Below are 112,510 nucleotides of genomic sequence, written 5' to 3' on the forward strand. Positions count from 1 at the left end.
TGGAGACGAGCGTGTCGTGCTTGCTCAGGGGGTAGTCGGGTCTCACGTGGTCAGTTCCCTTCGGATGGGTGCGCCTCGTCGACGAGGCGCTTCAACGACGGCAGGTGGTAGCCGTCGGCGTACTCGCCACCTGCCTGGTGGATCGCCGACGCTGGCGCTCTCGCGTAGAGGCGACGTCGGCTGACGAACGAGCCCGACTGGCGACGGATGCGGATCGCGGCCTCGGTGGCTGCGACGAGCGAGACCGTTCCGTCGAGCAACGGCGCTCCGTCGACCTCTCGCAGGCCTACCGCGTTGAGGAACGCCGTCAGCCGTCCCCCCGCGGGGACGACGACCTCCGCCCCCTTGTCGAGCGACGCACGCGCGGCGGCGACGAACGAGTCGATGGCGCGGGCGCGACCGGACTCGTCGGAGAAGCAGGCGTCAAGCTCGTGGGGCGTGAGCCCCATGCACTCGATGCTCGCAAGACGGTCGCGCAGCCCGTACTTGGCGACGTTCTCCTCGAAGCGACCTCCGAAGTAGGGGTTGACACCTACCAGCGAGAACGTGCTGCCCATCATGCAGGAGGTGAGCATCGAGGTCTCCCCCAGCCCCAGCACCGGGATGTCGACCATCGACCGCGCCTCCCGGAGTGCGGGATCGAGGATGTTGCCGATCGCCACCGCGTCGTACCCGTCCTGCTCGGCGCCGATCACGGAGTCGAGGATCGAGATCCAGTCCAGGGTCTCGAAGAAGCGGAAGCTGTCGATGCGACCGACCCTGGTGCCCACCAGATCGACCTCGGTGCCAGGCGACTTCACCTGGTCGATGTAGGAACGCAGGAACGGGAAGTAGTTCGGCGAGTACTGCTCACGCGACATGCTCAGGTAGAGGATCCGAGGCACTCAGACCACCCGCTCGAAGATCGCGGCGAGGCCCTGCCCGCCCCCGATGCACATGGTCTCCATGCCGTACCGCACCTCGCGTCGGTCCATCTCACGCAGGAGGTTCGCCAGGATGCGCCCGCCGGTGGCGCCGATGGGGTGCCCCAGCGAGATCCCCGAGCCGTTGACGTTGACCCGCTCGAGGTCGGTCGACGACAGCCCCCACCCTCGGAAGCAGCCCAGCACCTGGGCGGCGAAGGCCTCGTTGAGCTCGATGAGGTCCATGTCGGACCAGGTGAGCCCTGCGCGCTCCAGGGCGCGGTGGGCAGCCGGGACCGGGCCCAGCCCCATGCGGTCCGGCTCGACGCCCGCGAGGGACCAGCTGACGAGGCGGGCGAGGGGGCGCAGCCCCAGAGCCGCCGCCTTGGCGGGAGTGGTCACGACGGCGACCGCGGCGGCGTCGTTCTGCCCGCTCGAGTTCCCGGCGGTGACCGTGGCGCCGGTGAGCGTGTCCCCCAGGATCGGCCTGAGGCGGGCCAGGCTCTCGACGGTGGTGCCAGGGCGGGGGTGCTCGTCACGCGTGACGACCACCGGGTCGCCCTTGCGCCGGGGGACCGACACGGGGATGGTCTCGTCGTCGAAGCGTCCGGCTTCCATCGCTGCGACTGCTCGAGCGTGGGAGCGCACGGCCCACTCGTCCTGCTCCTCGCGGGTGATGCCGTGATCCCGCCCGACGTTCTCCGCCGTCTCGATCATCCCTCCCGGGACGGGGTAGCGCCAGCCACCGGAGTTCGTCCGGGGCTGCGCGAGGCGGTCCCGCAGGAAGGGGACACCCCCGGAGTTCCACCGCATGTCCGGCACGTAGTACTCGGCCTGGCTCATGCTCTCGGCACCTCCTGCCAGGACGAGGTCGGACCCACCTGTCGCGACCTGCATGCAGGCGTAGAGGACGGCCTGCAGGCCCGAGCCGCAGCGGCGGTCGATCTGCAGACCCGGCACCGTGACGTCGAGCCCGGCGTCCAGCGCGGCGATGCGCCCGAGAGCGGCGGCCTCCCCGTTGGCGTAGCCCTGGCCGAAGATGACGTCGTCGACGTCGTCGGCGGCGAGGCCCGTGCGGTCGACGAGCCCCTTCACGACGGTCGCCGCCAACGTGGTCACGGCGACGTCCTTGAAGATGCCCCCGTAACGCCCCACCGGCGTGCGCACCGGCTCGCAGATCACTGCTTGTGTCATGCCGTTCACTCCCATTCTCAGACGCTCGACTCTCCGCCGTCGACGGCGATCGTTTGACCTGTCAGGAAGTCGGGCGCATCGAGCGCCAGGTAGCCCACGATGTTGGCCAGCTCCTGGGGGGTCCCCATCCGGTGCGCGGGGATGCGCCGCAGGACCTTCGCCATCGCGACCCCGTTCTCCCGCAGTTCGGCGTTGATGTCGGTCGCGAAGTAGCCCGGGGCCACGGCGTTCATCTGGGCGCCGAAGCGAGCCCATTCGGAGGCGACGGAGCGGGTGAAGTTGACGACCGCGCCCTTCGAGGCGCAGTAGGCCGAGAAACCCGGGCGGCCCAGCAGGCCGAACACCGATGCCACGTTGACCGCCCGCCCTGAGCCCTGCTGCTCGAAGTGGCGGCCGGCTTCACGGCTGCACAGGAACGTGCCCCGCACGTTGGTGTCGAAGATCCGGTCCCACTCGACCTCGTCGAGATCGGTCAGGTTCTCCTGGGTCGCAATGCCCGCGTTGTTCACGAGCACGTCGACGCGCCCGAACGTGCTCAGTGTGGTGGCGAACAGCTCGCCGACCGCTCCGGCGTCGGTGACGTCTGTGGCGTGGACCAGAACGGTCCCCCCGCCGGCCTCGATGAGGCCGCGCACCTGGTGGAGCGGCTCCACCGAGCGTCCGGCCAGCACGACCCGAGCACCCCTCGCCGCGAGGTCCAGGGCCATGGCCTCGCCGAGCCCACGACCGCCGCCGGTCACTACTGCCACCTGATCAGACATGGTCTGTAATATGTCTGACATCTTGCACCGTAGTCAAGAGTTGATCGTCAGTGGCACTCGACCGGTGACGGCAGGTCGCGAGGAGCAGCGTCGGGGCGACCACGACCCGCGATCACGACCGACGGCCATGGCCGTACGTACGCCCGTCGTCCTGGCGCTCCGCGTCAGGCAGGAGCCGGTGGTGACAGGTCAGACCGAGCACCGCCGGCCCGCACGCTCTTGCGGACACGTGCGGACGACTCGACGGGCGTTGACGGCTGTCGCCGACGCCGTGACGCGCACCGGCCCAGCGCCGGTCAGACCGTCTTGACGATGTGGACGTCGCAGGGCGCATGGGCCGCGACCCCGCTCGCGACGCTGCCGAGGATGCGACCGAACCCCTGCGTGCGCCGGTTGCCGACGACGATCAACCGCGCTTCGAGCCGCTCGGCCTCCTCCACCAGCGCCACGGCGGGCTTTCCCTGAAGGGGGCTGCTGGTGATGTCAGCCACCACGGCGCTCAGCTCGCGGGCCACCTCGGCAGCGATGGACTCGGCCACCTCGCCTGAGGTCACCTGGGTTGATCCCGGGCGGTTGGGGAACTCCTCGACGGTCACCTTGTCAGCAGCCGTCAACACGTGGAGGGAGGCCCCCATCATCGCGGCCAACTCGGCCGCCCGGCGGGCCGCCTTGAGCGAGGAAGCACTGCCGTCGACGCCGACAACGACGATGTTGGCCATGGGTGTGCCTCCTGGGTCTGCTGCGTCTGGGTCTTCCGGCTCATGACAACACATTGCTCCAGGCGTGACAAGTGTTTGATGTTTTGCCGGTTGTCAGTCGACCTACCGCCGATGCAGCAGTTGCGCCCCGTGGGTGCCCGCGTGCGCCTCTGACCTCCTGGGGCGTGACGCCCGGCGGAGGCGGCGGCGGTCAGCCGGCGCGGAAAGCGGGTCCAGGCCCGGTGGCCCGGAGCCGGATGCTCTCGGCACACACCGGGCAGGATCCCGCTGCTCCACCCACGAAAGGACGATCCCAGAACTTCGGCCACCCGGTGGCCTGCACACCGCAGATGGTCACGTCGGTACCGAAGGTCTTCGCGTGCATGAGGCTCCCCGGCACGCGGACCGTCTGCCAACCGTCGAGCTCCTGCGAGAAACCCAGCGACGTCACGAACCACTGGTGGACGTGAACGCCGCCGTCGCTCGGCACCGGCTGCGACCCTGCGCGGGATGACGCGCGGTCCGGTGCCGGCCGCTCACCTTCCGACCCCGGGGCACGGCGCGACCCGGCCGCGGGACCGAGCGCCGGCGCCGCTGCGTCACGCGGCTTCAGCATCGCGAGCACGAACTCTTCATTCACCATTCAGCAGACCGCCTTCGTCGCCACCTCGAGCACACCACGACCACCCGTCCCGGTGCCGCGCATCAGGCCCTGAGCCGGTAGTCCTTCAGCAGGGAGCGGCCGATGATCATCTTCTGGATGTCGGCGGTGCCCTCCCCGATCAGCAGGAACGCCGCCTCGCGGTAGAGCCGCTCGATCTCGTACTCCTTGGAGTACCCGTACCCGCCGTGGATGCGGAACGAGGCCTCCACGACCTCGTTGCAGTACTCCGCGGCCAGGTACTTCGCCATCCCGGCCTCGACGTCGTTGCGCTGGCCCTTGTCCTTCAGGCGCGCCGACTTCACCATCATCGCGTGGGCGGTCTCCACCTTGGTGGCCATCTCGGCGAGGCGGAACAGGATGGCCTGGTGCTGGGCGATCGGCTTGCCGAAGGTCTCGCGCTGCTGGGCGTAGGCGATGCCGAGCTCGAAGGCGCGGTTGGCGACGCCGGTGGCGCGGGCCGCGACGTTGACCCGGCCCACCTCGACGCCGTCCATCATCTGGTAGAAGCCCTTGCCGGGCTCCCCGCCCAGCACCTGGTCGGCCGAGATGCGGTGGCCCTCGAGCACCATCTCGGTGGTGTCGACGCCCTTGTAGCCCATCTTGTCGATCTTGCCGGGGATGGTGACGCCCTGGGCGGTCTCCCCGAAGCCCGCCTCCTTCTCGATCAGGAACGTCGACATGTTCTTGTAGACCGACTCCGCGCCCTCGTCGGTGCGCACCAGCACCGCCACGAGGTTGGACGACCCGCCGTTGGTCAGCCACATCTTCTGGCCGGTGATCTCGTAGCCGTCGTCGGTGCGCACGGCCTTGGTCTTGATCGCCGCGACGTCGGAGCCGAGCCCGGGCTCGGACATCGAGAACGACCCGCGGACCTCGCCGGTGGCCATCCGCGGCAGGTACTTCTGCTTCTGCGCCTCCGTGCCGTGGTGCATCAGCATGTAGGCCACGATGAAGTGGGTGTTGATGACGCCGGAGACGCTCATCCAGCCGCGCGCGATCTCCTCGACCACCAACGCGTAGGTCAGCAGCGACTCCCCCAGCCCGCCGTACTCCTCGGGGATCATCAGCCCGAAGACGCCGAGCTCCTTGAGACCCTCGACGATCTCGGTGGGGTACTCGTCGGCGTGCTCGAGCTCGGTGGCGACCGGGAGGATCTCCGACTCGACGAACGCGCGGACCGCCTTCAAGATCTCGGACTGGTCCTCGGTGAGTCCCTCGGTCTCGCACAGGCGGGCCATGCCGCTCCTCTCGTTTCGCGGCGCCGTGGTGTCACGATCTCGGAAGAGACGCTGGACCACACACCGGTGCTGGTAAACGTCGGACAGTTTAGATCAATTGTCGCAAATGTACATAGCGGCCGCAGGGCAGCGCAGTCTCGGGACGAGGCCGGCGCCTGCCCGCCGGGGCGGTTCGGAACGCCGGCCTACCGCCGCATTGACAGTACCTGCGACTGTTTATAGTCTGACATTTGCACTCCGGCACCACACCGCTCATACCGCTCAATGGAGGCAGACCGTGGAGCAGTTCGGACAGCTCTATATCGACGGCCGATGGGTCGCACCCGACCACAGCGACGGGATGCGCGTCCTCGTCGATCCCACCTCGGAGGAGCCGTGGGCGGAGGTCGTCACCGGAGGCGGGGTGGACGACGTGGACCGTGCGGTCGCCGCCGCCAGACGGGCCTTCCCTGCCTTCTCCCGGACCTCGGTCGAGGAGCGCATGCAGCTGATCGACGCCATCATCGCCGCTTACGAGCGCCGCGAGCCGGACTTGGCCCAGCTGATCGCGCGCGAGGTGGGCGTACCCGTGTCGTTCAAGGCGCAGGTCACGGGTCCTGCCGGCCACATGAGGGTCGCGCGCGACCTGATCCGCACCTACGCCTTCGAGCGCCGGATGGGTGACACCGTGGTCCGGCGCGAGCCGATCGGCGTCTGCGCCCTGATCTCCCCGTGGAACTGGCCGATCCAGACGTCGGTCATCAAGGCGATCTACGCGATCGCCGCTGGCTGCACGATGGTGTTGAAGCCCTCCGATGCGTCGCCGGCCTCAGGTGTCGCCCTCGCGGAGGTGATGCACGAGGCGGGCACCCCACCGGGCGTCTTCAACCTGGTCATCGGCCGTGGCAGCGTCGTCGGCGACGCCCTGTCCCGTCATTCTGACGTGGACCTGGTCTCGTTCACCGGCTCGACGACGGCGGGCGTCACAGTAGGCCGATCGGCCGCGCAGACGGTCAAACGCGTCTGCCTCGAGCTGGGTGGCAAGTCGGCCAACATCGTGCTGGCCGACGCAGACCTCGAGAAGGCGGCGCGCTGGAACATCCAGCGCGGCTTCTCCAACACCGGCCAGTCCTGCCACGCCCCCAGTCGACTCCTGGTCCACGAGAGCCAGGTCGAGACCCTCCTCCCCTTCCTCGTGGACGAGATCGACAAGATGCGAGTAGGCGACCCGCGCGACCCGGCCACGACCCACGGCCCGCTGATCCACGCGCAGCAGTACGACAGCGTCCAGGCGCACATCGCCACTGGCATCAGCGAAGGTGCCCGACTCGTCACGGGGGGAACGGGCCGCATCGACGGCTTCGAACGCGGCTTCTTCTGCAAGCCGACCGTGCTGGCGGACGTGACACGTGACATGACCCTGGCCAAGGAGGAGATCTTCGGCCCTGTCCTGGTGGTCATGCCCTACCGGTCCGGGGACGAGGCGCTGGACATCGCCAACGACTCCATCTTCGGCTTGGGCGGCTACGTCTTCGGCGAGGACCGCAAGCGCGCCTACGAGTTCTCGTGCGGGTTGAAGGCCGGCAGAGTCTCCTACAACGGCGCCAACACCAACTCCGTCGCTCCGATGGGCGGGTACAAGCAATCGGGGGTCGGGCGGTCGATGGGCGTGTTCGGTCTCGAGGAGTACCTCGAGGTCAAGTCGGTGTTCGGCTTCGAGGACGAGGCGCAGGCGCTTCCTGCCTTCGTCGACGGGGCCCCCTGATCCACTGGTGCCCAGGCGTCGCCGCGCAGGTCGCGCCGCGTGCACCCGAGTAGGGGGCACTGTCAGTACACCTCTCGGCAGGGACTCCCCGGCGGGATCGACGTGGCGTGTCATTGCAGGAGCCACCCCGTTCCCGAAAGGACCGACGTCCCTTGCACCTCGTCTCCGTCGCCGCCCGCTCCTCCCGGACCCGCCGAGTGGGGCCGGCCGCTGCAACCGCTGGCCTGCTGAGCGCGCTGGCCGTGTTCTGGCCCGGTGTCGCACGGGCCCATCACGGGTTCGACGACTTCGACACCACTCGCCTCCAGTACATCGCGGGAACCGTCTCGCAGGTGCGTTGGGGCGAGCCGCACTCCTACTTCACCGTGACGATCGACAGAGACCTCCCCGCTGACAGCCCTGAGCGGGAGCTGCCTGACGGGTTGCAGGATCCCGTCGACAGCGACCCGATCAACGCCGCGGCGTCCTACGACGGCTCGCACGACGACCTGGAGGTCACCATCGCGCCGCCGACCTTCACGTCGATGTGGGGCCTCGACCGGGAGCTGGACGAGGGGGAGCGCGTCGAGGCGGTCGGCTACGTCGGCGCGAGCCACGACGACGAGTTCCGTCCCGTCGTGTTCTGGGTGGAGGACGGTCGACCCGTCAACCAGGTGCTCAACGAGGAGCTGCCAGTCACCCCGGCCCTGCCCGCCTTTCCCGGCGAGAGCGTGGACGGTCAGGCGGCCGCGACGAGCTCCGGCGGAACCTCGTCTGCTGCGGTATGGGTCGGTCTCGGGGCAGCGCTGGTGGCCGTCGTCGGGGGCGGCGCCGCATACCTGCGCGCCAGCTCGCGACGAACGTGAGGACCTTCGTCCTGGACGCCGTCCTCTCCTGGCTCGAGGAGAGTGGGTTCGCCGAGGCCGTCCGTGGCACGGCCTACCTGTACCCGGTCCTCGAGAGCGTCCACATCGTCGGCATCGCGCTGCTGGTCGGTGCAGCCGCGGCGTTCGACCTGCGACTGCTGGGTCTGGGCCGGCGGACGCTCCGGGTGACGACGGCAGCCGACTACCTGCTCCCACTGTCCCGCGTCGGCTTCGTGGTCGTGGCGATCAGCGGCGCGGCGATGTTTGTTCCTGGGGCGACACTCATCGCGGATCGCGGCAGTGCGCCGTGGAAGCTCGGCCTGATCTTGGTGGCAGGTCTGAACATCCTGGTGTTCCACCGGTACACCTACCGCGGCGTGGCCGGTTGGGACATCAGCCGGCCGACGCCTGTCCCGGCCCGGCTCGCCGCAGTCCTGTCCCTGGTCTCGTGGTCGGCTGTCACGCTGACAGGGAGGCTGCTGGCCTACACCTGACCGACCTCGTCGCTGGTGCGGCCGACGTGTCCGGTGCGGCGATCGGGTCGCGGCGGCTGCGTCCTGCTCGACCGGCCCAGGTGCTCAGCCGAGAGCACCACATCGTGAGGTCGCGTCCTGGGGTGGTCCGCCGGACCACGGTCCAGCTCGCCCTTCCCGGAGGACCCCGCACCGCCTTCACTGGCAGGGAACCCGATAGTTGAGAGGAACCGACATGACTGACCACACCATCGTCCTGAACAACGGGGTGAAGATCCCGGCTCTGGGTCTCGGAGTGCTCCAGAGCGAGGGCGCTGAGGCGACGGAGGCGGTGTCGACGGCGTTGCGCACCGGCTACCGCCTCATTGACACCGAGGACGCTGACGGCCTGACTCAGCAACCCGCGCGCTGGTGACGGCGGGACCGCTACCACCTGATACCGGGCAGGACGACTCCCCTGCTAGGCCCTGGCAGTCGCGCGCGACGCGGCAGCGCCGAGCACCGTTGGCGCGGAGGTTCCTACTCTGGGCACAGGGTGGCCGGATCCGTCATCGGTGACGCCGGTGCCGTTGTGCCCCACGAGCTCACCGCGGTCCACCACATCGAGCTACGCACGTCACGCCGTGGCTACCGCACCCCGGTCCGCCATTGTGCGGCGGTCAGGTCAACGCGACTGCTCTACTCCCGGCGACGCTCCGTGCCACCGGGAACAGGACGCGGAGCGACCCCGCGCGCGTGAGCGTGGACGGGCTCTCGGTGATGGACCACTTCGGGCTCGAGGACGCCCTGGAGCGCGGTGATCTCGATGGCGGTCGCCTCCTACTTCTCGGCGCACACGTCGGGCACCGATACCGGGCGTCCGCCCTGCCCGCCGAGGGCGGTACGGACGTGGCGACGGCGCAGCGCATAGTACCGCGCTTTGGGGGTCCTGCTTGGCTCGGCTGACCACGACAACCGGACGTGCAGGTCGGGGCGCCCCGACCTGCACGGACCCGCATCGCCGTCGTGACCACCCCCGCTTGCCGACATGCAGCCGGCCCCTACGAACGTTCCGAACACGCCGACGCCTAGCCTGGTACGGCTCTTATCGTCCTGGTGGACCCAACTAGCCCCCCTTGTCGTCCTCCCCGGCGGGGTCGTTGTCGTAGTGCAGGTCGTGGGCACAGGTGCTGCGGTCGTCAGGGTGCACGATGCTTCCGTGGCGAGCTCGACCTGCTGAGCACCGACGGGTCTCCTGCACCGCCCTGGTCCTTCGCGCGCCGGGGTGTTACCTGAGTGTCAAACAGCTGCGCGATGCCGTCGCCACCAGCGCCGAGCTCCGATGCCTGGTGATGCGAGCCGTTCTCGTGCGCCGCGCGACCTGGTTCGAGCTCAGCGCGGACCTGCGGATTCCCGGGTGGTGTGACTCCCCTGATCCCCGTCGCTGCAGGACTGGGCGGCGGCGCACCGGCTCGGCAAGTTGATGACGGTAGGGGTTGTGCTTCTCGACCCGTCGGCCTCATCGGCTTCGGCAGCAAGCACAGGAAGATCACGCCCAGTCCGCCTAGGCTCCGGACAGCGCACCCGCCGGCACGTGGCCACTCGCGACCCATCTCAGTTGGTGCCCGGATGGCGACGGGTGGCCGGCCCTCACGACCCGCAGGTTGCCAGCCGACGCATCGACGTGACTTGGCGTTGTGAGCAGCTTGCGGCTCGATGTCATACATCGGCGTCGTCGATCATCGATGCCGCGGCCAACAGCTGGCCGGCGTTCACGCCAAGTTCGCCGCACAGCGCAAGCACGACCCTAACTGTTGGGTTCGTAGCTCTCCCGCCGTTGCCGCGACCCCGCTCCAGCTGCTGCATGTATGTGCGGGTCACGCCCACTTGGTGGGCTAGCTGTTCTTGGCTCAAGCCCTGAATCAGCCGCAGCCGCTGAATCTCGATACCAAGATTGCGTGTCCGGGTCGCCCACGCATCATCGTCTGATCTCGGCACAGCCAAGACCATCGAGCTGGGACCGTCTCGAGTCAGCACACAATAGTTGGCATACTTTAGTTGTGAGCCACTCTCAGACCCCCTACACCGTGAACGTCGCCTTGGCAGCGCGGCGCTGGCGCATCGCCGTCACCGACGCCGACGCCGAGGAGGCGACTGCCGAAGGGATAGTGGACCGGCTCGACCAGATTCGCGACGCAGCCCGCGACCTGCTCGGCCTCCCGCCGGCACCGCCCGTCGAACTTGATCTCTGGTTCACCCGAGATCGAAGCCCACTATCGATGGGTGGTGAAACACAGCTGCTGCGTCAGCGGACCTCTGACGACGGCGCCACCACCCTGCTGATCACCAAGGACCACGACGATCCCCGGAACACGATCGCGGTTCACGTCGTGACCGAAGTCCCCCACAAGGAGCCAGTGGTTTCCACCGTGACCATGACACGAGGAACGACTCGATGGCTCGCCGACGGCCTTCAAGACGCTGAGCAGACCCAAGCGATGATCGAGGCGCTGGGGGCGGCATCTCATTCCCAGGTTCAGCTTGGCGGCCGGCCGTGGCTCGTGTCTGTACCCGGTGGATCAGGGCAGGTCTAGGGCCATAGCGATGTCGCGGAACAGCAGCTGGGTCAGCTACTCCGACCCCAACAAGTGGACGCTGCATCGCCCAAACGATCCAGACAAGACCTACGACAGCCTCACCGCGCTCGCAGCGGTTGTCGCCCACCCGGTAGCAGAACTGACCCCGTTCGGAGAGATCGTGGCTCAGTGCCCAGGGGTGCTGCTGCCCGGCGGCGGAAGCACACCCATCTCACCCGATGGGGACGCCTGGTTCATCACTGCATCGTCGTTCATCGACGGAAGAGAGGAGATCGCACTCACTCGCGAGATCGAAGACGAGTACAACTCGGTGGACCTCCACTATCTGGCGCCTCGCCCCGACGCTGTACCCGACGTAACCTCTGTGCGCTTGCACCCAGATCAGGTCCGGTTCTTGAGGCGACTGACCCTTGTCGCGCAGCTGGTCCAGCGCTCCCCAGACACACCCTGAGTCGCCCCGGCAGCATGATGCACGCAAGCTGTGCCACCGTGGTGCCACTGCCTTCTTATAGAGCCGATCTGACCACTTGCCTCGTGAGGCATGCGGGTCCGTTTTGATCAATCCACCTTCAGCCCGCGCGGAGACTGCTCTAACAGCCCTGGCCCAGCATCGGCGCCGCAGTTCCTGAGCAGGTCCTCGATGTCAGCGATCAGCACAACTGTGGCCCCTGCACTGATTTTGCTGGTACGGAGCCGGCCTTCACGCACCAACTTGTAGGTTGTGGACCGGCCCCACGGGGCAAACTCATGCACCCTGTTCACCCTGACGGCAATGGGTCGGTACTCCTGAACAACGCTTCCGGGCATGGCGTGGCCTCCTAGTCGAGTTTGGGGCGAAGCAGGCACCCGCGCGCTTCGGAAGCGTTGCCCGCACCTGAGGTCCCGGGCCCGCTTCTACTCCTCTAAGGCCCCGCGCAGCCCAAAAGTTACGGTCGAAGGCCGGACGGGATTATGTGCCCGGTGAACGTTTCTGCAACGGCGCTGGAGCGCGGTTGGCGGGTGCCGCGCGGTTGCGCCCACTGCCAGACTCACACGTCGCCGCGGACAGCCGCGACCTAGGTCGTCCTCGGGAGCTCAGAAGGTCTGAACGGTTTCCCCTTCGTCGTCATCCAAGAGTGCGTAGCGGGCCGCTGCGTTACGAACTCCGACAGCAGCACCCTGGGCAAGGTCAACTAGCCGTTCACACCACCGGGTTGAGGTGCATCGTGCGTCGGGTCTGAGGAGTGGGCCGTGTCAACCAGAGACTCTGGTGCGGGCTTCGGCGAACGAGTACCGGGGCATGTCCCCGGCGCGCCGTGCCGGATCGAACTCCTGGACGACCTTGTGCGACGGATGCCCGCGGCCGGACTGACGTAGACCGACCCATGCGCGCAACTACCGCAACGCGATGCCGGTGTCGTCGAGTAGGTGTCTCATCAGCCGGCGTTCGGCTGCCAGCACGTACGGCACCAGCCCCGTGACGCCTGGTGGAGAGCCGCGCAGACTTAGGGCGACAACGTCGGCTCTAGCGTCGATCAGCGGCGCCAGCCGTTTCGCGTTCAGCTTGTTGACATACCCGACGGGGGCGCGGCCGCCCCAGGCGTAGACGGCCAGAGCGTTGGGATCGAACTCGTTCGTTGGCTCGCGCACCAAGCGTAGTTGCCGACCTGGCGACAGGTCACCCTGGCGCTCCGCGGCCTCGTAGTGGCTGGTTCCTCTAACCGAGAATGAGTAAATCCCCACCTTGTACGCGAAGGGGCTCTTCGGGTTGATCAGTCCCGCGGTTGACGCCAGGACCAGTTGGTCGTGGACCCTCACGAGTTTGCATGTGGGCAGTCCGTCGTTGCCAGGTGTGAGCGCGGCGCGTTCCTGCTCTCGTGGGAGGTATTCGCTTCTTCGAAGGGTGTCCGCACAGAAGTGCGAGTCGATCTCCTCACCGTCTGCTTCGTCCGCGACGACGGCTTTGGCGGACAGGTGCGCTTCAGTCTCAGCGGCTGCTGCCACCCGGTCGATCTCCAGTGCCGTGTCCGCGGCGAGACGTTGCATTTCTACGGCTAGTTCGGCGGCCAGATGATGGCCAACCTGCACACCTCCGGCCGCCGGTTGGTGGGCTGAAGGCGGATCCTCTCGAAAGGAATCTACGCTTGCCAGCTCAAGGTTTGGGTCCGCGTTGACCGCCAGTTCCCCCGGCGTCACCTTCGAGCCGGCGCTGCGTCTAAAACGGCCGAAGACTATCGGCCGCACACGTAGTCCGGCGTTGGTACAAACGTGACGACGGGAGCCATCCCGAGAGAATACGCGCGATGAGGCGCCACTTTACCCGACCGACGAGCGACCCCTGGCCAGAGCTCCTACCCGCGGCCCGCCCGCCGACGGCGCCGCGGACAGCCGCACTCGGACTGCGCTCCTTGGATACCAGCAGTGACCGTAGCGACCAACGACCTCTCGCCCCACATCACACGGCCGGGCAACGCTTCCCATGCGTCGGCCGCGCGGCGCGATGCGCTCATGTAACACAGGCAACGCGTGCGTGCACGCACGCGCGTAACAACCCCCAACAACCACAACAACTGCCGAAGGTTCGTGCATGACGGGCATGAGTCGGCGACCGCTCTGACCTTGCGGGCGCCAGTCGGTGGCCGGCCGCCGGGTGAGTCTCCGACCTTCCTCCACCCCGCGTCCTCGTTCGAGACTGCTCTGCCTCGTTGCGGTGGTGAATGCGGCTGGAGTCAGAGGCGTCATGCCTATACCTGCTCTTCTATCTGTCCGACGCGGCGCGGCACGGCGCGCCGGTAGTAGGTCGAGGCCAGTTCATCCCGGGTGTTCTCCCGGCTGGCAGCCGCTCGAGGCCGGCGGGCCGCCTGGCAACATGCCCCGACTGCGACCAGTTGATGCGGACGGCCTGACAGTCCAGGTACGGCGGGTGAGGCCGCGGAACGGGCATCGGCATCCTGTCCTGCCCTTCAGCGCGCGCGTGCCCGGGACAGTCAGCCGCACCTCTAAGGGGGCGTGTGTTGGCTGACTGTCCCAGCGATGCGCGGTCCGCATCAGCGGCGCACCTCGCCACTGCCTGACGCCAACCATTGTTAGCACGAGACGCTAGATGGCTCCGCGTCATGGGATGCGCGCCATGCACACCACCCCGACCCACACAGCCGACAACTACGACCTCCAGGTCTCGATCATCGAGGCACTGAACGACTCCGATGGACGAATGCTGGTCCGCCCCGTTCTGCCCGGCAACGACGCCGGCGATCTCGCATACTTCGATGCAACGGTGGCGCGGGCCGCCTACGCCGTGCCCCTGGCGTTCCATGGACGCTTCCAATGCGTCGCTCTCGACTTCGATGTCAAGAAGGGAGGCACCGCCGCGGTGTGGCGTGACGCCACGGCCGCCGCCAAGATGCTGAATGAAGCTGGCCTCCACTGCCTCATGACCCGGAGCGGACCCGAGGGCGGGGTGCACGTGTGGCTCAAGGTCAGTACACCCGGAGCTCAAGCGCGGGTAGTCCATGACCTGGCAATGGGCCTCGCGGGGCTGTTGCCCACCCTCGACACCTCGCCCGTCCTTAACCCCAAGCAAGGCGCAGTCAGGCCGCCGCTCGCTCCGCATCGTTCTGGCAGTGGCGCATCTACTGTGCTAGGGGATGTCACGTCGGCCGGGGCGCTGTTCGCACTTGGCAACGATCCAGACCACCTGATCGCCTTGGCTAACGCTCTCCGCACGAAGTCTTCCAAGCCCCAGCCGCTGATCACGGGCTCCGAGTCGCAATCGACCCGTACCCCGGCGGGCCCGGCTATGCGCACGTACCCCTCCGGATCGGAGGAGATCCGAGCGCTGGCTGTCACGGCGGTGAACCGGGGCGATGACTTTGCCGGGTTCCGGTCAGCGGTTGTCTCGAGCGAGTCCGAGCTAGTACGGGCCGCAATGGTCAAGCGACGGGCGCGGGCGCAACAGTTCCTGCAGCGAGAATGGCGAAGCGCCAGAGTATTCGTCGCCGCTAACCCACTGGCGGTGACGACGTCTTCGAGCGGGTACGAGGACGCTGCGATCCTGGATCGGGCCCGCACCGCCCTCAACGCTGTTCGATCGGAGCTGTCACCCTCGGCGTACCGGGTCATGACGGTCCTCATCAGCACTGGGCAGCACCTCGACTCGCCGCGCCGCCTGGTGGGGATGTCCGTCCGGCAGGCGGCAAAGGATGCTGGCTTGTCGAAGAGTGAGGCGAGTCGCGCGCTCGACCACCTACTGGCTGACAATTTGTTGAGTGTTGCGGGCGACGCTGCAGGCGCTTCGAGCAGGCGGTTTCGTGTCGAGGACCCGACCGAGTGGGCTCGCGAGGTTCCCGGCACCGTCACGAGCGTGTGTGCATTGGGCTCGAGGTCACCGGCCCTCGAACTTGCGCGAGATATGTCCGCCGGCAGTTGGACCCATCGCGCCCTTGGAGAGGCGACGCGACGCGTCTACGAGACCCTCGCTCTCTGTCCTGAGGGGTCGACTACAACACAACTGGCAGACAGCCTGCGTCTCACCCCGTCCACCATCCGACGCCACCTCGCGAAACTTCAGGACGTCGCACTAGCGACAACGGAGGGAGGAAAGTGGAAGGCCGAGCAACGGGCCGATCAGGACGTCCTGTGGGACCTAGGGATGGCGACCTTGCTGGCGGACCAGGAGGCCCGACTGGAATGTGAGCGGCGCGAGTATCGATGCCGGCTCGTCCGTGATCGGCTGAGGCGAGCGGGCCTAGAACCCGTACCCGCCTTCGTGTCCTACGAGCACGCGCACGAGTTCTACCAGGCCGCTGCGGCACCGATTCATAGACAGGCCGAGGCTTCGGCGCTTGGAATGTCGCCTGTGAGAACCACGACGTCGACCGTGACACCCGTTGCCGGTGTCGAGATCACCTCGGTAGCGGCATGACCACGCAAAAGCTGAAAGACGGCATCATCAAGCGCGGCAATACCTACTCGTACGTCATTCGGGTGCGCAACCCGGCCACCGGCGAGTCCAAGCCCGTGTGGAAGGGCGGCTTCGCTACGCGGGCCGCTGCTGTCGCTGAGCGCGACCGACAGCGCGTCGCCGTGAGAAATGGGGGGCACATCGAACGGAGCAATCTGACCCTGAGCGAGTTTCTGCGCGGCTGGGTCGACACTATCGACGTTAAGCCCAAGACTCGGGAGGGTTACCGCTACCACGTTGAGCACTACGTCCTCCCGCGTATGGGCGGCACCTTGCTGCAGGACGTGCGACCGGCCACGCTAACCGGCCTGTACGCCAGTCTTCGCGAGTCCGGCGGTCGTAACGACGGTGCTCTTGGGTGGCGATCGGTGCAGGCGGTTCACCGCACGCTGAGCAGCGCTCTCCGCTCGGCATTTATGGCGCAGGTCATCGGGAGCAACCCGGCCGAGCGGGCCGTGCTTCCTCCAAGGCCTCGGGCGACGACGCGCGACGAGCAGCAGTCCGAGGCGCACCGCGTCTTCACCCCGACCCAGGTCAGAACATTCCTCGCGAGCGCGAACACGCACCGGCTCGGCGCCCTGTTCCACCTCGCCCTGTACACCGGTGCCCGCCGCGGCGAACTGCTGTACCTGCGTTGGGAAGACATCGACATCGAGGCGCACCGGATTCACATCCGCGGCACGAGGTCCTTCGCTGGCGGCTCTGTAGTAGAAGGCACCCCGAAGGGCGGCCGCGGCAGGGTCGTGAGCATCGACGCCGCAACCGTGCTCCGCCTCAGAGCACACAAGGCGGAGCAGGCCGCCGAGCGACTTGCGGCCGGTGAGCTATGGAGCGGCAACGGGGCATACCTCTTCACCACCCGAGCCGGGCAACCTATCCACCTCGATACGCCCTCGAAGCTGATGCCGACCCTTTGTCGCAACGCCGGGCTCCCACGGCTCCGCTTCCACGACCTCCGGCACACGCACGCGACAATCCTCCTCAGCGCGAACCGCCCGCCTCACGAGGTGGCCGACCGCCTCGGTCACGGCGATGCGACCGTGACGATGAAGGTCTACGCCAAGGTTCTGCAGGAACGCGCGCAAGGACTGGGGGACGTCTTCGCTGCGGCAATGGGTGACTAGGGTCGCTGCGGACGTTCGGTGGAGAACGAGCGGAGGTGGACCACATTCGATCCGGCCCGAAGACGCCCGCGGCGCGCCCGGTAGCTCGATGGCGAGCCGTCCCCCGCCGTTGGTCAACCCCACTGGACGCTCCCGCCCTCGGACTCATCACTATTCAGAATCAGGCAGCTCTCAAGCAGCTGATTGAGACCGGAACCCTTCGTACCCCGCCATCGTGCCGCGAGGAAGCCTTCGCCGACGCCTACCGGTGGATGGACGATGCGATGCGACGGCGCCTGCCGACGAGTGGCGAGACGGCTGTATGGCTGTGGGCGAGGACGTCCCGCTCGTCCATCAGGGCGAATCTGCGCCATGCGAGCGGGGACGACGTCGTCATCACCGCAGTCGTCCCGCGACACCACGTCCTGCTCTCGCACTTCGGCGACTGGCACCAGGTATTGAACCGTCAGTACAACACCCCACCACACCCCGGCGAGGGCATCGAGGAATGGTGGGCTCGCGCCGAGCCAGCGCTCGACAGATTCAACGCCCGTGTGGACGCAGCCGGTCTGGGCTGCGTCGCGTTGCACGAGTGGCCCGACGACATGCGCACGGAGATCGAGCGGAGCTGGGAAAGCATCTTCGACCCCCGCACGTGGTCGCTTGGGGAGGACATACAGGCGACGGTTCACGAACTGCTGTTAGAGCACGTCACTCGAGTTCGACGCCTCCGCTGATGCATGAGCGCCCCGGGTGCCGGTGATTGCTGCCGGACGGCGAAGTGGCCGCTTGTGCGAGAGATGCCACTCACTAGAAGAGGCCTACGATCGCAACTAGAAGCGCGAGCACACCGAGCGCCAGGCTTACGGCGGACACGAACTCAACGATCCAGCGCGTTCGCCCCACCGAGGCTCCGGTCAGATCGCCGCCGGCGGGGCGGTCGACCTGGGCCCGCTCACCGGAGGCGTTGAAATAGGCAGAACGTCGTTGCCCTGCGCAGTGTTGTTGGTGACACCGCAGCGGGTGCTGCCGTCATCGGCGGGGTCCCTCTTGGGGTCGGCGTCGTGGCTGACGGTGCCGTCGGCGGTGACGGGGTCGAGTTCGGCGGGTTCCCCGCTAGACCACCGATTGCCCTGGACCGCGTCGCCGTCGATGTCGGACTCAAGGCGCCTCGTGAGCGCCTCCCTAGCGCTCGCGCGATGAGAAGTAGAAGCGGTAGGGGCGGCTGCGCCTCTACGTTCCTAGCGCTCGCGCGATGAGAAGTAGAAGCGGTAGGGGCGGCTGCGCCTCTACGTTACGCGGCCAAGCGGCCCGCATAAGACGCCCGGATACGACTTTGCGGCGCGGAGTCATGCTGGCCCGCGCGCTAACTGCCTAGGGACAGCCGCGGCTTCTCCTCGGCGCTCGCCCGCAACACCAGCTCTGCAGGCTCCCCGACCAGACCACCGGCACCCATGACTGCGTCCACGTCGATACCTGCGTCGAGCATGACTTTCCGCGCGAGCCCCATCAGCTGCGGTGCTTCAGCGGCACCTAGGTCGCCTGGTTCGGGGCGCCCCCATAGTGAGAGTTGCTGGTTCGCCCGGCGATATGATGCCTCTGACAAGACGCCGAGGTAGTGAGCGCGGTACACGAGCGCTCGCAGGCTGACCCCCCATTCGCGCTTCAGGTCCTGGAACCTTGCCCAGTCGATGCGGCGCGGTAGCCGGTCAATGATCTGTTTGCGGGGCATCAGCAGTTCGGCCGCGTAGCGGTTGGCCTGTTCTTCAACCAACTTCGACCCTGGCTCGACATCTGGATGCAGTAGCAGATGGCCGAACTCATGGGCCGCGTCGAACCGTCCGCGCGCCCTGTCGGCCTTGTCAGAGGCCAGCAAGACGATCGGCTGACTCCCGGCGTCCGAGGAGAAAGCGCTGACTCTGCGGTCGGTCTCTGGGGGCAAACGAACGACCAGCACGCCATTGGTCTCGAGCAGACGCACAACGGACGGCAGCGGCCCCTCCGCGATACCCCAATGCTCCCGCGTGTGCTTCGCGGCGTCCTCAATACAGGACTCGGTGAGATGCGCGGGAAGCGTGACCACTGGGAGGTTCCGGCGCGGAAACTCGACGTAGCCCGCCATCAGGTCGGCCGTCGCCAAACACAGCTCGCCAAAGGCGAGAGCTTGCTCCCTGCTTGAGGCTGGCGTGGAACGTAGCGAGCGAAAGTGGGCGCTGCTTGCCGGGAGCGGCTCGACGGCACGGCCAGCCCCTAGGAACTCCTTAGGAACGCCGAGCCGAAGCGCGAGCTCGGCGACTAGAGCAGCACTGGGTCGAACACTTTTCTCGTACTGGCCGATCGCTGTTGGACTCACTCCGACCGAACGTGCCAACTCGGCCTTCGTCATGCGCCGGAGGCGACGAGCCACCTGCAGACGGTTGCCATCGAAGTTCGGAACGCCGGCAGTTCCGCGCGGGTTCAACGTCATTGCAGATTCTCCCACGCTTCACGCGGCTTGAGAGTGACTGTCAGGGGCGGCACCGCACGGGCCTCAGGGCTGGTCCCGTCCGCGGCCGGGACCTTTGCCTCGGCGAGCGGGGCCGCACTGAACTCGTCGAACCACAACTGCTGCGCCGCGATCACCGGGACTTCGCCCCACACTGGAACACCCAACCACGCCGCAGTCAGTGCCTCAGTCGCCTCACCGGCGAAGATGAGAAGGAAGTCGCGTACAGCCCCGCACCTTGCTGCAGGGTCCTCGAAGAGCGGAACATCCCCCAGGTGGCCGCTGCGGTAGTCACCGAGGGCGGCCGAGTTCCGGTCAGCCATCTCCGCCCTGAGGCGACTGCGCCCGTCCCACCTCCCTAGCTCGTATAGGCGCAGATCGCGCCCGTGCTCATAGGGAGTCTTCATCACCGAGACATGAGCACCGTTGAAGTTCAAGGCGAACGCGTTGCCCGACAGCGCCACCGTCAGTCCGTCAATGTGCCAGTGAGACTCCTGAGGTTCGCGCTCGTCGTGCAAGAAACGACGTTCGGCGCGCGTGATGAAGTTCTGATGTGTTTGCAGCCCCAGCGACATCGCGGTGTCACCGAGCTCGTCAGGCTCGTGTCGAGCGATGTTGGCAGACCACACCGTTGCGAACAGGTCATGGCAGGCAGCCAATACGCCAGCGCGTCTGAGCTCGCCCGACATCGTAGTGACGTCCTCGTACGCGCGTGACTCAGCAAGATCCATGCCCCCAGTGAAGCACAACCGCCTAATGCGAAGTGGCCACTCCGACCTCATTGCGCACTTTGGGACTGAAAGTGAAGAACGGGCCTTGTGGGCGTCAGCACAGCGTGAGACCGTGGCAGGAAGCGCAAGAGGCCCAGCCTGGGTCTCCAGGCCGAGCCTCCTGCATCCGTTGCTACCGGAATGCCTGAGGTTAGTTGGTTCACAGCGTCCTGAACAGGTCAGGTGCGGCCAGCGACACGGCTCTGGACAGAACCTTGTGCCCAGAAATGGAGGTAGGCGTCATGCCTACTGAGATCACCACTGACCTCCAGGTCAGCTGGCAGTCCGTCAACGTCGACGTCGAATCGGTTGCCCCGGTGCGGCAGTTCGGGGCGGAGTCCTACGACGTCGCGAACAGCACCATCACGGCAAAGGTCGATGTGCCCGAGGACGGAACCTACGGCCTGGTCCTCGCCATGCAGACCGAGGAGGACACGTCCGCCTTCGTCCGTTGCGTGTCGGCGAGTGACGAGGACTTCGACACGACCGCGACGTTCAGTCGCGTGCCCAAGGGGCGGGCCAGCATCCTCCAGCCGGTGCTCGTGAAGGCGGGGATCCCGCTCGAGGACGACCTCAAGGCGCAGCTTGAGCGCGAGGCCGGCAGGTACAAAGTGGCCGACATCAAGTTGCCGGCTGGCCCTCAGGTCCTGCGCATCCACGCCAGCCAGAAGTTGGTGCCGATCGACGAGACCAACAAGCGCTACCAGTTCACGGTCTACGCCCCGCAGCTCAGCCTGGCGCCGACGAGCAACGTTCGACTCGGCGTCACGGTGGTGTTCCCGATGGACTTCAACGCCACTGTGGACGCTCCCGTCGTTGAGGCGCTGCCTGGTCAGCCGGCGGTCACCACCGACGCGCAGACCGACAACACCGCCGGTGTGCAGCGGGTTCTGGGGTGGGCGTTCCACGCCGACCCGAAGATCACCATCACCTACACCTACGCCTGATCTGGCTGCAGCCGCGTGAACGGTGGCCCCGGACCCCCCTAGGCCCGGGGCCACCTGCATTCGCCGAACAAGTCCGCGGCGCCGCCGCGCAGATCCCCCGCCGGGGGTCGTAGATGGTCTCCAACCGTTTGAACCGACCCAATGGTCAGACGGTCGGTTCTGGCTGCTCGGCCTGCGTGACTTCGGATGTAGGTCGCTCGCAGGTCATGGTCACCTTGGTCCGATCCTTCAGCGGGTCGTCGTAAGCCGTGTGCATCGCAGGCCGCGCGAAGGCCGGTTAGCCGGGGGGCCGGCGCCACCGCTCGACGCCGAGGTGGTCGTAACGGTCGAGGAGACCGGCCGCCGCGAGCGCGTCAACGATCCGTGGGCTGGCCGGTGCGTCCGCAGGGCGCAGCATGGTCACGGGTCCGCTGGCGTAGAGCACCTTCACGACATATGCCAGCAGTTTGGCGGCGCACTGGTCGGATGCGTCGAGGTGGTCGGCCCATCCCCAACCCTCGACCGGTTCCCAGCTCGCGTGTTCTGGGAAGACGCTACGAAACCAGCTCAGTGTGCCGTATCTACCTCCCCACGCGCTCTGGGTGGCTGCCGCTGGAGGGAGGGCTGGCTGAGGCGGCGGCGCGGATACGGCTGCAGCACGCCGGTCAGCGTCACGACGCGCCGCCGCGGCCCGGGCTGCAGCTTCTCCTCGTGCCGCGGCAACGTCATCGAGCGCCGCATCGAGGGTTGGTGTCCAGAAGCCGGTCGAGTGCAACTGACATTCCCCTAGGGCAGACCAGGCCTCACCCAGTTCGGTGGCCACACCGATTTCCAACTCGGCAACGTCGTGGGGCCCGCGTAGTCCCGCACCGGCGGTCTCCGGTGAGCGCAGCAAGAGGGCGTGATGCCGGTGTGCGCGTTCGGTCGCCGCGGCGCTCTCGGCCAGGGGGCCGTAGAGCCAGGTGACATGGTCAACCTGGTTGCGGTAGCGCTGGTCGCGCTCAAGCCAGGACTCATCGCTGATCGGTGACAGCTGGACCTCGATGGTCTGCGGGCGACCGTCCACGACGACGTGGAGGTCCGCTCGACCGTCGGGCCCAAAATCGTGCTCGATAGTGGCACTGAGGTGCTGATCGGCCAGCCACGCCACGAGAGCCAGTTGAATGTTCAGGTGAGCGTACGAGCGGCTGGCGCGGGCACTATCGGTTGCGAGAGAGCAATCGCCCGCGCCGTTACGGTGGCGGAAGTGGGCCACGTTGATGGGCCCAGCCGCAACCAGGAGTTCGCCGCCGCACCCCTGGGCCTGCGTGCTGCACCAGAAGCGGCCGTCGTGGCGCACCTTGACCCTTCGCGCCTCGTCCCGGCTGTCGGGTAGTTCGACGCTTTGCGAGCCGTTAGGGCCGTCGACAACGGCATTGGCGAGGTCACGGCGCGACCGCGTCCGTTGGAGTACAGCCGTCTGCTGCTGGGTCATACCTGGGCAGTATGACCGGGCCCACCGACAGTGGTGGGGCGCCCGAATGCGTCACTTGTTCGGTTCGTAGGGGCCCCAAAGGGGCGGAGCGAGATGAGCGAACATGCGGGCAAACCTCAAACCCGGCTCTGCGACGTAGAGTCTGTTTGCCGACCCGACCCACATATCTGGACAGACGGCTGACTGTTTCTACAACCGGGTACAGGGTCTGGCCCGGATTCACGAGTACGTCTCCGAGGGAGCACGCCGCGATCCTCGCCGACGCCGTCTCCAGCTCTACACCGCGGTCGTCCACACCGCCCAGCTCCGCGCCTATAAGTCCACCGGCGGTTGGGATCGGCAGGGTTGGCACGCCGCGGTGCAGGTCGCGCAGCTGGTCGGCGCCGCCCCCATCGTCTCCCTCGACCCCGACCCGCCCGCCCACCCGCTCGCAGCGTGCTCTCAACCTCTGCGCCGACTTCGCTCACGATGCGCAAAGGTGTCGAGCTGGCCGCGAAGACCGCCCAGATCACCGGTGGCAAGGGTCGTGACGCCGCCCTCTACGCGGTCGGCCGCCAAGTCACCTTTCAGCGAGCCACTCGACGGCCACCCGTGCGCCGACGGGGCAGTGTCTGAAGAGGACTTGACGAATCTCCTGTCCCCTGGGAGTACGGCCCGCCGCAGGTGACCACCGCCGCTCAGCGCAGCTGCACCGCACCTGCGCCACCGGTGGCGTCTCATCCGGACCTGGCCGTGCCGGTGGCCGCGCGGGACGACTGGGCCAGCACAATGTCGTAGCAGCCAGCCGCGATCCGCCAGCGGTCAGCGGTCACCGACGGTGCCCCATTGAGGAGGCGCGGCCGACGAGCCGATACGTGATCGTTCGAATCACGCGCTGATCATTGAGTCCCGGTAGAAGGGCCTCGAGACCGGTTCATGGCGGCTCTGGCTCAGCCCGGTTAGCAAACCGTTAGCATCAGCGCCCCGCCGCCGGAACCGAAACGGCCCCCGACCCAGTGGAACACCAGGTCAGGGGCCTTTACGGCTTGTGCGCCTGTAGGGATTCGAACCCCAAACCTTCTGATCCGTAGTCAGATGCTCTATCCGTTGAGCTACAGGCGCGGGTCGTGCGGTCCGGCGGGCCGGTGCGACGACTGGTCGAGGATAGCCGACCGGGCTCCGAGGTCGAAATCGGGCCCGGTCGGCTGCGGCGTCAGGCGCCGGCGGCGTCCTCGAGGTCCTGGGCGACCCGGCGGTGGGCCTCCCAGATGGCCTCGGGCAGGCCCTCGAACTGCTGGAGGTGCTCCTCGCGGAAGCCCATCTCCTGGCGCCAGCGGTCGACGTCGATGTCGAGGATGCGGGCCAGCTCGTCGGCGGGCAGGTCGAGGCCGGTGAGGTCGAGCTCCTCGGCGGTGGGCAGCACGCCGACCGGCGTACGGCGCCCGGTCACCTCGCCGGCGGCGTAGCGCACCAGCCACAGCAGCGGGCGGAGGTTCTCGCGGTAGCCGGGCCAAAGGAAGTGGCCGTCCTCGGCGCGCTGGAACCAGTTGACGTGCGCGAAGACCGGCTGGTGCTTCGCCGCCCCGATGATCTTCAGCCAGTGCGCGGCGTAGTCGGCCTCGGCGTAGGCCATGAACGGCCGCATCGACATCGGGTCGTAGCGCAGCTGGCCGTCGAGGCCGTCGGCGGCGAAGGTCGCCTCGGCGCCCAGCGTCAGGCCGTCGTACACGCCCTCGGCGAGGTCGTCGATCGCGCGCACCAGCGGTTCGCGGTCACGGGTGCGTCCGCCGAAGATGATCGCGTCCACCGGCACGCCGGCGGGGTCCTCGAAGTCGGAGGCGACGTTCGGCACGTTGGCCAGCGTCGTGGTGAACCGGCTGTTGGGGTGGGCCCACGGGGAGTCGTCGCCGGCCTCGCGGTCGGAGATCTTCTCGCCCTTCCAGTCCTCCCACCCGGCGAGGTCGGTCGGGGGCTGCTTGGTCTTGCCCTCCCACCACACCTCCTCGGTGTCGCGGTTGTAGGCGACGTTGGTGAAGATCGCGCCGCTGCCGGGCTTGATGGAGTCCAGCGCGGTGGGGTTGGTGAGCTCGTTGGTGTCCTTGGCGACGCCGAACACGCCGTTCTCGGGGTTCATCGCGTAGACCCGGCCGTCGTCGCCGACCCACAGCCACGCGATGTCGTCGCCGTAGAAGTCGACGTGGTAGCGGTCGCCCATGGCGTCAGGGGCCAGCGTCATCGCCAGGTTGGTCTTGCCCGAGGCCGACGGGAAGCCGCCGCACACGTGGTACTTCTTGCCGGTCTCCTTGTCGGTGATGCCCAGGAGCATGAACTGCTCGGCCAGGAACTTCCCCGACGCGCGGCCGTCGTAGCAGGCCTGGCGCAGACCGTGGGCGATCTTGCCGAGCAGCGCGTTGCCGCCGTACGACGAGCCGAAGTGCAGGATCGTGCGCTGGTCGGCGACCGTGACGAAGTAGCGCTGGTCCTCCGGGGTGCCCTGGCCGAGGTTCTCCAGGTCACCGGTGACGTGCACGGCGCGCACGAACGTGTCGGGGTCGGCGAGGTTGTCGAGGTGGGCGGTGCCGACGCGGGCCATCCGGATCATCTGCAGCACGACCGGGCGGTTGTCGGTCAGCTCCACGCCGGCGGCGTACGCCTCGAGCGGCGAGCCGGGGGGTGCCATCAGGTAGGGGATGACGTACATCGTCTTGCCGCGCGACTGCCCGCGCATGCGCTCGAGCTGGCTGGAGGTCATCTCCTCGGCGTCGCGCCAGTTGTTGTAGACGCCCTTGTCCTCGGGCTTGCTGGTCGCCACGATCGTGCGCTCCTCGGAGCGCGCAGTGTCCTTGAAGTAGCTGCGCGAGTAGTACAGCCCCTCACCGGCGGGCATCAGCTCGCTGGCCTCGAGCGCCTCGGCCACCAGCCGTGCGTCGTCGCCGGCCTCCACCACCTCGATGTGGTCGGGCTCGGTCACCCCCGCCCAGTACGCGACGTACTCGCGGACGCGCGGGTTCTTCAGACCCGCTTCGTCGAGAACCTTTTCCACATCGACCATGTCAGTATTCGCCTTTCGAGGATCTGCTTGGCGGGCACGCTATCCACCGTTCGTGCTGGTCACGAAGCCAGGGCCGTTGGATCGATCCACAACGAAACCGGCACGTCCGGCCCCCGTTCTCGGCTGGATCGATCCAATTCCCGCCGGGCAAAACCTCGGCCATCATCGCGCCCCCACGGGGCGCACGGGGCCTCCGCGACGTCGCCTGTGTCATCATCCGAGCACTCGGGACCCGCGCCCGGCGACGCCCGCCGGACCGCGGGGGCAGACCACCCCAGGCACACCCCGCACCCCAGGCAGGAGGCCCTCGTGGCGGCGTTCGGACCCGAGCAGCGGGCGCTCTTCGAGCAGGAGTGCCTCGCGCTGTACGACGTCGTCGTGGCCGCCGCCGGCCTCCCCGACGACGACCCCCGCCTGGCCGCCGATGCGCCGACCCGGCCGGCCTTCGACCTGCTCGTCGAGCTCGGCCTGGTCGGCCGCGACCACGAGAGCGGCGCGTGGCTGGCCGAGGACCCCGCCGCGGTGCAGTCGCGCGTCGTCGGCCCGCTCAGCACCGAGGGCAGCCGGCTGCTGGAGGAGTCGTCGCAGTGGGCCACCGCCTTCGGCTCGGCGCGCCAGTCGTGGCGCCGGGCGCCCGCCGATGCCGGGCGCGGCCCGTTCACCTACCTGCGCGGCAGTGCGATCGGGCCCTACATCGCCGCGCTGACCGCCGAGACCGAGGAGGAGCTGCTCACCGCGCAGCCGCAGACCGGCCGCGACCCGCAGACCCTCGCCGAGGCCGCCCTGCGCGACACCGCGGCGCTGGCGCGCGGGGTGAAGATGCGCACGCTCTACCAGCACAGCGCGCGGCGCAGCGCCGTCACCCACACCTACGTCGCCGCCGTCGGCGCGCTCGGGGCGCAGGTGCGGACCCTGGACGAGTTCTTCAACCGGATGATCGTCATCGACCGCCGGGTGGTCGTCATCCCCGCCACCGACGACCACACCCTGGCCATCGCGGTGCGCGAGCCGTCGGTGGTCGCCTACCTCGTCGACGTCTTCGAGCGGGCCTGGGAGCGGGCCCGGCCGTTCACCAACCGCGAGACCTCGATGATGAAGGACATCGCCGCCGAGCAGCGGGCGATGACCATCCGCATGCTGATCGAGGGTCATGCCGACCCCGTCTCCGCCAAGCGCCTCGGGGTCAGCCCCCGCACGTACGCCGGCTACGTCGCCGACCTCAAGGAGGAGTACGGCGCCGCCACCCGCTTCCAGCTCGGCCACACGATGGGCAGCCGGGGCGTGGCCGGGTCGCGGGCCGACGACTCCCCCGCCGACTCGCCCGACGACGACGGCGCTGCTGCCGAGGACTGACCCGGCTCGGCCCAGAACCCGTCGAGGACAGCGACCCGGGGGAATCGCTGTCCTCGAGGGAGAGACGGGCCGTGGGCCGGCACTGGGACCGGACAAGTCGGCGTCCGTCGGGTCCCCGTCTCACAAGGGGGTCGCGGCGACCTGCGCCGCGAGGGGTGCGCCTCAGCGCGGGGCGGAGCAGCCGCCGCAGCCCCAGCTGGTGTCGGCCTGGGCCGGGGCGGAGGTGAGGCCGACGAGACCGACGCTCAGGGCGGTGGCGGCGAGGGTGACGGCGAGCTTGCGGGCGAGCTTCATGGCGGAGTCCTTGTCCTCAGGGGCCCACGGTTCGGATCGGCCCGTGGTCCCATCCTCGCCCCGGCCGAGCCTCGCGCACGCGCTCGAGCTGGCTCAGAAACTCGCATTGCACAGACACGCAGTCGGCCCGGCCTGGACAGCGGGGCCACGAGCCGCACGACCCCCGGGCGAGGACTCGCGCGGGGGTCGTGGCTGGCGGAGGCGGCGGGATTTGAACCCGCGAGAGGGTTCAACCCTCAACCCGCTTAGCAGGCGGGCGCACTAGGCCACTATGCGACGCCTCCCCGTGCAGCGAGCACAGGCTACAAGCAGGCGCGCTCGGGGGACCAATCAGGTCGAGACCGGGCGACGCACGCCGGTCGGCGCGGGAGTCAGTGCGGGGGTCAGCGGGCGGGGTCAGCCCGCGGGGCGGTCGCGCTCGTCGAGACGGCGCAGGCCCCGGCCGCGGTCGAGGCGCTGCTGCATCTCCCGCACGAACTGCTCGCGGTCGACGGCGAGCGCCTGCACCGGGATCGTGGTGGTGCCGCCGCCCCGCAGGTGCAGCACCAGGCACGGGATGCCGCGCGGCGACGACGTCGCGGCGCTCTCCACGTCGCGCCAGGCCGCGGCCGTGACACCGGCTCCGCGCACGAGCCGCACGCGGTAGCCGTCGTCCTCGGCGCGCAGGACGTAGGCGCGCGAGCGCAGCCACCAGCCCAGCGCCAGCACCCCGACGACGCCGAGCACCAGCGGCACGAACAGCAGGTCGCCCGACAGCCCGGCCAGCGCGACCAGCGCGGTGGCCGCGAACATCACCACCGCCAGCACCACCAGCGCCGCGCCCACGAAGCGCGCGGACATCGCCGGGTCCATCCGGTAGTCGTGCGGGGTGGGCAGGGGCGGGGCCATGCCTCGATCGTCCCACGCGCCCGGTGCTCGTAGACTGCGCGGGTCGCACCCCCCGGGCCTGCCGGCCGGGGCCGGGCGCGGCACGGAGGGGTGCCGGAGCGGCCGATCGGAACCGCCTTGAAAGCGGTCGTAGGGAGACCTACCGCGGGTTCGAATCCCGCCCCCTCTGCCAGCAGCACCCCGTCAGGGCGCAGACGGGGTCAGCCGAGGCGCAGCGCGACGAGCAGGTCGCCCTCCTGGACGACGTCGCCCGGGCTCACCGCCACCTTGGTGACCTCGCCGGCGCGCTCGGCGATCACCGGGATCTCCATCTTCATCGACTCCAGCAGCACCACGGTGTCGCCGGTCTCCACCCGCTCGCCGGGCGCCACGGCGATGGACAGCACGTTGGCCACCATCTCGGCGAGGATCTCCGTCACCTGTTCACGAGCCACACCGCGAACCTAGCCGTTACCGACGCGTACGCCGGCACGCGGGACGCCACGCGGCCTCCACCCGCGGTGCGCAGCCGCCGGCCTCAGAGGAGCGGGCGGGTGCGCGACGGCTCCGGGCGCACCGCCGCGAGCTCCTCGGCGCGACGGGCGCGCGAGCCGCGGGGGCCGGTGAGCGCGAGGTCGACCCGGATCACGACCACGCCGATGACCAGCCCGACGAGCGCGCCGTACCCGACCGACAGCCCGGCCTCCACCAGCGAGGTCGTCGGGTTCATCAGCGCGGTGGTCACCGGGGCCGTCGCGGCCACGCCGAAGGCGCAGATCCACCAGCCCTGACGGCGCCGGGCGCGCATGTGGCAGCCCCACGCCAGGGCCGGCACGCCGAGCAGGGCCTCGATCGGGCGCGGGAAGGCGCCCAGGTTCTCGCGGGTCCAGCGCACGCCGTCCAGCGAGCCGTCGACCACCCCGCCGGGGCCGTAGCGGCGCAGCAGCTCGGCGTAGGCCAGCGTCACCGCCAGCAGCAGGCCGCCGACCACCACGCCGACCAGACCGCGCCGGCCGAGCCCGTGGAGCCCGGCGCCGAGGCGGTGCACCAGCACGAATGCGCCGACCACCGACAGCGCGAGCACCGTGTACTCGAAGCGCACCTGCGTGATCGCGGGCTCGAAGCCGAGCATGGCCAGGGCGCCACCGACGGCGACCAGCAGCGCCACCACCACCTCGCGGGCGGCGTGCGCGATGCGGCGCGCCGGGACGGTGACCATCACCCCCAGCACCGACGCCACCGCGCAGGTCAGCACGGCCGCGCCCGTGCGCAGCCAGTCCTCGTCGACCACCAGCACGGTCACGCCCAGCGCGAGCGCGAGCCCCCCGAACACCACGGGCCGCCCGCCGGTGCGCACCGACAGGGCCCACGCGTAGGCGCTGACCACCGCGACCGAGCCGATGCCCGACTGCAGCCGTGCGCCGAGCGGGCCGACCGGCACCGTCGCGGCCACGAGCGCGGCGAGCCCGACCACCACCACGAGCCACCACAGCGCCAGCGGCAGCGCGGCGAGCGCGCGCGAGCGGGGGCGGGGGCGGTCGGTGGGCACGACCGGAGAGGTTACAGACGACGGTTGGCCAGCGACGGGTTGGTACGACGGGCCCCGGCCACCACGTCGCCGCGCAGCTCGGCGGTGACCAGCTCGGCGCCGTCGCCGGCCTCGGCCACCACGTCGCCCATCGGGTCGACCACCAGGGAGTGGCCGGTGTAGCGGGGCGCGGGCTGGCCCGCGGCGACGACGTACACGGTGTTCTCGATCGCGCGGGCGCGCAGCAGGGTGCGCCAGTGGTCGACCTTGCGGGGCCCGGCGACCCACGCCGCCGGCACCACCAGCACCTGCGCCCCGGCGTCGACGAGCGCGCGGGCGAGCTCGGGGAAGCGCAGGTCGTAGCAGGTCAGCAGACCCACCGGCACGCCGCCGAGGTCGACCACCACCGGGGTGGTGGCGCCGGGGCTGAGGCGGTCGGACTCGCGGTGGCCGAAGGAGTCGTAGAGGTGGATCTTGCGGTAGTCGGCCTGCGCTGCCCCGCGGACCACCAGCGTGTTCCAGGGCCGGACGGGGTCGGGGCCGGTCTCGAACATTCCCGCCACCACCGTGGTGCCCGCCGACGTCGCCACCCGCGCCACCTCGGTGGCGAACGGCCCGTCGGCGGCCTCGGCGTAGGCGCTGACGTCGGAGCCGGCCTCGCCGAAGTCGCGGGCGAACGCCTCCGGCAGCACGACCAGGTCGTGCCCGCCCGGCACCAGCCCCGCCAGCCGGGCGCGGTTGGCGGCGGGCTCCAGCGCCGCGGCCTCCTGCACCAGCGCGACCCGCAGGGTGGTCCAGGTCGGGTCGCCGGTGCTCGTCATGGCCCTGATCATGGCCCTGAGCCTGCCAGCCCGCGCGCCGCGGTGGGAGACTGCGGGCGTGAGCGACCCGCGGCGCGACCCCGACCCGGCCGCCTTCTGCGCCGTCGTGCTGGCCGGTGGCGCGGCCGTCCGGCTCGGCGGGGTCGACAAGGCCGGCGTCGAGCACGACGGGCGCACCCTGCTCGACCACGCCCTCGACGCGCTCGTCGACGCCGACGAGGTGGTCGTGGCGGGAGACCCGGTGCCGACCGAGCGGCCGGTCACGTTCTGCCGGGAGTCGCCGCGCCTCGGCGGGCCGGTGGCGGCGCTGCTCACCGGCCGCGACGCGCTGCTGCGTCGTCCGCGCCTGCTCGGCGTGCTCGCCGTCGACATGCCGCTGGTCGACGCCGGCACCTTCCGGCGGCTGCGCGACGCCCTCGGCCCCGACGGCCATGGCGGCCATGGCGGCCCCGACGGCGCCCGGCTGGTCGGTCCCGACGGGCGCCACCAGCTCGCGCTGGTGCTGCGCACCGACCGGCTCGACGCCGTGCGCCCCGACCACGAGGCGCAGCACGGCATGGCGATGAAGCACCTCCTCGGCCGGCTCGACCTCGCCGCGGTGGCGGCCCGCGGTCGCGAGCACCGCGACGTCGACACCTGGGCCGACCTGCGCGACCTCGCCGAGCCGCAGCAGCCCTGACCGGCGTACGCCGGGCGCTGGACGGGCGGCCTAGGGTCGGGACCATGCGTGCCGTCGTCGCCCAGGGGACCGGTGGTCCCGAGGTCCTGTCCGTCACCGAGCTGCCCGACCCGGAGCCCGGCCCCGGGGAGGTGGTGCTCGAGGTCGTCGCCGCCGGGCTCAACCGGGCCGACCTGCTGCAGCGCCAGGGCTTCTACCCGCCGCCGCCGGGCGCCTCCGACGTCATCGGCATGGAGTGCTCCGGTGTCGTGGCGGCCCTCGGCGAGGGGGTCGAGGGCTGGGCCGTCGGCGACGAGGTGTGCGCCCTGCTGGCCGGCGGCGGCTACGCCACCCGGGTCGCGGTGCCCGCGGGACAGCTGCTGCCGGTGCCGGCGGGCGTCGACCTGGTCACCGCGGCCGCCCTTCCCGAGGTGGCGGCCACCGTGTGGTCCAACGTCTTCCAGGTCGCGGGGCTCGAGGCCGGGCAGGCCTTCCTCGTGCACGGCGGGGCCGGCGGCATCGGCTCGTTCGCCATCCAGCTGGCCCACGCCCGCGGCGCGCGGGTCTTCACCACCGCGGGCACGTCGGAGAAGCTCGACTTCTGCCGCTCCCTGGGCGCCGACGTCGCCGTCGACTACCACGACGACGACTTCGTCGCGGTCGTGCGCGAGGCCACCGGCGGCGCTGGCGTCGACGTCTTGCTCGACAACATGGGCGCGAAGTACCTCGGGCGCAACGTCGACGCCCTCGCGCTCGAGGGCACGCTGGTGGTGATCGGCATGCAGGGCGGCAGCAAGGGCGAGCTCGACCTCGGCCGGCTGCTCGCCAAGCGCGGCACCGTCGCCGCCACGTCGCTGCGCTCGCGGTCGGTGGCCGCCAAGACCGCGATCTGCGCCGAGGTCGTCGAGCACGTGTGGCCGCTGGTGGCCGACGGGTCGGTGCGCCCGGTCGTGCACGGCACGATGCCGCTCGACGACGTCGTGGCCGCCCACGAGCTGATGACCTCCGGCGCCCACACCGGCAAGATCCTGCTCACGACCTGAGGTCCACGGCGGGTGGGGCCGGTCACCTCGGCGTGTGCCGCAGCCCCCGGGTGCCTAGGGTGGGAGGCATGAGCGAGCACCAGGACGGCGCGTCCGAGCAGGAGCAGCAGGTCGTGGTCGTCGGGCCCGACGGCCAGCCGATGGGCACCGTCCCGGTCTCCGCGCTGGGCGGGGACAGCGACGGCAGCGACGGCGACGGGGACGGCGAGCGCAACGTCACCGACCTCGTCGAGCAGCCGGCGAAAGTCATGCGGATCGGCAGCATGATCCGCCAGCTGCTCGAGGAGGTGAAGGCCGCGCCGCTCGACGAGGCCAGCCGCAACCGCCTCAAGGACATCCACCGCGCCTCGATCGCCGAGCTCGAGCAGGGCCTCGCCCCCGAGCTCGTCGAGGAGCTCGACCGTCTCGCGCTCCCCTTCACCGAGGAGGGCACGCCCTCGGAGGGCGAGCTGCGCATCGCCCAGGCCCAGCTCGTCGGCTGGCTGGAGGGCCTCTTCCACGGCATCCAGACCGCGATCTACGCCCAGCAGATGCAGGCGCGCGCCCAGTTCGAGCAGATGCGACGCGGGCTGCCTGCCGGCCCCGGCGCCCAGGGTGCCCCCGGCCAGGGCGGCCTGCCCGGCCAGCCCGGACCCGTGCCCGGCGCCGCTCCCACCGACCCGTCGTCCGGCGGGTCGGGGGGCATGTACCTCTAGCCCCTTCCGCCACCACGTCGCTGCTGTAACGCGGGGTTACCTCCTCTGCTGCCCCGTCGTGACGGGGCAGCAGAGGAGGTAAGTGCGCGTTACAGCCGGCCGCCGGCGACGCGCGCCGGGAGCGGCTCGGAGGCCCCGGTGGCGCCGCCGGGAGTGGTCCAGGTGGCGACGAGGCGGGCGCGGCCCGGGCCGACGTCGGGCGGCAGGTCGACGTCCCAGCGCACCTGTCCCTGCCCGTCGTCCCCGGCGAGGCCGGCGTCGGCGGTGCCGAGCTGCCACGACCTGGAGCCGCGACGCAGCTCCAGCACGACGTCGGTGAGCGGGGTCTCCACCTCGCCGACCTCCTCGCCGCCCTCCTCGACGTCGCCGTCGCAACCCAGGCCGGGGCCGACCGTCCCTCCCCCGGTGTCGTCACACCCGTCGACGAACGCCGTGCCGGTCACCGTGACCCCACGTCCCCGCTCGATCACCGGCATCGTGGGCGCCGCCCCGCCCACCTGCAGCGACGGCGCCGCGCACGACGCGTGGGCGGGGCCGGCCGGCAGCGGGACGGCGATCGCCGTGGCGGCCAGCACGCCCAGCGCGGCGAGGGTGGTGCGCGACATCGGGTCCTCCTGCGGACGGCGGCGGCCGGCGGGTGCCCGGCGTACCCGCTCCGACGGGGTGGGCGCCCGGCCGGTTCCCTCGACTGGTGCGGTGGCGCCGATCCGCTGCGGTGCTGCGACGCCGCACCAGCGCGGTGGACACCGCGTTACAGCGGTGGGATGGGCGCGGGGAGGCCGGCGAGGCGACGGACGACGCGGAGGCCGTCGGGGGTGCCGGACCAGTGCCGGTCGAGGGCGTCGGGCCCGGCGCGGCGTACGACGGAGCGCAGCACCAGGGCGACCACGACCACGTCGTCGGCCCAGCCGACCACCGGCACCACGTCGGGCACCAGGTCGAGCGGCATCGCCAGGTAGGCCAGCAGCAGCACCAGCCGCACCCGCACCCCGCGGGGCAGCGCGGGGTCGGCGGCCAGCGCCCGCAGCAGGCGCAGGACGTCGGGCAGCAGCCGCAGCGCGGCCCGCAGGTCGAGGCGGCGGGCGTCACGACGTCCGAGCACCAGCAGCCCCACGACCAGCACCACCCACACCGCGAGCAGGCCGAGCCCGGCGCCCAGCAGCGCCCCCCACCAGCCCCCGGGCCAGCCGGGCCAGCCGGGCGCGTCGGTCAGCGGTGCTCCAGGCGACGCACGGCGACCAGGCCGAGCAGCCCCACGATCACCAGCGCGGCGCCCGGCGCGGCGGCGCGGGCGAGGGTGGCCGGCTCGTCGAGGCCGAGGGGCTCGAAGGCGGCCTCCTCGGGCTCGGGGTCCACCGGCGGGCTGGGCGAGGCGATGACGAGACGGTCGAGGCGCTCGACCAGGGAGGTGCTGGCCGTGGCGGTGCCGCCGGTGCCGCTGGCGAACCACGAGCCGCCGTCGGCGGCGACCAGGAAGACGTACTCCTCGTCGACGTCGAGCGCGCCCAGGTCGCAGCCCTGGCCGGAGCCGCGCTGGCTGCGGACCTGCACGGTGGCGGTGGTCACCCGGTCCTTGCCCTTGTAGACCAGCTCGACCTCCACGGCGTGCAGGATCTCGGTGCCGTTGCCGCCCTCGAGCTGCGAGCTGGTGGTGTCGGTGACGACGCCGGTGAACACGGCGTCGGCCTGGCGCACCTGCGCGGCGAGGTCGGCGTCCGGGCACACCGGCGCGACCGTGCGGGCACCGGCCGTGGCCGGGCCCAGCAGCGCGCCGAGGCCCACCGTCACCAGCGCCGCCACCAGGGCCAGCAGGGCCGCCAGGGCGACTGCGCCGGGGCGGACCGGCAGTCGTCGGGGGGCGAGCACGCGCCCATGAGACCAGATCACAGCCCGAAGACACCAGCCAGCACCCGGGCGACGCCGTCGTCGTCGTGGCCCGGCGCGACGTGGTCGGCGACCTCGGTGACGGTGGGGTGGGCGTCCGCCATGGCGTACGACGTGCCGGCCCAGGTGAGCATCGGCAGGTCGTTGGGCATGTCGCCGAAGGCGATCACGTCGGCGGCGTCGATCCCGAGGTCGGCGCACAGCAGCGCCAGGGTCGAGGCCTTGGTCACCCGCGGGCCGCTGATCTCCAGCAGCGCGCTGCTCGACGACCAGGTGATGGTGAGCCGACCCCCGCTGGCGACCTCCGCGCGGTCCCAGAACTCCTGGGCGTCGAGCTCCTCGTGGCGCGCCAGCAGCTTGAGGGCGGGGCGGTCGAACAGCTCCTCCACCGACCCGCGGCGGCTCGCCTCCGGCACCGGGAAGCGCTCGGTGAACTCCGGCTCGAGGGAGATGCCGTCGAGGTCCTCGACGGCGAAGGCGGTGCCGGGCAGGGCCGCGCGCAGGTCGCGGCACACCTCGAGGCCCAGCGCCGGCGCGATCGGGCGCTCCAGGCGGGGCTCGCCGGCGGCGACGTCCCAGATCAGCGCGCCGTTGGAGACGATGGCCAGCCCGTGGTCGCCGACGTGGTCGAAGACCTCCGCGGCCCAGCGCAGCGGGCGCCCGGTCACGAACACCACCGGCACCCCGCGCTCCTCGACCGCGGCCAGCACCTCCACGGTGCGCGGCGACACCGTGCCGTCGGTGCCGACGAGGGTGCCGTCGAGGTCGGTCGCGACCAGTCGCGGCAGCCGGGGCGCGCCGCCGCTCACGGGCGCACCGGCAGCGGCCGGGCCATCACGAGCTGGCCCTCCTCGTCCGACCCGCGCAGCGAGGTGAACCCCGACTTCGCCAGCACCCGCACGCTGGCGCGGTTGTCGGGGCGCACGGCGGCGCGCACCCGCACGCCGGCGGCGTCGGTGTGGGTGAGCAGCCCCTGCAGCGCCTCGGTGGCGAACCCCCAGCCGCGCGCCTGCTCGACCAGGCCGTAGCCCACCTCGGCCTCGGGGGTGTCGTCGGCCGGCGCCGGGGCCGGGGCGGGCGGGCCGAAGAATCCGATCGAGCCGAGCACGGTGTGCCCGCGCACGATGCTGCGCGGGCCCCAGGGGTCGCCCTCGGTCCACAGCGTCGCGGCGTCGGCGTCGTCGCGGCGGGGGAAGTCGGCGTGCCACTCGGGACGCCGGCGCCCGGCCCGGACGTCGGCGACCACGTCGGCCGACCACAGCGGCAGCGCCAGGCGCTCGGTGGTGACCACCGCGGGCAGCGGCGCTCCGCTCACGCGGGCGGCTCGGGGAACCAGCGGCGCAGCTCGGTGGCCGCGCCGTCCTCGTCGACGGTGCCGGTGACGTGGTCGGCGGCGTCGAGCACGACCTGCACGGCCTGGCCCATCGCGACGCCGCGGCGCGCCCAGGCGAGCATCTCGAGGTCGTTGCGCCCGTCGCCGATGGCCAGCGCGTCGGCGGCGGTGACCCCGAGCTCAGCGGCCACGTGGTCGAGCCCGGAGGCCTTGGACACCCCGGCGGCGGCGAGGTCGAGCCAGGCGGTCCAGCCGACGACGTAGTCGGTGCCGTGCAGGCCCAGCCGCGCGGCGAGCGCCACGAAGTCGTCGGCGGTGGCCGAGGGGTCGCGGATGATCACGCGGCTCACGGGCTCGGCGACGATGTCGTCGACCTCGGTGAGGATCATCTCGCCGGTGAGCTCACCGTCGGGGAACGGCTTGTTGAGCCGGTAGCCGATGCCGCGCTCCTCCACCGCCACCAGCGCGTCGGGATGCTCGGCGAGCACAGCGGCCACCGCCTCGCGTGCGTCGAAGGTCTCCTCGCGCACCACCTGCAGCGGCGGGTAGCGGAAGACCACCGCACCGTTGGAGGCCACGACCCACACCGGCTCGTCCTCGGTGCCGAGCCCGAGCTGGTCGGCCACCGGCGTCATGCTGTGCGGGCTGCGCCCGCTGGCCAGGACGACGTGGGCGCCGCCCGCGCGGGCCGCGCGCACGGCGTCGGCCACCGCCGGCTCCAGCACCTCGTGGGCCGCGCCGCCGCCCTCCACCCAGCGCAGCAGCGTGCCGTCGATGTCGAGCGCCACCAGCCGCGGGCGCCAGTCAGCGCCGGGCGCGCCGGGCGTCTCCGGCGCCGTGGGCGCCTCGGGCGCCTCAGCTGCGCCCTCGGTCGGCTCGACCACCCGCTCAGCCACGCGCCGACCCCGCCGTCGCGGGCTGCAGGGGCTCGATGACCTCGCGGCCCAGCCACGGCTGCAGCGCCGCCGGCACCCGCACGGAGCCGTCGGCCTGCTGGTGGGTCTCCAGCACCGCCACGATCGCGCGCGGGATCGCGCAGAGCGTGCCGTTGAGCGTGGCGACCGGGCCGACCTCGCTGCCGCTGCCGCCGCTGCCGGCGTCCGCGGCGTAGCGCGCGCGGGTGTCGAGGCGACGGGTCTGGAAGTCGGTGCAGTTCGAGGTGGAGGTGAGCTCGCGGTACTTGCCCTGGGTGGGGATCCACGCCTCGCAGTCGAACTTGCGCTGCGCCGAGAGCCCGAGGTCGCCGGCCGCGGTGTCGATCACCTGGTAGGCCAGCTCGAGCTTGTCGAGGAACGCCTTCTCGATGGCCAGCAGCCGCTGGTGCTCGGCCTCGGCGTCCTCGAGCGTGGTGTAGACGAACATCTCGACCTTGTCGAACCAGTGCACCCGGATGATGCCCTTGGTGTCCTTGCCGTGGGAGCCGGCCTCCTTGCGGAAGCACGGGCTGAACGCCGCGTAGCGCAGCGGCAGCGCGTCGCCGTCGAGGATCTCGTCGGAGTGGTACGCCGCCATCGGCACCTCGGAGGTGCCGACGAGGTACATGTCCTGGCCCTCGATGCGGTAGACGTCGTCGGCGGCCTGGCCGAGGAAGCCGGTGCCCTCCATGGCGCGCGGCTTGACCATCGACGGGGCGATCACCTGGGTGAAGCCGTGCTCGCGCGCGGTGGCGTTGGCCAGGTTGACCAGGGCGAACTCGAGCTCGGCGCCGACGCCGGTGAGGAAGTAGAAGCGCGAGCCCGACACCTTGGCGCCGCGGTCGAGGTCGATGGCCCCGAGCATCCGGCCGAGCTCGACGTGGTCGCGCGGGGCGAAGCCCTCGGCGGCGAAGTCGCGGGGGGTGCCGACGGTCTCGAGCACGACGAAGTCGTCCTCGCCGCCGGCCGGCACCTGCTCGTGGGCGAGGTTGGGGATGGCCAGCACGGCCTCCTGCCACGCCGCCTCGGCCGTGGCCTGGGCCGCCTCGGCGGCCTTCACCTCGGCGGCCAGGGCCTTGGTCTGCGTGAGCAGGGCCTGCTTCTCCTCGCCCTGGGCACGCGGGATCAGCTTGCCCAGCTGCTTCTGCTCGGCGCGCTTGGCCTCGAAGTCGGCGATGGCCGCCCGCCGGGCGCCGTCGGCCGCCAGGGCGGTGTCGACCACGTCGGCCGACAGGCCGCGCTTGGCCTGGGCGGCCCGCACACGGTCGGGGTCGTCACGCAGGACGCGGGGGTCGATCACCGGGCGACCCCGTGGTCGGGGCGGGTCAGGTGGGTCATGGCCCCAGGCTATCGGCCGTGCCGGCGCCCGCTCACCCGAGTTCCGGGCGGGCGTCGTCATACTGAGCGGGTGCTCGACCGCCCCCGCCTCGTCCTCCTCGGCTGGGCGGGCGCGTGCTTCGCCCTCTTCGCGCTCCTCGCCGTCGCCGTCACGCAGGCCTGGGGCCCGCTCGACGGCCTCGACGACCGCGGCGAGCCGCTCGGCAGCTGGGCCGACGACCTGTCCTGGCTGCGCGGCGTGCTCCGGCTCGTCGAGGCGGTCTTCGGCACCGTCGGCATGACCGTGCTGACCGTCGCGCTGGCGGCCCTGGTGCTCTCCCGGGGCCACCGCCGCGCCGCGGTCTACACCGTCGTGGTGATGGCGCTGACCGCCGTGGCCACGACCGTCCTCAAGATCACCGTCGGGCGCTCCCGGCCGCCGTGGCAGAACCCCGAGGACCTCCTCGACAGCAACGCCTTCCCCTCGGGGCACGCCTCGTCCGGCACGGCGCTCGGCGCCGTCGTCGTGGTCCTGGTGGTGATGCTGGTGCGCCGCGCCGGTGTGCGCCGTCTCGTCCACGTCGTCACCGCCGTGCTGGTGCTGCTGGTCTGCGCCGACCGGGTGCTGCTGGGTCGCCACTACACCAGCGACGTCGTCGCGGGCGTGCTGCTCGGGCTGGGCGTCGCGCTGCTGGTGCTCGGCCTCTACAGCCCGCTGCCGCGCACCCACGCGATCGGCGCGGAGCCGCTGCCGGAGGTCTACCAGTCGAGGAAGCGCCTGCACGTCGTGCTCAACCCCATCAAGGTGGAGAGCGTGGAGGCGTTCCAGGCCACGGTGACCGCGATGGCCCGCGAGGCCGGCTGGTCAGACCCACGGTGGCACCTGACCACCGTCGAGGACCCCGGCACCGGGATGGCCGAGGCCGCCGCGGTGGCCGGCGCCGACCTCGTCGTGGTCTGCGGCGGCGACGGCACCGTGCGGGAGGTGTGCGCCGAGCTCGCCGGCACCGGCGTCCCGATCGGCATCATCCCCGCCGGCACCGGCAACCTGCTGGCCCGCAACCTGGCCATCCCGCTCTACCTCCGCGCCGCCATCGACGTCGCCCTCACCGGCCAGGACCGCGCCATCGACATGGTGGCGGTCAGCGGCGACGGCATCGACGACACCCACTTCATGGTGATGGCCGGCATGGGCTTCGACGCCGCGATCATGGAGGGCGTCAACGAGGACATCAAGAAGCGCGTCGGCTGGTTGGCCTACGTGCTGTCGGGGCTGAAGTCGCTGATGTTCCCCGCGGTGAAGGTGGAGATCTCCGTCGACGGCGGCGAGCCCACCACCCACCGCGCCCGCACCGTGGTCGTCGGCAACGTCGGCTTCCTGCAGGCCGGCATGCCGCTGCTGCCCGACGCCTCCATCGACGACGGCTCCCTCGACGTGGTCATCCTCCACCCGCGCAACGTCGTCTCCTGGTTCCCGCTGGCCTGGCGGGTGCTGCTCAAGCGCAAGCACACCGACGAGCTGGTCAACCGGATGACCGGTCGCAGCGTCGTCGTCCGCGCCGCCACCGAGACCCCCCGCCAGCTCGACGGCGACTCCATCGGGTCGGGCTGCGAGCTGCGCATGGAGTGCATCCACGGCCGCCTGCTCGTCCGCGTCCCCCGCTGACGCCCGCGCCCGACCCGGGCGCGCACGAGCGGCGTCAAGAACGGCCGGGGCGCTGTCAAGGAAGCGTCAAGGAGCGTCGTACGCCGCTCCGCGCGGGTCTGTGATGGGGCGGTGCCCGATGTCCTGTACCTGCTGACGACCCTGGCGTTCTTCGCCGCCTGCGCCCTCCTGGTGGGCCTCCTCGACCGGCGGCTCGACCGGTGAGCGAGGTCCTGCCCGCCCTCGGCCAGGTCGCCCTGCTGGTGGTGGCCCTCGTGGTCGCCGTGCCGCTGCTGGGGCGCCACCTCGCCCACCTCTACACCTCCCCGCGCCACCTGCGCGTCGAGCGCGCGACGTACCGCCTGCTGCGCGTCGACCCCGACGCCGACCAGCACTGGCGCACCTACGCCCTCTCGGTGCTCGGCTTCTCGCTGGTCGGGGTGCTGGCCCTGTTCGCCCTCGGCCGCCTCCAGCAGCACCTGCCGCTGGCCGGCGGGACGGCACCCCTGCCCAGCGACGGTGCCTGGAACACCGCGGTGTCGTTCGTGACCAACACCAACTGGCAGTGGTACTCCGGCGAGGTCGCCGTCGGCCACCTCGTGCAGATGTCGGGGCTCACGGTGCAGAACTTCGTCTCCGCCGGGGTCGGCATGTCGGTGGCCGCCGCCCTCGCCCGCTCGCTGGCCCGCTCGCAGGGCGCCGGCCGGGTCGGCAGCTTCTGGGCCGACCTCGTGCGCACCGTCGTGCGGGTGCTGCTTCCGATCGCGCTGGTCGCGGCCCTGCTGCTGGTCGCCACCGGCGTCGTGCAGAACCTCACCGGCACGTCGCCGGTCGAGACGCTCACCGGCGGCACCCAGCAGCTGACCGGCGGGCCGGTGGCCAGCCAGGAGGCGATCAAGGAGCTCGGCACCAACGGCGGCGGGTTCTACAACGTCAACTCCGCCCACCCGTTCGAGAACCCCACGCCGTTGAGCAACCTGCTCGAGGTCTTCCTGATGCTGCTGGTGCCGTTCGCGATGGCGTGGGCCTTCGGGTCGATCGTGCGCGATCGCCGCCAGGGCGCCGCCGTGCTCGCCGTGATGGCGCTGCTGCTCGGGGTGTCGGTGGCGCTGCTCACCTGGGCCGAGATGGCGGGCCCGGGCCTGGCCCCGGCCGCCGCGGGCGGGGCGCTGGAGGGCAAGGAGGTGCGCTTCGGCACCGCCGGCTCCGCGCTCTTCGGGGCCGTCACCACCGGCACGTCGACCGGCGCGGTCAACGCGATGCACGACTCCTTCACCGCCCCGGGCGGTGGCATCGCGATGTTCAACATGATGCTCGGCGAGGTCGCCCCCGGCGGCGTCGGCTCCGGCCTGTACGGCATGTTGGTGCTGGCCGTGGTGACGGTGTTCCTGTGCGGGCTGATGGTCGGGCGCACCCCGGAGTACCTCGGCAAGAAGATCGGCCAGCGCGAGATCGTGCTGGTGGCGCTCTACGTGCTGACCACCCCGGTGCTGGTGCTCCTCGGTGCCACCGCGGCGCTGACCTCGTCGGCCGGGCTCGCCGGCCTGCAGGAGAGCGGGCCGCACGGCCTGAGCGAGGTCCTGTACGCCGTCACCTCGGCGGCCAACAACAACGGCAGCGCGTTCGCCGGGCTCACCACCGGCACGCCGTTCTGGAACACCCTGCTCGGCCTGCTGATGCTGGCCGGCCGCTTCCTGCCGATGCTCCTGGTGCTCGCGCTCGCCGGGCTGTTCTCCGCCCAGCGGCAGTCGCCGCCGAGCGCCGGCACGCTGCCCACCCACCGACCGCTCTTCGTGGTCCTCCTCTCCGGCGTCGCGCTGGTGCTCGTGGGCCTGACCTACGTGCCCGTGCTCGCCCTCGGCCCGATCGTGGAGTCCCTGTCGTGAACACCCAGCAGATCCTGGAGGCCCTGCCCGGGGCCCTCGCCAAGCTCGACCCCCGCGCCCTGCTGCGCACCCCCGTGCTGCTGGTCGTGGAGGTCGGCGCGGCGGCCACCACCGTGATGGCCGTGCTCGACCCCACCACCCTCGCGGTGATGGTCACCGTGTGGCTGTGGCTCACCGTGCTGTTCGGCACCCTGGCGGAGTCGGTGGCCGAGGGCCGCGGCAAGGCGCAGGCCGCCAGCCTGCGAGCCCTGCAGACCGAGACCACCGCCCGGCGGTGCACCCCCGCCGGCGGCGAGGAGGAGGTCCTCAGCACCGACCTGCGCGCCGGCGACCTCGTGGTGGTGGAGGCCGGCCAGCGGATCCCCGGCGACGGCGACGTCGTGGAGGGCGTGGCCTCGGTCGACGAGTCGGCGGTGACCGGCGAGTCGGCCCCGGTCATCCGCGAGTCGGGTGGCGACCGGTGCGCGGTCACCGGCGGCACCGTGGTGCTCTCCGACCGCGTGGTCGTCCGCATCACCTCCGACCCCGGGCAGTCGTTCGTCGACCGGATGATCGCGCTGGTCGAGGGCTCGGAGCGTCAGCGCACCCCCAACGAGCGGGCGCTCAACGTCCTGCTCACCTCGCTGACGGCGGTGTTCCTGGTCGTCTGCGCCACGCTCTACCCGATCGCCGACCACAGCGGCGCCCACCAGTCGGCGATCGTGCTGACGGCGCTGCTGGTCTGCCTGATCCCCACCACGATCGGCGCGCTGCTCTCGGCCATCGGCATCGCCGGGATGGACCGGCTCGTGCGGCGCAACGTGCTGGCGATGTCGGGCCGTGCGGTCGAGGCCGCCGGCGACGTCGACGTCCTGCTGCTCGACAAGACCGGCACGATCACCTACGGCAACCGCCGGGCCGTCGAGCTGCTCGCCCTGCCCGGTGTCGACGCCGACGAGCTGGCCCGCGCCGCGCTGCTGTCGTCGCTGGCCGACGAGACGCCCGAGGGCCGCAGCATCGTCGCGCTGGTCGGCGGCGCCGAGCCGGTGCCGGCGGGGGCACGGTTCGTGGAGTTCTCCGCCACGACCCGGATGAGCGGCCTCGACGTCGACGACCTCGAGGTGCGCAAGGGCGCCGCGGCGTCGGTGGCGGCGTGGGCCGGCGGCTCCGACCCGCGCCTCGACGCGCTGGTGCACGACGTGGCGGCCGGCGGCGGCACGCCGCTGGTGGTGGCCGAGCGCCGCGGCGGCGGGCCGGCCCGCCTGCTCGGCGTCGTCCACCTCAAGGACGTGGTGAAGGAGGGCATGCGCGAGCGCTTCGACCAGCTGCGCGCGATGGGCATCCGCACCGTCATGGTCACCGGCGACAACCGGCTCACCGCGCAGGCCATCGCCGCCGAGGCCGGCGTCGACGACTTCCTGGCCGAGGCCACCCCCGAGGACAAGCTCGCGCTCATCCGCTCCGAGCAGGAGGGCGGGCGGATGGTCGCGATGTGCGGCGACGGCACCAACGACGCCCCGGCGCTGGCCCAGGCCGACGTCGGCGTGGCGATGAACACCGGCACGACCGCGGCCAAGGAGGCCGGCAACATGGTCGACCTCGACTCCGACCCCACCAAGCTCATCGACGTCGTGGAGATCGGCAAGCAGCTGCTGATCACCCGCGGGGCGCTCACGACGTTCTCGGTGGCCAACGACGTCGCCAAGTACTTCGCCATCCTGCCGGCCATGTTCGTGGTGGCCTTCCCGCAGCTCGACGTGCTCAACGTGATGCGGCTCAGCAGCCCCGAGTCGGCGATCGTCTCGGCGGTCGTGTTCAACGCGCTGGTCATCGTCGCGCTGATCCCGCTGGCGCTGCGCGGCGTCGGCTACCGGCCGTCGTCGGCCACCGACCTGCTGCGGCGCAACCTGCTGCTCTACGGCGTCGGCGGCCTGGTCGCGCCGTTCGTCGGCATCAAGCTGCTCGACCTCGTCGTCTCGCTCGTCCCCGGTCTCTGAGGAAGAAGGACCCGTGAAAGACCTCTACGCCCTCGCCCGCTTCTCGTTCGCCGGGCTGCGCGTGCTGCTGCTGCTGACCGTGGTCACCGGCCTGCTCTACCCCCTGCTGGTCACCGGCGTCGCGGCCCTCGCCCTGCCCTGGCAGGCCTCCGGCTCGCTCGTCGACGCCGAGGGCGGGCGCACCACCGACCGCGACGACGCCGTCGGGTCGGCGCTGGTCGGACAGGTGGTCGACTCCGACGACCTGTTCCTGCCGCGTCCCTCGGCGGCCGGTGACGGCTACGACCTGCTCGCCACCTCCGGCTCCAACCTCGGTCCGGGCAACCCCGACCTGGTCGACGCGATCGAGGAGCGCCGGGCGGAGGTCGCCGAGCGGGAGGGCGTGCCGCCCGCGCAGGTGCCGCCCGACGCGGTCACCGCCTCGGCCTCCGGGCTCGACCCGCACATCTCGCCCGAGTACGCCGCCCTGCAGGTGCCGCGGGTGGCCGCGGCCACGGGCCTGGGCGAGGACGTCGTGCGGGCGCTGGTCGCGGAGCACACCTCGGGACGCGTGCTCGGCACGCTCGGCGAGCCGCGCGTCGACGTGCTGCTGCTCGACCTCGACGTGCTGCGCGCCGCGGGCCGCGCCGCCCGCTGAGAGCGGTGGGATCATCGGGACCATGGACGCACCACGGCGGGGCCGGCTGACGGTGTACCTGGGCGCCGCGCCCGGCGTCGGCAAGACCTACGCCATGCTCGGCGAGGCCCGCCGGCGCTGCGAGCGCGGCACCGACGTAGTCGTGGGGTACGTCGAGACCCACGGGCGCCAGCACACCGTCACCCAGCTCGCCGGGCTCGAGGTGGTGCCGCGCCGCGAGCTGGAGCACCGCGGCGCGGTGTTCACCGAGATGGACACCGACGCGGTGATCGCCCGCGCCCCCGACGTGGTGTGCGTTGACGAGCTCGCCCACACCAACGTGCCGGGCAGCCGCCACGAGAAGCGCGCCCACGACGTCGACCGCATCCGCGACGCCGGCATCGACGTGGTCACCACCGTCAACATCCAGCACCTCGAGTCGCTCAACGACGAGGTCGAGCGGATCACCGGGGTGCGCCAGCGCGAGACCGTGCCCGACGACGTGGTCCGCACCGCCGACCAGATCCAGCTCGTCGACATGGCCCCCGACGCGCTGCGGCGCCGGATGGCCCACGGCAACATCTACCGCCCCGAGAACATCGACGCCTCGCTCACCTCCTACTTCCGCGTCGGCAACCTCACCGCGCTGCGCGAGCTGGCGCTGCTGTGGCTGGCCGACCGGGTGGACGACGCGCTGGGCGACTACCGCCGCGCCCACGACATCGCCCACCCGTGGCCGACCAAGGAGCGCATCGTCGTGGCGGTGACCGGCGGCGCCGAGAGCGAGACGCTGCTGCGCCGGGGCGCCCGCCTGGCGCAGCGCGCGGCCGGCTCCGAGCTGCTCGCGGTGCACGTCATCGCCTCCGACGGCCTGGGCGGCACCGACGAGCGCCGGATCTCCCGGGCCCAGCAGCTCGTCGCCTCCCTCGGCGGCACGTTCCACTCCGTGGTGGGCGAGGACGTCGCCGCCGCCGTCGTCGACTTCGCCACCGCCGCCAACGCCACGATGGTGGTGGTCGGCGTCTCGCGGCACGGCCGGTTCCGCCAGCTCCTGGCCGGGACGACCGGCGACCGGATCGCCTCGCTGGCCGGGTCGGTCGACGTGCACCTGGTCACCCACGACCAGGTCGCCCGCGGCACCCGCCGCCGCTCGGTGCTCTCCCCCCTCAGCAGCCGGCGCCAGGTCGCCGGCTGGGTGGCGGCGGTGGTGATGCCGGTGCTGCTGACGTCGGCGCTGCAGGCCTTCGAGGAGACCGACCAGCTGCCGCTGGCGGAGATGCTGCTGCTGGCCGGCACCGTCGTCGTGGCGCTGGTCGGCGGCCTGCTGCCGGCGCTGGCCGCCGCGGTGGTCAGCTTCTTCACCCTCAACTACTTCTTCACCCCGCCGCGGGGGAACCTCACGGTCGCCGAGCCCGCCAACCTGCTGGCGCTGCTCGTCTACGTCGCCGTCGCGGCCGGGGTCGCCACGGTCGTCGACCGCGCCTCCCGGCGCGCCGGCGACGCCGTGCGCGCCCGCACGGAGGCGGCGACGATGAGCTCGCTGTCCCGCTCGGTGCTGACCGGGCAGGACACCGCCGAGGCCATCGTCGAGCGGGTGCGCGAGGTCTTCGCGCAGACGTCGGTGGCCCTGCTGGCCCAGGGGCCGCGCGGGTGGGAGGTCGTCGCGCACGCCGGCCCGGAGCACGCCTGCGCCCCCGACCAGGGCGACACCCGCGTCAGGATCGACGACGACCGCGTGATGTGCCTGCGAGGCGAGCCGCTGCGCGCCACCGACCAGAAGGTGCTGGAGGCGTTCGCGGTGCAGACCAGCCTGGTGCTGGAGTACCGCCGGCTGCGCGAGCGCGAGGACCGCGCCGCCACGCTGGAGCGCGCCGAGGCCACCAGCACGGCCCTGCTGCGCGCGGTGTCGCACGACCTGCGCACCCCGCTGGCCACGATGCGCGCCGCCGTCGACGGCCTGCGCGCGGGCGGCACCGCCGCCGCCGACCGGCAGTCGCTGGTGGAGGCCGTCGGCACCTCCACCGACCAGCTCGAGCGGCTCATCGACAACCTGCTCGACCTGTCGCGGGCGCAGACCGGCCTGCTCCACCCGGTGCTGCGTGCGCGCAGCCTCGAGGAGGTGCTGCCCCCCGCCGTGGCCGGCGCGGCCGGGCCCGGCGCCGCGGTGTCCCTCGAGGTCGACGAGACCGTGCCGATGGTGCTCACCGACGCGGGCCTGCTCGAGCGGGTGGTGGCCAACCTGGTGGCCAACGCCGTGCGGGCCGCGCGCGGCGGCACGGTGCGGGTGATGGCGCACGTGCTGCCCGCGAGCATCGACGTCCTCGTGGTCGACCGCGGCCCCGGCGTACCGGCGGCGCTGCGCGAGCGGATGTTCGAGCCGTTCCAGCGCCTCGACGACGGGCCCGGCGGTCTCGGGCTCGGCCTCGCGGTGGCCCGCGGGCTGGCCGAGGCGGTGGGCGCCACGCTCACCGCGGAGGTCACCCCCGGCGGGGGGCTCACCATGGTGCTCTCGGTGCCGCGCGCGCTCGACGACGCGGCTCCGGCCCCGGCCCCGCCCGCCGACGACCCGGCGACCGAGGACCCGGCGACCGAGGACCTGGCCACCGAGGCGGGCGCCCGGTGAGCCGCTGCACCGTGCTGGTCGTCGACGACGAGCCCGCGCTGGCCCGCGCGCTGGCGATCAACCTGCGCACCCACGGCTGGGACGTGGTCAGCGCCGCCGACGGCCGCAGCGCCCTCGACGCCGCCGCGACCACCCACCCCGACGTCGTCCTGCTCGACCTCGGCCTGCCCGACATGGACGGCACCGAGGTCATCGCCGGCCTGCGCGGCTGGACCAGCGTGCCGATCGTCGTGCTCTCGGCGCGCCAGCACGGCGAGGACAAGATCGAGGCGCTCGACCTCGGCGCCGACGACTACGTGACCAAGCCGTTCGCGATGAACGAGCTGATGGCGCGGCTGCGCGCCGCCGTGCGCCGCAGCGCCGAGCCGGCGCCCACCGAGCCGGTGGTGCAGGTCGGCGACCTGCGCATCGACCTGGCGCGCAAGAAGGTCGCCCGCGACGGTGCCGACGTGCGGCTCACGCCCACCGAGTGGGCCTTCCTCGAGCTGCTCACCCGCAACCTGGGCCGGCTCGTGACGCGCGAGCAGGTGCTGCGCGAGGTGTGGGGCCCGACGTACCTCACCGAGACCCACTACCTGCGCGTGTACGCCGCCCAGCTGCGCCGCAAGCTCGAGGCCGACCCCGCCCGGCCCCGCCACCTCGTCACCAGCGCCGGCCTCGGCTACACCCTGGAGCCCTGACCCGGCTCGTCCTGCTCGACCGACGCGGGGCCCGCGCTACCGGTCCCCGGCGTCCGGGGACCCGGTGCGGTGGGCCGGGGCGCCCGGCGTGCCGCCGTGGTCGTCGACCTCCGCCGAGGGGGCGGGGGCGGACGGCGGGGCGCCGTGGGCGACGAAGTCGCGCTGGCGGATGAGCAGCAGGCACAGCACGCCGGAGACCAGGGCGATGCCGGCGCCGATGGCGGTGATGTGGTTGAGGGCGTCGACGACCGCGGAGGTGCCGGCGCCGCTGACCAGGTCGAAGGCGCGCTGGCCGGCGGCCGCGCCGCCGTCCTGCGCGGCGGCGGCCCGGGCGCTCTCGGCGGCGGCGCTCACCTGCCCGCCGGACAGCGCGGCGGTCAGGCCGGGCAGGGCCTGGTCGGGCACCTCGCCGGTGAGGTCGCCGGTGACGGCGTCGGCGATCTCGTTGCTGAAGATCGAGCCGAGGGCGGCGATGCCGGTGGCGATGCCGACCTGGCGGAAGGTCGAGTTGACGCCCGAGGCCATGCCCGAGCGCTCGGGGGTGACCACGCCGACGGCGGTGGAGGCCAGCGGCGGGTTGATCAGGCCGATGCCGAGGCCCGAGACGAGCAGGCCCGGGATGAGGTGGGTCCACGACGAGTCGTCCTCGATGCCGCCCACGAGCAGCAGCCCCACGCCCAGCACCAGGAACCCGGGCCCGATCAGCCACTTCGTCGGCACCTTCTCGGTGAGCCGGCCGGCCACCGCGGCGGCCACGAAGGAGGCGCCGGAGAGGAACAGGAACCGCACGCCGGTCTCGACGGCGGAGTAGCCCAGCACGTTCTGCACGTAGATGACGAGGTAGGCCAGCAGCGAGAAGATCGACGCCGAGACGCCGAACGCCGCGACCAGCCCGCCCACGAACGTGGGCTTGCGCAGCAGCCCGAGGTCGAGCATCGGGGCGCGCTGCACGACCTGGCTCACCAGGAAGACGGCGAGCAGCACCGCCGCGGCCACCAGGAAGCCGATGATGCGGGCGTCGCCCCAGCCGTCCTGGCCGGCCTCGATGAGGCCGTAGACCAGCGCGGCCAGCGCCAGGCTGAACGTGACGAACCCGAACCAGTCGGGCCGCCCGGCCGCGGGGTTGCGCGACTCCTCCACCCGCAGCAGCGTCACCGCCAGGGCCACCAGGCAGATCGGGATGTTGACGAAGAAGATCCAGCGCCACGACAGGCCGCTGGTGAGCACCCCGCCCAGCACCGGGCCGATGGCCACGGCCACACCGGTGGTGGCGCCGAACGCGCCGAACGCGACGCCCCGGTCACGACCGGTGTACGCCGTGGCGAGCAGCGCCAGCGCGGTGGCGAACATCGCGGCGCCGCCGATGCCCTGGAAGGCGCGGGCCAGCGTGAGCAGGAAGACGTCCTGGGCGGCGCCGCAGGCCACCGACCCGACGGTGAACAGCACCGTGCCGACGACGAACACCAGCCGCCGGCCGAACAGGTCGGCCAGCGACCCGGCGGTGAGCAGCAGCGCGGCCAGGCTCAGGGCGTAGGCGTCGATCACCCACTGCAGGTCGGAGAGCGAGGCGTCGAGCTCGCGCTGGATGTCGGGCAGCGCGACGTTCACGATCGTGATGTCGAGCAGCAGCATGAAGACGCCGGTGCAGACCGCGACGAGGGTCCACCACCGCGAGGTGGTGGTGGAGGCGGGGGCGGTCGCCGCCGACGAGTGGCTCATGGGTGCTCCTGGTCCGGTCCGGAGGTGGTTGCGACGAACAATCAACTACTTAATGATTACCCGGTGTACGGTACTCCCCGGAGCCCGGTGGTCAAGCGGGCCGAGTGGAGGAGGTGGCGGTGGTGGGCCTGGTCGACGACCCCACCGGCCTCGAGGCCAGCCGCACGCTGCTCCCCGCGCTCGCCGGGCTGCCCGGTCACCTGCTGTGGCGCGCCGCCGCCCGGGTCACCCTCACCGTGGCCGAGACGCTGCCACCCGGCGTCGACCTGCACACCTGGGCCGCGCTGCTGGCCCTCGACGGCGGCGTGGCCCGCTCGCAGCAGGACCTCGCCCGGGCCGTGGCGGTCAGCCGCACCACCATGGTCAAGGTGGGCGCCGCGCTGGCGGCCCAGGGCCTGGCCGAGCGGGTGCGCAACCCCGCCGACCGCCGTTCCTACGCCCTGACCCGCACCCCCGCCGGCGCGGTGGCCGTCGTCGCGTGGCAGGACCACGTGCAGGCCGTCGAGGACGCCGTGACCGCCGGTCTCGACGCCGACGGGCGCGCCGAGCTGCGTGCGCTGCTGCGCCGCACCGCCGGCCCCGACCTCGCCGAGGAGACCCCGGCGCCCCTGCTCGGCAGCGTCTGCTTCCTCCTCGTGCGCACCCACCACCGCATGCACGCCGCCTTCGCCTCGGCGCTGGGTCCGCTCGGGGTGGAGCCGCGCCACCTCGGGGCGCTGCTGGCCCTGCGCGCGCTCGGCCCGGTGCCGCAGGCCGAGCTGGCGCGCAGCCTCGGCGTCAGCGCGGCCACGACGGTGCAGCTGGCCGACGACCTGGAGGCCCGCGGCCTGCTGGAGCGCCGCCGGGACGCCGGCGACCGGCGTACGCAGCTGCTGCACCTGCTGCCGGGAGCCGCCGACGTGACGACGTCCGCGGGCCGCACGGTCGCTGCCGTGGCGGCCGAGCACCTCGGGCTCGACGCCGACGGCACGACGCGCCTGGTGGCGCTGCTGGGCGTGGTGGTCACCGCCCCCTGAGGGCCGCCTGTCGGTCTGTCTGCCGGTCGGCCTGCCGGACCGCTCAGCGGCGCGCGGGACGGGCGGAGGAGACGGCCTCGTCCTCCTCGGGCGACAGCTGCTGCTCGCAGCGCCACGCCGTGACGGTCTTGGCGTAGGTGCGGGCCTCGCTGCGTCCGTGGATCGAGGTGAGCACGACGCCGTCGCCGCCGTCGTCGAGCAGCGCCAGCGACCACGACAGGTGCCCGCCCATGTCACCGAAGGCGTCGTAGCGCACCACCGAGAGGTGGCGCAGGGCGTCGGCGGCCTCGGTGCGCAGCGCGGCGACCTCCCGGCGCAGTCCCTCGACGTCGGCGGGCAGGGCCTCGCCGTCACCCGCCGGGGCCGACGTCGTGCGGCGCAGGGCCACCACGGCCACGGCCACCGCCGCGAGGGCGACCACCAGGGAGAGCACGACGACGACGTTCACGTCGCTCAACCTAAACTGCGCGGGTGCCGAACCAGCGACGCATCGCCTACCAGGGCGAGCCGGGAGCCAACTCCCACATCGTGTGCCAGGAGCAGTACCCCGGGTGGGAGGCGCTGGCCTGCGCGTCGTTCGAGGACGTCTTCGCCGCCGTCGAGCAGGGCGAGGCCGACCTGGCGATGATCCCGATCGACAACTCGCTGGCCGGGCGGGTCGCCGACATCCACCACTTCCTGCCCGACTCGGGGCTGCACATCGTCGGCGAGCACTTCCTGCGCATCCGCTTCCACCTGATGGCGGCGCCCGGCGCGACGCTGGCCTCGATCCGCACGGTGCACAGCCACGTGCACGCGCTGGGCCAGTGCCGCCGGGTCATCCGCGAGCACGGGCTGACGCCGGTGATCTCCGGCGACACCGCCGGCGCGGCCCGGGAGGTCGCCGAGGCCGCCGACCCCACGCAGGCCGCGATCTCCCCGCCGCTGGCCGCCACGATCTACGGCCTCGAGGTGCTCGCCGAGGACGTGGAGGACGAGGACCACAACACGACCCGCTTCGTGGTGCTCTCGCGCGACCTGGTGGAGCCCTCCCCCGGCTCCGGGCGCATCGTGACCAGCTTCGTCTTCAACGTGCGCAACCTGCCCTCGGCGCTCTACAAGGCGCTGGGCGGCTTCGCCACGAACGGCGTCAACATGACCAAGCTGGAGAGCTACATGGTGGGCGGGCAGTTCACCGCCACCCAGTTCCTCGCCGAGGTCGACGGCCACCCCGACGACCCCGGCCTGGCCCGCGCGCTCGAGGAGCTGGCGTTCTTCACCACCGACGTGAAGGTGCTCGGCGTCTACCCCGCCGACGCGTTCCGCTCATGACCACGCCCGGGGGCGCCGACGACGCCCGCACCGCCGACCTGGGCTTCGCCCGCCTCGACCTCGACCGCGCCGCACGCACCGGCGACCCCGAGGTCGTCTTCGGCCAGGGCAAGACCCCCGAGCAGGTCGTGGCCATCCTGGCCGCCCTGCACGCCCAGCACCCCGACCGCGCCGTGCTCGCCACCCGGCTGGCGCCCGAGGCCCTCGCCGCGGTGGCCGCCGACCTGCCCGAGGCCACCGTGCACGCCGTGGCGCGCGCGGCCACGCTGGGGCCGCTGCCCACACCGTCCGGCACCGTCGCGATCGTCAGCGCCGGCACCTCCGACGCACCCGTCGCCGCCGAGGCCGAGCTCACCGTGCGGGTGCACGGCGGCGGCGTCGACCGCATCGACGACGTGGGCGTGGCCGGGCTCCACCGGCTGCTCGCCGTGCGCGACCGCCTCGACGCCGCCGACTGCCTCGTGGTCGTCGCCGGCATGGAGGGCGCGCTGCCGTCGGTGGTGGGCGGGCTCGTGGGCGTGCCGCTGGTGGCCTGCCCCACCTCGGTCGGGTACGGCGCCTCGCTGGGCGGGGTCACCCCCCTGCTGGCCATGCTGAGCTCCTGCGCGCCCGGGGTGAGCGTGGTCAACATCGACAACGGGTACGGCGCCGGCGTGTTCGCGGCCCGGGTCGCCCGTCGCGCGGCGCCCCGCCCGTGACCTCCGCCTCCGTGTCCGACTCCGGGTCCGCTGCCGGGTCCGCTGCGGCTGCCACCACGGTCTGGGTCGACGCGTCGTCCGGCGCCTCGGGCGACATGCTGCTCGGGGCGCTGCTCGACTCCGGGGTGCCGCTGGCCGTGCTGCAGCAGGCCGTCGACGTGGTGGCGCCCGAGCCGGTGGCGCTGCGGGTCGAGCGGGTGCACCGTGCCGGGCTGATCGCGACGCGCTGCCACGTGGAGGTGGGCGACAGCGCCACCCACCGCACCTGGACCGACGTACGCGCGCTGCTGGGGGCCGCCCCGCTGGCGCCGGCCGTGCGCGGCCGGGCGCTGGCGGTCTTCGCGCGGCTGGCCGAGGCGGAGGGCGCCGTGCACGGCCGTCCTGCCGACGAGGTGCACTTCCACGAGGTCGGCGCGCTCGACGCGATCGCCGACGTGGTGGGGGTGTGCGCGGGCTTCGCCCACCTCGGCGCGCCGGAGGTGGTGGTCAGCCCGGTCGCTGTCGGCTCCGGCACGGTTCGCGCCGCCCACGGCGCGCTGCCGGTGCCGCCGCCCGCGGTCGCCCGGCTGCTGCTCGGCGTGCCGTCGTGGGCCGGCCCGCCCGGCGCTCCCGCCGCCGAGCTGTGCACCCCCACCGGCGCCGCGCTGCTCACCGCGCTCGCCACCGGCTGGGGCCCGCAGCCGGCGATGACCACCTCCGCGATCGGCGTCGGCGCGGGCGGGCGCGACCCCGCGGGCCACGCCAACGTGCTGCGCCTGCTCGTCGGCGCGGCGCCCTCCGCGTCGCCGGCAGCTCCCGCGACGACCACCGAGGTGGTGCTGGAGACCAACGTCGACGACCTCGACCCGCGGGTGTGGCCGGGGGTGCTCGACGCGCTGCTGGCCGCCGGCGCGGCCGACGCGTGGCTCGCGCCGGTGCTGATGAAGAAGGGGCGCCCGGCCCACACGCTGTCGGTGCTGGCGCGGCCCGAGCGCGTCGACGCCGTGCGGGCGGTGCTGGTGCGTGAGACCTCCGCCATCGGCCTGCGCGAGCACGCCGTCACCAAGCACGCCCTCCCGCGCGCCACCACGACCGTCGAGGTCGGCGGGCAGACGGTGTCGGTGAAGCTGTCCTCGCTCGACGGCCGGGTCGTCACCGCGCAGCCCGAGTGGGACGACGTCGAGCGGGCCGCCCGCGCGCTGGGCCGCCCCGCCCGCGACGTGCTCGCCGAGGCCGCCGCGCTGGCCCGCGGCCTGCTCGGCTGACCCCGCGTCGCCGTCCCGACGCGCTGGGAGCCGGAGTCGGACGGGCAGTGCCCGCGCGCCGTGGGCCGCTGCGACGCAGCCACGGGGCCCGCGCACCGGCGTCCGGGCCCGGCGTGCGGCACTGCCCGTCCGGCTCCGCGCGGTGGCGCCCGCCGCACCGCCCGACGCACCTCTCTAGGGTGAGGCCATGACCTCGAGCGCCACGGAGAACCCCACGCACTACGCCGACAGCGAGGTCGGTCGGCTGCGCACGGTGATGCTGCACCGCCCCGGCGACGAGCTGAAGCGCCTCACCCCGCGCAACAACGACCGGCTGCTCTTCGACGGGCTGCCGTGGGTGTCCCGCGCCCAGGAGGAGCACGACGCGTTCGCCGAGGCGCTGCGCGCGCGCGACGTGGAGGTGCTCTACCTCACCGAGCTGCTCGCCGAGACCCTCGCCAGCGAGTCGGCGCGCGACCACGCCATCTCCACCGGCCTGTCCGGGCTCCACCTCGGCGACACCCTGCGCACCTACCTGGCCCACGCCCTGCGCGACGCGTCGCCGACGGAGCTGGCCGGCCACCTCACCGCCGGCATCCGCAACGACGAGGTGCGCGGCGGCCACGGCCTGGTCACCTCGCTGCTGGCCAGCGACGACTTCCTGGTCGACCCGCTGCCCAACCTGCTGTTCACCCGCGACTCCAGCGTCTGGATCCGCGACCGGGTGGCGATCACGTCGCTGGCGATGCCGGCGCGACGCCGCGAGACCCAGCTCACCGAGCTGATCTACGCCGAGCACCCGCGCTTCGCCGGCTCGCCGCGCATCCACGGCTGGCACGCCGAGCACGTCGAGGGCGGCGACGTGCTGCTGCTGGCCCCCGGCGTCATCGCCATCGGGGTCGGCGAGCGCACCACCGCGGCCGGCGCCGAGTCGCTGGCGCGCCAGGCCCTGCACGCGGGGCTGGCCCACACCGTGCTGGCGGTGCCGATCGCCCAGGAGCGGGCCACCATGCACCTCGACACGATCTGCACGCTCGTCGACGTCGACAAGATCGTGATGTACCCCAACGTCGCCCACGACCTGCAGGCCTACACCGTCACGCTGGCCTCCGAGGCCGGTGCGGACGCCGACGACGCCGACCTCGAGCTGCGCGTCTCAGCGCCGCGCCCGTTCCTGGAGGCCGCCGCCACCGCGATGGGCATCGACCAGCTCCACCAGATCGACACCGGGCTCGACCCCGTCACCGCCGAGCGCGAGCAGTGGGACGACGGCAACAACACCCTCGCCCTCGCCCCCCGGGTCGCCGTGGCCTACGAGCGCAACGACGAGACCAACGCCCGCCTCGAGGACGCCGGCATCGAGGTCGTCCGCATCGCCGGCTCCGAGCTCGGCTCCGGTCGCGGCGGTCCGCGCTGCATGAGCTGTCCCGTCACCCGCGACCCGCTGCCCGCCGGCTGAGGCACCGCCGACCCGCTGTAACGCGCAGTCAGGAGCTCTGCTGCCCCGTCGTGACGGGGCAGCAGAACGGACAACTGCGCGTTACAACGGTCGAACCGGTCCGGCCCGTGGGCACGCGGCGACGGTCCTTGCCTGCGCCCCGACACTCGGGGAGGATCCGCGCGGGAGCACCACGCGACACGTACGCATCAGGAAGGCACCTCATGGCCGACTCGTTCTTCAGCGCCTTCACTCCGGCGCAGATCGCCAAGATCAGCGCCCACGGCACCCGGGTCAACCTGCCGGAGGGGTGGTCGCCGATCTGGGAGCGCACCCCGGCCGACAAGGCGTACGTCATCCTCAGCGGCACCGTCTCGGTGCGGCACAAGGGCGAGGAGATCGCCCAGCTCGGCGAGGGCGACATCATGGGCGAGGCGGCGCTGGTCAACCACTCGCTGCGCACCGCCAGCATCGTGGCGCTGACCCCGCTCGAGCTCATCCACTTCACCGACGAGGCCATCGGCCGCCTGCGCGTGGAGATGCCGAAGTTCCAGGACGCGCTCGAGGCCGTGGCCCGCGAGCGGTTCGGCGACAAGTCCTGACCCGGCGCGCGGCCGCGTGAGCGACGACGGGCCCGGCGAGCTGCCGGCACCGGTGGCCGCGGCCCTGGAGCCGCTGGAGGAGTACCTGCTCGGCGAGCGCCCCAGCCTGACCCGCCGCGAGGTGGCCGAGCAGGCGCAGGTGCCCCTCGAGCTGGCCGAGGAGCTGTGGCGGCTGCTCGGCTTCCCCACCACCGCCGACGACGACGTGGCGTTCACGCCCGCCGACGTGCAGGCGCTGCGCTGGAGCACCGACCTGGTGCGCCTTGGCGTCCTCAGCCCGGAGCGGCAGTCGGCGCTGGTACGCACCTGGGGCCGGTCCTACGCCCGGCTCGCGGAGTGGCAGGCGGCGCTGCTGGCCGACGTGGCCCTCGGGGTCGGCGACGGGGCCGGCGACGGGGCGGGCGACGGGGCGGGCGACGGGGCGGGCACGGCTCCCGGCCGCGACCCCGCCGAGACGCTGGCGGTGCTGGCCACCGAGGCGCTGGAGCGGGTGGAGCACCTGCAGTCCTACGTGTGGCGCCGCCACCTCGCCTCGGCCACCGGCCGGCTGCTCGCCGTCGCCTCGCCCGGCAGCCCCGCGACGTCGCTGGCGGTGTGCTTCGTCGACATCGTCGGCTACACGTCCCGGTCGAAGGCGCTGGACGACGCCGCCCTGGTCGCCTGGCTGGAGGGCTTCGAGGCGGCGTGCAGCGATCTGGTGGTGCAGGCCGGCGGCCGCGTCATCAAGAACATCGGCGACGAGGTGCTGTTCGTGGCCGACGACGTCCGCGCCGCGGTCGACGTGGCGCTGGCGATGGCCGCCCGCGGTGACGACCCCGACGACGACTTCCCCGCCGTGCGCGCCGGCGTCGCCGCCGGCGACGTGGTGAGCCGCCTCGGCGACGTCTTCGGCCCCACCGTCAACATCGCCTCCCGGCTGACGTCGGTGGCCCGCCCCGGCGCCGTGCTGCTCGACCAGGGCGCCCACGACGCGCTCACCGGCCGGGTCACCGACGCGGCGCTCGACGACCACGCCCACGAGGACCACGACGACGGCGGCGCGTCGCCGTACCGGCTGCGGCGGCTGCGGCGGATCTCGGTCAAGGGCTACAGCCGGCTCACGGCGTACGTCGTGCGCCGGCGGTGAGCCCGCCCGGTCGCCGCTGCGGCGGCGTACCCGGCGTACCCGGCTCACCTGTCGGCCCGGAGCCGCACCTGTCGGCCGGTGCGACGGCCGACAGGTGCGGGTTTCACCAGCCGGCTGGTGAAACCCGCGGCCCCGCCCCTAGCGCAGGGTCACCTGGCGGTTGGCGAGGCCGTTGCGCGCGGAGCGCTCGTCGGGGGTGAGCGGGGAGTCGTCGGCCAGGGCGGTGGCGAGGTCGGCGGCGAACCGGGCCGCGGGGTCCTCGAGGGCCTCGGGGCCGGTGCCGAGCGGCAGGTCCCAGACCGGGGCGAGCAGGCCGTGGGCGCGGAACATGCCGACCAGCCGGGCGTCGGGGGCGATCACGTCCTTGCCGGCGGCGTGCAGGCGGGCCAGGGCGTCGAGCAGCTGGTCCTCGGGCTCGGGCATCACCCAGCGCAGGTGCTCCTTGGTGCCGACGTCGGTCCAGTAGGCGCCCTCGACCTGGGTGAGCCGCGCGGTCGGGCTGGCGGCGGCGTTGGCCTGCTCGAGGGCGGCACCCATGCCCTCGGTGTCCTCGACGTCGGCGATCCAGTAGTCGAAGCCGTCGTGCACGGTGACGTCGAGGGTGTCGCCGGTGACCAGGTCCTGCAGGCGGGGTCCGGGACCGGGGTCGCCGGTGATGCCGACCAGGCCGGCCTCGCCGCGATCGGCCTGCTCCAGCGCGGCCGTCAGCACGGCGCCGAGGTCGCGGGCGGGGTCGCCGAAGCCGTGCTGCACCTGCAGGCCCAGCCACACCGCACCCGAGTCGCGCACCATCGCCGGCGCCGCCATCGGCAGCAGCGAGCACAGCGTGACCTCGCGCCCGGCGCCGACCTCGAGGTCGTCGCGCAGGGTGAGCGGCGCCGTACCGGCCGGCACCAGCTCGCGCAGCGCGATCACGTCGCACTCCGACGGCAGGCCCTCGAAGGGCCGGTTGACGAACGCCGGCGCCGGGCCGCCGGGGGCTCCGTGGCACGCCTTGTAGCGCTTGCCGGAGCCGCAGGGGCAGGGCTGGCGCGGGCCGACCTCGCCCGCCGTGGCCGAGGGGGTGGTGTCGCGGGCCTTCGTGCGGGACTTCTTCGCCATGGCGGCAACCTACAAGGCCCGGCCCGGTGACCGTCGGTCGCGGGTGGGCCGGCGGGGGCCGGGCGGTGGGGCGCTCAGGCCGGTACGGCGGCGTCGCGGCGACGCACGGCCACGGTGTAGGCGCGGTCGAGGCCGGCGCGCAGCGTCTCGATCATGTCGGGCACGTCGTCGACGGGCAGCCGGAACGACCCGGCGCACACGTCGTCGCGCCACAACGACAGGACCACCACGTCGACCTCGGGGTGCCAGGTGACGCGCAGGGCGCGGTCGCCGCCGCGGGCGTCGAGGAAGATCGACCCCGTCTGTGGCAGCGGCCGGGTGCGGGTCATCGCTCCATCATGGGCGCCGACGCGGCGTCTGTCACGGGGTCAGCCACGGGGTCTGCCACGGGCCCTACCCGGGCGCAGGCGCCCCGGGGACGCCGTACCGGCCCCTAGACTGGCGCCGTGCCCGAGCTGCCCGAGGTCGAGGCGCTGGCCCTGGACCTCCGGGGTCGGCTCGACGGCCGTGCCATCGTCACCGTCCACGTCGCGGCGTTCAGCGCCCTGAAGACCTTCGACCCGCCGCTGTCGGCGCTGGAGGGCACGCTGGTCGACGACGTCACCCGGCACGGCAAGTACCTCGACATCGACGCCTCCGGCCTCCACCTCGTGCTCCACCTCGCCCGCGCCGGGTGGGTGCGCTGGCGCGACGAGGTGCCGACGATCCCGCCGAAGCCGAGCACGAAGTCGACGCTGGCGGTGCGGATCGTGCTCGACGACGGCTCCGGGCTGGACGTCACCGAGGCCGGCACCCGCAAGAGCCTGGCGATGTACGTCGTCCGCGACCCCCTCGACGTGCCCGGCCTGGCGACCCTCGGGCCCGACCCGCTCGAGGACGGCTTCACCGTCGAGGTGCTCGACGCGATCCTGCAGCGCGAGGGCCGCAAGCAGGTCAAGGGCGTGCTGCGCCACCAGGGCACGATCGCCGGCATCGGCAACGCCTACTCCGACGAGATCCTGCACGCCGCGCGGATGTCGCCGTACAAGCCGGCCAACAGCCTCACCGAGGACGAGCTCACCACGCTCTACACCGCGCTGCGCACCACCATCGGCGACGCCGTGGCGCGCTCGCGCGGGCTGGCGGCCAGCGAGCTGAAGGGCGAGAAGAAGTCGCACCTCGCCGTGCACGGCCGCGCCGGCCAGCCCTGCCCGGTCTGCGGCGACACGGTGCGGGAGGTGTCGTTCGCCGACTCCAGCCTGCAGTACTGCGCCACCTGCCAGACCGGCGGCAAGCCGCTGGCCGACCGGCGGCTGAGCAAGCTGCTGAAGTAGTCCGCCGCCGGGGCCGTGCCCTACGCGAGGCGCGACGCGACGCGACGCGGCGCGGCGCGGCGCGGCGCGGCGCGGCGCGTGCACCCTGCACCGGGGTCGTGTGCCCCATGACGCGGCCTAGCGCGTTCCCAGGCACACGACCCTCCCCCCTCGGGCGGTCACCCTCAGCGGTCTCGACCCGCCTCGTCCAGCGGGCCTCCGTGCTGCTCACCACCGGGGTCGTGTGCCCCACGACGCGGCCCAGCGCGCCCTCAGGCACACGACCCTGCCCGCACCCCAGCGAAACCCCGCGGGGTCTCCATACGCCACGTCGCCGGCGCTCCACGGCACTCGACCGGCGAGGCTCCGCGCCCCACCACCGGCGTCAGGGGGCGGTGCCGACGCCGAGGACGGCGCGGGTGTCGAGCCGCAGCCGACCGTCGACCACCAGCTCGGCCGCGCGGCGGTCGTGCTCGGCGCGGAGCCGGGCCAGGGTGGTGGCGTCCTGCGCGACGACGGTGCGCCCGATGCCGCCGATGCCGGCGGCGGCGCCGCGCCACAGGGCGTCGGGCTCGGCGTCGTGGGTCCAGGCCAGGGTCTCGGTGCGCACGTCGACCAGCCCGGCGCCGCGCAGCAGTGCCGCGAGGCCGTCGGGGGTGCGGGCGAAGTCGCGCTCGGGGGGCAGGCCCACCGACGCGGGCACCACCGCCCCGGCCGCCGCGAGCGCCCCGGCCCACAGCCGCGACTGCACGTTCTGCCCCGACGGCCAGATCGTCACCACCACGGGTGCCCCCGGCGCGGCCACCCGGGCGAGCTCGGCGACGGCCGCGCGCGGGTCGTCGACGTGGTTGACCACGAAGCAGGCGACCACGGCGTCGTACGCCGCCGCCGGCAGCGGCAGCGCGGGCAGTGCCGCGGCGACGTGCTCGGCCTGCGGGGCCGCTTGCGCAGCGAGGCGGCGCATGTCGGGCTCGGGCTCCACCGCGGTCACCCGGGCGCCGGCGGCGACCAGTCGCGCCGCGAGCACGCCGGTGCCGGCGCCCACGTCGAGCACCCGGGGAGCAGCGACCCGTCCGAGCGCGGCGGCCTCGACCACGGCGTCGTGCACGCCCGCGCACAGCGGGGCGAAGGTGTCGGCGTACGCCTCGGCGACCTCGGACCAGCCGGTGCCCTCGCTCATCGCGGCACCGTAGCGCGCGTCTAGGCTGGCGCCTGTGCAGGCACTCCCCCACGACAGGCACGAGGTGGCTCGATGAACGGCATCCCGACGGTGGGCGTCGACGGCGTCCCCGACCCGCTCCCGGCGGGTCTGCACGTGCTCGACGTTCGCGAGCCCGAGGAGTGGCTGCGCGGCCACATCGAGGGCGCGGCGCACATCCCGCTGATGGACCTGCCGCAGCGTCTCGCCGAGGTGCCCGACGGCCAGACGCTGGTGGTGTGCAAGGTCGGCGGGCGCTCGGCGCAGGCCGTCGGCTACCTCGCCCAGCAGGGTCACGACGTCGTCAACCTCGACGGCGGCATGCTCGACTGGCAGGCCGCCGGACGGCCGATGGTCAGCGAGGACGGTCAGCCGCCGCAGGTCCTCTGACCCGCTCGGCTCACTCCGCGGGCGCGGACGACGCCGTGCCGGCGCAGGCCGTGCTGACGTAGGACACGAAGGCCGTGACCTGCGACTTCTCGGCCTTGTCGAGGTCGAAGTCCTCCACCTCGGCGAGCTCGTCGGCGGTGAGGTCGGGGTCGACGGCCTGCAGCTCGGCGAGGTAGACGTCGTAGCCCTTCGCGGCGGCGGCGGGCGCGTCGTCGGGCACCTCGGCCTCAGCGAGCGCCTCGGCGAACGTCGCCACGTCGGCGCCGTCCTCGAGCGCCTCCACGCTGCCGAGCGCGACGCACAGCCCCTCCGCCCCGCCAGCGCCAGCCGACGGGTCCGCCGACGGGTCCGCCGACGCCGAGCCCGACTCCGACCCCGCCTCGGGCGTCGCCGACGACGACGTCGACGACGACGTCGACTCCGACGGCTCGGACCCCGCGGAGTCGGCGTCGTCGGAGCCGCACGCCGTCAGCAGGGTGGCGCTCAGTGCCAGACCGGCCAGGGCCAGCGGGGCGCGAACGGTGCGGCGAGGGGACGACGAGGTGGGGAAGCGCATGGGTTCGAGCCTGCCACGCGCGCCTGAGAGCAGCCTGGGCGGGCGCTGTGGTCCCCGCCCAGGGCTCGAACCGCTACCGCTCGGGCGGCTCGACGATGTCGATGCTCGGCACGTCCAGGCTGGGGAGGTCGATGCTGGGCACGTCGCTCGGCGGCGCGATGCTGACGTCGACGCTGGGCAGGTCGCTCGGCACCTCCACGCTGGGCAGGTCGCTGGGCACGCCCAGCTCGTCGCTGCACTCGCTGCCGGCCCACGTGAACAGGTCGCCGACCCGCTCCTCCTCCTCCGCCGTGGTCTCGGGGTCGGCCTGCGCCAGGTCCTCGGCCGAGGCGTCCTCCGGCAGGGACTCGACGACCCTGGTCATCACCTCGAGGCCCGACCGGGCGTCGTCGGGCATCTCCGCGGGGGCACCCGCCTCCACGAGCTCGGCCAGGGAGTCCCGCGCCGCTGCGACGTCGTCCTCGTCGCCGCTGGCGGCGTCGCTGAGCGAGGCGAACCGGTCGCAGAACTCCGCGACCGACGGCGGGTCGGCCGCGTCGCCGGAGTCACCGGAGTCACCGGAGCCGCCCGAGCCGCCGCTGCAGCCGGTGACCAGCACCGTCAGGACGGCGGCAGCGGCGTACGACGCGCCACGGCGCGGGCGAGCAGTCACTCGCAGGTCTCGGACTGGTAGTCGCCGAACGCGTCGACCTTCTCCTGGTCGGCGTCGCTGACGTCCTCACCGAAGGTCTGCAGGTCCTCGGCGGTGGCGTCGTCGTCGATGTCGGAGATCGTGGAGAGCGCGATCTCGTAGCCCTCGCGCGCGTCCTCGGGCATGTCCTCGGGGGTGCCGGTCTCCTCGAACTTCTCGGCGGCGTCCTTCACCGCGGAGATCTGCTCGGAGGTCTCGGCCTCGGGGTCGACCTCGGTGAAGGACTGCTCGAAGTCCTCGACCGCGCTGCAGAACTCCTCCTCCGTGGCGGCGGGCGGCGCGGACTCTCCGCCGTCACCACCGCAGCCGCTGGCGAGGCCGGCGACGAGGGCGAGGCTCGCGACGAGAAGGGAAGGCTTCATGAGGTGGGGCTCCTGACGGTGCGGACGACGGTGGGGCTGGAACGTGTGCTGCCACCCTGCCCCACCGGCCACCGGATCATGCGCGCCGCCCCCCGGAAGTGCCGGTTTCACCCCTGCGGGTCGTCGAACGCCGCCGGCAGCGGACAGGCGGCCGCCCGGGCCAGCCGCTCCAGGTACGTCGCCCGGTCGACGGTCACCACCCCGAGGCTGGCGAGGTGCTCGGTGCGCCACTGCACGTCGAGCAGGCGACCGGGGCAGTCGTCGCGCAGCAGGTCGACCAGGCCCACCAGCGCCACCTTCGAGGCGTCGCGCACGTGGTGGAACATCGACTCACCGGCGAACAGCCCCCCGGTCGCCACGCCGTACAGCCCGCCCACCAGGCGGTCGTCCTGCCACGCCTCCACCGAGTGGGCCCAGCCCAGCTCGTGCAGCCGCAGGTACGCCGCGCGCACCCGCGCGTCGATCCAGCCCTGCGGACGGCGGGGGTCGGCGCAGGCGGCGACGACCTCGGCGAAGGCGGAGTCGACGCGGATCTCGAAGTCGCGGCACGCACGCCGCAGCGAGCGCGACACGCGCAGCCCGTCGAGCGGGAGCACCCCGCGCTCCACCGGGCAGAACCAGTACATCGGGTCGCGGCGCCGCCCCGACGGCATCGGGAACAGGCCCTGGCGGTAGGCGGCGAGCAGCGTGCCGGGCTCGAGGTCGGCACCCACCCCGACCAGGTCGTCGTCGTCCGGGAAGCGCCCGGGGTCGCCGAAGGACCAGGACGTGGGTGGGGGCTCGACGGGCACGCGCCGACGGTAGCCTCCGTACGATGTAAGGCATGAGCGCTCGCAGAGGACTGACCGGACACCTGACCCGCACCATCGCGCCGAAGGTCACCGGCATGGCGCCGGGGCTGACGACGTCGTTCGTGCGGGAGGCGCTGAACCGCGCGATCCGCGGGGTCGGTCCGCTGCCCGGCGCCGCCGCGGCGGCCGACAAGCAGCTGGCCGAGCAGGGCGGTGACGTCGACAAGGCCGTGCACGAGGTCATCGAGAACCACGTGCGCCTGGCCGGCGCGCAGGGCCTGGTCACCAACATCGGCGGCGTGGTGACCGCGGCCGTGTCGATGCCGGCCAACATCACCGGGCTGGCGCTGGTGCAGTGCCGGATGATCGCCTGCATCGCCCACCTGCGCGGCCACGACCTCGACGACTCGCGCGTGCGCAACGCCATCCTGGCCTGCCTGATGGGCGAGGACACCGTGGCCTCGCTGATCAAGTCGGGCAAGCTCCCCGGTCCGCCCAGCGCCCTGCTCACCGCGCCGGCGGGCTCCCCCGACACCGACCGCGCCGTGTCCACCGAGGTGGCCAGCGACCTGGTGACCCGGGTGATGGGCAAGCGCCTCGCGGTCACCGTGGGCCGCCGGGTGCCGGTGGTGGGCGGCGTCGTCGGCATGGGCGCCGACGGCTACTCCACCTGGAAGATCGGGCGCTACGCCGAGCGCGAGCTCCTGCCGCGCACCAGCCGGTAGACCGCCAGCGCCCGACGTCCGGCGCCCCCGGCCTGCAGGCGGCGCACCACCTTCTCCCGCACCCGGTACGACGGGCGCAGGTAGGAGCGCCGCAGCGCCTCGTGGGCGTCGTGCAGCTCGTGGTGCAGCCGCTCCTCGGTGTGGCGCAGCCGTGCGTTCTCCAGCAGCAGCGCGCTGATGGCGTCGACCGCGGCGCCGGCCACCTGGGTCTCCGACGGTGCGTCGGGGTCGGCCCAGGCCGGGTCGACGGGGGCGCCGGTGAGGTCGTCGAGGTCGCCCATGACGTCGTAGCCGCGGGTGCGCACCTCCGCGACCCACCGCGCCCCGAGGTCGCTCACCCACGGGTGCACCTCGGGCGGCAGCGCCAGGCGCGGGGTGCGGGTGCGCTGCGACAGCGTGCGGTGGGCCAGCAGCTCGCGCACCAGCGGGCGGTAGTCGGCCGGCTCCAGCCGGGCGTTGACCGCCTTGTTGACCCGCCGCACCAGCGCGGTCTCCGCGGCGCCCAACGACGGGTTGGCCCGCTCCGCCTCGAGGTCGAGCTCGATGCCGTCGAGGCCGAGCGCCCGGCTGAAGCGCTGCCACAGCAGGTCGGGCGGCCCGCCCGGGGGCGGCACGGTGACCAGGTGCACCCGCTCGGGAGGCAGGTCGTGGCCCCACCGGTCGAGGATGTCGGGGATCTCCTGCACGCCCCAGAACCAGGTGGCGATGCGCCCCTCGCGGGCGGGGTCGCGCAGCTGGGCCAGGAACCGCTCGTAGGTGATCGTGCTGCGGTGCTTGACGTTCTCCTGCCACTCCGCCGGCACCTGGCGCACCAGGTCGCGCACCGACAGCACCAGGTGCACCTCCGTGCCGCTGCCGTCGGCGCGGTGGCCCAGCGACTCCAGCGCCCGCCCGACCTGTGCGCGCGACGCGGTCGCCAGGATCTCGTGGCTGATGATCGCGGTGCCGCGGTGGGAGCGCACGCGAGCGGCGAGGTCGTCCCAGGCGCCGATGGCGTCGGCCTCGAGGCCGCCCCAGGGCAGCCGCATCAGGTCGAGCGCGGCCAGGAACTGGGCGTCGAAGCGCTCGGCGGGGTAGAGGATGTCGTGCTGCAGCAGGCGGTCGCGGTTGCGGTGCAGCACGTCCTGCACGTACGACGTACCGGTCTTCGGGGTGCCGACGTGGAGGAGGACGCGCTGGCTCATCGGTCGTCCTCTCGGGTCGGGGTGGGGTGGTCGTGCTCCCGCAGCAGTCGCACGGCGAGGTCGAGCACCCGCGCGTCGTCGGGGTCGGCGCCCTCGGCCGCGGCCAGCGCGTCGGGGGCGTCGAGCAGGGAGCCCGGGTCGCCGACGACAGGGTAGCCAGCCGCGAGCAGCGCGTCGCGGACGCGCCGCGAGCGACGCACGACCCACCGCTGGTGCTCCGGCGGCACCACCAGCGCGGGGCCGGGCAGGCCCTCGAGGCGGGGCAGCAGCACCTCGCGCAGCAGCAGCCGACGTCGCGGCGGCAGCACCAGCAGCCCGAGGCCCTGCCCCACGCGGCGGGTGAGCTCGGCGGCGTCGGCCGACGGGCGGTGGGCGTCGAGCACGGTGCGGGCCGGAGCGCCGACCAGCGCGGGCAGTGCGGCGTGGTCGAGCACCACCCGCACCCGCGCCCGGCCGACCCGGGCGGCCCAGCGCTCGGCCACGGCGGCGACGTCGAGCGCCGGCGCCGGCTGGCCCCGGGCGACCGCGGTGTCGAGCCACGTGCGCCACGGCACGGCGCCGCCACCGACCGCACGAGCGGTCCAGGTGTCGGCGAGCACCTCCGACAGGCTGCGGCCCACCACCAGCACCACGGGGGGCGGTCCGCCGGCCCGGCGTCCGGGGGGACGGCCGGCCTGCGCGAGCCGGCGCCGGTAGGCCGGCGCGCACCACGGGTCGCCCACCAGCCGGTACGTCGCCCGCCGCCGCGACCGGCCCGGCAGGGAGCGGCGACGGGTGCTCCCGGGGGGCGTCGGCCGGGTCGCGTCGAGCTCGGCCCCGGCGGCGAGGACGTCCTCGGCGAGCAGGCCCCCGGCCACCCGCACCAGCTCGTCGTCGGGCAGGTCGGCGGGGTCGACGGGCGCCGGGCCGAAGCCGACCCCTGAGCCGCCCACCCCGACGAGCTCGAGGTCGGGGCGGCCGCGACCGGGGGCGCTGGCGCCGAGCACCCGCGCTGCCAGCGCCGGCGACGCACCGCCGGCGAGGTTCAGGCGGCGCAGCAGCTCGAGCTGCTGGGCCCCGGGCAGCACCCGCCCGCGGCCCGGCACCTGCGCGGTCCACTGCGACCACGGGGTGGTCCCGCCCGCGCCGAGGTGGTCGCGCCACGCCCAGGCGCGTTCCTCGCCGCTCACGTGTCGAGCAGCCGCTTGGCCTGCTCGCGCACCCGGGTGCCGAGCTGGCGGTCGGGGTCGTCGCGGCGGGCGGCCTCGCGGGTCATCGCGGCGAGCGCGTCGAGGGCGGCCGAGAGCTGCTGACGCGGCGGCACCCGGTCGGGGTCGACCCACCCGGCGCCCTTCTCGGGGGCCACCGGACGCAGGTCGGCGACGTCGCCGACGACGTGCACGCCGCTGGCCTCCACCCACTCGATCCAGCGCTCCGCCTCCTCCGAGGCCCAGCCGTGCAGGCGCGGCGGCAGCACGAGCCGGCTCGTCGAGCGACCGACGAGCTCGCGCTCGGCCAGCAGCTCGCGCACCAGCACGTCGAAGTCGGGGGCGCCCCGGGCGCGGCGGCCCAGGCGCTCGTTGAGCCGGCGCAGCAGCGCGCTCTCGGCGGGGCCGAGGGAGGGGTTGGTGCGCTCGCTCTCCTCCGGCGCCCACGCGGGGTCGATGGAGAAGGCGCGGCAGAAGCGCAGCCACAGCTCGTCGCGCGACGCCGGCGGGGCGCCGGGACCCGGGCGCTGCGGCACCGTGACGACGTGCACCTGCTCGGGCGGCAGGCCGGCCGACCAGGTGCCGAGCACGGCGGGCAGGTCGAAGGAGCGCCGGAACCAGGTCTGGCCGCGGCGGGCGCGCTTGAGGAAGCGGCGGTAGGTCCAGGTGCGGCCCTGCTTGATGCTCTCCTGCCAGGCCGCCGGCAGCTGGCGCGCGAGGTCACGGGCGCTGTAGACGACGTGCACCTCGGTGTCGTCGCTGCCGCCACCGGTGAGGTCGTGCTTGGCCTTCGCGACGTGCTCGGCCGAGGCCGGTGCCAGGATCTCGTGGCTCACCACGAACGTGCCGGTCCGCCGGCGCACCCGGCGTACCAGCGCGTCCCAGCTGCCGTCGGCGTGCCCGGGCTCGCCGCCCCAGTCCTGGCCGAGCAGGTCGAGCGCCGCGCGGAAGTGGAAGAGGCCGGGGCTGACCAGCGCCGAGCGGGTCGGCACGTGCACGTCGTGGGCCGCCAGCGCGCGCGCGTTGAGGCTCAGCCGGTCCTGCAGGTAGGTGGTGCCGGTCTTCGGGGCACCGATGTGCAGGTAGACCCGGCGGCGGGCTGCGGGACTCACCCGGGTGATTGTGCCAGCGCCCTCACCACCGCCGACGGGCTGGGGCGTCCCAGGTGCTGCGCCATCCAAGCGCTGGTGGCGACGAGCGCGGGCAGGTCGACGCCGTGCTCGACGCCGAGACCGGTGAGCAGCCACACCAGGTCCTCGGTGGCGAGGTTGCCGGTGGCGCTGGCGGCGTAGGGGCAGCCGCCGAGCCCGCCGGCCGAGGCGTCGTACGTCGTGACGCCGGCGCGCAGCCCGGCGGCGGCGTTGGCCAGGGCCTGGCCGTAGGTGTCGTGGAAGTGCAGCGCGAGCCGGTCGGGGCCGACGCCGGCCTCCCCGAAGGCCGCCACCAGCGCGGTGACGTGGGCGGCGGTGCCGACGCCGATGGTGTCGCCGAGGCTGAGCTGGGTGGCGCCGAGGTCGAGGAGCCGGCGTCCGGTGGCGACGACCTGCGCGAGCGGCACCGGCCCCTCCCAGGGGTCGCCGAAGCACATGCTGAGGTAGGCGCGCACGTCGAGGCCGGCGGCGCGGGCCCGCTCGACGGTGGGGGCGAACATGTCGAGCTGGCTCTCCAGGCCGCGGTTGAGGTTGCGCCGGGCGAAGGTCTCGGTGGCCGAGCCGAACACCGCGACGTGGCGCAGCCCCAGCGCGAGCGCCCGGTCGAGGCCGCGCTCGTTCGGCACCAGCACCGGCAGGGCGCGGGCGGTGTCGCCGAGCTCGTCGACCAGGCGGGTCATCAGCTCCTCGGCGTCGGCCAGCTGCGGCACCCAGCGCGGGTGCACGAAGCTGGTGGCCTCCACGACCGGCAGCCCCGCCGCCAGCAGGCGCCGGACGAACTGCGCCTTCACCTCCACCGGCACCGTGGTCGACTCGTTCTGCAGGCCGTCGCGCGGGCCGACCTCGTGGATCGTCACCCGCCGCGGCAGCGCCTCGTCGCGCACCACCATCGGCAGGGTGCTGCCCACCGGCCGGGGCGGCCGGTCGCCAGTCGGGTCGCCGGTGGGGTCGCCGGTGGGGTCGGCCGTGGGGTCGAGGGCGGGCTGCTGGCTCACGCGCCCTCCCCCGTGCCGGGCTCGCCGGTCTCGACGTCGGGCCGGACGACGAACAGCGGCGCGCCGAGCGCCACCTGGCGCCCGACGACCGCGGCGACCTCGGTGACGGTGCCGGCGAACGGCGCGCGCAGGGCGAGCTCCATCTTCATCGCCTCCACCACGCCGAGCACGTCGCCCTCCGCGACGCCCTGGCCCTCGACGACCCGCACGTCGAGCACCGTGCCGGGCATCGGCGAGACCAGGGTGCCGTCGCCGGCGGCGACGGCCTGGTCGAGGGCGGGGTCGGGGCGGCGGAAGACGTGGCGCTGCCCGTGCAGCACCACCTCGACCTGGTGGGCGGTCGCGTCCACCACGGCACGGGTGCGCCGGCCGTCGACGTCGAGGACGACGGTGTGGTGCTCGGCGCTGTGCTGGGTGACCGGCACGCCGTCCACGGTGCCGCGCGTCGACGTCGTGCGCTCCACCACCACCGCCACGTCGAGCCCCACCCGCTGCGGGGCCGCGGGGCCGCCGAGGCGGAACCCGTCGGCGGCGAAGGGGCCCATGGCGGTGCCGGGGGCCGGCCCGGTGACCGCGGTGAGCATCGCCTGGGTCCACGCGGCGACGAGCCGGGCGGGCGCGGGGTCGGGCGGCGCCACCTCGTGGTGGTCGAGCCAGGCGGTGTCGATCGTGGCGTCGCGGAACTGCTCGGAGGCCACCAGCGCGCGCAGGAAGCCGGTGTTGGTGGTCAGGCCCAGGATCGCGGTGTCGTCGAGCGCGGCGACCAGCGCCAGCCGGGCCGCCTCGCGGTCGGGGCCGTGCGCCACGACCTTGCCGAGCATCGGGTCGAACGACGTGGTGACCACCTGGCCGCCCTCCAGCGCGTGGTCGACGCGCACGCCCGGGCCGGTGGGCCAGCGCACGATCGAGGTCGCCCCGGCCTGCGGCAGGAACCCGCCGAACGCGTCCTCGGCGTACACCCGGGCCTCGACGGCGTGACCGGTGAGGCGGACGTCGTCCTGGGTGAGCGGCAGCGGCTCGCCGGCCGCGACCTGCAGCTGCAGCTCCACCAGGTCGAGGCCGGTGACGGCCTCGGTGACGGGGTGCTCGACCTGCAGGCGGGTGTTCATCTCGAGGAAGAAGAACTCGTCGGTGTCGGTGTCGAGGAGGAACTCGACGGTGCCGGCGCCGACGTACCCGACGTGGGCGGCGAGGTCGACGCCCGCCTGGCGCAGCCGGGCGCGGGTCGCGTCGTCGAGGGTCGGCGCGGGGGCCTCCTCGAGCACCTTCTGGTGGCGGCGCTGGGCGGAGCAGTCGCGCTCGCCGAGGTGGAGCACGGTGCCGTGGGCGTCTCCGACGACCTGCACCTCGACGTGGCGGCCGTGCTCGACGTACTTCTCGATCAGCACCGTGTCGTCGCCGAACGACGCCAGGGCCTCACGGCGGGCGGCCGCGGTGGCCTCGGCCAGGTCGGCCTGGTCGCGCACGATCCGCATGCCCTTGCCGCCGCCGCCCGCTGCGGCCTTGACGAGCACGGGGCCGGTCCAGCGCTCGACGGCGTCCGCCCCGGTCGGCACCACGGGCACACCGGCCGCCACCGCGATCTCGCGGGCGGCGTCCTTGCGGCCCATCTGGTCCATCACCGCGGCGCTCGGGCCGACCAGGACCACCCCGGCCTCGGCGAGGGCGGCGGCGAACACGGCGCGCTCCGACAGGAAGCCGTAGCCGGGGTGCACGGCGTCGGCGCCGCTGGCGACGGCCGCCGCGACCACCGCGTCGACGTCGAGGTAGCTCGGCACACGCACCGCGGCGTCGGCCGCGCGCACGTGGGGCGCGGTGGCGTCGAGGTCGGTGTGCACGGCGATCGTGCGCAGGCCGAGGCGGGCCGCCGTCCGCATGACGCGGAGCGCGATCTCGCCTCGGTTGGCGATCAGGAGGGTCTCGATGGGCATGCTGCCGCCTCTCGCGCACTGAGATTTCGACGCGACCGTCGCGCCCTCGTTCCTCGGTCGCGGGTCTTGCTCAATCTGAGCGCGCCCACGCGCCGAGCTCGTTCCTCGCTCGTCACTGCGCGCTCACATCCGGAAGATGCCGTAGGAGGGGGGCGGGACCGGCGCGTGCGCCGCGGCCGCCAGGCCCATGCCGAGCACGCGGCGGGTGTCGACGGGGTCGATGACGCCGTCGTCCCACAGCCTCGCGGTGGAGTAGTACGGCGAGCCCTGCGTGTCGTACTGCGCGCGGATCGGGGCCTTCAGCTCCTCGTCGTCGGGCCGGCCCGCGACCGTGGCCAGCACCGACGCGGCCTGCTCGCCGCCCATCACCGAGATGCGGGCGTTGGGCCACATCCACAGGAACCGCGGGTCGTAGGCCCTCCCGCACATGCCGTAGTTGCCGGCGCCGAAGGAGCCTCCGATGACGACGGTGAGCTTCGGGACCACGCTGCAGGCCACCGCGGTGACCAGCTTGGCGCCGTCGCGGGCGATGCCGGCGTTCTCGTACTCGCGACCGACCATGAAGCCCGAGATGTTCTGCAGGAACACCAGCGGGATCCCGCGCTGGTTGCACAGCTCGATGAAGTGCGCGCCCTTCAGCGCCGACTCCCCGAACAGGATGCCGTTGTTGGCCACGATGCCGACCGGGTGGCCCCACACGTGGGCGAAGCCGGTCACCAGCGTCTCGCCGTAGAGCCGCTTGAACTCCTGGAAGCGGCTGCCGTCGACGACGCGGCGGATCACCTCGCGCACGTCGTACGGCGTGCGGACCTCGGCCGGCACGACGTAGTAGAGGCCGTCGGGGTCCTCGAGCGGCTCGTCGACCTCGCGCACCTCCCACGGCGCCGGCGGGGCCGGCCGCACGGTGTCGAGGATGCCGCGCACGATGGCCAGCGCGTGGTCGTCGTCGTCGGCGAGGTGGTCGACCACCCCGCTGCGGCGGGCGTGCACGTCTCCACCGCCGAGCTCCTCGGCGGTGACGACCTCGCCGGTCGCGGCCTTCACCAGGGGCGGGCCGCCCAGGAAGATCGTGCCCTGCTCCTTGACGATCACCGTCTCGTCGCTCATCGCCGGGACGTAGGCTCCGCCCGCGGTGCACGAGCCCATGACCGCGGCGACCTGCGGGATGCCCCGCGACGAGAGCTGCGCCTGGTTGAAGAAGATCCGCCCGAAGTGCTCGCGGTCGGGGAACACCTCGTCCTGCATCGGCAGGAACGCACCCCCCGAGTCGACGAGGTAGACGCACGGCAGGTGGTTCTCCGCCGCGACGGCCTGGGCGCGCAGGTGCTTCTTGACCGTCAGCGGGTAGTAGGTGCCGCCCTTGACGGTGGCGTCGTTGGCGACCACCACGGTGAGCCGGCCGCTGACGGTGCCGAGGCCGGTGACCACGCCGGCGCTGGGCACGGTGTCGGGACCGTCCGTGCCGGCCCTGTCGGTGCCGGCCCCGTCGCGGGCGGGGCCGTACATGCCGGTGGCGGCGAGCGGGCTGAGCTCGAGGAAGGGGCTGCCGGGGTCGAGCAGGCGGTCGACGCGGTCGCGCACGAGCAGCTTGCCGCGGTCGGTGTGCTTGCGGCGCGCGGCCTCCCCGCCGCCAAGGCGGGCCGCGGCCAGCCGCCGGTGCAGGTCGGCGGAGAGCTCCCTGAGGTCGGTCACCCGCCCAGGTTAGCGATCGTTAACCGTGGCGTCCACGACCGGTCCGCTCCCGGCCCCGCCAGGTGAACGACCGCTAACCTGGGTGGGTGACGACCGAGCAGGCGGCGCCGTCGAGCCGCCGGCAGCAGATCCTCGACACCGCCGCCGAGCTCTTCGCCCAGCGCGGCTTCCACGGCGTCTCGGTCGCCGACCTCGGCGCGGCCTGCGGCATCTCCGGGCCCGCGCTCTACAAGCACTTCGCCTCCAAGGACGCCGTGCTCGCCGAGATGCTGGTCTCCATCTCCCAGGAGCTGCTCGCCGTGGGCGCGGCGCGCGCCGAGACCACCTCCTCCCCCGCCGCCGCACTGGCTGCGCTCGTCGACCACCACGTCGACTTCGCGCTGCGCCACCGCGCGCTGATCGTCGTCCAGGACCGCGACTGGGAGTCGCTGCCCCCCGCCGCGCGCGAGCAGGTGCGGACCCTGCAGCGCGAGTACGTCGACGTCTGGGCCGAGCAGCTGCGCCGCCACCACTCCCGCCTCGGCCTCGACGAGGCCCGCGCCACCGCCCACGCCGCCTTCGGCCTGATCAACTCCACGCCCCACAGCAGCCTGCTCGACGACGCCGCCATGCGCCGGCTGCTGCCCGCCATGGCCCTCCGCGCGCTCGGCGTCCCCGCCTCCTGACTTCGTCGCCGCTGCTCGTGCGGTGGTGCGTGGGTCGTGTGCGTGGGTCGTGTGCGTGGGTCGTGTGCCTGGGTCGTGTGCCTGAGGACGCGGTGCAGCGCGCCGCCAGGCACACGAGCCCCTGCCCCTAGCCGGACCCGACCCCGACCGCGGGCGTTCGAGCCTGGTCGTGTGCCCCACGACGCGGCCCAGCGCGCCAGGAGGCACACGACCCGCGCACCCACCCCGCGGCACCGGCCCAGCCGCCACAGCACCCGGGTCGTGTGCCCCACGACGCGGCCCAGCGCGCGGTCAGGCACACGACCCACAAACCGAACCCGCGGCACCGGCCGAGCCGGCACAGCACCCGGGTCGTGTGCCCCACGACGCGGTCGGGCGCGTCCTCAGGCACACGACCCCCCGGCGACCGGACCGACGCAAGCGCCGGAGGAGCGGGGGTCAGGCGCCGACGGGCTGCGCGGCGGGGTCGGCGCCGGTCTCGGCCCGCCGCTCGATGCGGCGCAGCAGCGGCTGGGCGAGTCCGGTGAGCACCACGGCGACGCCCGCGCCGACCACCGCGACGGCGAAGGCCGCGGTGTGGCCCGAGGCGTCGGCCAGGCGGCCGGCGGTGCTGGAGCCGATGGCGTACCCGACGCCGGTCGCGCCGGCCATCAGGGTCATCGCCGCGCCGACCCGCGCGGGCGGGGAGACCCGCTCGGCGAGGGTGAAGGTGGTGATCATGTAGGGCGCGATCACGGTGCCGAGCACCAGCACGGCCAGCGACAGCGCCGCCAGCGAGTCGACCAGCAGCAGCGGCGACGACAGCACCAGCATGCCGACCGCGAAGCACACGAGGCGCCGCGACAGGTGGAAGCGCTCGGGCAGCGCGACGACGAGCAGTCCCGCGGCCACCGAGCCGATGCCGAGCACCGCGTGCACCAGTCCGGCGAGGCCGAGCTGGCCCTGCGCCTCGGCCAGCACCGACGTCCCGGTCTGCACCGAGCCGAACAGCACCCCCACCAGCAGCTGGGCCACCAGCAGCACCGCGAAGGTGGTGGTGACCAGGCGCCCGCGCGCCGCACCGTGGTGGGCGTCGTCGACGAGGCGGGCCGTGGGGTGCAGGCCGAACCAGGTGCCGAACGCGAGCAGCAGCAGGGCCGCCACCACGACCGCCGTACCGGGGCTGGCGATCGCCACCACGACGCCGAGCAGTGCGGGCCCGAGCACGTACGACGCCTCGTCGGCCGCGCCCTCGTAGGAGAACGCCGCGTCGACGAGCCGGGCGCGGCCCGGCCCGGCGTGCCGGGTGATCGGGCGCCAGCGCACCCGCGCCAGCGGGCCGACCTGCGGGATGAGCACCCCGGCCAGGCCGGCGGCCGCGACCAGCACCGGTACGTCGGCGCCGCGGTGGGCCAGCAGCACCAGCAGCAGCAGGCCGCAACCGCCGGCCAGCGACTGCGCCACGACCACGACCCGCTGGCCGTGGCGGTCGGCGAGCGCACCGGCCACCGGGGAGCCCACGGCGTTGGCGACGGCGAGGGTGCCGGCGGCGAGCCCGCCGGCGGCGTAGGAGCCGGTGACCGACGAGACCAGGAGCAGGGCGCCCATCTGGCTCATCGCGGCGGGCAGGCGACCGACGAAGGCGACGGCGACGTAGAGCGGGCCGGCGAGTCCGAGGAGTCGACGGTAGGAGACGAGCGGTGACACGGAGGTTCTCGAATCTGGCTGTGTCGGGGTACGACAGGACGGGCGCACGTCGAACCCGCCTCCGAGACGCGCAGAAACCCTCAGCACCCCCATCGTAGCGAGCGCTACGCGCACCGACCAGTCGTCGGCACCGGCTCAGAACAGGTGGTCGAGGTCGTCGTCGCCGCGCGCGATCAGCTGGAGCAGCCGCGCGGCGCGCACGGTGGCGTCGAGGGCGAGCCCGACGTCGTCGAGACCACCGCCCGCCGAGCCCGCGTCGTCGGCGTCGTCGGCGTCGTCCCCGCCGGCGACCGGGTCGGGCGCGGCGCGGGCGTGCAGCCGGGCCAGCAGCTCCTCGCGGCCCAGGCCGCGCAGGTGCAGCAGGACGAACGGGTCGGCCTCGATCAGCCAGGCCAGCTGGTAGAGCACGGCGAGGGCGTGCGGGCACGGGTCGGTCCAGTGCTGGCAGGAGCAGGTGGAGGTGAGCTCACCGCCGTACGGCAGCAGCTCGACGCCGGCCTCCTCGGCGTGCTCGACGAGGTCGTGGGGCAGGTCGCCGGCCAGCAGGGCCGCCACCCGCCCGGCCTGGGCGGCCACCGCCTCCACCAGCGCCTCCGCGGCCGTGACGTCGAGCACCGACACCCCGCCGGAGGTGGCCCACAGGCCGTGCTCGTCCTCCACCGCGGCCACGAAGGTGCCGTCGCCCACGGCGATCTGTCCGACGTGGCCCCCCCGGGCCAGGGAGCGGGCGCGGGCCAGGTCGCCCTCGGCGTACGCCGACTCCTCCACCGCCCGCACCCAGGCCTTGCCCCACCAGGTGACCGCGCGGGTGCGGGAGCGCCGCGGCGCGACCCGGGTGTGCAGCAGCGTGGTCACCGCGGGTCCGGCTCGTCGGGCGTGCGCCGCAGGGTCACCAGGTCGCGCAGGTCGGCGTCGCTCAGCTCGGTGAGCGCGGCCTCGCTGCCGCCGAGCACGGCGTCGGCCAGCGCCCGCTTGCGCGCCAGCAGCTCGGCGACCTTCTCCTCGATGGTGCCGCGGGTGAGCATGCGGTGCACCTGCACGGGCCTGACCTGGCCGATGCGGTGGGCGCGGTCGGTGGCCTGCTCCTCCACCGCGGGGTTCCACCAGCGGTCGACGTGGATGACGTGGTCGGCGCGGGTGAGGTTGAGACCGGTGCCGCCGGCCTTCAGCGACAGCAGGAACACCGGTGCGGGCTCGCCCGGTGTGACCTGCTGGAAGCGGCGCACCATCGCCTCGCGCTCGCGCACCGGGGTGCCGCCGTGGAGCAGCTGGTGGGGCACGCCCTGCGCGGCGAGGTGGGTCGCGACCAGCCGCGCCATCGCGACGTACTGGGTGAAGACCAGCGCCGCGCCGTCCTCCGCGATGACGGTGGCGAGCAGCTCGTCGAGCAGGTCGATCTTCTGCGAGCGCCCGGCGATGCGTCCGCCGTCCTGCTTGAGGAAGTGCGCCGGGTGGTTGCAGATCTGCTTCAGGCCGGTGAGCAGCGCCAGCACCAACCCACGACGGGTGTCCTCGTCGGCGCGCTCGATGCGGGCCATCGTGTCGCGCACGAACGCCTCGTAGAGCACCGTCTGCTCGCGGGTGAGCTGGAGCGGGTGGTCGGTCTCGGTCTTGGCCGGCAGCTCGGGGGCGATGCCGGGGTCGGACTTGCGCCGGCGCAGCAGGAACGGCCCGATCAGGTCGGCGAACTGGCGCGCCTTGGTCGGCTCCAGGCCCGACTCGATGGGGGCCGCCCACACCTTGCGGAAGGCGTTGCGGCTGCCCAGCAGGCCCGGGGTGGCCCAGTCGAGGATGGCCCACAGCTCCGACAGGTCGTTCTCCACCGGCGTGCCGGTGAGCGCCACCCGGGCCGCGCTGGGGATGCGGCGCAGGTGGCGGGCGGTGGTGGAGCGGGCGTTCTTCACGTGCTGCGCCTCGTCTGCCACCACCAGGTCCCACGGCACGGTGGCGAGCAGCTCGTGGGAGACCCGCATCGTGCCGTACGTCGTGAGCACGAAGCCGCCCTCGAGGCCGTCGAGCCCCTCGAGCGAGCGCTGACCGCCGTGGAACCGGCGTACCGGCGTGCCGGGGGCGAACCGCTGGACCTCGGCCTCCCAGTTGCCGAGCAGGCTGGTGGGGCACACGACGAGGGTCGGCCCGGTGGCGCCCTCGGCGCGGCGGTGCAGGTGGAGCGCGATCAGGGTGACGGTCTTGCCCAGGCCCATGTCGTCGGCCAAGCAGGCCCCGAGGCCCAGCGAGGTGAGCTCGGCCAGCCAGGTCAGGCCCTGCAGCTGGTAGTCGCGCAGGGTGGCGGCCAGCCCCGGCGGCGGGGCCAGCGGGGGGCGGGTGGCGGCGTCGGTGATGCGGTCGCGGACCTTCAGCAGGCTGGCGCCGACGATCACCTGCTCGCCGTCGGCCCCCGCGCCGTCGGTCGTCGCGCCCGGGCGGGAAACGGTGCCGACGCCGGTCAGCGCGGTGGCCAGCGCCTCCACGGCGCCGACGCTGCGCACCACCCGCCGGCGGGCCTTGCGGGCCACCGCGGGGTCGACGACGGTCCACCCGCCGCGCAGCCGCAGCACCGGCGCGGCGGCGCCGGCCAGCTGCTCCATCTCCTCCTCGGTCAGCGGGTCGCCGTGCAGCGCCACCTGCCAGGAGAAGGCGAACATCGCCTCGGGGCCGAACAGGCCGTCGTGCAGCGCGTCCTCCCGCGTGGCGGCCGAGCCCGGGCGGGGCGCCCGGTCGAGCACGGCGGTGGCGGTGAGGTCGCGCCCGAGGCTGCGCGGCCAGAGCACGTCGACGCCGCGCTGCTTCAGCGCGCCCACGCCGTCCTCGAGGAGGCTGACCAGCTCGTCGGCGTCGAGGGTGATCTCGTCGGGCACCCGCAGCTCGAGCAGCCGCTCCAGCACCGGCCAGGCGTCGGCCGCGGCGCGCAGGGCCACCAGGGCGTGGGTGCGGGCCCGGTCGCCGAACCCGTGGGACGCCTCGTGGCCCGACTCGGTCCAGAGCACCGCGGCGTCGGCGACGTGGAGGGCGTTGCGCTCGTCGTGCACCTGCAGCACCAGCCGCACGGCGCCGGCGACCAGCTCCTCCTCGTCGGCCTCCACCCGCAGCGACACGGTCACCAGCTGGGGGCGGTCGTCGGGCACGCCGCGACGGTGGGCGTCGATGCGTCGCTGGAGGCGGTCGGCGAAGCCGGCGGACGACGGGGACGCCGACGCCGTGCCCGCGCGGCCCCCCGGCCGGGCCGGCCTGACGGCGCTGGCCGTGCTGGCCGCCCCGGCACTCGCCGGGCCCGTGGGCGCCGAGCGCGGCATCGCGTCGCAGACCGCGTCGATGACCTGGCGCACCAGCGCCTGCGCCGCCGCCTCGTCGAGGTCGTCGTGGCGCCGGGACCGGGCCAGCATCACCACCCGGTCGTGGTCGGCGGCGTCGAGCGGGGCCGCCCGCCACGCCGCCGGTGCGCCCGGGCGCTCGGGACCGGGCTCGAGACGCCCGGCGGCCACCAGGCGCATGCCCAGCAGCGCGGCCCCCGACAGCAGCCCCACGCTGGGGTGCAGGTCGTCGCGGGCGTGGGCGCGGGTCAGCACCGGCAGCGCCGCCCGCATGGGCAGCGCGACCGTGCGCCGCTCGTCGGCGAACTCCACCACGCCGTCGCGCGGCGGGTCGGCCGGGCGGAACGTGGCGGTGCCGGTGACGGGGACGAAGCTCAAGCGGGCACCTCGGGGCTGCGGCGGATCACGCGTGGGGCGGGACTCGACGGTAACGACTGCCGCCGACGGTTGGTTCCGCCGCGGTCCCGGGGCCGCCGTACGCTCCTGGCATGAGCATCCTCGACGCCCCGATCGCCCGCCTCGACGGCACCCCGACGACCCTCGGTGAGATCACCGGCGGGCGTCCCGCGCTGCTGGTGAACGTGGCCAGCCGCTGCGGCCTGACCCCGCAGTACGCCGGTCTCGAGCGGCTCCACGAGGAGATGGCGCCCCACGGGTTCACCGTGGTCGGCGTGCCGTGCAACCAGTTCATGGGCCAGGAGCCCGGCACGGCCGAGGAGATCGAGGAGTTCTGCTCCGCCACCTACGGCGTCACCTTCCCGATGACCGAGAAGGTCGAGGTGAACGGCGAGCACCGCCACCCCGTGTACGCCGACCTCGTGGGCACCCCCGACGAGAACGGCGAGGCCGGCGACGTGTCGTGGAACTTCGAGAAGTTTCTGGTGGCCGCCGACGGCACCGTCGTCGCCCGCTTCGGCCCGCGCGTCGAGCCCGACGACCCCCGCCTCGTCGACGCGGTGCGGGCCACGGCTTCCTGACCATAGGGCGACACGAGCCGATTCGGCCCCGTGGGCGCTCGTCGGGCGCGATTGCGCTGACCGTGCGGGTCGTTACTCGCAGCGGCGGCCACCCGGCTGCGGTGTGCGCCCCTTGAGCGGCTGCCTCGGCCCGAGCCACAGCGTGCGGGTGCGGGTGCGGACGACGACGCCCCGGCCTCCTCCTCGGGAGCCGGGGCGTCGTGCGTGGCCAGGCGGTGGGGTCAGGCGGGCGGACCGGCCGGGGGCGGCCCCCAGGGCGGCTGCTGGCCCGGCTGCTGAGAGGACTGCTGCTGGATCGGCTGGGTGGGCGGCGCGGGCGGACGCACCTGGGTGCGTCCCTCGACAGCACCGGACGGCGTCCCGGCCGGCGCGCCGGCGGGCGGGCCCCAGGCAGCGGGCTGGTCCTGCGGGTGGCCGGCGTGGTGCACCGGGTCGGGGGTCGACCGGCGGGCGCCGCCGCGGCCGCCGCGCGACTGCAGCGCGCGGAAGGCGGCGAGGAGCAGCAGGGCGCCCCCGAGGACGCCGATCACCAGGGCCCACCACGTCGGGTGGTCGACGGTGAGCACGACCGTGACCAGGGGCGTGACGACCACGGCGAGGGCGACGACCAGGATGCGGAAGCCGACGTGCCGGGTGAGCGCGGCGCACGCCGTCCAGCCCAGCACCAGCAGCAGCGAGAGCCCGAGGATGGTCCACGCGTCGCCCTCGTACCCCTCGAACCGCCCGGGCCGCGAGCCGCCCGGGCCGGAGTCGATCCCGGCGAAGGCCGCCTCGATGGCGCCGACGACCGCGACCGTGCCGGTGAGCAGCGCGAAGCCGAGCACGGTGAGGGCACCGACCACGACGCCGCTGAGCACGCGGGTGGGCAGGAGCCAGCCGCCCGCGGTGACCAGCACCGCGAAGACGACCAGGGCGACGGCCGGGCCGACGACGCCGAGGTCGTCGGCGGCCTCCGAGGTGCCGAGGAGGTCGTCGACCAGCTGGCCGTAGACGAGGAAGAGCCCCAGGATCGCGGTCACCACGAACGGGGGTCGCCGCGTCAGCACGTAGCCGCCGACCGACAGTGCGACCACGGCCAGGCCCGCCACGTAGAAGGTCGCGTCGCTGTCGTCGAGGGCCACGGCGAGCATCAGCCCGACGGCCAGGGCGCCGAAGGCACCGGGCCAGCCCACGAGGTCCTGGCGGTCCTCGTGACGCTCGCGGGCACTGCCGGCCAGCACGACGCCGATCGCGGCCACGCCGAGCAACCCGGCGGTGGCCAGCAGGCCCACGACGTAGTTGGACCAGTCGAGCTCGCCGTCGAAGCGGGAGTAGACGGCCGAGAGCACCACGGCGGTGGCCAGCAGCGCGACGCCGAGCGCCACCACGGCGCGGTCGACGTCGAGGGGCCCGCCGTCGGTGAGGCGGCCCAGGGGGCCGGACGCGCGACGCGACGTGCTGTTCGTGCCGCTGTGCGTGACGGGGTCGCCGTGGGGGGCGGGGCGCGGAGGCGGCGGGGGGAAGGCTCCGCCGGGCGGAGGGGACTGGGTCATGACCGCACCCTAGGGGTCTCTTTACCCGCCCGTGGCGCAACGACGCCCCGGGGCCCGACCCGGGCCGGTCAGCCGCGCAGGGTCGGCAGCAGGTCGGCGGCCACCTGCTCGAGCACCGCCACGTCGCCGGCGTACGGGCCGTCGGGGCGTGGCCAGTGGGTGATCACGTCGGTGAAGCCCAGCGCGTCGGCCCGCCCGGTCATCTCGGCGAAGACCTCGGCGCTGGCCAGGCTGAACTGCGGGGCGGAGTCGAGGTTGAGGTAGCGCGGGAACGCCGCCGGGTCGCGCCCGCCGTCGACCAGGGCCCCCTCGAGGGTCTGCCGCGCACGGTCGAGCCCGGTCCACCACTCCTCGAGGGTGTCGACGCGGGGGCCGGTGGTGACCCAGGCGTCACCGGTGCGGGCGGCGAAGCGCAGCGAGCGCGGGCCGTTGGCGGCCACCACCAGCGGTACGCCGCGCAGCGCCGGCAGCGTGCGGGCGTCGCGGGCGGAGAACCAGCGCCCGTCGGAGTCGACGTGGTCCTCGGCGCGGAGCCGCACCAGCAGCTCGACGAACTCCTGGAACCGGTCGACGCGCTCGCGCGTGGTGAGGTCGGCCTCGCCGAGGATGCGGGAGTCGAGGTCACCGCCGGTGCCGACGCCGAGCAGGAACCGGCCGCCCGAGACGTCGTCGAGCGACTGCACGTCGCGGTGCAGCACGTAGGGGTGACGGAAGTTCGGCGACGACACGAACGTGCCGAGGCCGATGCGCTCGGTGACGGTGGCCGCGGCGGTGAGGGTCGGCGTGGTGCCGTACCAGGGCGACTCGGGCAGGCCGCCCCACACCAGGTGGTCGTAGGTCCAGGCGTGGTCGAAGCCCATGGCCTCGGCCGCCTCCCAGCGCGGGCGCAGCTCGCGCCAGGGCAGCTCGGGCAGGATCGTGAGTCCGAAGCGCATGCCGCGACTCTAGGCCGCGCACCGCCCGGACGTCGGCCGGGCGTCGGGTCGGCGTCGGGTCGGCGGCGCGGGGTGGGCCGACTGTCGGTGCCGCGCCGTAGGCTCCGGGCGTGAGCCGACGATGAGCAAGATGGACGCCCTGCGCGCGATGCGCGAGGCCCGCTACGAGCAGATGACCAAGGCGCCGACGACCGCGCCGCGCCGCGCGCAGGTGGCGCCCGACGCCTCCTCGACGACCCCGGCACGTGCTGCGCGCCCGGCTGCGAAGCGTGCCGCTCCCGCCGAGGCCCCGGCAGCCGAGCCCGGCGCCGCCGAGGCGCTCTGCGGACACCGCAACATGGGCGGACGCACCTGCACCCGCGAGCTGGGCCACACCGCGAAGAGCCACCGCTACTCCTGAGCGCACGGTGCCCTCGGGCCGGTCGCGCTTGCGGCTGTGCCCCGGCCGTCGACGAGCGGCAGGGCTGTCGTCGAGCAGCGCTGTCGGTCCCGAGGGTCTCGATACGCTCGCTGGCGCTCGCTACTCGACCGACGAAGAGCCCGTGTCGCTCGACGCGACGGGGAGACTGCCTCCGGTGAGGGTCAGCCGCGGGAGATGCGGAGCATCTCCTCGCGCGGCACGACCTTGACGCGCTCGCGGCCGGCGGGGCCGCCGAGGGAGACCTCGTGGGCGTCGAGGCGGGTCCAGCCCTCCCACGTGGTGGGCTCGGCGCCGCGCTCGGCGAGCCGGGCCAGCACGGCCTCGTCGTCGTCGCCCGCCGCCGGGGGCGGCAGCTTGTCGAGGTCGGCCAGCAGGCTGGTCACGGTCTCGTTGGCGTCGGACTTGGTGTGGCCGATCAGGCCCACGGGGCCGCGCTTGACCCAGCCGGTGGTGTAGACGCCCGGGAGGGGGAAGCCCTCGCCGTCGAGCACCCGGCCCGCGTCGTTGGGCAGCACGCCGCGCGACTCGTCGAAGGGCAGGCCCGGCAGGTTCGAGGAGCGGTAGCCGACCGCGCGGTAGACCGCCTGCACCGGGTGGTCGACGAACTCGCCGGTGCCGCGGGCGTTGCCGGTGCCGTCCATCTCGGTCTTCTCGGTGCGGATGCCGACGACCTTGCCGTCCTCGCCGAGCACCTCGACGGGGTTCTGGCACATGTGGATGTGGATGCGGTGGGGCGCGCCGGTGGGCTCGGCCTCGAGGTACTTCAGCAGCGTGTCGACCACCAGGCGGGTGCCCTTGTTGCTGCTGATGCGCGACTGGCCGTCGTCGTCGATCTGGAAGCCCTCCTCCTCGACGAGCACGTCGATGCTCGGGGAGTGCGAGAGCTCACGCAGCTCCATCGGGGAGAACTTGATCTCGGCCGGGCCGCGGCGCGCGAAGACGTGGACGTCGGTGGCGCGGTTGGCCTTCAGGCCCTGGTAGACGTTGTCGGCGATCTCGGTGGTGAGCTGCTCGTCGGCCGGCTTGGCCAGCATGCGCGCGACGTCGAGCGCCACGTTGCCCGCACCGACGACCGCGACCTGCTCGGCGTCGAGGGGCCACTCGGTGGCCACGTCAGGGTGCCCGGCGTACCAGCTGACGAAGTCGGCCGCGCCGTGGCTGCCCGCGAGGTCGATGCCGGGGATGTCGAGGGCGCGGTCGCTCATCGCGCCGGTGGAGAACACCACGGCGTCGTAGTGCTCGCGCAGGTCGTCGAGGGTGAGGTCGGTGCCGTAGTCAACGTTGCCGAGGAAGCGGATGCCGTCACGGTCGAGCACCCGGCGCAGCGCCTTGATGATCTCCTTGATGCGCGGGTGGTCGGGAGCCACGCCGTAGCGCACCAGGCCGTACGGAGCGGGGAGGCGGTCGAACACGTCGACGCGGGCCTCGGGGTGCTCCTTGGTCAGGATGTCGGCGGCGTAGATCCCGGCAGGACCGGCGCCGATGACGGCGACACGGATCTTCCTCATGCTCACTCCTACAGCTGCTCGACGAACGGCGGGGGCGGCGCCGCGGTGGGCGGCGTGCCGGCTCACGTCCAGCGTGCCCGACACTTGGTGCACCCAGTAGTGAGCACAACGCTGTGACGCCACAGGACGTTCCTGTGGCGCGTGTGGTCTGCGCCACGTCGAGCCGCCGCCGCCGACGGCCGCGACGGGTCGAGGCTAGCCGCCGTACTGCTCGATCCACACGTCGTCGCCGATCGCGTCGCCAGCCTCGGCGTAGGACGCGCTGGTGCGGAACCCGACCGCGGGGTCGGCGGCGAGCGCCAGCAGGTCGTCGGCGAACGGCCGCAGGTCGCCGAGCTCGTCGCCGACCATCGGCCCGTAGGCGAGCACCACCACGACGTGGTCGTCGTGGCGCGCGGCGGCCGTCAGCCCGCCGGGGTCCTCCTCGGGGTGGCCCGCCGACCAGGTCAGCACGGTGGCAGGCCCGTCACCGCCGCCCTCCTCGCACCCCGTGGCCTCGGCGCCGAGCGCGGAGCACCCCAGGTCGTCGAAGGTGTCCACCTCCTCGTCGAGGCCGGCGAGGCCGTCGGCGACGACGACCCGCACGTGGGTCGGGTCGCCGCTGGGCCGGGGGAAGGCGACCTCCACCGCCAGGGACCCACGGGGCACGTCGTCGCGGGGGGCGAGCGGAGCCGCCGCGGAGGCCGTCTCGCCGACGTGGTCGATCGTCGCCGCCGCCAGCGACCGGTGCGTCGCCTCCACGGCGGTCGGGTCGCCGTCGCCGTCGCCGGCGGGCTCACCGGCGCACCCGGCCAGCCCCGCCAGCCCGAGCAGACCGGCGAGCAGCGCCGCGGCCGGGCCGAGGGTCGAGGACGCCACGGCTGCTCCCGACCGACCGCGACCGCCGCTGCCGTCACGCCTCATGTCTGCACCGTAGCGAGTCGCGGGCCGCCGGTCAGGACTCCGCGGCGAGCACCAGCGGGTGGACGGCGGTGGCACCGGCCGCGCGGACGGCGCGGGCGGCGAGGGTGAGGCTCCAGCCGGTGGCGACCCGGTCGTCGACCAGCAGCACCGAGCGACCCTCGAGCGCCCCGGGCTCGGCCTCGAGCGCGCTGCGCCGCCCGACGGCGGCCACCCGCTGCGCGGAGTTCATCGCGCCGCGCCCCGGAGGCACGTCGGGGTCGACGACGGCCCAGCGCCCGAGCACCGGCACCCGGAGGTAGCGCGAGAGCCCGTCGGCGAGGTCGGCGGTGAGGGTGGGCCGGCTGACCGACTCGACCACCACGATCGCGTCCACGCCCGGCTGCCAGTCGCCGAGCACCTCCACCACGGCGCGCACCAGCGGCACCGGCACCGGTCCGTCGGGCGTCTCGGGACGGAACAGCTCGCGCAGGGCCTGGCCGTAGCCGAGGTCGGTGAGCCGGGCCACCGCGCGGCCCTCGGCCGCGACGTCGGTGATCTTGCCCTTCAGGTCGATGCCGAGCCGGTCCATCCCGGTGGGCCACATCTTGCGCGGCGCCACCGGCACCCCCGGGCGGGCCAGCCGGGCCTGTGCCTCCTCGACGGCCGCGGCCGAGACGTCGGTGGACAGGTCGAGCCCGCCGCAGGTGTCGCAGCGGCCGCAGGGCTCGGCGGCGGGGTCGTCGAGCTGGTCGCGCAGGAACCACATGCGGCAGCGGTCGGTGTCGAGGTAGTCGAGCATGGCGCGCTGCTCGCGCTCCCGGGCCTCGCGCACCCGGGCGTAGCGCTCCTCGTCGTAGGTCCACGACCGCCCCGTCGACTCCCAGCCGCCGCGCACCCGGCGCACGGCGCCGTCGACGTCGAGCACCTTGAGCATCGTCTCGAGCCGGGTGCGGTTGAGCTCGACCCGGGTCTCCAGCGCCGCGGTGCTCATCGGGCGCCCCTCCTCGGCGAGCACCTCGAGGGTCTGGCGCACGAGCTCCTCGCGCGGGAAGGCCAACGAGGCGAAGTAGGCCCAGATGTCGCGGTCCTCGACGGCGGGCAGCAGCACCACGGTGGCCTCGGCGGTGCCGCGCCCGGCACGACCCACCTGCTGGTAGTACGACACCGGCGACGACGGGGCGCCCATGTTGACCACGAAGCCGAGGGTGGCGTCGAAACCCATGCCGAGCGCGCTGGTGGCCACCAGCGCCTTGACCCGGCCCGCGATCAGGTCGGCCTCGAGGGCCTGGCGCTCGGTGGGCTCGGTCTGCCCGGAGTAGGCGGCGACGTCGTGGCCGCGCGAGCGCAGGTAGTCGGCGATCTCCTGGGTGGCGGCGACGGTGAGGCAGTAGACGATGCCCGAGCCGGGCTGCTCGGCGAGGTGGTCGGCCAGCCAGGCCAGCCGCTGGTCGGCGGTCGGCAGCCGCACGACGCCGAGCCGCAGCGACTCGCGGTCGAGGGAGCCCCGCAGCACCAGGACGTCGCGGCCCAGCTGCTGCTGCACGTCCTCGGTGACGCGCTGGTTGGCGGTCGCGGTGGTGGCCAGCACGGGGATGCCCTCGGGCAGGTCGTCGAGCATCGTGCGGATGCGGCGGTAGTCGGGGCGGAAGTCGTGACCCCAGTCGGAGATGCAGTGGGCCTCGTCGACGACGAGCAGCCCCGCGGTGGCGGCCAGCCGGGGCAGCACCTCGTCACGGAAGCCGGGGTTGTTCAGCCGCTCCGGGCTGACCAGCAGGACGTCGACCTCGCCGGCGTTGATCGCGTCGTGGATGGGCTGCCAGTCGCCGATGTTGGTGGAGTTGATGGTGACCGCGCGGATGCCGGCGCGCTCGGCCGCCGCGATCTGGTTGCGCATCAACGCCAGCAGCGGACTCACGATCACCGTGGGGCCGGCGCCGCGGGCGCGCAGCAGCAGCGTGGAGACGAAGTAGACCGCCGACTTGCCCCAGCCGGTGCGCTGCACGACCAGCGCCCGGCGCCGGTGCACCGCCAGCGCCTCGATGGCCGACCACTGGTCCTCGCGCAGCACGGCGTCGTCGCGGCCCACCAGCGCCCGCAGGTGGGCCTCGGCCTCGGCGCGCACGGCGGCGGCATCGGCCTGGGTCGGGGCTGCGGTGGTGGTCATGCGCCCTGTCTACCAGCGCGCGCCGACGTCTGCGGCGGGGCCGTCCCCGTCGTCCACAGGCCGTCGCTGCCGGCCGCCGTCAGCCGCCGAGCGAGGCGCGCGCGGCGGCGTGCAGCGCTACCACGCCGCGGCGCAGGCCGGCCCGCTCGGTGACCGGCCCGTCGGGCCAGGCCACCCGCAGCGACGCCTCGCCCGTGGCGTCGACGACGTGCCAGGTGGCGCCGTGCTCGTCGACGCCGGTCATCTCGGCCGACGCCGCGGCGGGGTAGCCGTGGGCGCGCACGATGGTGAGGGAGTCCTCGGCGTGGTCGTCGTTCATGTGCGCCAGCACCGCCTCGACGACGTCGTCGGGGAAGGTCACCAGATCCGCACCCGCTCGGCCGGGTCGAGCCACAGCCCGTCGCCCTCGCGGGTGGCGAACACCTCGTGGAACTCGTCGAGGTTGCGCACGATGTTGGCGCGGAACTCCGGCGGGGAGTGCGGGTCGATGGTGAGGTACTGCCGCTCCTGCTCGACGCGGCGCTTGGTGCGCCACACGAACGCCCAGTTGAGGAACAGCTTCTCCCGGTCCTCGGTGCTGGCCGCGCCGTCGGTGGAGATGACGTAGGCCTTGTGGCCGATCGTCAGGCCTCCGAGGTCGCCGATGTTCTCCCCGACGGTCAGGGACCCGTTGACGCTCTCCCCCGGCAGGGCGCGCGGCTCGAAGACGTCGTACTGCTCGACCAGGGCCTTCGACTTCACCTCGAACGCCGACTTGTCGGCGGCGGTCCACCAGTCGTTGAGGTTGCCGGCGCCGTCGTACTGGGCGCCCTGGTCGTCGAAGCCGTGGCCGATCTCGTGGCCGATGACCGCGCCGATGCCGCCGTAGTTCTCCGCGGGCTCCGCGTCGGGGCTGAAGAACGGCTTCTGCAGGATGCCCGCGGGGAAGCAGATCTCGTTGGTGCCGGGGTTGTAGTAGGCGTTCACGGTCTGCGGCAGCATGAACCACTCGTCACGGTCGACGGGGCCGCCGAGCTTGCCGAGCTCGCGGTCGGTCTGGAACGCCGAGGCCGCGGCGACGTTGCCCATCAGGTCACCGGCCGTCACCTCGAGCGCGGAGTAGTCGCGGAACCGCTCGGGGTAGCCGATCTTGGGCCGGAAGGTGGCGAGCTTCTCGTAGGCGCGCTCCTTGGTCTCGTCGGTCATCCAGTCGAGCGCCGCGATGGACTCGCGGTAGGCGGCCAGCAGGTTGGCCACCAGGTCGTCCATCATCGCCTTCGACGCCGGCGGGAAGTGCCGGGCGACGTACTCCTTGCCGACGGCCTCGCCCAGCGCGCCCTCCACGAGCGCGATGCCCCGCTTCCAGCGCGCCCGCAGCTCGGGGGTGCCGTTGAGGGTGCGGCCGTAGAAGTCGAAGTTGGTCTCGACGAAGTCGTCGGTGAGGTAGGCCGCGGCCGAGCGCAGCACGTGGCTGAGCAGCCAGGCGCGCCACTGGTCGATGCCGACCTCGTCGAGCACCGTCGACAGGTGGCGGAAGAACGACGGCTGGCGCACGCACACCTCGGCCAGCACCCGCTCGCGGTCGATGCCGGGCCCGGCGAGGTTGGTGACGTAGGCGTCCCAGTCGAACGACGGGCACAGCGCGACCAGGTCGTCGTGGGTGAGCAGGTTGTAGGTCTTCTGCACGTCCCGGGTCTCCGCGCGCTCCCAGTGGCCCTTCGCGATGCGGGTGTCGATGTCGAGCACCGTCGCGGCGGCCTGCGCGGGGTCCTCGTGACCGCCGAGGCCGAGCAGGCGGGTCAGGTAGGCGACGTACTGCTCGCGGGTGGCGGCGTGCTTCTCCTCGCGGTAGTACGACTCGTCGGGCAGGCCGAGGCCGCCCTGACCGAGGTGGAACAGGTAGCGGTCGGAGTCGCGGCTGTCGGTGTCGACGTACGACCCGAACAGGCCGTGGCCGCCGATGCGCTCCAGCTCGCCGAGGAACGCCGCGAGGTCGCGCACGTCGCGCAGCCCGGCGACCGCGTCGACCAGCGGCTGCACCGGGCCGGTGCCGCGGGCCGCGATCGCCTCGGTGTCCATGAAGGAGGCGTACAGGTCGCCGATCTTGCGGGCGTCGTCGTCGCGGGGCTCGCCGGCGGCGAGCTCCTCCACGATCGCGCGCACGTGCTGCTCGGCGGCGTCGGCCAGCTGCACGAACGGCCCCCAGCTCGAGCGGTCGGCGGGGATCTCGGTCTCCGCGAGCCACCTGCCGTTGACGTGGCCGAACAGGTCGTCCTGGGGGCGGGTGTCGGGGTCCATGCCCTCGCGGGCGTCGTCGAGGATGCTCACCCGACCGACCCTAGCCCGCACCCGGAGGCCCGGGGGCGCCAGACCGGCGCCGGCCGGCGCCGGCCGGTGCTGGTCGGTGCTGGTCCGGGTCAGACGGCGTCGTCGATGGCGGCGCGCACCGACATGACCACGCTCTCGGGGCTCACGTCGTCGCGCACGGCGAGCTCGGCGACCAGGCGTCGCACCACCAGCATCACCCCGCCCATCAGCGGCGAGATGTCGAGCTCCACCTCCTGCTCCTCCTCGTCGAGCGCCAGCGAGATGGCCTCGATCTCGAGCAGGTGGGAGAAGGCGAGCTCCATCGGGTCGACGTCGGGGTCGACACCGCGCGCGTCGGCGGCGGTGACGCCGTCGAGGATGATGTGCCCGGCGCGACGTACGCGCTCCTCCTCGCCGAGGTCGGCCGGCGGTCGCGGCGCGTCGTGGTCGGGGTGCTGGTGCGCGTCGTCCATGACCCCATCATCTCCTGCGCGGGCCGCGTAGCGTCGACCCATGACCACCGAGCTGCACGTCGTCGCCACCATCCCCACCGACCCCGCCCACCGGGAGGCGGTGCAGGCCGGCCTCGCCGACCTGGTCGCCGCCACCCGGGCCGAGGAGGGGTGCGTGGGCTACACCGCCTACGAGTCGGGCGCGGTGCCGGGCGTGTTCGTCACCGTCGAGGCCTGGCGCAGCCAGGCCGACCTCGACGCCCACATGCGCAGCGACCACATCGCCCGCGCCTTCGAGGTGCTCGGCGCGGCGCTGGTCGGCGAGGTGGCCATCCACCCGCTCACGCCCCTCTCCTGACCCCTGCCCTTCCGCGCGGCCGGCCCCGCAGCCGTCCCCGCCGTCATCGGCTGTAACGCTCCCTTCGTCGCTCTGCTGCCCCGTCGTGACGGGGCAGCAGAGGGGCCAACTGCGCGTTACAGCCGCGGCGCGGCCGAGAAGGCGCCGTCGGTGAGCAGCGGGACGACGTCGTCGGCGTCGAGGTGGGCGGCCGCGGCGACGTCGTCGGGGAAGCCCTTGTCGACCAGCTCGCGGCCGCTGGCGCAGGCCGCCAGCGCAGCCGCCGGCCCGGCAGTGGCCCCGGCGGCCACCGCGCGCCAGGCGTCGCGGGCGGCGAGCGCCTCGGGCGAGAGGTCGTCGAGCAGGCCGGGCCGGTGGCCGAGCAGCGCGTCGAGCACGGCGCCCGCGCCCCAGAGGTCCTCGACCGCGGGCCGCAGCGACCCCTCGGGCCACCGCTCGCCCGCCGCGACCAGCGCCACCCGCGCACCGTCGTCCACCCGCCGCGCCAGCCACGCCGCCACCGCGGCGCGGGTGCGCAGGCCGGCACCCACCACGTCGACCACCGCCGAGCCACCCGAGCCACCCGAGCCGCCCGAGCCGTCGGCGAGCGCGGCGCACACGGTGGACCCGTTCGGCGAGGGCAGCACGAGTCGGCGCACGGCGGGCCCGGCGAGCAGCGAGACCGGCGACAGGCTCACCGCGCCCGGGTCCGCCCCGGGCCGGGCGGCCTCGAGGCGGCCCACCGCCAGCACGGCGTCGCGCTCGGCGGCGTACGCCGTGGCGCGCGCGTCGCGCCAGGCCAGCGGCCACACCGTGGCCCCGCGGGACACCGCGACGCCGAGCGTGGTGGTGAACGACAGCACGTCGACGACCACCGCCACGTCACCAGGCCCGAGGTCGGCGACCAGGGCGGCGGCGCCGGTGGGTCCCCACTCGAGCCGCACGGCGTGGCCGGCCTGCCGGTGGGCCGGCAGCGCGGGCTCCGGGGTCACCGGAGCCGGACCACCGACTTGCCCAGGGTGCGGCGCTCGTCCATGTCGACCAGGGCCCGGCCGAAGTCCTCGACACCGTAGGTCGCGCCGATCGGCGGCTTCACGACGCCGGAGGCCATCATCGGCTCGAGCGCGGCCCACTGCTGCTGCATGTAGCCGGGGCGCACCATCGCGTAGGCGCCCCAGCCGACGCCGCGCACGTCGGTGTTGTTGAGCAGCAGGCGGTTGACCTTGACCTGGGGGATGCCCTGCCCGGCGGCGAAGCCGACCACGAGCAGGCGGCCCTGCGGGGCCAGCGCGCGCAGCGAGTCGGTGAACACGTCGCCGCCGACCACGTCGACCACCACGTCGACCCCGCGGCCGTCGGTGAGGCCCAGGACGGCGTCCTTGAACCCGTCGAGCAGCACGACGTCGTCGGCGCCGGCGGCGCGGGCGACCTCGGCCTTGGCCTCGGTGGAGACCACCGCGACCGCGCGGGCGCCCATCCCGCGCGCCACCTGGATCGTGGCCGTGCCGACGCCTCCGGCGGCGCCGTGCACCAGCACGGTCTCCCCGGCCTGCAGGCCGCCGCGCTCGGCCAGGGCGAACTGGGCGGTGAGGTAGTTCATCGGCAGCGCCGCGCCCTCGTCGAAGGACAGCGCGTCGGGCAGCACGAAGGTGGCCTCGGCGGGGTTGACCACCCGCTCGGCCGCGCCGCCCCAGCCGCCGACGCCGGCGACGCGGGTGCCGGCGGGGTAGCCCTCCGGGCCGGAGACGACGACGCCGGCGAAGTCGACGCCGAGGGTGAACGGCGGCTCCGGCTTGAGCTGGTACTCCCCCCGGCTCAGCAGCAGGTCGGGGAACGACACCCCGACGCTGTGCACGTCCACCAGCACGTCGTCGGGGCCGGGCACCGGCTCCTCGACGTCGCGGACCTGCAGGTGGGTGGGACCGGTGGTGTCGACGACCTGGACTGCGCGCATGGGTGCACCGTAGCCATCCGGGCCGGTCGCCGCGACGAACGCCCACGGTGAGGCCCACCGACCGGTTGCAGGCGACGCTGATGCACGCCACGGCGCGCTTCACGGTGCGCTACGGCGACGACCTGCGCCTGGCCGGCACCGACCTCCCTCGGCCGCGGCGGCTGCGCGCCCCCACCCGGCACGGCACGGTGGGGGTGCTCGAGCACCTCCCACCGGGCGCCACCAGCGGCGCGGGCCCCGCCCACGTTCACCTGCACGGCGGTGCCTGGCTGATGCGCCACCCCGCGATGGACGACTGGTGGTGCCGCTACCTCGCCGCCACCGCCGGGGTGCGGGTGCTCGCGGTCGACTTCCGCACCGGCCCGTACGTCGCCTACCCGGTGGCGCAGGACCAGAGCCACGACGCCGCCGCGTGGGCGGCCCGCGACGGCGCCCCGGTGTCGGTGGGCGGCTTCTCCTCCGGAGGCGGGATGGCCGCGGCGGTGTGCCTGATGGCCCGCGACACCGGGTCGTTCGCCCCACGGCTGCAGGTGCTCGGCGTCCCGGCGCTCGACCTCGCCGACGACCCGCCGTCCGGGACGGGCGCGATCAGCCCGTCGCTGCGCGCGCTGGTGCGCCGGGTGTACTTCCCCGACCCCGCCACCCGCACCGAGCCGTACGCCTCCCCGCTGCGCGCACCCGACCTGACGGGCCTGCCTCCCGCGGTCGTGCTCACCGCCGAGCGCGACACGCTGCGCCGCGACGGCGACCGGTACGCCGAGCGGCTGCGCGCGGCCGGCGTACCGGTGGTGCACGACGTGACCCCGGGCGTCGACCACTACTTCCTCACCGAGGATCCCGTGCGGGCGCGCACCACGATGGCCCTGGTGGCCGCGGCGGTGAGCGAGGCGCTGGTCAGCCGGGGGTGACGATGCGGTCGGCCTCGAAGTGCATGGGGTCGGTGTAGCTCCAGTCGCCGCCCCAGGCGAAGCCCCACTTCTTGAAGATGTCGACGACGCCGCGGTCGATCTCGCCGACGGTGCCGCGCAGGTTGCCGGGCACGTTGAAGTCGAGCGCCAGGCCGAAGGAGTGGTTGGACAGCGTCGTGCTGCCGGCGATGAAGCGCGGGTAGTAGCAGCCGCCGTACTCACCGGGGTCGATCTCGTCGGCCAGCCCGCGCTCCACGACCTCGCGCAGGGCGGCGGTGAGCTGCGGCATGATCGCCTCGTTGCACCTCACCGAGCCCAGGATCGGCACGTCGGCGGTGACGATGTGGCTGGCCTCCCACGCCGGGTCGGCGGCGATGCGCCCCCCGCCGAGCACGGTGTAGTTGAAGGTGCCGACCGCGTCGGCCACCGCACCCACGACGAACGCCGTCTGGGTGGCGTCGATGTCGAGGCCGAGGGTGGCCACGGTGTCGAGGCGCTGGATCGAGGTCTTCTCGGGCAGCAGGTCCTGCAGCGGGGCGACCACCCGGTCGGGCGCCGTGGGGCCGGTGGACACCAGCAGCGCGTTGTCGGGCCGCACCCCCAGCTCGACGCCCCACTTCTCGTTCACCACGGCGTCGACGGCGTTGGCGATCTGCGGGGCGAAGGCGCCCACGTGCACCTTCTCCGACGTCTCGGCGCTGCCGAGCTTGAGGTAGCCGTCGGCGTCGGTGGGCAGCCGCTCCTCCAGGTCGGAGGCCACCGCCACCTCGCCCGCCGCGACCCGCTCCCACACCTCCTGGGCCTCCGGGCTGGGCTGGGCGGTCCAGGAGCGGTAGCTGGCGGGGTCGACGGCGGCGACGTTCAGCACCTGGCCCTCGATGCTGGCCTGCGCCAGCGAGAGCGTCTCGACCGAGACCACGCGGTCCATCGCGTCGATGGCCTCGATCGTGGCGGGGTCGATGGTGTCCTGGGCGACCACCAGGATGTCGGCGTACTCCGGGCGCCCGTCGAACTCACCGGGCGGCTCCACCGCGAGGTCGGGGTCGAGCGCCGGCACGGCGGTGGCCCCGTCGCCGGCCGACCCGCCGGCACCGCTGTCGCCGCTCCCACCGTTCGCGCCGCCCGCACCCGTCCCGCCGGGGCTGGCGCCACCGGACGCCGCGCCGGCGGTGGCCGGCCCACCGGCGGTGGTGCCGTCGTCGGTGCCGCACGCCGCGAGCAGCAGCGCGCCGGTCAGCGCGAGCGCCGCGGCACGGGCCGGGCGTCGAAGTCGGTGCATGGTGGTCCTCCCCTGGCCCCAGCGTAGGCGGGCGGGTGTGACGCCGCGCACGATCGCCCCTCCGCCAGCCCCGTGCGCCCCGCGCCGCCGACCGGAGGCGGTCAGCCCACCGGGTCGCGCAGCACGTCGGAGCGCACGGTGACCCACGACAGCACCCCGCCGACGACCAGCAGTCCCGCGCAGGCCACCATCGCCCGGCCGAACGCGGCGTCCAGGGCGGCGGGGTCGGCGTACTGCTCGCCGCCCAGGCCGACGGCCGCCGGGAGCGCGGCGACCGCGAGCAGCGAGCCCGCCCGTGCGACCGCGTTGGAGACCCCGCTGGCCACGCCGGCGTGCTCGTCGGGGGCGGCGGCGAGCACGGTGGCGGTGAGCGGGGCCACCAGCAGGGCCAGCCCGAGGCCGAAGACGGTGATGCCGGGCAGCACGCCGACGACGTACGGCGCCTCGCCCGCGCGCAGCATCAGCAGCACCCCCGCCGCCATCACCAGCGGACCGACGGTGAGCGGCAGGCGGGGACCGGTGCGGGCGCCGAGCGCACCGCCGCGCGCGGCCAGCAGCAGCATGCACACCGTCAGCGGCAGCGAGGCCAGGCCCGCGCCCAGAGCGCCGTAGCCGCCGACGGTCTGCAGCTGCAGGGTGAGGAAGAACGACATGGCCCCGAGCGCGCCGTAGACCAGCAGCGTCATCGCGTTGGCGGCGGCGAAGGTGCGGTCGGCGAACAGGCCGGGCTCGAGCATCGGGTAGCGCTCGCGGTGCTCGACGACGACGAACACCACGCCCGCGACGAGCCCGGTGACCCCGGCCCACGGCGCGACCGCGCTGCCCCACTCGATGAGGGCGTAGGTCACCCCCGCCAGCGCCAGCGTGGCCAGCGACGCCCCGAGCCAGTCGAGGTGGGGCGCGGCGTGCGGGTCGCGGGTGTCGGGCACGGCCCGGGCCAGCCACACCGTGACCGCGGCGAGCGGCAGGTTGACCAGGAACACCAGGCGCCAGTCGGCGTAGTCGACCAGCAGGCCGCCGATGAACGGCCCGCCGGCGGCGGCGACCGCGCCCAGCCCGGTCCAGGTGCCGATGGCGGCGGCGCGGTCGGCCGGGCGCAGCGCGCCCTGGATCATCGCCAGGCTGCCGGGGGTCAGCGCCGCCGCCGCCGCGCCCTGCACCACGCGGGCGGCGATCAGCACCTCCGGCGTCGGCGCCAGCCCGCACCCGAGGCTCGCGGCGGCGAAGCCGACGGTGCCCCACACGAAGACCCGGCGGCGCCCGAACCGGTCGCCCAGCGACCCCCCGAGGAGGATCAGGCTGGCCAGGGCGAGCAGGTAGGCGTTGGTGACCCACTGCAGCTGGGCCAGGCTGGCGTCGAGGTCCTCACCGATCGTGCGCAGCGCCACGTTGACGGCCGTGCCGTCGAGCATGGTGAGCCCCGAGCCCAGGACGGCGGCGGCCACGACCCGGCGTCCGGCGGTGCTGGTGAGCTCGACACCGCCCGGCGTGGGCATGGTGGTCATGGCTCCACCCTAGGGTGGGTGCCCGTGAGCACGACCCCGTCCGCGCAGCGCCTCGTCGACCACGTGGCCCGCCTCGGGGCCGAGCACCCGCCGATCGAGCTCTCGTCGGTCGACCACACCGTGCGGCGTCCCGACGAGGTGGCCCGACGCTTCGGCGGCGTCCTCGACTACCTCGCGCGCGTGGAGCTCGAGGTGGAGCGCAACGTGCTCGAGATCGCCGCGATGCTGCCCGACCCGCCCGAGATCGACGTCGTGTTCTTCCGCGACGTGTGGCACCCCCAGGAGACCCGGCACGGCCAGGTGCTCGACGAGGTGCAGGTCCGCCTGGGTCGCCCCCCGGCCACCCCCGACCGCGACTCGGTCGGCCTCAAGCTCAAGGTGCTGGGCGCGCTGGGTCACCACGCAGGGTTCCAGGACGTGTCGCGGATGCTCTACTACCTCACCGGCATGGCCACCGAGCGCTCCGCCGTGCTGGCCTACACGCTGCTGCACGACGGCGTCGTCGAGCTCGGCGAGACCGCGCTGGCGCGCACCGTGGTGGCCCCGATCCGCCGCCAGGAGCCGGGCCACTACGCCTTCTACCGGCTCTCGGCCACCGGCCTGTGGGCCGAGCTCGCCGGCTGGCAGCGCTGGCTGGTACGGCGGATGCGGTCGCTCTCCTTCGCCCCGGTCGGCGCCAACGACGACGCGCAGAAGGCCGACTTCGGCGACGTGATGACCGCGCTCGGCATCGCCGACGACCCCGACGACTTCGCCACCCAGGTCGCGCGCGTCGAGGCCGACCTGCTCTGGGCCCACCACCAGGGCCTGACCGTGCCGCCGTACGTCGTGCGTGCGTTCCGCGAGGCCGTCGCGCTGGCGCGGGCGCGCGAGGACCGCGGCGGCTGAGCCCGCCGGCTCAGCCGCGCAGCACGCGGTCGGCCAGCCAGGCGATCGCGTCGGCCGTGGCCTCGGGGCCGGCGCTGGGCGCCATCACGTGGCTGAGCACCACCCGCACCACCATGTCGATGGCGGCGTCGAGCTGGGCCGGGGCCAGGCCCGGGCCGTACGGCGGCAGCCGCTCGCCGACCACCGCCTTGGCCGCGGCGAGCAGGGAGTCGGCGTGGGTGGTGAGCAGCGGCAGCAGCTCGGTGTCGGCGCCGTGGGTGGCCGAGACCACCGCGTGCAGCAGGGGGTTGCCCTCGGCCGTGCGGAGCACCGCGAGGGCCGAGGCGCGGATCGCGGCGCCCAGGTCGTCGGGGTGGTCGTCGAAGGCGCGGGTGACCAGGCCGAGGAAGCGGTCGAGCTCGCGCAGGATCATCGCCTCGGCCAGGCCGGGCTTGCCGCCCACCTCGTTGTAGACCGTCTGCCGGCTCACCCCGACCCGGTCGGCGACCCGGGCCATCGTCACGTGGGCCCAGCCCACCTCCGAGGTCAGCGCCACGGCACCGGCGACGACGCGGTCGCGGGTGGTGACGGCTCCGGCGGCGGACCCGTCGGGCCCGTCGCCCACGTCGTCCCCGCCCCGCGCTGCCGCCGACTCCATGCCGGGGAGTCTAGGAACCGCGCCCCGGCGTGCCCCGTCCGGGCGCCCCGCGTGCGCGGCGGACGCCGACCGGCCGCTCGGCCCCCGAGGGGTTGGGGGCCGGGCGGCCGGGGCTCAGCCCGCCTCCGCCGTGGTCAGCGGGACGAAGTCGACCTTCTCGCGCACCCCGCAGTCGGGGCAGCACCAGTCGTCGGGGATGTCGGCCCAGGCGGTGCCGGCGGCGAAGCCCTCGAGCTCGTTGCCGGACACCACCTCGTAGGTGTGCCCGCACCCGGGGCACCGCGCCGCCAGCACCTCCGCGTCGGCGACCGCGCCGGGCAGGGCCGCAGCGGCGGCCGCCGCCTCGGCCTGCTCCGCGCGGGCGGCGTCGGAGGGGTAGCGCTGCAGGTAGCGGGTGCGGGAGCGGGGGTCGATGTTGGCCCGCGTCACGTCGCCGTCCACGTGGGCCAGCACCCGGGGGTCCATCACCCGCCGCCACAGCGGCGGCACGAGGGCGAGCACGATCATCCCGGCGTACCCGGTGGGGAGCACGGGGCTCTCCTCGAAGTCGCGCAGGGTCTGGTAGCGCCGGGTGGGGTTGGCGTGGTGGTCGCTGTGGCGCTGCAGGTGGTAGAGCAGCACGTTGGTGGCGATGTTGTTGGAGTTCCAGGAGTGCGACGGGTCGACGCGCTCGTAGCGCCGGCGCTCCCCCACGCCCACCTTCTGGCGCAGCATCCCGTAGTGCTCCATGTAGTTGACGACCTCGAGCAGGGTGAAGCCGACGACCGCCTGGAGCACCAGGAAGGGCAGCACCCCCCAGCCCAGCCACGCGACGACGGCGCCGAAGAGCACCACCGACATCACCCACGCGTTGAGCACGTCGTTGCGCAGGCGGAACGGGTGCTGCTTCTTGCGGGCGTAGCGGCGGCGCTCCAGGTTCCAGGCGCTGCGCACGCCACCGACGACGGTGCGCGGCCAGAACCGGTAGAAGCTCTCCCCGAGCCGCGACGACGCGGGGTCCTCCGGGGTGGCGACCCGCACGTGGTGACCGCGGTTGTGCTCGATGTAGAAGTGGCCGTAGAAGCTCTGCGCGAGCGCGACCTTGGAGAGCCAGCGCTCGTTCTCCTCGCGCTTGTGGCCCAGCTCGTGGGCGGTGTTGATGCCGATGCCCCCGATGCAGCCCAGCGTCACGGCGAGCCCGACCCGGTCGAGCGTCGTGAGCTCGCCCGGCCCGAAGGGCGCACCCTCGGCGATGACGTAGAAGGCGCCGACGAACCCGAGGTACTGGATCGGGAGGAAGAGGTAGGTGATCCACCGGTAGTACCGGTCCTGCTCCAGGGCCTCGATGACGTCGTCGGGCGGGTTGGTGCGGTCCAGGCCCGCCACCAGGTCGATGGCCGGCACGATGCCGAGCACGACGATCGGGCCCACCCACAGGAAGACCCCCAGGCCGGTGAGGCCCCACCCGCCCATCGCCACGAACGCCAGCGACGGCACGACCAGGCCGATCAGCCACAACCGGCGCTTGCCGTCGCGCCACTGCTCGGTGGAGCCGGCCGGCACGGTGCTGTGCGGCACCTGCTCCTGCGTCGCGCCGGGGGCAGGGACGGGGCCAGGGACGGGGGTGGCGGGGGTGGCGGGGGTGGCGGTCATCGCGTCGGCCTCCAGGTGAGTGACCCCGATCACCGACCGGGTTGACAGAACCGTACGGAATGTCAACCCGTTTGACAAGAGGCACCCGTTTGTCAAGTGACCCTCCCGGGGGAGCCGCCCGCCGCGCCCGACCGGCAGGATGTGCCGGTGGACAACGACCAGCACCCCTTCGGCATCGACTTCGGCGGCACCGGCATCAAGGGGGCGCCGGTCGACCTGGCCCGCGGCGACTTCGCCGCCGACCGCGTGCGGGTACGCACCCCCCAGCCCGCCACCCCGGCCGCCGTGGCCGAGGTCTTCGGCGAGCTGCTCGCGCAGTTCGCGCCCTCCGGTGCGCCGATCGGGGTGACCGTGCCGGGCGTGGTGCGCCACGGCGTGGTGCACTCCGCCGCCAACATCGACCACGCGTGGATCGGCACCGACGCCGACGCGCTGTTCACCGCGACCACCGGCCGCGAGGTGCACGTGGTCAACGACGCCGACGCCGCCGGGCTCGCCGAGGTGCGCTACGGCGCCGCGCGCGGGCGCCGCGGCCTGGTCATCGTGACCACCCTCGGCACCGGCATCGGCTCCGCACTGGTCCACGACGGCGTGCTGGTGCCGAACGCCGAGCTGGGCCACCTCGAGATCGACGGCCACGACGCCGAGCAGCGCGCGGCCAACAGCGTCCGCGAGGCCGAGGGGCTCACGATGGCGGCGTGGGCCGAGCGGCTCACCCGCTACTACGCCACCCTCGAGAAGCTGTTCTCCCCCGACCTCATCGTCGTCGGCGGCGGCGTCAGCAAGCGCGCCGAGGAGTTCCTGCCGCTGATCGACGTCGCCACCGAGATCGTCCCCGCGCAGCTGCGCAACCGCGCCGGGGTGGTGGGCGCGGCCTGGTGGGCCTCGCTGCAGCACTGAGCCCGCGACGACGGGGTCCCGGCGCCCGCGGGGCGCCCGCCCGCCGCGCACCGCTGCCGCCGGGGCGCCACGTCGGTCATGATGGCCGCTCGGGCGTCGAGGGGAGAGCCGTGTCCGAGACCGACCAGCAGCCTGCGCCGCGTGCGCTGGCCTGCGCGCTGTGCGGCGAGCCGGCCGGCCGCGCCGCGACGTGCGGGGTGTGCGGCAGCGACCTGCCCGCCCCCGACGCGGTCGCGCCCGAGCACGCCGGCGCCGTCGAGGTGCTCGACGACCGCTCGACCGCGCCGCGACCGCCGTCCGGGACCTGGGGGGTGCTCTCGGTCGTGCTGCCGTTGACGGTGCTGCTGGTGGTGGGGCTGCTGATGGGCCAGCGCATGGTCTCCGGCGAGCGCGGCGAGGACGTCGCGGCGAGCCGCCAGACCTGCTGGGACGGCACCCAGGCCGCCGCGTGCGCCCTGCCGACCGGCGTCGAGGGGCTCGCGTGGGTCTTCCCGTCGTTCCGCCCCGGCGAGAAGCCGTGCCGCGACTTCCTGCTGCGCCACCCGGAGTTCAACCGGCCCACGATGTGGCAGTGCGACGTGGTGGTCGACGGGCTCCCGGTGCTCGTCACCTACAGCGAGGTGACCGGGCAGCGCTCCGCGCTGACCTGGTTCGACCGCCAGCACGGCCGGACCTCCCGCACCGAGGAGCCCGCCGTCGGGAGCACGCCCGAGCGCTACGTCTGGCACGACGACGCCGGGCAGTCCGGCCAGCCCGGTCGCAGCACCGTGTCGGTGCTGCTGCGCGACTTCCCGTACGCCGTGACGCTGGAGGCGGGCGCCGGCACCGACGTCGACGACGCGCTGCGACGGGTCGTCGAGGTGCGCCCCGTCGAGCAGATCAGCGTGCGCCCCGAGGCCTGAGCCTCACCCCTGGCGGGCCGGCGTCCCGTCGTCGCGTGCCGGGCCCCGGCCGCGGATGGCGTTGGCGACGGCCTTCGGCACGTCGGGGTGGAACACGGTGGGGATGATGAAGCTGGGGTTGAGCTCCTCGTCCTTGACCACCAGCGCGATGGCCTCGGCCGCACGCAGCAGCATCTCGAGGGTCACGTCGGAGGCCCGGGCGTCGAGCAGGCCGCGGAAGACGCCGGGGAAGGCCAGCACGTTGTTGATCTGGTTGGGGTAGTCCGAGCGGCCCGAGGCCACCACGGCGGCGTACTTCTCGGCCTGGGCGGGGTCGACCTCCGGGTCGGGGTTGGCCAGCGCGAAGACCACGGCGTCGTCGGCCATGTCCTTGATCCACAGCGGGTCGAGGAGGTTGGGGCCGCTGACGCCGATGAACACGTCGGCACCGGTGAGCCCGGTCTGCAGGTCGCCGCGCACCCGGCGGGGGTTGGTGACCGCGGCCAGCTCGGCCTTGGCCGGCGGCAGGGTGTCGTCGTCGGTCGAGAGGCAGCCCTCGCGGTCCCACACCACGACGTCGCCGGCGCCCGCGGCGAGCAGCAGCGTGACGATGGCGGTGCCGGCGGCACCGGCGCCCGCCACCACGATCCGCACGGCGGCGAGGTCCTTCTTCACCACGCGCAGGGCGTTGGTGAGCGCGGCCAGCACGACGATGGCGGTGCCGTGCTGGTCGTCGTGGAAGACGGGGATGTCGAGGCTGGCGCGCAGCCGGCGCTCGATCTCGAAGCAGCGGGGGGCGGCGATGTCCTCGAGGTTGATGCCGCCGAAGCCGGGGGCGATGAGCTCGACGGCGCGCACGATCTCGTCGGTGTCCTGGGTGTCGAGGCAGATCGGCCAGGCGTCGATGCCGGCGAAGCGCTTGAACAGCGCGGCCTTGCCCTCCATCACCGGCATCGCCGCGCCGGGCCCGATGTTGCCCAGGCCGAGCACGGCGGAGCCGTCGGTGACCACCGCGACGGTGTTGCCCTTCGTGGTCAGGCGCCACACGTCCTCGGGGTGCTCGTGGATCGCCATGCTGACGCGACCCACACCGGGGGTGTAGGCCATCGACAGGTCGTCGCGGTTGCGCATCGGCACCTTCGACGACACCTCGATCTTGCCGCCGATGTGCAGCAGGAACGTGCGGTCGCTGGTCTTGTAGACCTTCACGCCGTCCACCGCGTCGGCCGCGGCCTCCAGCAGCTTGGCGTGGTCGGCGTCGCCCGCGGAGCAGGTGACGTCGACGACGAGGCGCTCGTGGCTCGACTCCGCGACGTCCACCGCCATCACGATGCCGCCGGCCTGGGCGATGGCGGTGGCCACCGTCCCGACGACGCCGTGGTCGGGCGCCGTGTGCAGGCGCATGGTGATCGAGTACGACGACGTGGTGGCGGCACGGGAGGTCACAGGGGCCACCATCGACCCCCTCACGGGTTACCGGCAAGTCACCTCCGGCCGCAACGACCACAAGTGACCATCGTCACCTTTCTGCACTTTTGGGACGATAGTGCAATACTGCACTCCGTGACCGAGAGTGCAACGTTGCGTGCGGCCAAGCGCCGCCAGACCGAGCACCGGATCACCGTCTGCGCCCAGCGGCTCACCGAGGACCGCGGCCTCGACGGCTTCACCATGGACGAGCTCGCCGACGCCGCCGAGGTGTCGCGGCGCACCCTGTTCAACTACTTCCCCAGCAAGCTCGACGCCGTCCTCGGCAACATGCCGGAGGTGCCGCCCGACGCGGTGGCCACGTTCTGCGCCGGCGGTCCCCACGGTCACCTGCTCGACGACCTCGGCGAGCTGGCCGTGGTCGTGCTCAGCACCAAGGACCTCAGCCGCGAGGACGTCGAGCTCGGCCAGCGCGTCTTCCACGGCAACCCCCGGCTGGTCATCGCCGCCCACGAGCGGTTCGAGGCGTTCACCGGCGAGTTCGTCGACCTCGTCCTCGACCGGGAGGGCGCCGGGCTCGGCCGCGACAAGGCCCGGCTGCTCGTGCGGCTCCTCGTCTCGGTCTTCGACTGCACCCTCGCCGAGGGCGCCCTGCCCGCCGAGGGCGCCGACGGGACCGACGGCGTACGCCCCCTGCCCGAGCGCTCGCTCGCCGAGACGTTCCGCGAGACCCTCGCCACCGCCCGCGCCCTGATGGCGTAGCCCACCCCCGACCTCCAGCAGCCCCCCACCCGCACCACGACCAGGAGACCCCGCCATGGCCACTCTGCTCCATCGACTCGGGACGACGGCGTTCCGGCGCTGGCCGTTCTTCATCGCCGGATGGCTGACGCTGTTCGTCGTGGTGATCGGCGTCGCGGCGGGCTTCTCGAAGCCCTTCACCGACAGCTTCACGATCCCCGGCATCCCCTCGGAGAAGGCCGCCGACCTGCAGGGCGACCTGTTCCCGGGCTCGGCCGACGCCTTCGACGCCGCCGACGTCAACGTCGTGGTGCAGGCCCCCGAGGGCGCCACGCTCACCGACGGCGAGTACGCCGAGGTCGTCGACACGCTGGTCGCCGACCTCGCGGCCCTGCCGCAGATGGGCGACGACCCGATGGCCGCCAACCCCGGTCTCGGCAACCCCGTGGCGGTCGCCGCGGCGCAGGAGGAGCAGATCGTCGGTGGGGCCCGCCAGGCCGGCGGCTCGGTGGAGCAGGCGCGGGCGAACGCCGACGCGCTGTCGCCGCTCTCCGACGACGCCACCATCGGCACGATCACCTACGCCTGGGACGTGGACACCCCGGCCGACATCGAGCCGAGCACGCTCGAGGACCTCGAGTCGGTCATGGACGAGGCCCGCGACGCCGGGCTCACCGTCGAGGTCAACGGGGCGGGCTCGCAGCTGCAGTCCTTCGGCGGCGGGGCCGCCGAGCTGATCGGCATCGCCCTGGCGCTGCTGGTGCTGCTGCTGACGTTCGGCTCGCTGGTCGCCGCCGGCCTGCCCATCATCAGCGCGGTCTTCGGGGTGGGCCTCGGCCTCACCGGTGTCACCGCGATGACCGCGGTGATGGACCTCAGCTCCAGCACCACCGCGCTGAGCTCGATGATCGGCCTCGCGGTCGGCATCGACTACACCCTGTTCATCCTCGCCCGCTACCGCACCGAGCTCCACCACACCGGCGGCGACCGCAAGGAGGCGATCGGCCTGGCCGTCGGCACGGCCGGCTCCGCCGTCGTGTTCGCCGGCCTCACCGTGCTGATCGCGCTCGCGGCGCTGTCGGTGGTCGGCATCCCGTTCCTCACCGCCATGGGCCTGGCCGCCGCGGCCACCGTGTTCATCGCGGTGCTGGTGGCGCTCACCCTGCTTCCCGCGATCCTCGGCATGCTGAAGTCGAAGGCCTTCGGCGGCCAAGTGCGCAAGTACGCCCCGCGCCGCGACGACGACGGCCGGGTGCTGAACAACGGCGTGCGGTGGGCCCGCTTCGTCGGCAAGCGCCCCGTCGCGCTGACCGTGCTGGTCGTGGTCGTCCTCGGCGCCCTCGCCATCCCGCTCAAGGACCTGCACCTCGCCTTCCCCAGCGACTCCACGGCGTCCTCCGACACCACCCAGCGCAAGGCCTCCGAGCTGATGGCCGAGGCGTTCGGCCCGGGCCGCGAGGGCCCGCTGCTCACCGTGGTCGACGCCCGCGGCATCGACGACCCCGAGCAGCGGCAGGCGGCGTTCGGCGAGGTGGCCGCGTGGGCCGCCGGCCAGGACGAGGTCGCCAACGCCCAGGTGGTCGCCACCAACGCCGTGATGGACGCCGACGGCGCGGTCACCACGCCCGCCACCGGCGCGCTCGTGCAGGTCGTGCCGCAGTCCGGCCCCGACGAGGAGGCCACCAAGGACCTGCTGGAGACGCTGCGCGACGGCCAGGACGGCATCGAGGCCGAGACCGGCACCGACACCGGCATCACCGGCCTGACCGCCATCACCACCGACGTCTCCGACCAGCTCGCCGGGGCGCTGCCGATCTACCTGGCCATCGTGATCGGTCTGGCGTTCATCCTGCTGATGATCGTGTTCCGCTCGATCCTCGTGCCGCTCACCGCGACCCTCGGGTTCCTGCTGTCGGTGCTGGCCACCCTCGGCGTCACCGTCGCTGTGTTCCAGGAGGGCGCGTTCGGCCTGATGGAGGGCCAGCCGATCGTCAGCTTCATGCCGATCTTCCTGATCGGCGTGGTGTTCGGGCTGGCGATGGACTACCAGGTCTTCCTCGTCACCCGCATCCGCGAGGCCCACGTGCACGGCATGTCCACCCGCGAGGCGGTCGTCGACGGCTTCCGCAACTCCGCGCGCGTGGTCACCGCGGCGGCGTCCATCATGATCTTCGTCTTCGCCGCGTTCGTGCTCGAGGACGACGCCATCATCAAGTCGATGGGCTTCGCCCTCGCCGTGGCCATCGTGTTCGACGCGTTCGTCGTGCGGATGGTGCTGGTGCCGTCGCTGCTCTACCTGATGGGCGAGAAGGCGTGGTGGCTGCCGCGCTGGCTCGACCGGATCCTGCCGAACGTCGACGTGGAGGGCGAGAACCTGCAGCGCCCCGCTGCCGTCGGCACGGCCGGCTCGCACGCCGGGGACACGGTCGACACCGAGGACGCCGCCCACCACGGCGGCAGCCACGCCGCCCGGGGCCACCTCGCCGACGACCCCGACGCCCGCGTCTGACGCTCGCACGGGCGGGCGGGGCGGGGCGGGGCGGGGCGGAGCGGTTTCCCCGGCCGGCCGGGGAAACCGCCACTGGGTGGCTGAAATTTCGGCCACCCGGTGGCAGTTTCCGCCTCCGAGCTATTCGGACGACGGTGCCCGAACCGGCACGTCGGTGCTCCCCCAGCTCAGGCGGCCGGGCGGCCAGGGAGGCCCGCCAGGGCTCGGACCCGACGTGCCAGCTCCGTCGGAGCGTCGAGGTCGGCCCAGGTGATGCGCAGCATGCGCCATCCCGTCGCCTCGACCATGCGGTTCTCCCGGTCCTTCTCTCGGATGACGGCGTCGGCGGCGGTCTCGCCGGCACGGAGGAGCGTCGTGTACTTGACCCGCCCGTCGAACTCGGCGAGCAGCCCCAGTCCGGGCCAGGCGAAGTCCGACCACCCGATGACCTCGCCCCGGGCGTCGGCCACCGGCCACTGCAGCTCAGGGGTGGGCAGGCCCTGACGCCAGAAGTGGTAGCGGCAGCGCGTCTCACCGGGCGACCCGGCCCTCCCGTCGGCCAGGCGGAGCACGAGGTCGGTGCGCAGGCTGTGGGGCGCCCGGCGCATGCGGGCGTCGTACCGCGCGGCGGCCTCGGGGAGCGTCATCAGGCCGTCGGCCAGCAGCCGGTCCCACACCGTCAGCGCGGCCTCGACGCTTGCGACAGTGGTGAGGTCGAGGGCGGTGCGCGCCGTGGCTGTCACCGGGAGGCCGTGGCGCTCGACCACGTCGCTCCCGCCGAGCGCGCCACGGTGACGTCGCACGCCGGCCTCCCGGCGGCCTCCCACGGCGTCGGTGCGCGTGACGTGGACGTCGGCCAGGTCGAGACCCCACCACCCGTCGGTGTGGGCGACGGCCGCGCTGACGTGGGACAGCACCAGCCGCTCGTCGCCGCGGGCGACGACGGACCACGCCAACGCCCGGTGCTGCTCGGTGCGGCTGAGGCCCCGCCACCAGTCATGGTCGGCGTACGCGCCGTGGCGGATCCTGACCCAGGTGCCGTCGCGCACCATCCGACGGATGGACTTGTCGGTGTGGCCCTGCGTCAGCGCCTCGCGGCGCAGCCGCAGCTCGGGGGTCGGGAAGGAGGTCACGAGGTCGCTCATGACGAGGACCCTTCCCCGGTGCGCGCGTCACGGTGACCGCCGTCCACAGGCCCTGGGCACGACGGTCGCCCTCGGCCCGAGTCCTGCCGGCGTCCGGACGTCGGGGCGCGGCGGAAACTGCCTCATGGTGGCTGACATTTCACCCACCATGTTCCGGTTTCCCCGGCCGGCCGGGGAAACTGCCCGGGCGGCTACACCCCGAGGCGGGCGCGGAGGTTGGCCGCGAAGCGGTCGCCCATCTGGTCGATGACGCCCTTCATGGCGGTGGTGACGATGCGCGAGGAGAGCTTGGGCAGCGGGAGGTCGAGGGTGATCTCGAGGCTGGTGGAGAGGTGGGTGCCGTCGGGGACGTCGCGCAGCAGGTACCACCCGGTCACCGCGGTGCGCTCGTCGCGCCCGGCCGGCGGGTCGTGGTGGAAGTCGATGCGCTCGAGGTCGGTGAAGCTCATCTTCTCGGTGAACACCGGCGTCACCGCGATGGGCAGGACGTCGAGCCCGGTCATCTCCCAGCGCCAGTGGTCGGTGCCCTCGGGCGTGATCCGCTTGAGGAACGGCGTCATCTCGGCGAGGGCCACCGGGTCGGTGAGCACGTCCCAGACGGCCTGGCGCGAGGTGGCGACCACGCCCTCGGCGTTGGTGGCGGCGGTGAACCGGGTCATCGGGCCGCGAGCGCCTTCTCGACGTCCTTCGCGATCTTCTCCGGCTTGGTGGTCGGGGAGTAGCGCCCCACCACCTGGCCGTCGGCGCCGATCAGGAACTTGGTGAAGTTCCACTTGATCTTGCCGCCGAGCAGGCCCGACTTCTGGTCCTTCAGCCACTGGAACAGCGGGTGGGCGCCGTCGCCGTTGACCTCCACCTTGGAGAACAGCGGGAACTGCACGCCGAAGTTGCGCTCGCAGAAGCCGGCGATCTCGGCGTCGTCGCCGGGCTCCTGCCCGCCGAACTGGTCGCAGGGGAAGCCGAGCACCGAGAACCCCTGCGCGGCGTAGCGGTCGTGCAGCCCCTGGAGGCCCTGGTACTGCGGGGTGAACCCGCACTGCGAGGCCGTGTTGACGACCAGCACGACCTGGCCCTGGTAGGTGGAGAGGTCGACGTCCTGCCCGTCGATGGCGCGGGCGGAGAAGTCCTGCAAGGTGGTCATACCGTCAGTCTGCCAGCGCGGGACCAGCACCGCACGAGGGCGGCACCGGCACCAGGTCCGCCCGTGGGAGCATCGGCGCCATGAGATGGGTCCGCTCCGCGTTCGCCAACCTGCTCGCCCTGGTCGCCGTGCTGCTGCTGCCGCTGGCGCTGACGTCTGGCTGGTCGGCCACGGTCGTCGAGGACGAGGACTCCTTCGTCGACACCGCCGGTCCGCTGGCCACCGACGACGACGTGGTCACCGCGGTCACCGCCCGCCTCGCCGGCCTCGCGGTCGGCGTCGTCGACGCCCCCGCGACCCGCGCCGAGCTGGAGCGGGCGCTCGGCACCGAGGTCGGCGGCCGCGGGGTCGAGGGGGCCGTGCGCGAGGCGGTCACCACCGTGGTCCTGCGCGTGGTGGAGAGCCAGGCCTTCCCGCCGGTGTGGGAGGAGGCCGTGCGCACCTCCCACGGCCAGCTGCTGACCGCGCTGCAGGACGAGCGCGGCGCCCCGGTGCGCATCGACCTGACGCCGGTGCTGCAGGAGGTCCTCGACGCCCTCGCCGAGGCCGGGCTGCCGGCGCGCGCCGACGCCTCCGACGTCGACGCGTCCTTCGAGGTGGCCTCCGGCTCGGACGTCGAGCGCGCTCGCACCGGCTACGACGTCCTCGACGCCGCGGGGCTCGGCCTGCCGCTGGTCTGCCTGCTGCTGGCGCTGGCCGCGCTGCTGGTCAGCTCCCGGCGCACCGTGACCTTCGCGATCCTGGCCCTCGGCACCGCCGTGGCCGGCGCGGTGGTGCTGCTCGGCCTGGCCGGGGCGCGCACCCTCGCCCTCGACCGCGCCCCCAGCACCGAGGACCGCAACCTGCTGGCCGCGATGTACGACGTCGTCGTCTCCGACCTCGAGCGGCTGTCGATCGCGCTGCTGGTGCTGGGGCCGCTCGCGCTGGTGGTCGTGCTGGTGCTCAGGCGCCTCGCAGGTCGACGGCGGCCCGAGCCAGCCGGCTGACGCGGTCCCAGTCGCCCGCGGCGACGGCGTCGGCCGGGGTGAGCCAGGAGCCGCCCACGCAGCCGACGTTGGGCAGCGCGAGGTACGCCGGGGCGCTCTGCGCGGTGATTCCACCCGTGGGGCAGAACCGTGCCTGCGGCACCGGCGAGGCCACCGACTTCAGGAACGCAGCACCCCCCGAGGCCTCGGCGGGGAAGAACTTCATCTCCTGCACCCCGGCCTCGAGCACGCTCAGCACCTCCGAGACGGTGGCGGTGCCGGGCAGGAACGGCAGGTCGGTGGACAGCATCGCGTCGAGCAGCGCGGGCGTGCACCCGGGTGAGACCAGGAACCGGGCCCCCGCGGCACGGGCCGCCTCGGCCTGGGCGGGGGTCACCACCGTGCCGGCGCCGACCACGATCTCGGGCACCTCCTCGGCGATCGCGCGGATCGCGTCGAGCGCCACGGGCGTGCGCAGGGTCAGCTCGACGACCGGCAGGCCGCCGGCCACCAGCGCCCGGGCGAGCGGCACGGCGGTGGCCAGGTCGTCGACGACCACGACCGGCACCACCGGCACCAGGTCGAGCAGCGACGTCGCACCGGCCGGGGCGGTCACCGCCGTCCCGTCGGGACCGGACGGGCCGGACGTCTCGGGCGCGCCGGGACGGGACTCAGACGGGCTGGGCAAGGGGGGCCTCCTGGGCCGGGGCGTCGTACGACGGGAACACGCTGGCGCCGGCGTCGGCGGGGCCGACCGTGGCGCGGAACGCGGCGAACAGCTCGCGACCGGTGCCGGCCCACTCCTCGCCCTGCGGGGCGGCACCCGTGGCGGGGCGGGACAGCACGATGGCGGGGTCGGCGAGGTCGAGCAGGCCGCGCTCGGCGTCCACGCTGACGACGTCACCGTCGCGCACCCGCGCCAGCGGGCCGCCCAGCGCGGCCTCGGGGGTGACGTGGATGGCGGCCGGCACCTTGCCCGACGCCCCCGACATGCGGCCGTCGGTGACGATCGCGACGCGCTGGCCGCGGTCCTGGAGCACCCCGAGGGCGGGAGTGAGCTTGTGCAGCTCGGGCATGCCGTTGGCGGCCGGGCCCTGGTACCGGATCACCGCCACCAGGTCGCGCCCGTCGAGGGTGCCGGCGTCGAAGGCGGCGAGGAACTCGGCCTGGTCGTCGAACACCAGCGCCGGCGCGGTCACGACCTGGTGCCCCGGGGCGACCGCGGAGGTCTTGATGACCGCGGTGCCGAGCGGGCCGCCGAGCACCCGCAGCCCGCCGTCGGCGGAGAAGGGGTCGGCCACCGGGCGCAGCACGGCCGGGTCGAGGCTGGTGGGCGTGCCGTCCACCCAGTCGACCCCGCCGTCGGCGCGCAGCCGCGGCTCGCGGGTGTAGCGCGACAGCCCGCGCCCGGCCACGGTGAGCACGTCGTCGTGCAGCAGCCCGGCCTCGAGCAGGGTGCGCACCAGGAAGCCGATGCCGCCGGCGGCGTGGAAGTGGTTCACGTCGGCGGCGCCGTTGGGGTAGATCCGGCACAGCAGCGGCACCACGGCCGACAGCTCGGACAGGTCGCCCCAGGTCAGCGTGATGCCGGCGGCGCGGGCGATGGCCACCAGGTGCAGCGTGTGGTTGGTCGAGCCGCCGCTGGCCAGCAGCGCCACGCACGCGTTGACCACCGCCTTCTCGTCGACCACCTCACCGATCGGGGCGTGGTCGTCGGACCCGCCGGCGTCGGTGCCGTCGGTGCCGACCGGGCCGTCGGGGGCGAACGTGCCGCGGGCCAGCTCCACCGACCGCGCACCGGCGGCGTCGGTGAGGGCCTCGCGCAGCGGGGTGCCGGGGTTGACGAAGGACGAGCCGGGCAGGTGCAGCCCCAGCACCTCCATCAGCAGCTGGTTGGAGTTGGCGGTGCCGTAGAAGGTGCACGTGCCGGCCGAGTGGTACGACGCCGCCTCGGCGTCGAGCAGCTCGGCGCGGGTGGCGCGGCCCTCGGCGAAGCGCTGGCGCACCGCGGCCTTCTCCTTGTTCGGCAGCCCGGAGGTCATCGGGCCGGCCGGCACGAACACCGTCGGCAGGTGGCCGAACGACAGCGCGCCGATCAGCAGCCCCGGCACGATCTTGTCGCACACCCCGAGCATCAGCGCGCCGTCGAACATGTCGTGCGACAGCGCGATCGCGGTGGACATCGCGATCACGTCGCGGCTGTAGAGCGAGAGCTGCATGCCGGCGCGGCCCTGGGTCACGCCGTCGCACATCGCGGGCACGCCGCCGGCCACCTGCGCGATGCCGCCGGCGCCGATCACGGCCTTCTTGAGCTGGCGCGGGTAGGTCTCGAACGGCTGGTGGGCCGAGAGCATGTCGTTGTAGCTGGTCACCACCGCGAGGTTGGGCTTGGTGCCGCTGCGCAGCGCCGCCTTGTCGGCGGGGCCCGAGGCGGCGAAGCCGTGGGCCAGGTTGGCGCAGGCGAGCCGGCCGCGCGCGGGGCCGGTCTCGGCCGCGCGCTCCACCCGGGCGAGGTAGGCGGCACGGGAGGTGGCGCTGCGGGCCGCGATGCGCGCGGTCACCTCCGCCACCACGGGGTGCACGTGGGCGGGAAGGGTCGGTGTCGTCACTGGTCGGTCTCCTGCCAGGCTCGGCCGTCCCGCTCGAGGAGCATCGCGGCGGCGGTCGGTCCGGTGGTGCCGGCGGGGTAGCGGCGCGGCCGCTCCCCCAGCTCGTCCCACCGCTCGAGGATGGGCTCCACCCACGTCCAGGCCGCCTCGACCTCGTCGCGGCGCATGAAGTGGGTGGGGTTGCCGCGCACGACGTCCATCAGCAGCCGCTCGTAGGCCTCCGGCGAGCGCTGGGTGAACGTGGTGGCGTAGCTCAGGTCGAGCGAGACCGGGCGCAGGCGGATGCCGCCGGGGCCGGGCTCCTTCGCGGTGAGGTGGAGGCGCATGCCCTCGTCGGGCTGCACCAGGATGTGCAGGCGGTTGGCGGTGGTGGCGCCCTCGCTGCCCGGGAACATCGCGTGCGGCGGCTCCTTGAAGACCACCACGATCTCCGAGACGCGGCGGTCCATCCGCTTGCCGGTGCGCAGGTAGAACGGCACGCCGGCCCAGCGCCAGTTCTGCACCTCGGCCTTGAGCGCCACGAACGTCTCGGTGGTGGAGCCGGCCCGGCCCAGGTCGTCGCCGTACGACGCCACGGCCTGGCCGTCGACCAGGCCCTGGCCGTACTGCCCGCGCACGGTGTCGCGGTCGACGTCGTGGGCGGTCATCGGCTTGAGCGCCTGGAGCACCTTCAGCTTCTCGTCGCGCACGGTCTCGCGACCGACGTACGTCGGCGGCTCCATCGCGGTGAGGCACAGCAGCTGCAGCAGGTGGTTCTGCACCATGTCGCGCAGCGCGCCGGAGCCGTCGTAGTAGCCGCCGCGCTCGCCGACGCCCAGCGACTCGGCCACGGTGATCTGCACGTGGTCGACCCAGCGGGAGTTCCACAGCGGCTCGAGGAAGGTGTTGGCGAAGCGCGTGACCAGGAGGTTCTGCACGCTCTCCTTGCCCAGGTAGTGGTCGATGCGGAAGATCTGCGACTCGGCGAACACCGCGCCGACCGCGTCGTTGACCGCACGCGCCGAGGCGAGGTCGCGCCCGATCGGCTTCTCCATCACGACCCGGGAGGTCTCGTCGACCACGCCGATCTCGTCGAGGCGCGAGCAGATGGGACCGAAGAGGGCCGGGGCGACCGCGAGGTAGAACGCGCGCACCGTCTCCTCGGCCTGCGGGCGGTCCTTCAGCAGGCCGTGCAGCTGGTGCCAGTCGTCGGGCTGCTGGGCGTCGAGCACGAGGTGGTGGAGCCGGGAGACCAGGCGCTCCAGCGCGGCGTGGTAGCCGGCGGGCTCGTGGTCGGCCGGGTCGACGTACGCCGGCAGCGCCTCGCGCACGAGCTGCTGGTAGCCGTCGGTGTCGAGGTCGCTGCGGGAGACCGCGACGATGCGGAAGTCGTCGGGCAGCTGGCCCTCGAGGTCGCGGTGGAAGAGGGCGGGGAGGAGCTTGCGCAGGGCGAGGTCGCCGGTGCCTCCGAACACGGTGAAGTCGCAGTGGTCAGGCAGCGCTGCCGCTGCCGTGGTGGTCGTGTCCATACCCCTACGGTCGCAGGACTTTTGGATCGATACAAGCGGTCTTCGGCTTTTTTGAGGACAAAGTCTGTGCTTGACTCCTTTCCGTGACCGACACCACCGCGCCGTCGACGGCTCCGGGCGCCTCCTTCGGCACGCCCGACCAGGTGGCCGTGGCCGCGGCCGGCACCACCGCCGGCGGCCTGCTGCACCTCGTGCGCACCGGCCAGGCCTCCACCCGCTCCGGCCTCGGCCGCACCACCGGGCTGTCCCGCAGCGCCGTGAGCGCCCGCGTCAACGCCCTGGTCGCCGCCGGGCTGCTGCTCGAGAACGAGGGCACTGCCTCCACCGGCGGCCGCCCGCCCGGCACGCTCTCGCTGCACGTCGACGCCGCGGCTGTGGTCGGCATCGCGCTGGGCCGCTCCCGCAGC

At 73.4% G+C, this 112,510-nt stretch carries 106 protein-coding genes and 3 tRNA genes (2 of these 109 only partly in view); 43 read left to right on the forward strand and 66 right to left on the reverse strand.

The annotated features are described in order from the left end of the window. From AC4OR8_RS02390 to AC4OR8_RS02420, 7 genes are all read right to left on the reverse strand, one after another. On the reverse strand, positions 1-46 hold the beginning of the coding sequence (locus AC4OR8_RS02390) for a carboxymuconolactone decarboxylase family protein (protein ID WP_492163971.1). Its footprint begins 302 nt before the window's first position; the window shows 46 of its 348 coding nt (coding positions 1-46); its start codon is at positions 44-46; its stop codon lies beyond the left edge, outside the window. 4 nt (positions 47-50) lie between these two features. Continuing rightward, positions 51-860, reverse strand: a complete 810-nt coding sequence (locus tag AC4OR8_RS02395) for an aspartate/glutamate racemase family protein (RefSeq protein ID WP_492163972.1) — start codon at positions 858-860, stop codon at positions 51-53. A gap of 24 nt (positions 861-884) precedes the next feature. Next, positions 885-2,096 carry an acetyl-CoA C-acetyltransferase gene (locus tag AC4OR8_RS02400; protein WP_492163973.1) on the reverse strand — a complete coding sequence of 404 codons (1,212 nt, stop codon included), beginning with the start codon at positions 2,094-2,096 and terminating at the stop codon, positions 885-887. Positions 2,097-2,113: 17 nt separating this feature from the next. Next, positions 2,114-2,857 (reverse strand): SDR family NAD(P)-dependent oxidoreductase, encoded by a 744-nt coding sequence (locus AC4OR8_RS02405; RefSeq protein ID WP_492163974.1) that lies wholly within the window; start codon positions 2,855-2,857, stop codon positions 2,114-2,116. A 296-nt stretch (positions 2,858-3,153) separates the two neighbouring features. Next, positions 3,154-3,576: a universal stress protein gene (locus AC4OR8_RS02410; RefSeq protein ID WP_492163975.1), complete on the reverse strand. Its 423-nt coding sequence runs from the start codon at positions 3,574-3,576 to the stop codon at positions 3,154-3,156. Positions 3,577-3,766: 190 nt separating this feature from the next. Continuing rightward, positions 3,767-4,198: a hypothetical protein gene (locus tag AC4OR8_RS02415; RefSeq protein ID WP_492163976.1), complete on the reverse strand. Its 432-nt coding sequence runs from the start codon at positions 4,196-4,198 to the stop codon at positions 3,767-3,769. 62 nt (positions 4,199-4,260) lie between these two features. Then, positions 4,261-5,457 (reverse strand): acyl-CoA dehydrogenase family protein, encoded by a 1,197-nt coding sequence (locus AC4OR8_RS02420; protein ID WP_492163977.1) that lies wholly within the window; start codon positions 5,455-5,457, stop codon positions 4,261-4,263. Positions 5,458-5,734: 277 nt separating this feature from the next. Here AC4OR8_RS02420 and AC4OR8_RS02425 point away from each other — a divergent pair, with 277 nt between their 5' ends. From AC4OR8_RS02425 to AC4OR8_RS02440, 4 genes are all read left to right on the forward strand, one after another. After that, positions 5,735-7,201, forward strand: a complete 1,467-nt coding sequence (locus tag AC4OR8_RS02425; protein WP_492163978.1) for an aldehyde dehydrogenase family protein — start codon at positions 5,735-5,737, stop codon at positions 7,199-7,201. A 152-nt stretch (positions 7,202-7,353) separates the two neighbouring features. Beyond that, complete coding sequence (locus tag AC4OR8_RS02430) at positions 7,354-8,046, forward strand: DUF6152 family protein (protein WP_492163979.1); 693 nt, start codon at positions 7,354-7,356, stop codon at positions 8,044-8,046. Further along, complete coding sequence (locus AC4OR8_RS02435) at positions 8,043-8,540, forward strand: DUF6644 family protein (protein ID WP_492163980.1); 498 nt, start codon at positions 8,043-8,045, stop codon at positions 8,538-8,540. Before AC4OR8_RS02430 ends, AC4OR8_RS02435 begins: the two co-directional genes overlap by 4 nt. A gap of 214 nt (positions 8,541-8,754) precedes the next feature. Continuing rightward, a complete protein-coding gene (locus AC4OR8_RS02440; protein WP_492163981.1) occupies positions 8,755-8,934 on the forward strand; it encodes a hypothetical protein in 180 nt (59 codons plus the stop codon). A gap of 1,283 nt (positions 8,935-10,217) precedes the next feature. Here the strand turns inward: AC4OR8_RS02440 and AC4OR8_RS02445 are convergent. After that, positions 10,218-10,508 (reverse strand): helix-turn-helix domain-containing protein, encoded by a 291-nt coding sequence (locus AC4OR8_RS02445; protein WP_492163982.1) that lies wholly within the window; start codon positions 10,506-10,508, stop codon positions 10,218-10,220. Between the two features lie 50 nt (positions 10,509-10,558). Here AC4OR8_RS02445 and AC4OR8_RS02450 point away from each other — a divergent pair, with 50 nt between their 5' ends. Beyond that, complete coding sequence (locus tag AC4OR8_RS02450; protein WP_492163983.1) at positions 10,559-11,092, forward strand: hypothetical protein; 534 nt, start codon at positions 10,559-10,561, stop codon at positions 11,090-11,092. 10 nt (positions 11,093-11,102) lie between these two features. Then, positions 11,103-11,546, forward strand: coding sequence for a hypothetical protein (locus AC4OR8_RS02455; RefSeq protein ID WP_492163984.1), 444 nt, complete (start codon positions 11,103-11,105; stop codon positions 11,544-11,546). A gap of 923 nt (positions 11,547-12,469) precedes the next feature. Here AC4OR8_RS02455 and AC4OR8_RS02460 read toward each other — a convergent pair. Further along, positions 12,470-13,120: an HIRAN domain-containing protein gene (locus AC4OR8_RS02460; protein WP_492163985.1), complete on the reverse strand. Its 651-nt coding sequence runs from the start codon at positions 13,118-13,120 to the stop codon at positions 12,470-12,472. A 1,084-nt stretch (positions 13,121-14,204) separates the two neighbouring features. On the opposite strand from AC4OR8_RS02460, the gene AC4OR8_RS02465 reads away from it, so the two are divergent. From AC4OR8_RS02465 to AC4OR8_RS02475, 3 genes are read left to right on the forward strand one after another with little or no spacing between them, the layout of a single operon-like run. Beyond that, complete coding sequence (locus AC4OR8_RS02465) at positions 14,205-15,998, forward strand: hypothetical protein (protein WP_492163986.1); 1,794 nt, start codon at positions 14,205-14,207, stop codon at positions 15,996-15,998. After that, positions 15,995-17,161 (forward strand): tyrosine-type recombinase/integrase, encoded by a 1,167-nt coding sequence (locus tag AC4OR8_RS02470; RefSeq protein ID WP_492163987.1) that lies wholly within the window; start codon positions 15,995-15,997, stop codon positions 17,159-17,161. Before AC4OR8_RS02465 ends, AC4OR8_RS02470 begins: the two co-directional genes overlap by 4 nt. Before the next feature lie 35 nt (positions 17,162-17,196). Continuing rightward, a complete protein-coding gene (locus AC4OR8_RS02475; RefSeq protein ID WP_492163988.1) occupies positions 17,197-17,877 on the forward strand; it encodes a DUF3841 domain-containing protein in 681 nt (226 codons plus the stop codon). A 629-nt stretch (positions 17,878-18,506) separates the two neighbouring features. On the opposite strand, the gene AC4OR8_RS02480 is transcribed toward AC4OR8_RS02475, so the two are convergent. Beyond that, positions 18,507-19,607 carry an ImmA/IrrE family metallo-endopeptidase gene (locus AC4OR8_RS02480; protein ID WP_492163989.1) on the reverse strand — a complete coding sequence of 367 codons (1,101 nt, stop codon included), beginning with the start codon at positions 19,605-19,607 and terminating at the stop codon, positions 18,507-18,509. Next, the gene (locus AC4OR8_RS02485; RefSeq protein ID WP_492163990.1) at positions 19,604-20,356 is read right to left on the reverse strand and encodes a hypothetical protein; all 753 of its coding nucleotides are present in this window, start codon (positions 20,354-20,356) and stop codon (positions 19,604-19,606) included. Before AC4OR8_RS02485 ends, AC4OR8_RS02480 begins: the two co-directional genes overlap by 4 nt. Positions 20,357-20,637: 281 nt before the next feature. Here AC4OR8_RS02485 and AC4OR8_RS02490 point away from each other — a divergent pair, with 281 nt between their 5' ends. Then, positions 20,638-21,342, forward strand: coding sequence for a hypothetical protein (locus AC4OR8_RS02490; protein WP_492163991.1), 705 nt, complete (start codon positions 20,638-20,640; stop codon positions 21,340-21,342). A 277-nt stretch (positions 21,343-21,619) separates the two neighbouring features. Here AC4OR8_RS02490 and AC4OR8_RS02495 read toward each other — a convergent pair whose 3' ends face one another. From AC4OR8_RS02495 to AC4OR8_RS02505, 3 genes are all read right to left on the reverse strand, one after another. Continuing rightward, positions 21,620-22,795, reverse strand: a complete 1,176-nt coding sequence (locus AC4OR8_RS02495; RefSeq protein WP_492163992.1) for a competence protein CoiA family protein — start codon at positions 22,793-22,795, stop codon at positions 21,620-21,622. A gap of 1,028 nt (positions 22,796-23,823) precedes the next feature. Continuing rightward, a tRNA-Arg gene (locus AC4OR8_RS02500) sits at positions 23,824-23,896 on the reverse strand. Between the two features lie 91 nt (positions 23,897-23,987). Next, positions 23,988-25,826: a phosphoenolpyruvate carboxykinase (GTP) gene (locus tag AC4OR8_RS02505; protein ID WP_492163993.1), complete on the reverse strand. Its 1,839-nt coding sequence runs from the start codon at positions 25,824-25,826 to the stop codon at positions 23,988-23,990. A gap of 309 nt (positions 25,827-26,135) precedes the next feature. On the opposite strand from AC4OR8_RS02505, the gene AC4OR8_RS02510 reads away from it, so the two are divergent. Continuing rightward, on the forward strand, positions 26,136-27,179 hold the full coding sequence (locus tag AC4OR8_RS02510) for a LuxR family transcriptional regulator (RefSeq protein ID WP_492163994.1): 1,044 nt from the start codon (positions 26,136-26,138) through the stop codon (positions 27,177-27,179). Between the two features lie 162 nt (positions 27,180-27,341). Here the strand turns inward: AC4OR8_RS02510 and AC4OR8_RS02515 are convergent, their stop codons facing one another. The 3 genes from AC4OR8_RS02515 to AC4OR8_RS02525 all read right to left on the reverse strand — a co-directional run bounded on the left by AC4OR8_RS02515 (position 27,342) and on the right by AC4OR8_RS02525 (position 28,361). After that, positions 27,342-27,473, reverse strand: coding sequence for a hypothetical protein (locus tag AC4OR8_RS02515; protein ID WP_492163995.1), 132 nt, complete (start codon positions 27,471-27,473; stop codon positions 27,342-27,344). Between the two features lie 193 nt (positions 27,474-27,666). Further along, a tRNA-Ser gene (locus AC4OR8_RS02520) sits at positions 27,667-27,757 on the reverse strand. A 112-nt stretch (positions 27,758-27,869) separates the two neighbouring features. Next, positions 27,870-28,361 (reverse strand): hypothetical protein, encoded by a 492-nt coding sequence (locus AC4OR8_RS02525; protein ID WP_492163996.1) that lies wholly within the window; start codon positions 28,359-28,361, stop codon positions 27,870-27,872. Between the two features lie 84 nt (positions 28,362-28,445). On the opposite strand from AC4OR8_RS02525, the gene AC4OR8_RS02530 reads away from it, so the two are divergent. Continuing rightward, positions 28,446-28,533: transfer RNA gene (locus AC4OR8_RS02530), tRNA-Ser, on the forward strand. A 28-nt stretch (positions 28,534-28,561) separates the two neighbouring features. Here AC4OR8_RS02530 and AC4OR8_RS02535 read toward each other — a convergent pair. From AC4OR8_RS02535 to AC4OR8_RS02545, 3 genes are all read right to left on the reverse strand, one after another. Further along, positions 28,562-28,795, reverse strand: coding sequence for a biotin/lipoyl-binding carrier protein (locus AC4OR8_RS02535; protein ID WP_492163997.1), 234 nt, complete (start codon positions 28,793-28,795; stop codon positions 28,562-28,564). An 83-nt stretch (positions 28,796-28,878) separates the two neighbouring features. After that, positions 28,879-29,889, reverse strand: coding sequence for a hypothetical protein (locus tag AC4OR8_RS02540; RefSeq protein ID WP_492163998.1), 1,011 nt, complete (start codon positions 29,887-29,889; stop codon positions 28,879-28,881). A gap of 11 nt (positions 29,890-29,900) precedes the next feature. Further along, positions 29,901-30,689 (reverse strand): carbon-nitrogen hydrolase family protein, encoded by a 789-nt coding sequence (locus AC4OR8_RS02545; protein WP_492163999.1) that lies wholly within the window; start codon positions 30,687-30,689, stop codon positions 29,901-29,903. A gap of 58 nt (positions 30,690-30,747) precedes the next feature. On the opposite strand from AC4OR8_RS02545, the gene mobA reads away from it, so the two are divergent. The 3 genes from mobA to AC4OR8_RS02560 all read left to right on the forward strand — a co-directional run bounded on the left by mobA (position 30,748) and on the right by AC4OR8_RS02560 (position 33,085). After that, positions 30,748-31,368, forward strand: coding sequence for a molybdenum cofactor guanylyltransferase (gene mobA, locus AC4OR8_RS02550; RefSeq protein WP_492164000.1), 621 nt, complete (start codon positions 30,748-30,750; stop codon positions 31,366-31,368). A gap of 44 nt (positions 31,369-31,412) precedes the next feature. Then, positions 31,413-32,390, forward strand: coding sequence for an NAD(P)H-quinone oxidoreductase (locus AC4OR8_RS02555; protein ID WP_492164001.1), 978 nt, complete (start codon positions 31,413-31,415; stop codon positions 32,388-32,390). A 68-nt stretch (positions 32,391-32,458) separates the two neighbouring features. Further along, on the forward strand, positions 32,459-33,085 hold the full coding sequence (locus AC4OR8_RS02560) for a bacterial proteasome activator family protein (RefSeq protein ID WP_492164002.1): 627 nt from the start codon (positions 32,459-32,461) through the stop codon (positions 33,083-33,085). Between the two features lie 89 nt (positions 33,086-33,174). Here AC4OR8_RS02560 and AC4OR8_RS02565 read toward each other — a convergent pair whose 3' ends face one another. The 7 genes from AC4OR8_RS02565 to serS all read right to left on the reverse strand — a co-directional run bounded on the left by AC4OR8_RS02565 (position 33,175) and on the right by serS (position 38,516). Continuing rightward, positions 33,175-33,690 carry a hypothetical protein gene (locus tag AC4OR8_RS02565; RefSeq protein ID WP_492164003.1) on the reverse strand — a complete coding sequence of 172 codons (516 nt, stop codon included), beginning with the start codon at positions 33,688-33,690 and terminating at the stop codon, positions 33,175-33,177. A 146-nt stretch (positions 33,691-33,836) separates the two neighbouring features. Continuing rightward, positions 33,837-34,217, reverse strand: coding sequence for a DUF1232 domain-containing protein (locus AC4OR8_RS02570; protein WP_492164004.1), 381 nt, complete (start codon positions 34,215-34,217; stop codon positions 33,837-33,839). A gap of 77 nt (positions 34,218-34,294) precedes the next feature. Then, entirely contained in the window at positions 34,295-34,951 is a 657-nt protein-coding gene (locus AC4OR8_RS02575; protein ID WP_492164005.1) for a hypothetical protein, read from the reverse strand. Between the two features lie 17 nt (positions 34,952-34,968). After that, the gene (locus AC4OR8_RS02580; RefSeq protein ID WP_492164006.1) at positions 34,969-35,778 is read right to left on the reverse strand and encodes a Cof-type HAD-IIB family hydrolase; all 810 of its coding nucleotides are present in this window, start codon (positions 35,776-35,778) and stop codon (positions 34,969-34,971) included. Beyond that, a complete protein-coding gene (locus AC4OR8_RS02585; protein ID WP_492164007.1) occupies positions 35,775-36,284 on the reverse strand; it encodes a GNAT family N-acetyltransferase in 510 nt (169 codons plus the stop codon). Before AC4OR8_RS02585 ends, AC4OR8_RS02580 begins: the two co-directional genes overlap by 4 nt. Further along, complete coding sequence (locus tag AC4OR8_RS02590) at positions 36,281-37,198, reverse strand: HAD family hydrolase (RefSeq protein WP_492164008.1); 918 nt, start codon at positions 37,196-37,198, stop codon at positions 36,281-36,283. The genes AC4OR8_RS02585 and AC4OR8_RS02590 overlap by 4 nt, the downstream gene beginning before the upstream one ends. Further along, the gene (gene serS, locus AC4OR8_RS02595; protein ID WP_492164009.1) at positions 37,191-38,516 is read right to left on the reverse strand and encodes a serine--tRNA ligase; all 1,326 of its coding nucleotides are present in this window, start codon (positions 38,514-38,516) and stop codon (positions 37,191-37,193) included. Before serS ends, AC4OR8_RS02590 begins: the two co-directional genes overlap by 8 nt. A gap of 108 nt (positions 38,517-38,624) precedes the next feature. Between serS and AC4OR8_RS02600 the strand changes: the two genes are divergently transcribed. From AC4OR8_RS02600 to AC4OR8_RS02625, 6 genes are all read left to right on the forward strand, one after another. Beyond that, the gene (locus AC4OR8_RS02600; protein WP_492164010.1) at positions 38,625-40,199 is read left to right on the forward strand and encodes a bifunctional phosphatase PAP2/diacylglycerol kinase family protein; all 1,575 of its coding nucleotides are present in this window, start codon (positions 38,625-38,627) and stop codon (positions 40,197-40,199) included. 200 nt (positions 40,200-40,399) lie between these two features. Continuing rightward, positions 40,400-42,064 carry a potassium-transporting ATPase subunit KdpA gene (gene kdpA / locus AC4OR8_RS02605; RefSeq protein WP_492164011.1) on the forward strand — a complete coding sequence of 555 codons (1,665 nt, stop codon included), beginning with the start codon at positions 40,400-40,402 and terminating at the stop codon, positions 42,062-42,064. After that, complete coding sequence (kdpB, locus tag AC4OR8_RS02610) at positions 42,061-44,040, forward strand: potassium-transporting ATPase subunit KdpB (RefSeq protein WP_492164012.1); 1,980 nt, start codon at positions 42,061-42,063, stop codon at positions 44,038-44,040. The genes kdpA and kdpB overlap by 4 nt, the downstream gene beginning before the upstream one ends. 13 nt (positions 44,041-44,053) lie before the next feature. Further along, a complete protein-coding gene (gene kdpC, locus AC4OR8_RS02615) occupies positions 44,054-44,677 on the forward strand; it encodes a potassium-transporting ATPase subunit KdpC (protein ID WP_492164013.1) in 624 nt (207 codons plus the stop codon). Between the two features lie 22 nt (positions 44,678-44,699). Further along, positions 44,700-47,279, forward strand: coding sequence for a DUF4118 domain-containing protein (locus AC4OR8_RS02620; RefSeq protein WP_492164014.1), 2,580 nt, complete (start codon positions 44,700-44,702; stop codon positions 47,277-47,279). After that, positions 47,276-47,959, forward strand: a complete 684-nt coding sequence (locus AC4OR8_RS02625; protein ID WP_492164015.1) for a response regulator — start codon at positions 47,276-47,278, stop codon at positions 47,957-47,959. The genes AC4OR8_RS02620 and AC4OR8_RS02625 overlap by 4 nt, the downstream gene beginning before the upstream one ends. 36 nt (positions 47,960-47,995) lie before the next feature. Here the strand turns inward: AC4OR8_RS02625 and AC4OR8_RS02630 are convergent, their stop codons facing one another. Continuing rightward, a complete protein-coding gene (locus AC4OR8_RS02630) occupies positions 47,996-49,678 on the reverse strand; it encodes an MFS transporter (RefSeq protein ID WP_492164016.1) in 1,683 nt (560 codons plus the stop codon). A 119-nt stretch (positions 49,679-49,797) separates the two neighbouring features. Between AC4OR8_RS02630 and AC4OR8_RS02635 the strand changes: the two genes are divergently transcribed. Further along, entirely contained in the window at positions 49,798-50,694 is an 897-nt protein-coding gene (locus AC4OR8_RS02635; RefSeq protein ID WP_492164017.1) for a MarR family winged helix-turn-helix transcriptional regulator, read from the forward strand. 43 nt (positions 50,695-50,737) lie between these two features. Here AC4OR8_RS02635 and AC4OR8_RS02640 read toward each other — a convergent pair whose 3' ends face one another. Further along, on the reverse strand, positions 50,738-51,142 hold the full coding sequence (locus AC4OR8_RS02640; protein ID WP_492164018.1) for a DUF4446 family protein: 405 nt from the start codon (positions 51,140-51,142) through the stop codon (positions 50,738-50,740). A 23-nt stretch (positions 51,143-51,165) separates the two neighbouring features. On the opposite strand from AC4OR8_RS02640, the gene AC4OR8_RS02645 reads away from it, so the two are divergent. From AC4OR8_RS02645 to AC4OR8_RS02670, 6 genes are all read left to right on the forward strand, one after another. Next, positions 51,166-52,005 (forward strand): prephenate dehydratase, encoded by an 840-nt coding sequence (locus AC4OR8_RS02645; RefSeq protein WP_492164019.1) that lies wholly within the window; start codon positions 51,166-51,168, stop codon positions 52,003-52,005. Beyond that, a complete protein-coding gene (gene larB / locus AC4OR8_RS02650; protein WP_492164020.1) occupies positions 52,002-52,703 on the forward strand; it encodes a nickel pincer cofactor biosynthesis protein LarB in 702 nt (233 codons plus the stop codon). Before AC4OR8_RS02645 ends, larB begins: the two co-directional genes overlap by 4 nt. Before the next feature lie 11 nt (positions 52,704-52,714). After that, the gene (gene larC, locus AC4OR8_RS02655; RefSeq protein ID WP_492164021.1) at positions 52,715-53,947 is read left to right on the forward strand and encodes a nickel pincer cofactor biosynthesis protein LarC; all 1,233 of its coding nucleotides are present in this window, start codon (positions 52,715-52,717) and stop codon (positions 53,945-53,947) included. A gap of 187 nt (positions 53,948-54,134) precedes the next feature. Next, the gene (locus tag AC4OR8_RS02660; RefSeq protein WP_492164022.1) at positions 54,135-55,385 is read left to right on the forward strand and encodes an arginine deiminase; all 1,251 of its coding nucleotides are present in this window, start codon (positions 54,135-54,137) and stop codon (positions 55,383-55,385) included. 203 nt (positions 55,386-55,588) lie between these two features. After that, positions 55,589-55,966 carry a Crp/Fnr family transcriptional regulator gene (locus AC4OR8_RS02665; protein ID WP_492164023.1) on the forward strand — a complete coding sequence of 126 codons (378 nt, stop codon included), beginning with the start codon at positions 55,589-55,591 and terminating at the stop codon, positions 55,964-55,966. Between the two features lie 16 nt (positions 55,967-55,982). Next, positions 55,983-57,092, forward strand: a complete 1,110-nt coding sequence (locus AC4OR8_RS02670) for an adenylate/guanylate cyclase domain-containing protein (protein ID WP_492164024.1) — start codon at positions 55,983-55,985, stop codon at positions 57,090-57,092. A gap of 138 nt (positions 57,093-57,230) precedes the next feature. Here AC4OR8_RS02670 and AC4OR8_RS02675 read toward each other — a convergent pair whose 3' ends face one another. Together AC4OR8_RS02675 and AC4OR8_RS02680 are read right to left on the reverse strand one after the other, a co-directional pair. Next, a complete protein-coding gene (locus AC4OR8_RS02675; RefSeq protein ID WP_492164025.1) occupies positions 57,231-58,193 on the reverse strand; it encodes a DUF5926 family protein in 963 nt (320 codons plus the stop codon). Positions 58,194-58,267: 74 nt separating this feature from the next. Beyond that, positions 58,268-58,522, reverse strand: a complete 255-nt coding sequence (locus AC4OR8_RS02680; protein WP_492164026.1) for a hypothetical protein — start codon at positions 58,520-58,522, stop codon at positions 58,268-58,270. Positions 58,523-58,639: 117 nt separating this feature from the next. Here AC4OR8_RS02680 and AC4OR8_RS02685 point away from each other — a divergent pair, with 117 nt between their 5' ends. Further along, on the forward strand, positions 58,640-59,506 hold the full coding sequence (locus AC4OR8_RS02685; protein ID WP_492164027.1) for an Fpg/Nei family DNA glycosylase: 867 nt from the start codon (positions 58,640-58,642) through the stop codon (positions 59,504-59,506). 364 nt (positions 59,507-59,870) lie between these two features. Here AC4OR8_RS02685 and AC4OR8_RS02690 read toward each other — a convergent pair whose 3' ends face one another. Beyond that, positions 59,871-60,665: a class I SAM-dependent methyltransferase gene (locus AC4OR8_RS02690; RefSeq protein ID WP_492164028.1), complete on the reverse strand. Its 795-nt coding sequence runs from the start codon at positions 60,663-60,665 to the stop codon at positions 59,871-59,873. 72 nt (positions 60,666-60,737) lie between these two features. Here AC4OR8_RS02690 and AC4OR8_RS02695 point away from each other — a divergent pair, with 72 nt between their 5' ends. Then, a complete protein-coding gene (locus AC4OR8_RS02695) occupies positions 60,738-61,073 on the forward strand; it encodes a rhodanese-like domain-containing protein (protein WP_492164029.1) in 336 nt (111 codons plus the stop codon). Between the two features lie 10 nt (positions 61,074-61,083). On the opposite strand, the gene AC4OR8_RS02700 is transcribed toward AC4OR8_RS02695, so the two are convergent. From AC4OR8_RS02700 to aat, 4 genes are all read right to left on the reverse strand, one after another. Further along, complete coding sequence (locus AC4OR8_RS02700; RefSeq protein WP_492164030.1) at positions 61,084-61,629, reverse strand: hypothetical protein; 546 nt, start codon at positions 61,627-61,629, stop codon at positions 61,084-61,086. Positions 61,630-61,702: 73 nt separating this feature from the next. Next, complete coding sequence (locus AC4OR8_RS02705; protein ID WP_492164031.1) at positions 61,703-62,281, reverse strand: hypothetical protein; 579 nt, start codon at positions 62,279-62,281, stop codon at positions 61,703-61,705. After that, positions 62,278-62,682, reverse strand: coding sequence for a hypothetical protein (locus AC4OR8_RS02710; protein ID WP_492164032.1), 405 nt, complete (start codon positions 62,680-62,682; stop codon positions 62,278-62,280). Before AC4OR8_RS02710 ends, AC4OR8_RS02705 begins: the two co-directional genes overlap by 4 nt. A 107-nt stretch (positions 62,683-62,789) precedes the next feature. Continuing rightward, entirely contained in the window at positions 62,790-63,473 is a 684-nt protein-coding gene (aat, locus tag AC4OR8_RS02715) for a leucyl/phenylalanyl-tRNA--protein transferase (protein ID WP_492164033.1), read from the reverse strand. 32 nt (positions 63,474-63,505) lie between these two features. Between aat and AC4OR8_RS02720 the strand changes: the two genes are divergently transcribed. Further along, the gene (locus AC4OR8_RS02720) at positions 63,506-64,198 is read left to right on the forward strand and encodes an EcsC family protein (RefSeq protein ID WP_492164034.1); all 693 of its coding nucleotides are present in this window, start codon (positions 63,506-63,508) and stop codon (positions 64,196-64,198) included. Here AC4OR8_RS02720 and AC4OR8_RS02725 read toward each other — a convergent pair. From AC4OR8_RS02725 to AC4OR8_RS02750, 6 genes are all read right to left on the reverse strand, one after another. Further along, positions 64,159-65,382: a hypothetical protein gene (locus tag AC4OR8_RS02725; RefSeq protein WP_492164035.1), complete on the reverse strand. Its 1,224-nt coding sequence runs from the start codon at positions 65,380-65,382 to the stop codon at positions 64,159-64,161. The two genes, AC4OR8_RS02720 and AC4OR8_RS02725, sit on opposite strands and share 40 nt — an antisense overlap. Further along, the gene (locus tag AC4OR8_RS02730) at positions 65,379-66,551 is read right to left on the reverse strand and encodes a hypothetical protein (RefSeq protein ID WP_492164036.1); all 1,173 of its coding nucleotides are present in this window, start codon (positions 66,549-66,551) and stop codon (positions 65,379-65,381) included. The genes AC4OR8_RS02725 and AC4OR8_RS02730 overlap by 4 nt, the downstream gene beginning before the upstream one ends. After that, positions 66,548-67,681 (reverse strand): hypothetical protein, encoded by a 1,134-nt coding sequence (locus AC4OR8_RS02735; protein WP_492164037.1) that lies wholly within the window; start codon positions 67,679-67,681, stop codon positions 66,548-66,550. The genes AC4OR8_RS02730 and AC4OR8_RS02735 overlap by 4 nt, the downstream gene beginning before the upstream one ends. Then, complete coding sequence (locus tag AC4OR8_RS02740; protein ID WP_492164038.1) at positions 67,678-68,715, reverse strand: hydroxymethylglutaryl-CoA lyase; 1,038 nt, start codon at positions 68,713-68,715, stop codon at positions 67,678-67,680. Before AC4OR8_RS02740 ends, AC4OR8_RS02735 begins: the two co-directional genes overlap by 4 nt. Then, a complete protein-coding gene (locus tag AC4OR8_RS02745) occupies positions 68,712-70,646 on the reverse strand; it encodes an acetyl/propionyl/methylcrotonyl-CoA carboxylase subunit alpha (protein WP_492164039.1) in 1,935 nt (644 codons plus the stop codon). Before AC4OR8_RS02745 ends, AC4OR8_RS02740 begins: the two co-directional genes overlap by 4 nt. A 123-nt stretch (positions 70,647-70,769) precedes the next feature. Beyond that, on the reverse strand, positions 70,770-72,338 hold the full coding sequence (locus AC4OR8_RS02750; RefSeq protein ID WP_492164040.1) for a carboxyl transferase domain-containing protein: 1,569 nt from the start codon (positions 72,336-72,338) through the stop codon (positions 70,770-70,772). Positions 72,339-72,424: 86 nt separating this feature from the next. Here AC4OR8_RS02750 and AC4OR8_RS02755 point away from each other — a divergent pair, with 86 nt between their 5' ends. Then, a complete protein-coding gene (locus tag AC4OR8_RS02755) occupies positions 72,425-73,003 on the forward strand; it encodes an SACE_7040 family transcriptional regulator (protein ID WP_492164041.1) in 579 nt (192 codons plus the stop codon). 438 nt (positions 73,004-73,441) lie between these two features. Here the strand turns inward: AC4OR8_RS02755 and AC4OR8_RS02760 are convergent, their stop codons facing one another. The 3 genes from AC4OR8_RS02760 to AC4OR8_RS02770 all read right to left on the reverse strand — a co-directional run bounded on the left by AC4OR8_RS02760 (position 73,442) and on the right by AC4OR8_RS02770 (position 78,378). Beyond that, entirely contained in the window at positions 73,442-74,689 is a 1,248-nt protein-coding gene (locus tag AC4OR8_RS02760; protein ID WP_492164042.1) for an MFS transporter, read from the reverse strand. A 135-nt stretch (positions 74,690-74,824) separates the two neighbouring features. Beyond that, positions 74,825-75,544 carry an SWIM zinc finger family protein gene (locus AC4OR8_RS02765; RefSeq protein ID WP_492164043.1) on the reverse strand — a complete coding sequence of 240 codons (720 nt, stop codon included), beginning with the start codon at positions 75,542-75,544 and terminating at the stop codon, positions 74,825-74,827. After that, positions 75,541-78,378, reverse strand: a complete 2,838-nt coding sequence (locus AC4OR8_RS02770; RefSeq protein ID WP_492164044.1) for a DEAD/DEAH box helicase — start codon at positions 78,376-78,378, stop codon at positions 75,541-75,543. Before AC4OR8_RS02770 ends, AC4OR8_RS02765 begins: the two co-directional genes overlap by 4 nt. 110 nt (positions 78,379-78,488) lie before the next feature. Here AC4OR8_RS02770 and AC4OR8_RS02775 point away from each other — a divergent pair, with 110 nt between their 5' ends. Further along, complete coding sequence (locus tag AC4OR8_RS02775; protein WP_492164045.1) at positions 78,489-78,977, forward strand: glutathione peroxidase; 489 nt, start codon at positions 78,489-78,491, stop codon at positions 78,975-78,977. 221 nt (positions 78,978-79,198) lie between these two features. Here AC4OR8_RS02775 and AC4OR8_RS02780 read toward each other — a convergent pair whose 3' ends face one another. Both AC4OR8_RS02780 and AC4OR8_RS02785 read right to left on the reverse strand, forming a co-directional pair. Continuing rightward, positions 79,199-80,509, reverse strand: coding sequence for a hypothetical protein (locus AC4OR8_RS02780; protein WP_492164046.1), 1,311 nt, complete (start codon positions 80,507-80,509; stop codon positions 79,199-79,201). Between the two features lie 68 nt (positions 80,510-80,577). Then, the gene (locus AC4OR8_RS02785) at positions 80,578-81,444 is read right to left on the reverse strand and encodes an LLM class flavin-dependent oxidoreductase (RefSeq protein ID WP_492164047.1); all 867 of its coding nucleotides are present in this window, start codon (positions 81,442-81,444) and stop codon (positions 80,578-80,580) included. Positions 81,445-81,565: 121 nt separating this feature from the next. Between AC4OR8_RS02785 and AC4OR8_RS02790 the strand changes: the two genes are divergently transcribed. Then, a complete protein-coding gene (locus AC4OR8_RS02790) occupies positions 81,566-81,844 on the forward strand; it encodes a hypothetical protein (RefSeq protein ID WP_492164048.1) in 279 nt (92 codons plus the stop codon). 182 nt (positions 81,845-82,026) lie between these two features. Here the strand turns inward: AC4OR8_RS02790 and AC4OR8_RS02795 are convergent, their stop codons facing one another. From AC4OR8_RS02795 to AC4OR8_RS02820, 6 genes are all read right to left on the reverse strand, one after another. Continuing rightward, positions 82,027-83,373 carry an FAD-dependent oxidoreductase gene (locus AC4OR8_RS02795; RefSeq protein ID WP_492164049.1) on the reverse strand — a complete coding sequence of 449 codons (1,347 nt, stop codon included), beginning with the start codon at positions 83,371-83,373 and terminating at the stop codon, positions 82,027-82,029. Between the two features lie 195 nt (positions 83,374-83,568). Next, entirely contained in the window at positions 83,569-84,276 is a 708-nt protein-coding gene (locus AC4OR8_RS02800) for a hypothetical protein (protein ID WP_492164050.1), read from the reverse strand. Positions 84,277-84,307: 31 nt separating this feature from the next. Next, entirely contained in the window at positions 84,308-86,419 is a 2,112-nt protein-coding gene (locus tag AC4OR8_RS02805; protein WP_492164051.1) for a RecQ family ATP-dependent DNA helicase, read from the reverse strand. A gap of 79 nt (positions 86,420-86,498) precedes the next feature. Then, positions 86,499-86,780, reverse strand: coding sequence for a DUF2470 domain-containing protein (locus AC4OR8_RS02810; protein ID WP_492164052.1), 282 nt, complete (start codon positions 86,778-86,780; stop codon positions 86,499-86,501). Continuing rightward, positions 86,777-88,696: a M13 family metallopeptidase gene (locus AC4OR8_RS02815; protein WP_492164464.1), complete on the reverse strand. Its 1,920-nt coding sequence runs from the start codon at positions 88,694-88,696 to the stop codon at positions 86,777-86,779. Before AC4OR8_RS02815 ends, AC4OR8_RS02810 begins: the two co-directional genes overlap by 4 nt. A 119-nt stretch (positions 88,697-88,815) precedes the next feature. Then, positions 88,816-89,178 (reverse strand): hypothetical protein, encoded by a 363-nt coding sequence (locus AC4OR8_RS02820; protein ID WP_492164053.1) that lies wholly within the window; start codon positions 89,176-89,178, stop codon positions 88,816-88,818. Positions 89,179-89,218: 40 nt separating this feature from the next. Here AC4OR8_RS02820 and AC4OR8_RS02825 point away from each other — a divergent pair, with 40 nt between their 5' ends. Then, positions 89,219-89,515, forward strand: coding sequence for a putative quinol monooxygenase (locus AC4OR8_RS02825; protein WP_492164054.1), 297 nt, complete (start codon positions 89,219-89,221; stop codon positions 89,513-89,515). Between the two features lie 116 nt (positions 89,516-89,631). Here AC4OR8_RS02825 and AC4OR8_RS02830 read toward each other — a convergent pair whose 3' ends face one another. Together AC4OR8_RS02830 and AC4OR8_RS02835 are read right to left on the reverse strand one after the other, a co-directional pair. Further along, positions 89,632-90,486, reverse strand: coding sequence for a 2-phosphosulfolactate phosphatase (locus AC4OR8_RS02830; protein ID WP_492164055.1), 855 nt, complete (start codon positions 90,484-90,486; stop codon positions 89,632-89,634). After that, positions 90,483-91,448: an NADPH:quinone oxidoreductase family protein gene (locus AC4OR8_RS02835; RefSeq protein ID WP_492164056.1), complete on the reverse strand. Its 966-nt coding sequence runs from the start codon at positions 91,446-91,448 to the stop codon at positions 90,483-90,485. The genes AC4OR8_RS02830 and AC4OR8_RS02835 overlap by 4 nt, the downstream gene beginning before the upstream one ends. 47 nt (positions 91,449-91,495) lie before the next feature. Between AC4OR8_RS02835 and AC4OR8_RS02840 the strand changes: the two genes are divergently transcribed. After that, a complete protein-coding gene (locus tag AC4OR8_RS02840; protein WP_492164057.1) occupies positions 91,496-92,356 on the forward strand; it encodes an alpha/beta hydrolase fold domain-containing protein in 861 nt (286 codons plus the stop codon). On the opposite strand, the gene AC4OR8_RS02845 is transcribed toward AC4OR8_RS02840, so the two are convergent. After that, entirely contained in the window at positions 92,343-93,635 is a 1,293-nt protein-coding gene (locus tag AC4OR8_RS02845; protein ID WP_492164058.1) for a M15 family metallopeptidase, read from the reverse strand. The genes AC4OR8_RS02840 and AC4OR8_RS02845 overlap by 14 nt on opposite strands. Positions 93,636-93,736: 101 nt before the next feature. Beyond that, on the reverse strand, positions 93,737-95,140 hold the full coding sequence (locus AC4OR8_RS02850; RefSeq protein WP_492164059.1) for an MFS transporter: 1,404 nt from the start codon (positions 95,138-95,140) through the stop codon (positions 93,737-93,739). Between the two features lie 24 nt (positions 95,141-95,164). On the opposite strand from AC4OR8_RS02850, the gene AC4OR8_RS02855 reads away from it, so the two are divergent. Beyond that, positions 95,165-96,028 (forward strand): GTP-binding protein LepA, encoded by an 864-nt coding sequence (locus AC4OR8_RS02855; protein ID WP_492164060.1) that lies wholly within the window; start codon positions 95,165-95,167, stop codon positions 96,026-96,028. Between the two features lie 10 nt (positions 96,029-96,038). Here the strand turns inward: AC4OR8_RS02855 and AC4OR8_RS02860 are convergent, their stop codons facing one another. Both AC4OR8_RS02860 and AC4OR8_RS02865 read right to left on the reverse strand, forming a co-directional pair. After that, positions 96,039-96,665 carry a TetR family transcriptional regulator gene (locus AC4OR8_RS02860; RefSeq protein ID WP_492164061.1) on the reverse strand — a complete coding sequence of 209 codons (627 nt, stop codon included), beginning with the start codon at positions 96,663-96,665 and terminating at the stop codon, positions 96,039-96,041. A 114-nt stretch (positions 96,666-96,779) separates the two neighbouring features. Beyond that, positions 96,780-98,297, reverse strand: a complete 1,518-nt coding sequence (locus AC4OR8_RS02865; protein WP_492164062.1) for a fatty acid desaturase — start codon at positions 98,295-98,297, stop codon at positions 96,780-96,782. A 147-nt stretch (positions 98,298-98,444) separates the two neighbouring features. Here AC4OR8_RS02865 and ppgK point away from each other — a divergent pair, with 147 nt between their 5' ends. Further along, a complete protein-coding gene (gene ppgK / locus AC4OR8_RS02870; protein ID WP_492164063.1) occupies positions 98,445-99,197 on the forward strand; it encodes a polyphosphate--glucose phosphotransferase in 753 nt (250 codons plus the stop codon). Between the two features lie 110 nt (positions 99,198-99,307). Next, positions 99,308-100,099 carry a hypothetical protein gene (locus AC4OR8_RS02875; protein WP_492164064.1) on the forward strand — a complete coding sequence of 264 codons (792 nt, stop codon included), beginning with the start codon at positions 99,308-99,310 and terminating at the stop codon, positions 100,097-100,099. Positions 100,100-100,102: 3 nt separating this feature from the next. On the opposite strand, the gene AC4OR8_RS02880 is transcribed toward AC4OR8_RS02875, so the two are convergent. Next, positions 100,103-101,482 (reverse strand): NAD-dependent malic enzyme, encoded by a 1,380-nt coding sequence (locus tag AC4OR8_RS02880; RefSeq protein ID WP_492164465.1) that lies wholly within the window; start codon positions 101,480-101,482, stop codon positions 100,103-100,105. A gap of 159 nt (positions 101,483-101,641) precedes the next feature. Between AC4OR8_RS02880 and AC4OR8_RS02885 the strand changes: the two genes are divergently transcribed. Together AC4OR8_RS02885 and AC4OR8_RS02890 are read left to right on the forward strand one after the other, a co-directional pair. Beyond that, complete coding sequence (locus AC4OR8_RS02885; RefSeq protein WP_492164065.1) at positions 101,642-102,268, forward strand: TetR/AcrR family transcriptional regulator; 627 nt, start codon at positions 101,642-101,644, stop codon at positions 102,266-102,268. A gap of 55 nt (positions 102,269-102,323) precedes the next feature. Next, positions 102,324-104,756 (forward strand): MMPL family transporter, encoded by a 2,433-nt coding sequence (locus tag AC4OR8_RS02890; RefSeq protein WP_492164066.1) that lies wholly within the window; start codon positions 102,324-102,326, stop codon positions 104,754-104,756. Between the two features lie 167 nt (positions 104,757-104,923). Here the strand turns inward: AC4OR8_RS02890 and AC4OR8_RS02895 are convergent, their stop codons facing one another. The 3 genes from AC4OR8_RS02895 to AC4OR8_RS02905 form a co-directional block, all read right to left on the reverse strand. After that, the gene (locus AC4OR8_RS02895) at positions 104,924-105,880 is read right to left on the reverse strand and encodes a hypothetical protein (RefSeq protein ID WP_492164067.1); all 957 of its coding nucleotides are present in this window, start codon (positions 105,878-105,880) and stop codon (positions 104,924-104,926) included. A gap of 191 nt (positions 105,881-106,071) precedes the next feature. Continuing rightward, positions 106,072-106,539: an SRPBCC family protein gene (locus AC4OR8_RS02900; RefSeq protein WP_492164068.1), complete on the reverse strand. Its 468-nt coding sequence runs from the start codon at positions 106,537-106,539 to the stop codon at positions 106,072-106,074. Beyond that, positions 106,536-107,021 (reverse strand): glutathione peroxidase, encoded by a 486-nt coding sequence (locus AC4OR8_RS02905; protein ID WP_492164069.1) that lies wholly within the window; start codon positions 107,019-107,021, stop codon positions 106,536-106,538. The genes AC4OR8_RS02900 and AC4OR8_RS02905 overlap by 4 nt, the downstream gene beginning before the upstream one ends. 80 nt (positions 107,022-107,101) lie before the next feature. Between AC4OR8_RS02905 and AC4OR8_RS02910 the strand changes: the two genes are divergently transcribed. Further along, positions 107,102-108,007 (forward strand): hypothetical protein, encoded by a 906-nt coding sequence (locus AC4OR8_RS02910; protein WP_492164070.1) that lies wholly within the window; start codon positions 107,102-107,104, stop codon positions 108,005-108,007. On the opposite strand, the gene eda is transcribed toward AC4OR8_RS02910, so the two are convergent. Genes eda through zwf form a run of 3 tightly spaced genes read right to left on the reverse strand, consistent with a single transcriptional unit; the run spans position 107,964 to position 112,103 of the window. Further along, positions 107,964-108,602 (reverse strand): bifunctional 4-hydroxy-2-oxoglutarate aldolase/2-dehydro-3-deoxy-phosphogluconate aldolase, encoded by a 639-nt coding sequence (eda, locus tag AC4OR8_RS02915; RefSeq protein WP_492164071.1) that lies wholly within the window; start codon positions 108,600-108,602, stop codon positions 107,964-107,966. The two genes, AC4OR8_RS02910 and eda, sit on opposite strands and share 44 nt — an antisense overlap. A gap of 55 nt (positions 108,603-108,657) precedes the next feature. After that, complete coding sequence (gene edd / locus AC4OR8_RS02920) at positions 108,658-110,595, reverse strand: phosphogluconate dehydratase (RefSeq protein ID WP_492164072.1); 1,938 nt, start codon at positions 110,593-110,595, stop codon at positions 108,658-108,660. Beyond that, positions 110,592-112,103: a glucose-6-phosphate dehydrogenase gene (gene zwf, locus AC4OR8_RS02925; protein ID WP_492164073.1), complete on the reverse strand. Its 1,512-nt coding sequence runs from the start codon at positions 112,101-112,103 to the stop codon at positions 110,592-110,594. The genes edd and zwf overlap by 4 nt, the downstream gene beginning before the upstream one ends. Before the next feature lie 83 nt (positions 112,104-112,186). Between zwf and AC4OR8_RS02930 the strand changes: the two genes are divergently transcribed. Continuing rightward, a protein-coding gene (locus AC4OR8_RS02930) for an ROK family protein (RefSeq protein WP_492164074.1) crosses the window boundary here: on the forward strand, positions 112,187-112,510 show its beginning. Its footprint extends 897 nt past the window's final position; 324 of the gene's 1,221 nt are visible here — the first part of the coding sequence; the start codon lies at positions 112,187-112,189; its stop codon lies beyond the right edge, outside the window.

Source organism: Nocardioides sp. FY1077, assembly GCF_058681775.1.

Bases quoted from the DNA above. Each gene is read 5' to 3' on its own strand.
- AC4OR8_RS02800 (WP_492164050.1), bottom strand. From the start codon at position 84,276: ATGAGGCGTGACGGCAGCGGCGGTCGCGGTCGGTCGGGAGCAGCCGTG.
- AC4OR8_RS02790 (WP_492164048.1), top strand. From the start codon at position 81,566: ATGAGCAAGATGGACGCCCTGCGCGCGATGCGCGAGGCCCGCTACGAG.
- AC4OR8_RS02405 (WP_492163974.1), bottom strand. From the start codon at position 2,857: ATGTCTGATCAGGTGGCAGTAGTGACCGGCGGCGGTCGTGGGCTCGGC.
- AC4OR8_RS02660 (WP_492164022.1), top strand. From the start codon at position 54,135: ATGACCTCGAGCGCCACGGAGAACCCCACGCACTACGCCGACAGCGAG.
- AC4OR8_RS02395 (WP_492163972.1), bottom strand. From the start codon at position 860: ATGTCGCGTGAGCAGTACTCGCCGAACTACTTCCCGTTCCTGCGTTCC.
- AC4OR8_RS02515 (WP_492163995.1), bottom strand. From the start codon at position 27,473: ATGAAGCTCGCCCGCAAGCTCGCCGTCACCCTCGCCGCCACCGCCCTG.
- AC4OR8_RS02445 (WP_492163982.1), bottom strand. From the start codon at position 10,508: ATGGTCTTGGCTGTGCCGAGATCAGACGATGATGCGTGGGCGACCCGG.
- AC4OR8_RS02815 (WP_492164464.1), bottom strand. From the start codon at position 88,696: ATGGACCCCGACACCCGCCCCCAGGACGACCTGTTCGGCCACGTCAAC.
- AC4OR8_RS02440 (WP_492163981.1), top strand. From the start codon at position 8,755: ATGACTGACCACACCATCGTCCTGAACAACGGGGTGAAGATCCCGGCT.
- AC4OR8_RS02455 (WP_492163984.1), top strand. From the start codon at position 11,103: ATGTCGCGGAACAGCAGCTGGGTCAGCTACTCCGACCCCAACAAGTGG.
- AC4OR8_RS02865 (WP_492164062.1), bottom strand. From the start codon at position 98,297: ATGACCGCCACCCCCGCCACCCCCGCCACCCCCGTCCCTGGCCCCGTC.
- AC4OR8_RS02845 (WP_492164058.1), bottom strand. From the start codon at position 93,635: ATGCACCGACTTCGACGCCCGGCCCGTGCCGCGGCGCTCGCGCTGACC.
- AC4OR8_RS02695 (WP_492164029.1), top strand. From the start codon at position 60,738: ATGAACGGCATCCCGACGGTGGGCGTCGACGGCGTCCCCGACCCGCTC.
- AC4OR8_RS02525 (WP_492163996.1), bottom strand. From the start codon at position 28,361: ATGGCCCCGCCCCTGCCCACCCCGCACGACTACCGGATGGACCCGGCG.
- AC4OR8_RS02560 (WP_492164002.1), top strand. From the start codon at position 32,459: ATGAGCGAGCACCAGGACGGCGCGTCCGAGCAGGAGCAGCAGGTCGTG.
- AC4OR8_RS02895 (WP_492164067.1), bottom strand. From the start codon at position 105,880: ATGAGCGACCTCGTGACCTCCTTCCCGACCCCCGAGCTGCGGCTGCGC.
- larB (WP_492164020.1), top strand. From the start codon at position 52,002: ATGACCACGCCCGGGGGCGCCGACGACGCCCGCACCGCCGACCTGGGC.
- AC4OR8_RS02480 (WP_492163989.1), bottom strand. From the start codon at position 19,607: ATGACGTTGAACCCGCGCGGAACTGCCGGCGTTCCGAACTTCGATGGC.
- AC4OR8_RS02835 (WP_492164056.1), bottom strand. From the start codon at position 91,448: ATGCGCGCAGTCCAGGTCGTCGACACCACCGGTCCCACCCACCTGCAG.
- AC4OR8_RS02470 (WP_492163987.1), top strand. From the start codon at position 15,995: ATGACCACGCAAAAGCTGAAAGACGGCATCATCAAGCGCGGCAATACC.
- AC4OR8_RS02460 (WP_492163985.1), bottom strand. From the start codon at position 13,120: ATGCAACGTCTCGCCGCGGACACGGCACTGGAGATCGACCGGGTGGCA.
- AC4OR8_RS02725 (WP_492164035.1), bottom strand. From the start codon at position 65,382: ATGAGCCAGCGCGTCCTCCTCCACGTCGGCACCCCGAAGACCGGTACG.
- AC4OR8_RS02825 (WP_492164054.1), top strand. From the start codon at position 89,219: ATGACCACCGAGCTGCACGTCGTCGCCACCATCCCCACCGACCCCGCC.
- AC4OR8_RS02720 (WP_492164034.1), top strand. From the start codon at position 63,506: ATGAGCGCTCGCAGAGGACTGACCGGACACCTGACCCGCACCATCGCG.
- AC4OR8_RS02745 (WP_492164039.1), bottom strand. From the start codon at position 70,646: ATGCCCATCGAGACCCTCCTGATCGCCAACCGAGGCGAGATCGCGCTC.
- AC4OR8_RS02675 (WP_492164025.1), bottom strand. From the start codon at position 58,193: ATGGCGAAGAAGTCCCGCACGAAGGCCCGCGACACCACCCCCTCGGCC.
- AC4OR8_RS02420 (WP_492163977.1), bottom strand. From the start codon at position 5,457: ATGGCCCGCCTGTGCGAGACCGAGGGACTCACCGAGGACCAGTCCGAG.
- AC4OR8_RS02820 (WP_492164053.1), bottom strand. From the start codon at position 89,178: ATGGACGACGCGCACCAGCACCCCGACCACGACGCGCCGCGACCGCCG.
- AC4OR8_RS02415 (WP_492163976.1), bottom strand. From the start codon at position 4,198: ATGGTGAATGAAGAGTTCGTGCTCGCGATGCTGAAGCCGCGTGACGCA.
- zwf (WP_492164073.1), bottom strand. From the start codon at position 112,103: ATGGACACGACCACCACGGCAGCGGCAGCGCTGCCTGACCACTGCGAC.
- AC4OR8_RS02690 (WP_492164028.1), bottom strand. From the start codon at position 60,665: ATGAGCGAGGGCACCGGCTGGTCCGAGGTCGCCGAGGCGTACGCCGAC.
- AC4OR8_RS02710 (WP_492164032.1), bottom strand. From the start codon at position 62,682: ATGAAGCCTTCCCTTCTCGTCGCGAGCCTCGCCCTCGTCGCCGGCCTC.
- AC4OR8_RS02630 (WP_492164016.1), bottom strand. From the start codon at position 49,678: ATGAGCCACTCGTCGGCGGCGACCGCCCCCGCCTCCACCACCACCTCG.
- AC4OR8_RS02555 (WP_492164001.1), top strand. From the start codon at position 31,413: ATGCGTGCCGTCGTCGCCCAGGGGACCGGTGGTCCCGAGGTCCTGTCC.
- AC4OR8_RS02680 (WP_492164026.1), bottom strand. From the start codon at position 58,522: ATGACCCGCACCCGGCCGCTGCCACAGACGGGGTCGATCTTCCTCGAC.
- AC4OR8_RS02400 (WP_492163973.1), bottom strand. From the start codon at position 2,096: ATGACACAAGCAGTGATCTGCGAGCCGGTGCGCACGCCGGTGGGGCGT.
- AC4OR8_RS02700 (WP_492164030.1), bottom strand. From the start codon at position 61,629: ATGCGCTTCCCCACCTCGTCGTCCCCTCGCCGCACCGTTCGCGCCCCG.
- AC4OR8_RS02850 (WP_492164059.1), bottom strand. From the start codon at position 95,140: ATGACCACCATGCCCACGCCGGGCGGTGTCGAGCTCACCAGCACCGCC.
- AC4OR8_RS02495 (WP_492163992.1), bottom strand. From the start codon at position 22,795: ATGACCCAGCAGCAGACGGCTGTACTCCAACGGACGCGGTCGCGCCGT.
- AC4OR8_RS02545 (WP_492163999.1), bottom strand. From the start codon at position 30,689: ATGACGAGCACCGGCGACCCGACCTGGACCACCCTGCGGGTCGCGCTG.
- AC4OR8_RS02490 (WP_492163991.1), top strand. From the start codon at position 20,638: ATGCCTACTGAGATCACCACTGACCTCCAGGTCAGCTGGCAGTCCGTC.
- AC4OR8_RS02905 (WP_492164069.1), bottom strand. From the start codon at position 107,021: ATGACCACCTTGCAGGACTTCTCCGCCCGCGCCATCGACGGGCAGGAC.
- AC4OR8_RS02805 (WP_492164051.1), bottom strand. From the start codon at position 86,419: ATGACCACCACCGCAGCCCCGACCCAGGCCGATGCCGCCGCCGTGCGC.
- AC4OR8_RS02410 (WP_492163975.1), bottom strand. From the start codon at position 3,576: ATGGCCAACATCGTCGTTGTCGGCGTCGACGGCAGTGCTTCCTCGCTC.
- AC4OR8_RS02880 (WP_492164465.1), bottom strand. From the start codon at position 101,482: ATGCGCCTGCACACGGCGCCCGACCACGGCGTCGTCGGGACGGTGGCC.
- AC4OR8_RS02890 (WP_492164066.1), top strand. From the start codon at position 102,324: ATGGCCACTCTGCTCCATCGACTCGGGACGACGGCGTTCCGGCGCTGG.
- AC4OR8_RS02780 (WP_492164046.1), bottom strand. From the start codon at position 80,509: ATGACCCAGTCCCCTCCGCCCGGCGGAGCCTTCCCCCCGCCGCCTCCG.
- AC4OR8_RS02900 (WP_492164068.1), bottom strand. From the start codon at position 106,539: ATGACCCGGTTCACCGCCGCCACCAACGCCGAGGGCGTGGTCGCCACC.
- AC4OR8_RS02485 (WP_492163990.1), bottom strand. From the start codon at position 20,356: ATGGATCTTGCTGAGTCACGCGCGTACGAGGACGTCACTACGATGTCG.
- AC4OR8_RS02860 (WP_492164061.1), bottom strand. From the start codon at position 96,665: ATGGAGTCGGCGGCAGCGCGGGGCGGGGACGACGTGGGCGACGGGCCC.
- AC4OR8_RS02465 (WP_492163986.1), top strand. From the start codon at position 14,205: ATGCACACCACCCCGACCCACACAGCCGACAACTACGACCTCCAGGTC.
- AC4OR8_RS02620 (WP_492164014.1), top strand. From the start codon at position 44,700: ATGGACGCACCACGGCGGGGCCGGCTGACGGTGTACCTGGGCGCCGCG.
- AC4OR8_RS02785 (WP_492164047.1), bottom strand. From the start codon at position 81,444: ATGCGCTTCGGACTCACGATCCTGCCCGAGCTGCCCTGGCGCGAGCTG.
- AC4OR8_RS02505 (WP_492163993.1), bottom strand. From the start codon at position 25,826: ATGGTCGATGTGGAAAAGGTTCTCGACGAAGCGGGTCTGAAGAACCCG.
- AC4OR8_RS02795 (WP_492164049.1), bottom strand. From the start codon at position 83,373: ATGAGGAAGATCCGTGTCGCCGTCATCGGCGCCGGTCCTGCCGGGATC.
- AC4OR8_RS02665 (WP_492164023.1), top strand. From the start codon at position 55,589: ATGGCCGACTCGTTCTTCAGCGCCTTCACTCCGGCGCAGATCGCCAAG.
- AC4OR8_RS02910 (WP_492164070.1), top strand. From the start codon at position 107,102: ATGAGATGGGTCCGCTCCGCGTTCGCCAACCTGCTCGCCCTGGTCGCC.
- AC4OR8_RS02775 (WP_492164045.1), top strand. From the start codon at position 78,489: ATGAGCATCCTCGACGCCCCGATCGCCCGCCTCGACGGCACCCCGACG.
- AC4OR8_RS02565 (WP_492164003.1), bottom strand. From the start codon at position 33,690: ATGTCGCGCACCACCCTCGCCGCGCTGGGCGTGCTGGCCGCCACGGCG.